Source organism: Spartinivicinus poritis (assembly GCF_028858535.1).
Lineage (GTDB): Bacteria > Pseudomonadota > Gammaproteobacteria > Pseudomonadales > Zooshikellaceae > Spartinivicinus > Spartinivicinus poritis.
The window spans coordinates 1-87,387 of sequence record NZ_JAPMOU010000027.1 but is presented as its reverse complement, the minus strand read 5'-3'; the positions used below and the strand labels follow the sequence as shown (position 1 = coordinate 87,387).

General features: G+C 37.5%; 79 protein-coding genes. 35 read left to right on the top strand and 44 right to left on the bottom strand.

Features of this window, described 5'->3' with window-relative positions; translation table 11 throughout:
* The first annotated feature begins 346 nt into the window (after positions 1-346).
* On the top strand, positions 347-1,591 hold the full coding sequence (locus ORQ98_RS18950; protein WP_274690382.1) for a protein-tyrosine phosphatase family protein: 1,245 nt from the start codon (positions 347-349) through the stop codon (positions 1,589-1,591).
* Between the two features lie 93 nt (positions 1,592-1,684).
* Here the strand turns inward: ORQ98_RS18950 and ORQ98_RS18945 are convergent, their stop codons facing one another.
* The 7 genes from ORQ98_RS18945 to ORQ98_RS18915 form a co-directional block, all read right to left on the bottom strand.
* On the bottom strand, positions 1,685-2,983 hold the full coding sequence (locus ORQ98_RS18945; protein WP_274690381.1) for an OprD family outer membrane porin: 1,299 nt from the start codon (positions 2,981-2,983) through the stop codon (positions 1,685-1,687).
* Between the two features lie 368 nt (positions 2,984-3,351).
* Positions 3,352-3,828, bottom strand: a complete 477-nt coding sequence (locus tag ORQ98_RS18940; protein ID WP_274690380.1) for an Rrf2 family transcriptional regulator — start codon at positions 3,826-3,828, stop codon at positions 3,352-3,354.
* Positions 3,829-4,152: 324 nt separating this feature from the next.
* Entirely contained in the window at positions 4,153-4,998 is an 846-nt protein-coding gene (locus ORQ98_RS18935; RefSeq protein WP_274690379.1) for a mechanosensitive ion channel family protein, read from the bottom strand.
* Positions 4,999-5,030: 32 nt separating this feature from the next.
* Positions 5,031-5,870 carry a hypothetical protein gene (locus tag ORQ98_RS18930; RefSeq protein ID WP_274690378.1) on the bottom strand — a complete coding sequence of 280 codons (840 nt, stop codon included), beginning with the start codon at positions 5,868-5,870 and terminating at the stop codon, positions 5,031-5,033.
* A gap of 79 nt (positions 5,871-5,949) precedes the next feature.
* Positions 5,950-7,041 (bottom strand): zinc-binding metallopeptidase family protein, encoded by a 1,092-nt coding sequence (locus tag ORQ98_RS18925; protein ID WP_274690377.1) that lies wholly within the window; start codon positions 7,039-7,041, stop codon positions 5,950-5,952.
* 146 nt (positions 7,042-7,187) lie between these two features.
* Positions 7,188-8,558, bottom strand: coding sequence for a dicarboxylate/amino acid:cation symporter (locus ORQ98_RS18920; RefSeq protein WP_274690376.1), 1,371 nt, complete (start codon positions 8,556-8,558; stop codon positions 7,188-7,190).
* 19 nt (positions 8,559-8,577) lie between these two features.
* On the bottom strand, positions 8,578-9,600 hold the full coding sequence (locus ORQ98_RS18915) for a DUF21 domain-containing protein (protein ID WP_274690375.1): 1,023 nt from the start codon (positions 9,598-9,600) through the stop codon (positions 8,578-8,580).
* Positions 9,601-9,875: 275 nt separating this feature from the next.
* Here ORQ98_RS18915 and ORQ98_RS18910 point away from each other — a divergent pair, with 275 nt between their 5' ends.
* A complete protein-coding gene (locus ORQ98_RS18910) occupies positions 9,876-11,489 on the top strand; it encodes a Na/Pi cotransporter family protein (protein ID WP_274690374.1) in 1,614 nt (537 codons plus the stop codon).
* A gap of 156 nt (positions 11,490-11,645) precedes the next feature.
* Here ORQ98_RS18910 and ORQ98_RS18905 read toward each other — a convergent pair whose 3' ends face one another.
* Positions 11,646-13,484 (bottom strand): Hint domain-containing protein, encoded by a 1,839-nt coding sequence (locus ORQ98_RS18905; RefSeq protein WP_274690373.1) that lies wholly within the window; start codon positions 13,482-13,484, stop codon positions 11,646-11,648.
* Between the two features lie 447 nt (positions 13,485-13,931).
* Here ORQ98_RS18905 and ORQ98_RS18900 point away from each other — a divergent pair, with 447 nt between their 5' ends.
* Positions 13,932-14,351 (top strand): GFA family protein, encoded by a 420-nt coding sequence (locus ORQ98_RS18900; RefSeq protein WP_274690372.1) that lies wholly within the window; start codon positions 13,932-13,934, stop codon positions 14,349-14,351.
* 73 nt (positions 14,352-14,424) lie between these two features.
* On the opposite strand, the gene ORQ98_RS18895 is transcribed toward ORQ98_RS18900, so the two are convergent.
* Positions 14,425-16,767, bottom strand: a complete 2,343-nt coding sequence (locus ORQ98_RS18895) for a PPC domain-containing protein (protein WP_274690371.1) — start codon at positions 16,765-16,767, stop codon at positions 14,425-14,427.
* A 579-nt stretch (positions 16,768-17,346) separates the two neighbouring features.
* On the opposite strand from ORQ98_RS18895, the gene ORQ98_RS18890 reads away from it, so the two are divergent.
* The 4 genes from ORQ98_RS18890 to ORQ98_RS18875 all read left to right on the top strand — a co-directional run bounded on the left by ORQ98_RS18890 (position 17,347) and on the right by ORQ98_RS18875 (position 19,790).
* Complete coding sequence (locus ORQ98_RS18890) at positions 17,347-17,481, top strand: hypothetical protein (protein ID WP_274690370.1); 135 nt, start codon at positions 17,347-17,349, stop codon at positions 17,479-17,481.
* Between the two features lie 56 nt (positions 17,482-17,537).
* The gene (locus tag ORQ98_RS18885) at positions 17,538-18,296 is read left to right on the top strand and encodes a transporter substrate-binding domain-containing protein (protein WP_274690369.1); all 759 of its coding nucleotides are present in this window, start codon (positions 17,538-17,540) and stop codon (positions 18,294-18,296) included.
* 221 nt (positions 18,297-18,517) lie between these two features.
* Positions 18,518-18,967 carry a phosphohistidine phosphatase SixA gene (gene sixA, locus ORQ98_RS18880; RefSeq protein ID WP_274690368.1) on the top strand — a complete coding sequence of 150 codons (450 nt, stop codon included), beginning with the start codon at positions 18,518-18,520 and terminating at the stop codon, positions 18,965-18,967.
* Between the two features lie 37 nt (positions 18,968-19,004).
* Complete coding sequence (locus ORQ98_RS18875) at positions 19,005-19,790, top strand: substrate-binding periplasmic protein (protein WP_274690367.1); 786 nt, start codon at positions 19,005-19,007, stop codon at positions 19,788-19,790.
* A gap of 236 nt (positions 19,791-20,026) precedes the next feature.
* Here ORQ98_RS18875 and ORQ98_RS18870 read toward each other — a convergent pair whose 3' ends face one another.
* The 9 genes from ORQ98_RS18870 to ORQ98_RS18830 all read right to left on the bottom strand — a co-directional run bounded on the left by ORQ98_RS18870 (position 20,027) and on the right by ORQ98_RS18830 (position 29,844).
* Positions 20,027-20,845 carry a mechanosensitive ion channel family protein gene (locus ORQ98_RS18870; RefSeq protein WP_274690366.1) on the bottom strand — a complete coding sequence of 273 codons (819 nt, stop codon included), beginning with the start codon at positions 20,843-20,845 and terminating at the stop codon, positions 20,027-20,029.
* 315 nt (positions 20,846-21,160) lie between these two features.
* Complete coding sequence (locus ORQ98_RS18865) at positions 21,161-21,307, bottom strand: hypothetical protein (protein WP_274690365.1); 147 nt, start codon at positions 21,305-21,307, stop codon at positions 21,161-21,163.
* Positions 21,308-21,496: 189 nt separating this feature from the next.
* On the bottom strand, positions 21,497-22,168 hold the full coding sequence (locus ORQ98_RS18860) for a hypothetical protein (RefSeq protein WP_274690364.1): 672 nt from the start codon (positions 22,166-22,168) through the stop codon (positions 21,497-21,499).
* Positions 22,169-22,234: 66 nt separating this feature from the next.
* Positions 22,235-22,921 carry a hypothetical protein gene (locus ORQ98_RS18855; protein ID WP_274690363.1) on the bottom strand — a complete coding sequence of 229 codons (687 nt, stop codon included), beginning with the start codon at positions 22,919-22,921 and terminating at the stop codon, positions 22,235-22,237.
* A gap of 597 nt (positions 22,922-23,518) precedes the next feature.
* Entirely contained in the window at positions 23,519-24,499 is a 981-nt protein-coding gene (locus tag ORQ98_RS18850) for an ABC transporter ATP-binding protein (RefSeq protein WP_274690362.1), read from the bottom strand.
* 13 nt (positions 24,500-24,512) lie between these two features.
* Positions 24,513-26,444, bottom strand: coding sequence for a dipeptide/oligopeptide/nickel ABC transporter permease/ATP-binding protein (locus tag ORQ98_RS18845; protein WP_274690361.1), 1,932 nt, complete (start codon positions 26,442-26,444; stop codon positions 24,513-24,515).
* On the bottom strand, positions 26,441-27,388 hold the full coding sequence (locus ORQ98_RS18840) for an ABC transporter permease (protein ID WP_274690360.1): 948 nt from the start codon (positions 27,386-27,388) through the stop codon (positions 26,441-26,443). Before ORQ98_RS18840 ends, ORQ98_RS18845 begins: the two co-directional genes overlap by 4 nt.
* Positions 27,389-27,714: 326 nt before the next feature.
* Positions 27,715-29,292 carry an ABC transporter substrate-binding protein gene (locus tag ORQ98_RS18835; RefSeq protein ID WP_274690359.1) on the bottom strand — a complete coding sequence of 526 codons (1,578 nt, stop codon included), beginning with the start codon at positions 29,290-29,292 and terminating at the stop codon, positions 27,715-27,717.
* Between the two features lie 72 nt (positions 29,293-29,364).
* On the bottom strand, positions 29,365-29,844 hold the full coding sequence (locus ORQ98_RS18830; RefSeq protein WP_180571312.1) for an Lrp/AsnC family transcriptional regulator: 480 nt from the start codon (positions 29,842-29,844) through the stop codon (positions 29,365-29,367).
* A gap of 398 nt (positions 29,845-30,242) precedes the next feature.
* Between ORQ98_RS18830 and leuA the strand changes: the two genes are divergently transcribed.
* Positions 30,243-31,916: a 2-isopropylmalate synthase gene (leuA, locus tag ORQ98_RS18825; protein ID WP_274690358.1), complete on the top strand. Its 1,674-nt coding sequence runs from the start codon at positions 30,243-30,245 to the stop codon at positions 31,914-31,916.
* Positions 31,917-31,965: 49 nt separating this feature from the next.
* Here the strand turns inward: leuA and ORQ98_RS18820 are convergent, their stop codons facing one another.
* Positions 31,966-32,574, bottom strand: coding sequence for a hypothetical protein (locus ORQ98_RS18820; protein WP_274690357.1), 609 nt, complete (start codon positions 32,572-32,574; stop codon positions 31,966-31,968).
* Positions 32,575-32,781: 207 nt separating this feature from the next.
* On the opposite strand from ORQ98_RS18820, the gene ORQ98_RS18815 reads away from it, so the two are divergent.
* Positions 32,782-33,351 (top strand): hypothetical protein, encoded by a 570-nt coding sequence (locus tag ORQ98_RS18815; protein ID WP_274690356.1) that lies wholly within the window; start codon positions 32,782-32,784, stop codon positions 33,349-33,351.
* 103 nt (positions 33,352-33,454) lie between these two features.
* Here ORQ98_RS18815 and ORQ98_RS18810 read toward each other — a convergent pair whose 3' ends face one another.
* The 4 genes from ORQ98_RS18810 to ORQ98_RS18795 form a co-directional block, all read right to left on the bottom strand.
* Positions 33,455-34,396 carry a carbon-nitrogen hydrolase family protein gene (locus ORQ98_RS18810; RefSeq protein ID WP_274690355.1) on the bottom strand — a complete coding sequence of 314 codons (942 nt, stop codon included), beginning with the start codon at positions 34,394-34,396 and terminating at the stop codon, positions 33,455-33,457.
* A gap of 284 nt (positions 34,397-34,680) precedes the next feature.
* Positions 34,681-35,325 carry a response regulator transcription factor gene (locus ORQ98_RS18805; protein ID WP_274690354.1) on the bottom strand — a complete coding sequence of 215 codons (645 nt, stop codon included), beginning with the start codon at positions 35,323-35,325 and terminating at the stop codon, positions 34,681-34,683.
* A gap of 181 nt (positions 35,326-35,506) precedes the next feature.
* On the bottom strand, positions 35,507-35,731 hold the full coding sequence (locus ORQ98_RS18800) for a helix-turn-helix domain-containing protein (RefSeq protein ID WP_274690353.1): 225 nt from the start codon (positions 35,729-35,731) through the stop codon (positions 35,507-35,509).
* Positions 35,732-35,753: 22 nt separating this feature from the next.
* Positions 35,754-36,272: a DUF2975 domain-containing protein gene (locus ORQ98_RS18795; RefSeq protein WP_274690352.1), complete on the bottom strand. Its 519-nt coding sequence runs from the start codon at positions 36,270-36,272 to the stop codon at positions 35,754-35,756.
* A gap of 422 nt (positions 36,273-36,694) precedes the next feature.
* On the opposite strand from ORQ98_RS18795, the gene ORQ98_RS18790 reads away from it, so the two are divergent.
* The gene (locus ORQ98_RS18790) at positions 36,695-37,924 is read left to right on the top strand and encodes a hypothetical protein (RefSeq protein WP_274690351.1); all 1,230 of its coding nucleotides are present in this window, start codon (positions 36,695-36,697) and stop codon (positions 37,922-37,924) included.
* A gap of 28 nt (positions 37,925-37,952) precedes the next feature.
* Here the strand turns inward: ORQ98_RS18790 and ORQ98_RS18785 are convergent, their stop codons facing one another.
* Complete coding sequence (locus ORQ98_RS18785) at positions 37,953-38,402, bottom strand: PliI family lysozyme inhibitor of I-type lysozyme (protein WP_274690350.1); 450 nt, start codon at positions 38,400-38,402, stop codon at positions 37,953-37,955.
* Positions 38,403-38,494: 92 nt separating this feature from the next.
* Here ORQ98_RS18785 and ORQ98_RS18780 point away from each other — a divergent pair, with 92 nt between their 5' ends.
* Positions 38,495-39,418 carry a hypothetical protein gene (locus ORQ98_RS18780; protein ID WP_274690349.1) on the top strand — a complete coding sequence of 308 codons (924 nt, stop codon included), beginning with the start codon at positions 38,495-38,497 and terminating at the stop codon, positions 39,416-39,418.
* 350 nt (positions 39,419-39,768) lie between these two features.
* On the opposite strand, the gene cuyA is transcribed toward ORQ98_RS18780, so the two are convergent.
* The 6 genes from cuyA to ORQ98_RS18750 all read right to left on the bottom strand — a co-directional run bounded on the left by cuyA (position 39,769) and on the right by ORQ98_RS18750 (position 44,324).
* Complete coding sequence (cuyA, locus tag ORQ98_RS18775; protein WP_274690348.1) at positions 39,769-40,770, bottom strand: D-cysteate sulfo-lyase; 1,002 nt, start codon at positions 40,768-40,770, stop codon at positions 39,769-39,771.
* A gap of 405 nt (positions 40,771-41,175) precedes the next feature.
* A complete protein-coding gene (locus ORQ98_RS18770) occupies positions 41,176-41,502 on the bottom strand; it encodes a hypothetical protein (RefSeq protein WP_274690347.1) in 327 nt (108 codons plus the stop codon).
* A 210-nt stretch (positions 41,503-41,712) separates the two neighbouring features.
* Positions 41,713-42,024: a hypothetical protein gene (locus tag ORQ98_RS18765; RefSeq protein ID WP_274690346.1), complete on the bottom strand. Its 312-nt coding sequence runs from the start codon at positions 42,022-42,024 to the stop codon at positions 41,713-41,715.
* A gap of 679 nt (positions 42,025-42,703) precedes the next feature.
* Complete coding sequence (locus tag ORQ98_RS18760; protein ID WP_274690345.1) at positions 42,704-43,396, bottom strand: substrate-binding periplasmic protein; 693 nt, start codon at positions 43,394-43,396, stop codon at positions 42,704-42,706.
* A 218-nt stretch (positions 43,397-43,614) separates the two neighbouring features.
* The gene (locus ORQ98_RS18755) at positions 43,615-43,806 is read right to left on the bottom strand and encodes a UTRA domain-containing protein (RefSeq protein WP_274690344.1); all 192 of its coding nucleotides are present in this window, start codon (positions 43,804-43,806) and stop codon (positions 43,615-43,617) included.
* Positions 43,800-44,324, bottom strand: coding sequence for an SMI1/KNR4 family protein (locus tag ORQ98_RS18750; RefSeq protein ID WP_274690343.1), 525 nt, complete (start codon positions 44,322-44,324; stop codon positions 43,800-43,802). The genes ORQ98_RS18755 and ORQ98_RS18750 overlap by 7 nt, the downstream gene beginning before the upstream one ends.
* Before the next feature lie 366 nt (positions 44,325-44,690).
* On the opposite strand from ORQ98_RS18750, the gene blaOXA reads away from it, so the two are divergent.
* From blaOXA to ORQ98_RS18730, 4 genes are all read left to right on the top strand, one after another.
* Entirely contained in the window at positions 44,691-45,476 is a 786-nt protein-coding gene (gene blaOXA / locus ORQ98_RS18745; protein ID WP_274690342.1) for a class D beta-lactamase, read from the top strand.
* Between the two features lie 497 nt (positions 45,477-45,973).
* Positions 45,974-47,254, top strand: coding sequence for a substrate-binding protein (locus tag ORQ98_RS18740; protein ID WP_274690341.1), 1,281 nt, complete (start codon positions 45,974-45,976; stop codon positions 47,252-47,254).
* Positions 47,255-47,290: 36 nt separating this feature from the next.
* A complete protein-coding gene (locus tag ORQ98_RS18735) occupies positions 47,291-50,188 on the top strand; it encodes a methyl-accepting chemotaxis protein (protein WP_274690340.1) in 2,898 nt (965 codons plus the stop codon).
* Between the two features lie 136 nt (positions 50,189-50,324).
* Positions 50,325-51,308 carry a coiled-coil domain-containing protein gene (locus ORQ98_RS18730; protein WP_274690339.1) on the top strand — a complete coding sequence of 328 codons (984 nt, stop codon included), beginning with the start codon at positions 50,325-50,327 and terminating at the stop codon, positions 51,306-51,308.
* 39 nt (positions 51,309-51,347) lie between these two features.
* Here the strand turns inward: ORQ98_RS18730 and ORQ98_RS18725 are convergent, their stop codons facing one another.
* From ORQ98_RS18725 to ORQ98_RS18710, 4 genes are all read right to left on the bottom strand, one after another.
* Positions 51,348-51,596, bottom strand: a complete 249-nt coding sequence (locus ORQ98_RS18725) for a hypothetical protein (RefSeq protein WP_274690338.1) — start codon at positions 51,594-51,596, stop codon at positions 51,348-51,350.
* A 407-nt stretch (positions 51,597-52,003) separates the two neighbouring features.
* Positions 52,004-52,936, bottom strand: a complete 933-nt coding sequence (locus ORQ98_RS18720; protein WP_274690337.1) for a tetratricopeptide repeat protein — start codon at positions 52,934-52,936, stop codon at positions 52,004-52,006.
* 2 nt (positions 52,937-52,938) lie between these two features.
* The gene (locus ORQ98_RS18715) at positions 52,939-53,406 is read right to left on the bottom strand and encodes a hypothetical protein (protein ID WP_274690336.1); all 468 of its coding nucleotides are present in this window, start codon (positions 53,404-53,406) and stop codon (positions 52,939-52,941) included.
* Between the two features lie 39 nt (positions 53,407-53,445).
* Positions 53,446-54,786, bottom strand: coding sequence for an ATP-binding protein (locus tag ORQ98_RS18710; protein ID WP_274690335.1), 1,341 nt, complete (start codon positions 54,784-54,786; stop codon positions 53,446-53,448).
* 196 nt (positions 54,787-54,982) lie between these two features.
* Here ORQ98_RS18710 and ORQ98_RS18705 point away from each other — a divergent pair, with 196 nt between their 5' ends.
* Complete coding sequence (locus ORQ98_RS18705) at positions 54,983-55,405, top strand: hemerythrin domain-containing protein (protein ID WP_274690334.1); 423 nt, start codon at positions 54,983-54,985, stop codon at positions 55,403-55,405.
* Positions 55,406-55,485: 80 nt separating this feature from the next.
* Here ORQ98_RS18705 and ORQ98_RS18700 read toward each other — a convergent pair whose 3' ends face one another.
* The 4 genes from ORQ98_RS18700 to ORQ98_RS18685 all read right to left on the bottom strand — a co-directional run bounded on the left by ORQ98_RS18700 (position 55,486) and on the right by ORQ98_RS18685 (position 59,182).
* Complete coding sequence (locus tag ORQ98_RS18700) at positions 55,486-56,601, bottom strand: alkene reductase (RefSeq protein ID WP_274690333.1); 1,116 nt, start codon at positions 56,599-56,601, stop codon at positions 55,486-55,488.
* A gap of 125 nt (positions 56,602-56,726) precedes the next feature.
* The gene (locus ORQ98_RS18695) at positions 56,727-57,317 is read right to left on the bottom strand and encodes a TetR/AcrR family transcriptional regulator (RefSeq protein ID WP_274690332.1); all 591 of its coding nucleotides are present in this window, start codon (positions 57,315-57,317) and stop codon (positions 56,727-56,729) included.
* A gap of 164 nt (positions 57,318-57,481) precedes the next feature.
* Positions 57,482-58,255: an MBL fold metallo-hydrolase gene (locus ORQ98_RS18690; RefSeq protein ID WP_274690331.1), complete on the bottom strand. Its 774-nt coding sequence runs from the start codon at positions 58,253-58,255 to the stop codon at positions 57,482-57,484.
* Between the two features lie 165 nt (positions 58,256-58,420).
* Positions 58,421-59,182: a type 2 periplasmic-binding domain-containing protein gene (locus ORQ98_RS18685; RefSeq protein WP_274690330.1), complete on the bottom strand. Its 762-nt coding sequence runs from the start codon at positions 59,180-59,182 to the stop codon at positions 58,421-58,423.
* Positions 59,183-59,377: 195 nt separating this feature from the next.
* Here ORQ98_RS18685 and ORQ98_RS18680 point away from each other — a divergent pair, with 195 nt between their 5' ends.
* The 8 genes from ORQ98_RS18680 (at position 59,378) to ORQ98_RS18645 (ending at position 65,406) form a co-directional block, all read left to right on the top strand.
* Positions 59,378-60,205 (top strand): alpha/beta fold hydrolase, encoded by an 828-nt coding sequence (locus ORQ98_RS18680; protein WP_274690329.1) that lies wholly within the window; start codon positions 59,378-59,380, stop codon positions 60,203-60,205.
* Positions 60,206-60,252: 47 nt separating this feature from the next.
* Positions 60,253-60,546, top strand: a complete 294-nt coding sequence (locus ORQ98_RS18675) for a DUF1244 domain-containing protein (RefSeq protein WP_274690383.1) — start codon at positions 60,253-60,255, stop codon at positions 60,544-60,546.
* 131 nt (positions 60,547-60,677) lie between these two features.
* A complete protein-coding gene (locus ORQ98_RS18670) occupies positions 60,678-61,961 on the top strand; it encodes a hypothetical protein (RefSeq protein ID WP_274690328.1) in 1,284 nt (427 codons plus the stop codon).
* Between the two features lie 36 nt (positions 61,962-61,997).
* Complete coding sequence (locus ORQ98_RS18665; RefSeq protein ID WP_274690327.1) at positions 61,998-62,780, top strand: MlaA family lipoprotein; 783 nt, start codon at positions 61,998-62,000, stop codon at positions 62,778-62,780.
* Positions 62,781-62,849: 69 nt separating this feature from the next.
* On the top strand, positions 62,850-63,560 hold the full coding sequence (locus tag ORQ98_RS18660; RefSeq protein WP_274690326.1) for a glycine-rich domain-containing protein: 711 nt from the start codon (positions 62,850-62,852) through the stop codon (positions 63,558-63,560).
* Entirely contained in the window at positions 63,560-64,081 is a 522-nt protein-coding gene (locus tag ORQ98_RS18655; RefSeq protein WP_274690325.1) for a hypothetical protein, read from the top strand. The genes ORQ98_RS18660 and ORQ98_RS18655 overlap by 1 nt, the downstream gene beginning before the upstream one ends.
* 274 nt (positions 64,082-64,355) lie before the next feature.
* Positions 64,356-64,613 carry a hypothetical protein gene (locus ORQ98_RS18650; protein WP_274690324.1) on the top strand — a complete coding sequence of 86 codons (258 nt, stop codon included), beginning with the start codon at positions 64,356-64,358 and terminating at the stop codon, positions 64,611-64,613.
* A gap of 25 nt (positions 64,614-64,638) precedes the next feature.
* Positions 64,639-65,406 carry a substrate-binding periplasmic protein gene (locus ORQ98_RS18645; RefSeq protein ID WP_274690323.1) on the top strand — a complete coding sequence of 256 codons (768 nt, stop codon included), beginning with the start codon at positions 64,639-64,641 and terminating at the stop codon, positions 65,404-65,406.
* Positions 65,407-65,437: 31 nt separating this feature from the next.
* Here the strand turns inward: ORQ98_RS18645 and yaaA are convergent, their stop codons facing one another.
* The 5 genes from yaaA to ORQ98_RS18620 all read right to left on the bottom strand — a co-directional run bounded on the left by yaaA (position 65,438) and on the right by ORQ98_RS18620 (position 72,007).
* Complete coding sequence (gene yaaA, locus ORQ98_RS18640) at positions 65,438-66,202, bottom strand: peroxide stress protein YaaA (protein ID WP_274690322.1); 765 nt, start codon at positions 66,200-66,202, stop codon at positions 65,438-65,440.
* 178 nt (positions 66,203-66,380) lie between these two features.
* Complete coding sequence (locus ORQ98_RS18635; RefSeq protein ID WP_274690321.1) at positions 66,381-67,778, bottom strand: PhoH family protein; 1,398 nt, start codon at positions 67,776-67,778, stop codon at positions 66,381-66,383.
* A gap of 735 nt (positions 67,779-68,513) precedes the next feature.
* Positions 68,514-69,959: an ATP-dependent RNA helicase RhlB gene (gene rhlB / locus ORQ98_RS18630; protein ID WP_274690320.1), complete on the bottom strand. Its 1,446-nt coding sequence runs from the start codon at positions 69,957-69,959 to the stop codon at positions 68,514-68,516.
* A 411-nt stretch (positions 69,960-70,370) separates the two neighbouring features.
* Entirely contained in the window at positions 70,371-70,817 is a 447-nt protein-coding gene (locus ORQ98_RS18625) for a hypothetical protein (RefSeq protein WP_274690319.1), read from the bottom strand.
* A gap of 338 nt (positions 70,818-71,155) precedes the next feature.
* Positions 71,156-72,007, bottom strand: coding sequence for a vWA domain-containing protein (locus tag ORQ98_RS18620; protein WP_274690318.1), 852 nt, complete (start codon positions 72,005-72,007; stop codon positions 71,156-71,158).
* Positions 72,008-72,340: 333 nt separating this feature from the next.
* Here ORQ98_RS18620 and ORQ98_RS18615 point away from each other — a divergent pair, with 333 nt between their 5' ends.
* The gene (locus ORQ98_RS18615) at positions 72,341-73,066 is read left to right on the top strand and encodes a type 2 periplasmic-binding domain-containing protein (RefSeq protein ID WP_274690317.1); all 726 of its coding nucleotides are present in this window, start codon (positions 72,341-72,343) and stop codon (positions 73,064-73,066) included.
* 75 nt (positions 73,067-73,141) lie between these two features.
* Here the strand turns inward: ORQ98_RS18615 and ORQ98_RS18610 are convergent, their stop codons facing one another.
* Positions 73,142-73,453 (bottom strand): hypothetical protein, encoded by a 312-nt coding sequence (locus ORQ98_RS18610; protein ID WP_274690316.1) that lies wholly within the window; start codon positions 73,451-73,453, stop codon positions 73,142-73,144.
* A gap of 1,441 nt (positions 73,454-74,894) precedes the next feature.
* Between ORQ98_RS18610 and ORQ98_RS18605 the strand changes: the two genes are divergently transcribed.
* From ORQ98_RS18605 to ORQ98_RS18560, 10 genes are all read left to right on the top strand, one after another.
* Positions 74,895-75,290 (top strand): tail fiber domain-containing protein, encoded by a 396-nt coding sequence (locus ORQ98_RS18605; protein ID WP_274690315.1) that lies wholly within the window; start codon positions 74,895-74,897, stop codon positions 75,288-75,290.
* 64 nt (positions 75,291-75,354) lie between these two features.
* On the top strand, positions 75,355-75,828 hold the full coding sequence (locus ORQ98_RS18600; RefSeq protein ID WP_274690314.1) for a tail fiber domain-containing protein: 474 nt from the start codon (positions 75,355-75,357) through the stop codon (positions 75,826-75,828).
* 297 nt (positions 75,829-76,125) lie between these two features.
* A complete protein-coding gene (locus ORQ98_RS18595; RefSeq protein WP_274690313.1) occupies positions 76,126-76,569 on the top strand; it encodes a nucleoside deaminase in 444 nt (147 codons plus the stop codon).
* Between the two features lie 409 nt (positions 76,570-76,978).
* Entirely contained in the window at positions 76,979-77,251 is a 273-nt protein-coding gene (locus ORQ98_RS18590; RefSeq protein WP_274690312.1) for an RNA recognition motif domain-containing protein, read from the top strand.
* 487 nt (positions 77,252-77,738) lie between these two features.
* A complete protein-coding gene (locus tag ORQ98_RS18585) occupies positions 77,739-79,547 on the top strand; it encodes a zinc-dependent metalloprotease family protein (RefSeq protein ID WP_274690311.1) in 1,809 nt (602 codons plus the stop codon).
* A 14-nt stretch (positions 79,548-79,561) separates the two neighbouring features.
* Entirely contained in the window at positions 79,562-80,224 is a 663-nt protein-coding gene (locus ORQ98_RS18580) for a hypothetical protein (RefSeq protein ID WP_274690310.1), read from the top strand.
* Between the two features lie 245 nt (positions 80,225-80,469).
* Complete coding sequence (locus ORQ98_RS18575; protein WP_274690309.1) at positions 80,470-81,420, top strand: type VI secretion system Vgr family protein; 951 nt, start codon at positions 80,470-80,472, stop codon at positions 81,418-81,420.
* 1,180 nt (positions 81,421-82,600) lie between these two features.
* Positions 82,601-82,825, top strand: coding sequence for a hypothetical protein (locus ORQ98_RS18570; protein ID WP_274690308.1), 225 nt, complete (start codon positions 82,601-82,603; stop codon positions 82,823-82,825).
* Between the two features lie 8 nt (positions 82,826-82,833).
* Entirely contained in the window at positions 82,834-84,060 is a 1,227-nt protein-coding gene (locus ORQ98_RS18565) for a radical SAM/SPASM domain-containing protein (RefSeq protein WP_274690307.1), read from the top strand.
* A 1,552-nt stretch (positions 84,061-85,612) separates the two neighbouring features.
* Positions 85,613-87,370, top strand: coding sequence for an ATP-dependent nuclease (locus ORQ98_RS18560; RefSeq protein ID WP_274690306.1), 1,758 nt, complete (start codon positions 85,613-85,615; stop codon positions 87,368-87,370).
* Positions 87,371-87,387 lie beyond the last annotated feature (17 nt).

Below are 87,387 nucleotides of genomic sequence, written 5' to 3'. Positions count from 1 at the left end.
ACTTAAAAACGTGCTGTCTGAAGTCGAGAGAATATGTCATGTGTAGTATTATGCCAGATTATAGATTTCTAGCTATATTGAAATTGATGACCCTACACTTTTAGGTGGTGGTGTTTATGGCGATCCTTGTTTTGTATTTGAGAAGCACAGATCATTTTAAAAATTAAACCAAATGTAAAGCGACAATAATAAGTTACGCCTTAATACTAAATAATCCATAAGATCAAAATCCTTATACTGATGTATATTAGCAACCTTTGTATTATTACTTAAGATTTGTCTAAAAATTTTAGAGTATTGAGAAGGTAAGGGTTTTTGAATATAGGGTGTATTTGAGGAATGTATTATGACAATTGCTAGTAATTCTCATTTGACTTTAAACCAAATTGCTACTCAGTTAGAGCAACCTGGAGCAAAACTTAGAGTTAACAATGGTGACTTTTATGTCAAGCAGTCAAGTAAATACGGACAGCTTGTTGCCTATTTTAGTGAGAAAGGCTTGGATTTTTTACCTAGTGTGAAAAAACATCAACAAAATAATAAAGCAACTGTTGAGTTATTTAAGCAAGTGGCTGCTGGTTATGGAGTTAATGTAGCTGACTCAGGAAAAAAAACGCTTAGTGCCTCTACGGTTAATTTTGTTTTAGATAATCGTAAACATAATTTTGGTACTATTGCTGGCACTATAGCTGATCGATATGGAGCACAGGTTAGTTCAGATGTTTCGTTTGGTGTTTTTAGAGGTGTTTTTTACGATAGTAATAAAGAAGCAATAGGGGCTCGTTTTGGTGATATTCTTCCCCCTAAACACTCGCAAGTTCATCTAAGTAATGGTCTAGCTGTTCATGCCAATAAAATTAGCATTAAGGATGATATAGCAAGTTTTATACCTAATAAAGGTGAAACATTTGCTATGCAGGCTCCTACAAAGCAAACTAGAAGCACAATAGACACCCAGGCAAATGTATGGAAAATGATTGCAGAACAAAAAATCGGTGTTGTTGTTGATTTAACAAATGCAGTTGATGAGAAGAAAAGAGCAATTCCACAATATCGACCTGTTGAAAATAATGAGCCTAAACCTTTTGGTCAAACTGTAGTTACTAAAATAAAATTGGGAGATTCTTCTCGTGGCCCATTATATGACCAGAAGTTGGCTGATGGTGATATCACTAAAACTAAATATAGTGTGGCTAAGCGCAATGAACAGGCTGGAAGAGCAGATCAAGTTAGAGCAATTAAGTTTCATAAATGGCCTGACCATGGAGTCATTAAACTAGAACAGCTGAGTAGGCTGGTAGAAGTCATTAGTGATGCCAGGGAAAAAAGTACTTCTGGTAATGTACTCGTTCATTGCACGGCAGGTGTTGGACGTACAGGTACAGTGATTACTGCAGAAAAGCTTTATCAGTTGAATAAAACTGATAAGTTAAATTTAGCTAACTATAAAGAGACCGTTGATAACTTAATTGCAGATGGTAGAGTTTCCAGAGGTAAAGCTTATGTGCAAACTGAAGAGCAATATAAGCTTTTGCAAGAATATGCAGCATCTCTTGTACAGGCTGAGTCAGACTATGTGTATTACTCATAATACATAGCATTTAACTAAAAACTGCTACCTATAATGATTAGGCAGCAGTTTTTATTGAAAACATCATACTTTTAGTTTGGCAACCTTCCAATGCTATAACAAATCAAAACTATGGTTAACAATTAACCTAACTTCATCCCGATCGTTATTATCATAATCAGTTCGTAATGTTGCCAGTCTTAGTCTGAATTGCATGCCTTTTAAGGAACCACTTTGCAGGGTATAGCGTGCTTCGATATCTCGCTCCCATTCTTCACCTCGACTGGACTCACCGCTGATACCAACTGCTGCCTGAGAAATGCTAGAGTCTAAGTCAATGTTATCCCCTTTGATGTAACGGGTCATAAAGCTTAACCCAGGAATACCCACGCCAGTGAAATCGTAGTCAAACCGTACTTGCCAGCTGCGTTCATCTTCATTATTAAAGTCGTATAGCTGGGCTGAGTTTGCCAGAAAAATTGAGTCAGATTCGGCTATGTAGTCATATAAATAGTCACCAGTGACCGTTTGATAAGCAACCGTTACGCCTGCACCGCCTTTGCTTAATTTAAATCTGGCACTGCTTGATTTATTGTCACGGTCAGTGTAGTTAGGGTCGTTTGGGTCGCCATCATTAATGGTACGATAATGAACCAAGTCCATAGTTAAGGCTACATCATCAGTTAAGGCAAAATGTTGGTTATAGTTGTAATAAAATTGTTTCCAGATATCGTCGTATTTTGAGGTATGAAAACTAATACTGGATGTGTCGCTTAAATTATAGTCAAAACCAACAAAACTGATACTATCTGACTCGCCATTAAAGCCGTATTCTGTTGTCTTACCTGCTGTGCTGAATGATTCAAAGTTGCTACTGGCTTTGTCTTTAACTTCGGTGAAACGTCCGCCACTGATGGTTAAATTTTTAATATCATTTGATTGGATGCTAATACCTTTAAAAGACTGTGGTTGGGCTCGTGAGTCGCCATAATAAAGCAGTGGTGAGGTAGTTAATTGACGTCCCCACTTGATTTCAGTTTCAGCAAATTTGGCTTTAAGTAACGCAATACCAAGAGATGCATAACTTTCTGAGTCATCATCATCTGTATTCAGTAGTAAGCCTGTATCGGCAGTGCCTTTACCTGAATCCAGTTTTAAGGTGCTGAAAATAGAAGCATCTACCCCGATAAAATCTGCAAAGTAGCCAGATTCATAATTAAGGAAAAAAGATTGTGCCCATTCTTCACTGTAACTTTGCTCGTCGGAGCCATTAGTACGAAAGTCTCGATTAAAATAATAATTTCGTAGTTGTAGATTTAGTTTTGAATCATCAATAAATGACTCAGCAACAGCCCCAGCTATTGTTAGCAACTGGGTCGCACACAATGTGGTGCCTACAAAATATTTATTCAACTTGGTTACTCCTGATATCTATAGGTTTAAGGCCATTTATAAGCGATTGTTGCCAGATATTTATGATAAATTTTCAGTTATTTATTGGTTATATTCATCTGCTGTTTATACCCTTCTACTTGGCTTCAGAAACAATCTCTCTTTGTGGAGGGGGGAGTTCAAAAGTAAGAAATCTTTATAGCTGCTATAGTGTAAAATAGTTTTATAAAATTAACAGCATTTATATTACTTTAAATTTTTTATATGCAGATACTAGTTTGGTTATATAATCGTATACAGCATTGATTATTAGTGTCGTATACTATTGGTATCTCTGGTTCTAAATGATTTGTATCGTGATAATGTAGGACAAATAAAGGGGAGACTCATTAACTTTTCTGAATTAGCCGTATATTGAGGCTTTTCTGCATAAATTTATCGGTGACTAAATCTGCTAAAGTATACTGCTCAAGTGAGTTGATAAATGCCATTTGCGCTTCACGCAGAATTCCCTTAAGTGTGCATTGAGGGTTAAGACGACATTCTTCTTTTTCGCAATTAATTAGAGGAGAAAGGCCCTCTATTTCTCTGATAACATTACCCAAATTAATTTCAGAAGGATCACAAGCAAGCTCAAAGCCACCATTTTTGCCCTTGTAGGTTTTGATATAGTTAAGCTTGGCTAGATTATGTACAACTTTGCGCATATGCTCAACCGAGACATGATAGAATGCAGCGACGCTTGCCATCGTAATTAATTGTTCACGATTAACTGACGCGTAAAGCAAAACGCGGATTGAGTAATCAGTAAAGCGGTTTAGCTGCATATTAGGTAACTTACCGGGTGTTAATGTTAACAACACCATTCTATCCTATCTTACAGTCGTGTTGTATGGTTTTTGGCTTGTTAAATGCTGTCTATACTTGTTTGCAGTCATCTACGTTGGGTTGACTAGGTTAAAGGCTTCATCAGCTATTATTGATTTGGTTGCTTCAGCTATGTTTAATAAGCCTTGGTAGGTTCAAGGTTTGAAGGGAGAGCAATAAAAGCGCATGTTAGAGAGAGCAGCAGCTTGATTAACCGTTATGGGTATATTGGGTCTTAAGCTTCTCTGTACTATTCATACTGGTTATATATTGCTCTATGTGGTAAGGCTTCAATAAACGCTATTGGCAAGAGATAGCAAATGTCAAGTCTGACATGGGTTGTCTTCGCAAGGCAAATTAGTCTGCTGGGTAATAGGAAAAGGTATTGTCTCTAAACCAGTATAAATCGTGCGATGTGGAAATGGGATTTCAATGTTGTTTTCGTCAAATGCACTTTTAACTCGTTGGATCATGCCATTTTTTAATGCTAAAAAATCTTCGCGTTTTGCCCAGACTGAAAGTTGAATATTAATGGCTGAATCTCCAAAACCTTGCAATAAATAAAGAGGCTCTGGGTCTTCTAAACACAACTGAAAGTCATCAGCTACTTTTAATAGTACTTTTTTAACTTTGGTTAAGTCCTCTTTATAAGCAACGCCAACTACTAGATCAAAACGACGAATTGGGAATCGGGTGAGGGTAGTTACCTCAGACTTTATGATGGTTTCGTTAGGAATTCTTACAAATAGGTTATCAAAAGTACGTAGTTTTATTGATAATAAGTCAATAGCAAGCACTTCTCCAGTGGTTGAACCAACTTTTATTACATCGCCTACACCAAAAGGCTTTTCACCAAGTAAAAACAAGCCACTGATTATATTAGAGGCAGAAGTTTGCGAGGCAAATCCAATTGCAACTGATAAGATACCTGCAGCGCCAAGAATAACACCTAAATCAACATTAATTTGTTGTAGAGCAGTAATGATAAAAAGTACAATAATCAGGTAATAACTGATTCGTTGAAACAGAAGTGATTGATGCTTGGTTAGCTTATCTTTGCTTAATGTGGCAATCGCTTTAGTTGCCAGTTTAGCTAAAATAAAGCCAACAATAATAAAAGCAATGCTGATGAATATTTGATTAAAGCTTAAGTTTCGTAGAGTGTCCATAGCTGCACAAAATAGTATTTTAATAAAGTTAATTATGAAAAGAATACATCATATGCTCGGGTAATAAACTTTTCTTCGATGGGTTTGCGTGGGTCAGATACTTTTTCCCATTGTTGAAACTGAGGGGTGGGCTCATTACTGGTATTATTGGGCTTTTCAATAGGGGTAGTATTGTTGGTTGTAGATAGTTTAATCTGATTACTGTTTTTTAATTTAACCAGTGTTACACCTGAAGCCAAAAATAAACCGTTATTATTACGGTATAAGCCTAATGCAGGTACAGGTATATTAATTTTTTCAATTTTTAAAATGTCTGGCTGATTGTTAATTATTGATACAGGAACTATCGCTCGATAAGGCTTTAGCGTTAATGATTCTTGGTTGACCAACGCATGGGTTTTGCTAGCATAACAAAGTTCACCTTCTAAGGTACTGGGGCCAAACCAGGTATTTGATAACTCACGGATAGGTAATTCACATAGGGTTATATAATCGTCCTTATTGTTTTTTACACTTTCTATTGTGGGTTTTTTAACACTAACTCGAAGCCATAGTGCTACGCTGACATAAAGGGTAATTTGTTCCTCTGGCATTAAAGTGATATTGACAATCGGTTTGGCTACCAAGTTACGATCTGGCAATATAGGTGTAATTGTCAAGTCTTTATGGGTGCGACTAAAGACAAATCGCTTAAAATTGTCATCGTCTGTTAAACTACATTCGCCACACCAAGTTGACACCTCATTGAGTTCAGCTTCTGGGTTTAAATTAAAGTGTTTGTAATGAACTTGCCATTCATGCGGTTGCCGCTTCAAACTAAATAGCAATGTACCAAAGTCCCAGGCTTGATTTTTCCCCATAGCGAAAGTCATTTCACCCCACCACCTGGTGGAAGTGCTGGGTTCTAATTCAAGTTGTTTAGTGTTGGCATTTATATGCATAGTGTATAGGCTATATCTGAGCTAATGTTTTTAAAGCATGAAGAAATGCATTAACTGATGTTATTGGTGCTGATTCCATCATGGTATGATAACCCGATGTAGGGATTTGTAAGGTGGTACCGTCTACCAAACCGTTAGAGGCAGCAATAATTCTGCCCATCTCTGTTGAGCCTATTGAGTTGGGAGCTTCGCCTCGTGCTACTAACGCTGTATTATTCTGTTCTACATACTGGTCTTTAAAGAGAGCTTCAATGTTGTGCTGTTGGCAGAGTGATACTAACTGTTGGGTTAAAACTTGATTAAATAATGCATTGGCGTCTTTATTTCTTAACACTAGGTGTTGCTGTTTAGCACTTGCTAAATCTTTGAATGGGCTAGTGTCTACTACAATCAACTGATTAGTAGAACTACCAAACCGACGAAACCATTCCAACAAATAACGCCAGCTTTTCCCTACCTCTTCTTGTGCAGTGAAAAAAGCGGTTCCTTGAAACCCTAGCTCAAATAAATAAACGAGCGCTGCTGCTGTTAATACATTATCTAGTTGACCAATTAGCGCTTCTGATGTGACAGTTAACTTATCAGTGAAGGCAATAGGAGTACCGGCTACTAAATGTTTTAGGCCACTTAACTCGAAGATTAAGTTATTACGAAATTCACAAATGTAAGTGCCACAAATTTGGCCTTTGCCTCGATAAGTACCTGACCAGGGCTCATATGCATAAACAGGGGTATCTTGAAAACGATCAGATATCTTTTGCATTAGTTGTTCGCTTACTGAGTTGCCTAGTAAGTCAGAGCGGGCACCTGCAATAAAAGCTGCATATTGAAACTCATTGGGGCCTGTACATACTAAGCCATGTCGATCAATATGAGCAGAAAACATCAGGCTGTTGGGGGCGCTTCCTTGGGCAACTAAGACGCCTTCATACCAGGTAACATGAGCACCACGCTCTTCAAGTTCGCGTTGTAATACACGAAAGAAGGAGTGTTCTGCACCTACGACAGAAGGGTTACGAATGAGTAATGAGAGTAAGTCCAAAAAAGAAGCTGGAAGGCAGGTTTCCGAACTGTTCCATGGTGATAAATGGTGATTTGCCATCAGTTTTTATTGTCCTAAAAGAAGTAATGAATGCTTAAACAATACTCAGGCCTAAGCAAGACTAATTAGAACTTGTTGGGCACATGTCTACTATAGCCTTATTTATGTTTTAACTAAAAATAGTTTGTGTTGACAATAAATAATTATTAGAGGTGCCCTTGAGTCGTTTGATTGGTATGAGTGATTTCAGCTATTCGCTGATTTTCTTTTAAGAAAACGCAGGCAGCTAAATCACCCACCACATTCACTGTTGTGCGCATCATGTCTAAAATACGATCTACTCCCAGTAACAATGCGACACCTGCAGAAGGAATACCGACTGACTCTAAAATCATCGCTAAAATAATAATGCCAGCACCGGGTGTGGCAGGTGAACCAATAGAAGCAGCAACACTCATGAAAACAACCAAAGCATAGCTCATGGTATCGAGTTGTACCGAGAATACCTGAGAGAGAAATACAACGGCTATAGATTGATACAATGCAGTACCAGTCATATTGACTGTTGCACCCAAGGGAATAACAAATTTGGCAATGTGAGGAGGCACATGCAGTTTGTTTTCTGCCGTTTCTAGTGAGAGTGGCATGACAGCAGCAGAGCTGGAGGTAGAAAATGCCATTAATAAGAGTTCTTTAGATTCTTTAATAAAGTGCTTAGGTATAATGCCGCTGGCTGTTTTGATAAAAAATAGATAACAACCAAGTAATATCCCTAGACCCAAAATGACGGTTATCATATAAACGAACATGCCGGCGAGTATTTCAATACCAACCATAGCCGTTAACCGGGCAACCAGACCAAATACGGCATAAGGTGCAAGAATCATTGCCCAGGATACTATTTTCATGCATAGTTCTTGAATAGAAATCAGTAAATTAAAAATAGGCTCGCTTTTTTTTGTGGCTAGATTAAGTAGGGCAACACCAATAATCATGGCAAACAGAATAACCTGTAACATTTCACCATTTACCATAGATTGAGCAGGATTGACTGGCAGTAAACTAAGCAACGTTTGTGGTATTTCAGCAAAAGATGGCATTTGCATTGTTTTGCTGGCAGCAGCTGGTGCTGGTTCGCTCATCAGGCTGGTTTTTACCGCTTCGCGGTCTACAAACTCACCGGGATTTATAACCCCTGCAATAGTTAACCCAATAACTGAAGCAATAGCGGTGGTTACAACAAAAAAAAGCCCGCAACGAATGCCCATTCGCTTCAACGTTTCTAAGTCAGAAGTAGATGCTAAACCGCGAATAATAGAAGTAAATACTAATGGCACGACAATCATTTGTACCATGGCGATAAATAGTTTACCTGGTAGAGCCAGCCAGCCAACGATTACCAATGAATTTTCTTTTGAAAGAAAAGCAAGGTCAGGGCCTAGTAAGATACCTGTTAGTATTCCCAAGCCAAGGCCTATTAACACTTTTACCCATAGCCTGCCTTCGATTAACCTAGCTAAGGCATCAGGAATTAAGCGAAACGAGGGAAACTGTTTTTCTAGCTGACTAAGGCTCATGTTATTTTCTCAATATACTCTATATTTGTTCTGGTGTGGGTTTATGGGGAGATGTACTTATAATGCCTTCAAGCAGTCTGCTCAAAATATCGGAGCCAGTAACAATTCGTTTATTTGTACCCCATAATAGTATTACGTCGTTTACTAATAAGTCTCCCCATGCTTTCCACTGGCTGATCAGGTGCCCCAGTTGTGTATGACTATCTTTAATAATAAGTGGTTTTAATACATAACTATTAGGGTCAAACGGAGAATCATCAAATAACGCGCCGCTGGTAAAACGATAAGCGTTAATGATTGCTTGGGGTGTTTGGGTTTCATCAACAATGATAATCCACTTTTTTTTAGCGCTTCGTAATGACTTAAGAAAAGGATCACTTTTTTCACAAGTAATATCTGGAAATATAGGTTTACCATTTTTAAAAGGTAGCGTAATAATACTTTTGGAGCTGATTATTTCCCCTTCGTCTTTTACTGGAATATCATCAAGTGCTAAGAAATTAATAACACCTATACCTTCAATATGACTTATATTAGACTTAAAAGAAGCAACATGTAATTTGATGAGCTGATAAAAGTCTTCTTCTTGAAAGTAATTAATTGATTCAGGGCCAATCCAGCAATCAAGTAACTTTCCTGTTGGTGTAGCAACTGGATAAAGTAAAGTTTGATAGAGCTTTAAAACAGGTGCAAAGAATGAGGCTGCTTTAATAGCATGTCGAGAAAAGTATGCCTGTGGCATAATCTCACCTAATATGGTAATAACCACTGTTGAAAATAAAAATGCTGAAACTCCAGCAAGTAAACTATCAGACAAAAGTGTTAACAATACGTTAACACCCACATTACCCCAAAGAATAGTAGCTAAAAGTCGATTAGAGTCTTTACGTAGTGTAAGTATTTGCTTGGCTTGTTCATTTCCTTTTGCTGCTTCCATTTCAAGCCGCAAGCGAGTAATACTAAAAAAAGCCAGATTCAGACCAGAAAACATAGCTGACTGAGTGATGCAGACAAGCACACCCAGCCCTATCAATAAATCCATGGGATAACCCTTAAGTCTTGCATTAGATATAGGAAATGTATCCAGGGTAGTGTTAGTTTTAGCAAACTAAATATCAAAAATTTGCAATAAAACATTCATGATTTTTCCTTGTTTTCTCTGGTTAAGATTAGCTTTACATTTTTCATAGGTGAGCTAATAACGTATGACTATAATAGCCAACTTATAATTTAACCATGTTAAAAATATTGATTGTCGTTAATAGAAACAAATACCAGTGTGGTAGCCAAAGCAAAAGGTATATTTAGGAGAAAAAGGTGATCTTTAATCTAGTAGGATCATTAGGTTTATTTTTATTGGGTATGTGGCTAATGACCGAGGGGCTTAAATTAGCTGGCGGTAGGGCATTAGAACAGTTATTAGCCAAGTGGACATCCAATCGACAACGAGCGTTGTTTTCTGGCATTTTAATAACAGGTTTAGTGCAGTCATCCAGTGCGGTTACTGTTGCAACTATCGGCTTTGTTAATGCTGGTGTACTAACATTTCAACAAACGCTGTGGGTAGTTTTTGGTAGTAATGTAGGCACGACGTTAACAGCTTGGATTGTTACCCTGTTTGGTTTTACGGTTAAAATTGATGCCTTTGCATTTCCTTTAGTGGGCATAGGTGCGGGTTTACGTATTTTTTTTCCTCATGAAAGAGGTAAAGCACTTGGTATGGCACTGGCTGGTTTTGGCCTGCTTTTTATGGGAATTGATGCTCTTAAGGAAAACTTTTCCGGCTATGCTAATCAAATTGATATCACTAGTATTTTATCTGAAAGCGGCCATGAAACTCTGTGGGGGTTGTTTATTGGTTTTCTGCTTACGTTACTGACTCAATCATCAAGTGCAGCCATTGCTATTATTTTAACTGCTGTCGCTAGTGGGGTAGCTGGTGTTCATGTAGCTGCAGCTGCAGTGATTGGTGCCAACGTTGGTACCACCTCTACTGCGCTTATTGCCAGTTTGGGGGCAACTGTTAATGCGAAACGGCTTGCGTGGGCTCATGTGGTTTTCAATATGCTTACTGCAGTGGTTGCCCTTGCTATGTTACCACTGTTTTGGTTAATGGTAACTTGGCTCGCTGATTTTACCGGCACTGAAAGTAACTTAACGACATTGCTGGCTATATTCCACACTCTTTTTAATCTACTTGGCGTGGTGTTGATGTGGCCTATAGAACCTTACCTGTCGCGCTTCTTATTATCACGTTATAACAAGCCAGTAAAAGCTCACTTTAAATCGCATTTAGATGCCAATATTGCCACTGTACCTGACTTAGCTGTCCGGGCAATGGTGTTGGAACTGAACTTGTTGCTTGAAGAAGTGGGGCAATTCAATTTTACTCATGGAAAAAAACAGGAAGAAATACAACAGGTTAAAAGTAGAATCGAGCAAGTTAATGTATTTATTAGCTTATTATTAAAATCCACGCTGGCTAAAGAACAAGGCGAAATAGTCACGGATGGTCTTTCAATAGCGTATCGACTTCACAATGCATGTAAGCTCTATGCTGAAGCTGTCTTTTTATATCAGTCGATCAGCTCTAGTAAGTTGGCTACGGTGGAGCGTTTGCATCAATGGCTAGGGGCTGTTGATCAGGTTTCTCATATATTACATCATTGTGATAGAGAGTTAGATCAGGAGCAATTGGCCGGCTTAATTGAAAAGTATAATGTACTGAAAAAACAGCTTTTTGCAGCAGTTGTGGGTGAAAAAGTAGAAATTCATACAGTAGATGTCTCCTTACAGATTGCAAGTTTAGGTCGTCGGTTTATTGAGCAAATGTCGCAAGCTAATTCGATTTATAAAAACTTGGCTTTAACCGTAGCCGTTGAGCCAGACGAGTCCAGCTCTTCAGTATTAAGTCTACCAGCTGAATCATAAGTGGATTACTGATATGGGTAACAAAGCCCTTTTGCCCTAGGGGTATAAAAATCATTCGCGAAGAGTATATCTGTGTGACTGTTGCTGGTATGAAACAACAACAGTACAAGGGGAGGGTAATAGCCTATACTTCAGAATACTGCAGGCTAGGTATATTTAATCGGATTGTTTGGAGTGATAGTAATCTTGATGCCATTGCTTAGGTAGCAAATTTAGTACTTCTTCTTCTGACATCCATTGGTCCTTATATTCAAACTTTGATTGAATATTATTATCACCGACTAGAACAGAGTTGGCATAAAAAGTCAGCTCTGAAGCTGAGAATGAGTCGACTGTTACATCATCCAAGCCAATAAATAAGTTATATACTTTGCCACTATACTGCTGTTGAGTGACTGATTTGATGGTTTCAATACCATTTTCTGTAAAAAGCTGATCACCAATTTCTAGCTCTTTCACCCAAACCAAGCCTTTATTGTTTGTTGGAATAATATGTTTTTCCGTTGCAACAACTTCAGTATTACTTTCTGTTACAAGTTTATACATTGGGATGTCTTCAGTACCTATGGATAGGTCTTTCACCATGAGTGGTTGCTTTTTATTCTTAGTTGATACCCAGTCTCCTACTTTAATATTTTCGATTTTCTTTTTAGAGCCATCTTGCATTGTGATAAGTGAACCTTCAACCAAACAGGAGTTTCTTACATGAATTGGTGATACATTAAATACATTTAATGTATCATAAATCATTTCTTCATGAGGAAAGCTATCAAATTGATAGCTTTGTTTGACTTTTCTTCTATCCCCTAAGATTGGGTGGTCATGCTCTACATTAATGAGCAATACCCATCTCACTTCATCCATATGCTTAGAGAAACTACCGTTGGCAAAAAATCCCTCATTTTGAGGGATATCCCAGAAAATTTTTGTTAAAGCAAGTTCGTCATCATACTCGACTTTGACATATTTTTGAATATCCAGCTCGGCCAAGGTTTTAAACTGTGCAACCCGGCCATTATCGTTGATCAGGTACATGTTGGTTTTAACTAAACTGGTACCATTTACATTAGCGCCCTCCAGCCCAGTCTCACTAATTATTTTTACACCGGTTAGGTCAACATAAATTTCACCTTTCAAGGGCAAAGTCAGGGCTTTTTCACTTGCATGGCTATACTTCATTTGAGAGTAATCACAGTCAGTACTTTTCCGCTTCAAGCAGAGAACAACTTTGTTATCATTATATACGTTATCGGCTGGATGAAATACGTTTACTTTATGTATACCATTTTTTATCACTCTACCGGGCTCTGCAATAAGTGATAACATTTGTTTGACATTGACTTTGAATTTAGACTCAAATACTTCTGTTGTACCACCATTGTCTATCATATAGATAGATACAGCCTCTAAAAACTTTATATTTTTTCGATGCAAAATATGTAGTTTTTCCCTTTCTATTAAACTGGATACTTGAAGCCGATTATTTTTGGGTAAAGGACCAAAAGCCTCTTTAGAGTTATAAGTGCCTACCTGTGTATCATCATGCATCAGCGATACATCTATAAACCGATAGTCTGCATTTTTCTCTGTAGTGAGTAGCACTGAAAGGTATGAGTAGACTTTTCCAGCAGAATTTAACCCTTTGGGTTGCAATGGAATATGTAGTTTACTGAATTGCTGCTGGGGTGATTCATCAGCACTATCATGAAATATTTTCTTTATTTGTTTTTTTTCGAGCCTTTTCAGCTGTTGAAACAGCTGTGGCGAATTTTCTGGGGTCTTATTAGCTTTTGCTAGACGATCATATATAAATGCCCTTTTGTCTGGATTTGACATATCAACCTGATGAGAAGAATAGTTGGATGATACTGATTCATTTTCATAAATATTATTACTAAGATTTTCCGTGATATTTGCATGGGCAATTGCCGTTATTCCTGAAAAAGCTAAGGCGGCTGCAGCCAGAGCACCAGAAAATTTTCTGATGAAAGTCATCTATCTGTTTCCCCTATATTTTAGTGTTGTGTTAAGGTGAGAGCTTCCTAGCAATTTAATGTCGGCGCTACCACTAGTCGTTATTTGATAGTAGCTATTTGAGTTTTCTGTCAGCCGACAAGAGGAGATCTATTTTAAAGCGTACTATTGGATATTATATGAGTGCCTATTATAAAACAGTTAAACTATAGTCTAATACTTTGTTAATATTTTATTTAATTTTGCTATATAATTCATGGCCTAAAATTTATTCGTAATATAGTTGCCAGTGTTTTGAAACAACAACAATTACTAGAGGTGTCATTTATCTGAAGTCCTACTGACATAATGCTGTCAGTAGCATTGGTTTACAGTCGTTTTATTATCATTCTTGGTCTACATCAGTGGGTAGTCTACTTTTTAGACAAGCTACGTTAGAATAAAGGAAAAAAATTAAGAGGTAGTTCAATGGTTAAATATGAAGGCAGTTGTGGGTGCGGTGATATTAAGTATGCGTTTGAGGGAGAACCTATTAATTCTGCATTTTGTTATTGTAAATCCTGTCAGAAACATACTGGCTCTGATAAGTGGTTTGGACTATGGGTACCCAAAGATAAATTAACTTTTACTAAAGGAAAACCGGCGACGTATACTCGTAAAGGGGATTCTAGTAAGGATATGCATCATCGTTTTTGTGGAAAATGTGGTGCCACCGTATGTGTTGAAGTCACTGTAGCAGGATTTTATTCAGTCTCTGCTTCAACGCTAGATGATAGCTCTAGTTTCTCTCCTAAAATGGCTATTTATACTGCTTCAGCACCTCAATGGGCGGTATTTCCAGAAGGTGTGCCTAAGTTTGATATTTTACCACCAGAGTTTAGTGGATAAGTAGTAGAGGTATCCACCCTCATATAAAGGGTGGATATGCCCTACGCTTTGAGTATAGCTAGTTATGAAGTGACTAACGCACAGCTGCGGTAATCGTGATGCCTTTGTGGGCTGAAACTGCAGGTAGAGTTATTAAGTAGTCTTTACCTGCTTTAGCATTTTTAATCGTTACTTTTTCTGTGTTATCTGGATTAGTAGAGCCAAATACAATATCTGGTCTTGACTCATAGTGTTCCTCATGAGGGAATTGGCCTAAATCAGCTGATACTAATAGGTCAGCATTTCCTGTGCCTCCTTTCATGGTAATTTCCAAAGTTTTTCCTGCATCAGTCTGAGGTAAGCGAATGTAATAGTGCCGGTAGTGGTCTTTATTCGGAGCAGGGGTGACACATAAAGGCTTGTTGTCGAAAATAGCCACATCATGGCTTGGCTTTTGATGAGCGCAGGCCCCCTGGCCATTGTCATGATCGCCATGGTCATCGCCATCACTATCTTGATAGTCTGCAGTGAGTGTTACACCCGAAAAACCTTTATTACTATTTAATAGTACATACCAAGAGCCGGCTAAGCCCATTTTGGGGTTTTTAAATAAGCAAGTTTCGTTTGTACCATGTTCAAGTGGACGGCAGTCAAATTGAGTTAAGTTTGGCTTTTTGTTATGTCTGACATAAAGGTCTACATCACCTTGGCCACCTTCAACCGAAAACTTAAGATTACTGGGTTTTCCATGAACATGGATGGTATACATCTGTTGTTTACCTTGGTTATCACTCAAATTGCTTGCAGGTTTTCCTTTAAATAAAGGCTTTACAGGTAGCTGATTAATATCATCATCGGGAGGAGTCGGTTTATCATTGTCATCCCCATCATCGGGTGGATTGGGTTTGTCATGATCATCGCCATCATCGGGTGGATTGGGTTTATCATGGTCATCGCCATCATCCGGTGGATTCGGTTTATCATGATCATCGCCATCATCAGGAGGAGAAGGGATATCATCATCGGGTTTAGATGGTTTTCCTATGGTATCTTCACTAATATTTTCAGACAGTAAATGGCAGAAAGAAGTGGTGATATAATCCATGCTTTGATGAATTCTTAAGTAATCAATATCGTAGTAGCTTTCTCTAGCCGTTTGTCTGGCTTCATTACGTAGTGTAAAGTTTGCAAAAAGCTTGTGAGTTAGATGGTCCTTGAGTGTTGAAAAGGGGTTGCCACAACTAGTCATTGGCCACGATGAAGGATTGCCTGCTAATAATGCATTTAGCTGATTATTTTCTTTAGCTAGCTCCATTAAAATGGCTAAATCGACAACTTCTCTTAAACGACTAACACCTGTATTCCAATCTAAATCTTGGCGTTTGACTTCTTCCGTTGATAATTTATGTAAAGGTAGTTCATGTTTAGGGTCTAATCCCCATAAGCTTAAGATATCACTCCAATGTGGTGATCCATTATAGCCTGTGGTTTTCCCTTTTTTACTTTCAATTAACTGTTTAATTTTATCTTTAGCTTGTTGGCTTAACACACCTGCTGATGTATCACAATAACTCAGAGCTAAGTACTCTTCCCGCAGGCCATTATAATTAGCTGATTTTCTTGCTCGCTTATGGATGCTACTTGCGACAGCTCCAGCCAGTTTATTGTTAAAAATAGTAAGAGCAGGCCCATATACATGGTTTGGTAAGTGCATAGCTGTACCGGCTTTATCGAAATAATAGTCGGGAATTTTTAATTGGTGAAAACGTTCGCTATTTTGTTGGCCTTGTTTAATGCGGGTTAATGTTACTGCTTGGCGGTTTGTAATTTTTTCATTGCCGCGACCATCATCTGAAAATATACCAGGCCAGTCTAAATATTCTCCCCAAAATGGTCTTGCAGGCTTACCATGGCATTCTTGACAATCTATGTCATTTTTACCCATTTTAGGAGAACCACTACTGAAGTCTAAAGCCCTAAACACCCAGTTCCCGTTATTATCAAGGTGAGCTATGTCGACCATTTCATAACGAGGGTCAGATTTTTTAGTACTGATATTTACCATAAAGCGAGCATCTGAACCAAACATTAATAAGCCTGGATGATTAATATCGGTTTGCCCTAGCGCTCTGGATTTTTCGATAATTGAATAATTTTTATGCATGCTGTCAGGTAGGGCATCAATAAACTCCTTGACATTGCTAATACCTTTTTCCTTTATAAAAGGCATAACCTTATTTATATCTAATGGCATTTTTCCTGTAGGTGAACCAGGGTCAGGATTTGGAATAGGTACAGCAAATTTTTCAGGAGCAGGAGGGCATGTATTTGCATAACTAATTGAGCAAATTGCCGAAACACATAGGCTAAGAAGTAAGGATGGACGAATAAATTTTGATGACTTCGTCACTTTATTATTTAATATTTTTATACGCATATTAGGCTCTCACTTAAGTTTGCTGAATTATATGAAAACCATAAGTAGCTTTTGGTATAACTAGTGCACAATTAATACACGACATATTAGATGTTCTTCTCAAAATATTTATTGTTCAATAAAATTGTGCTGTGAGATAGCTATTTATACATTTAGGGTTATGTGTGTTATAGGATTGTGTATACAAATAACTGTAGAATAAGATTAAAATGTAAGGTCAGGAATGGAAGCAGAGCTGAAGCTTTTCAGCCCATATTTAACTGTCGCTTAGTTAAGTGCTCATGACTGTTATCGCAATAAGAGTAGTGTGCTGAATAATTTTTTATTTAATGAAAAAGAAAAGTTAGAACTGTTTGGGTAGATATTAATTAGTAACTAAAAAACAGAATAGGTGTCAGACTATAAAACTATTTTAAACAGTAAAATAAAAAATTAAGATGAGTTCAAGTCGCTGTTCTTTGTACTGTGGTTTTGGTTTTGCTTTTTATATTTTAGTATAGGTTTTTATTATATGTGATGCGTGTCACATGCGCTTGCGTGAAAAAAGTTATAGAAAGCTATAATTTACAGTTTCTTTACATGCTAATAAGCAAGTTAGAACTGGTATTGTTATGGTTAAAAACAGTGGTAGCTGCGGTTATATTTTTAGATGGAGAGTCTGAAGTTGTACCAGATGATATACCATTGTTTCCAGATGATATGTTTGAAAACTAATTTTAATTGAAAGTCGTATTTTTGTGACTTGAAATTTATTCTACTGGTAACCCTCAATGAAATTTATAAAGTATTTATTTTTTGGCTGCATACTAAGTATTTATGGCATTTGTAATGCAGATTTATTAGAAGATAGAAGCAATGTTTTACGAGTTGGCACTACTGGAGATTATGCGCCTATCAGCTTTTTCGATGAACAAGGAAAATTACAAGGATTTGCCATTGATATGGCCAAGGCATTAGGAAAACACTTAAATAAAGACATTAAGTTTGTTAGAACCTCTTGGCCTACCTTATCACAAGATCTTAAAGCAAATAAATTTGATATTGCAATGGGTGGGATCACTTATACTCCTGCAAGAGCAAAGGATTTTCTATTGACTAGTAAAGTCATTGATAATGGTAAAGTCGCTCTAGTACGTTGTGAATATGTTGAAAATTATTTGAGTGAAGAGTCGATTAATCAAGCTTCGGTGCGTGTTGTTGTTAATCCAGGTGGAACAAATGAGAAGTTTGTAAAGTCACGACTGCTTCAATCACAAGTTATTACTGCATCTGATAATTATGTTCCCTTTAGTATGCTGTTGAGTAATAAAGCTGATGTCATGGTAACAGATCTTATCGAAGCCCGTTATCAAAGTCGATTACACATGGGGAAGCTTTGTGTTGCTAATAGTACACCTTTTGCAGGTACCTCAAGTTATAAAGTGTATATGACACCAAAAACTAATCATAACTTACTGAATAATGTAAATGAGTGGCTAAATGAAACCGATATTGAATCCATAGCGAAAAAGTGGAAAATTGACCCTTAACTTTTGTTGATATGTTATTAATGAAGCATTAGTGATGATTCCTTTAAAGTATGCAGATCAATAACTACTGAAAGCTTATCTATAATGACTTTTTTAGGCGGCTATTAGAGTAAAGGGATAGCTGCCTAAGGTTATTTGTTGGCCCCTACGTAGTACAGAGTCTTTAGCTATGCTTATGAAATAAGCAAATGAGACAATTGGTAACTCTAAAGGGTTGAGAAATGAAGCTCTATTTTGTTCAGCATGGGCTTGCCGTTGCTAAGACAGTTGATGAGAAAAGGCCTTTGTCTGAAGTTGGTCTAAATGAATCAAGCAAAGTAGCTATTTTTCTTAAACAGCATAACGTTAAGGTTAATAAAATATGTCATAGTGATAAGTTGCGAGCTAAACAAACAGCAGAAATATTTTCGAAACATTTAAATATTGACAACATTGTTGAGATGTCAGGTATGGCGCCAAACGATGATCCTGGTTTGTTAGTCAATGATCTGCTGGAAGAGCAAGGTATGTATGTGGGGCACTTGCCTAACTTGCAAAAAGTGGTATCCCAGTTAGTGGCAGGTGATCAAGTAAGAGAAGTCATTCAGTTTCAAAACTCTGCCGTTGTTTGCTTGGAAATAGAAGAAGGTAAAGGAAGGGTGTCATGGTATGTACCACCAAGTATGTGTTGAGTTTTAAACAAGGAGTATCTAATGAGTAGACTACAAAATGCAGCTTATGTATCAGCGTATAGCTGCTTCTAACAAAAAGTTGATTTGCATAGTTGTTTTGATACTGGCTCAGTCTATTCAATCTACTACAGCCGGCACATTGCCTTTAGTTACTGGGGAATGGCCCCCCTTTACATCAAAAGACTTGAAAGGACAAGGGTTTTATACTCAGTTTATTTCTGAAGTTATAAAAGAAATGGGAATGCAGCCTGAAATCATTTTTGTACCTTGGAGTAGAGCTACTTTGATGCTGGCTTCAGGTGAAGTATTTGGGGCTTTTCCCTATGCTATTACAGAGGAAAGAGAAGAGAAATTCTATTTTTCTAATGTAATAAATTATACCACTACAGTGTTTTTTTATAATAAAAAATATTTAAAGCATGATGTTTTCTTTAAGTCTCTCAATGATTTAAAGCCATATAGAATTGCTGTTGCAAGAGGTCATAAGTCAGCAAGTGATCTAGCAAAGTTTAACTTGATTATAGATGAGGTCAATTCAAATAAACAAAGTATCATCTTACTCAACATTGGAAGAGCACATCTTAGTCCGATCAATGAACTAGTTGGGTGGCACACTATTAAGCAAATATTACCAGAAGAAGTAGGTAACTTTGGTACATTAACCAAGCCTTTACATACGGCTAAGACTGCACTGATGATTTCAAAAGAATATAAAAACTCGGAAAAGCTAAGGATGTTATTTAATCAAGCTCTAATTCGAGTTAATCAGAAGGATACTTATAAGAAAATATTAATAAATTTTGGCTTTACCAATAACATATAGTTAGAACTGACTAATATCGAAACTTAGAAAGTCTTTACTTATCTAACCTTTTATATCTTTACTGGCAGCCTTACTGAGTGAGGCTATAGAGGCGGTCGAGACTCTAGGTCTATCAAACAAATAGAAATTTGGCCTAATCCCCTTTGTTTGTGTCTCCTCGGCAAGCATGCAGTAGTATAACTATTTTTAGTACCTACACACCCACCGCGAGTAGACAGTTCAATCATATTGATTGGTTATTTATCTTTATGAAGGTGTATATCCATTTGTGGAAAAGGAATAGAAATATTTGCATCATCCAAGGCGAGCTTAATTTTTTCTACTAAGTCAAAATAAGTTGGCCAGTAATCTACTGTATTAACCCATGGGCGAACAGCAAAATTAACGCTAGAGTCCGCCAGTTCCAAGACAGCTACTGTATAGCCTGGATCTTTAAGTACCCGTATATCAGCATCAAGTATTGAAGAAAGCACTTGCTTGGCTTCCTTAAGGTTAGCCTCGTACCCTACACCGATCACTAAATCAATACGGCGGGTTTTCTCTCTAGAATAATTAACAATAGCATCAGACATAACTGATGAGTTAGGCATTATTATGACTTTATTATCAGGGGTACGCAGCTCCGTTGAAAATATTTCTATTTTAGTAACAGTGCCCGACTGGCCACCAGCCTCAATATAGTCTCCAGACCTAAATGGACGTAAAAGGATAATCAAAACACCCGAAGCAAAATTAGATAATGAACCTTGTAGAGCTAAACCAACGGCAAGACCGGCAGCACCTAGAATGGCAATAAAAGAGGTGGTTTCAATCCCTACTTGCGAAAGAGCCATTAAGACTGTTGCAGCAAGAACAATGGCATAGACAATACTTGATACAAAAGAGCCTACAGCTTTATCAACCTTACGACTATTAAAAGCTTTTTCAGTCAGCTTGCCACACAATTTAGCAACTCGAATGCCAATAAATAAGACGACAAAAGCTAGTGTGATCTGTACCGCATACTCAATTAAAATATCTGAGTTTTCATTCACCCAATTTAATGCAGACTCCATTTTACCTCCTTACGACTAGATGAAGAGCTTAAGGGTAGATCAAAAACTGCTCAGTATATCCAAATGCATCAAGACGGTAATTGGTTATATAGTTTTTTTTCAAGAAAAGTGATCGAATAGGCAGGATTATGTCATAAGTTGGTGACAGGTCGTGGTGAAGGTAAAAAAGGATGAACTGACTAATAATATGATCAATAGTGTCCCCTTAGTAACTGTGTGTCGCTTAATTTTTTCTGGCTCCACATCCTTACAGTGGGGGCGAGGGGACACTTTTGTTTTTCCAACTATCTTATAGACCGCCTGTATATTGTGACTTTAAGCAGCTACTACTGCCATTGCTGTATTTAAAACAATGATTGCCCTTAATGGAATGCCGTTGCACTGGTCTAGGTAGCTTGTACTCTTGCCTTGCAAGAGATCTTCTGATGATATGGTTTGTACCCCCATAGTTATAGTGGTCACCTTTTCTCTCAACGAATGCAACGCTAACATTCGATATTTTACTCATTTCATTTGGGTAAAGTTGTGTTATACAAAACCCTTTACGATCAGGAGTAACACTACAACCTTGGTGGGTTGCATAAGCATGTTTGGTAAACATGAAAAAAACTGATAGTAGGATAAAAACGAATTTATTCACTTGGTTAACTCCTATTTAATCAAATTACAGTCATTTTTATAATATTTGACCCAATGATTTGGGCTAACAGCGTCATCATTATGTTCTATGTAACTGAAGTTGCCACTGATATCCTTAAACATAATATTGTAATCCTGAGGATAAGCAGCCTTATATGAATCAATTCCTTTTGCAATTACTTCAAACATTATTGATTCAGACTTATCACGAGCCATTATGAAATCTTCAATTTCATATCTTTGTACTGGGGCGTTAAATGTGTGGTTTAACAGTTTTTTACAAAATATTTTATAATATTCGATGGATGTTTTCTCTGCGTTAGAAAGTGTTTTTACTGATTTTTCGTAAAATGCAATTGCAGAGCGTTCCGTAATATTTACATTACTGGCAAAGCGCTTTAATTCTTCAGGCGTCATTGATGCTACATACTTCATAGAAGCATACACTCCCTCTTGTTTGCTATTTAGATATGGCTCAACCTCCTTTAAACCCATCTCTTTAGTTGAATGGGTGGCAGTAATAGGACTGTCAAACAATATTGGTTCTGCTGATCTATCCTTTGGTTTAGCGATTTGCCATGCTGGTGGAATTTTTTCGTTGTCAATTTCGATATTGTTTATTTCACTCATGGCATGGTTTGCCATGAGTAATACTGAGGCAGTAAGTATTGATACTATTTTCACTTCAAAAATCCTTTTAGTGTTATACTTTTCGAAAACAATCTTTAAGCTTTGAGTATATATGCTAGATTAACAAATTTTTCCTTCAACAGCAGAACCTAAAGGAACCCCTTTATACTTCATGTATACACTTGCAGCGGCATTACCAGTACGAATAGAAATTGAACCATTAAATTGGGTTTCTTGCCAACGTTCGCTAGTTCCCCAATATCTAACCAAGGAGTGAACTAATGTATCTCCTAAGGTTTTTATATCGATTTTAAATCTTGCTGAACCTATATGGCCCATTATACTCGTTTGTGGGCTCCACACCATTGGCGGCGCATAACCAGCAAATCTTTTACACGATGTAATAGCTAAGTCTCTATCAAGGGTGGTTACTTTTTTTTTGGCATTAGCCGAAGGTTGTTCATCTGAATCGAATAAAAGGCCTTCAATCTGTTGAATTTTACATTCTGGGCCTGCTAAAGAACCAGGAGGGGCATCAGGTACGACAGTTGGATCTGTAAACAGTTTTGCTTCAGAACACTTCTTATAAATAGTGTTACCAAATTTATCAAAGCTTTTATAAGTACCTGTAAGGACATAAACACGTCCATCTAGCCCGTAAATTTTTCCGGTAGATTGTTCCTGGTGTAGAGATCGAGTATTGATTGTTATCGCATTACCTTCAATATCAACAGCATTACCTGCTGCCAGCACAGGCTCTATAAATAACAAAGGTAGTGATAAACCAAAAAAGATATTTTTATTCATTAATGGCTCCATTGTGTCTTAGTTTATTTTCTGATACAGAATACGTTATCTATAAGTCAAATTTTTTTCAATGGACTGCGAAATTTAAAATAAAACATTACTTGGAGTTGTTGTTTATATGATGAAAATAATTGCATATTGTTTTTATGTGAGTTTGTTATACAGTTTTTGTATGAGATAAAAGTATTAGATTAGACTTATTATTTCTTATACCCAATATGAATTGGTTTTTAGGTGCGGCCATCGAGTGATGAGTTCCATTAGCATTTTTATATCAATTAAAGTAGCTACCGTAAGTCTTACAGTAGTAGACTTGCCCCCATGAGCCTATAAATAATAGGTGATTGTGGTGACTGTTAAATGCTCCATGCTTTAACTGCATTCACACTAGCAATGAAGATAACAAAACCTAGAAATCATTGGTGAAGGGTATATATAACCTTTTTTGCAATCTTGAGGTTATAGCTTACCTATGAAAAACACCAATAAATAATTTAAAGGTTATTTGGTTGATTTATTGAATAGTTGAGTGTTTGAATAATTGAATAGTTGAGTGTTTGAATAATTGAATAGTTCTTAGTATCTAGAAAAAAGTGATTACTTTATTTCTGTCAGCGGAAAATGACAGGCTGCTTGGTGATTGGTTTGGTTCATTTGCTGCAATTCTGGCATCACTTTTCGGCAGTGTTCGGTTGCGTTAGGACACCGAGGAGCAAAGGCACAACCAGGTGGCGGGTTAAATGGATCTGGTAATTCTGTGCAGTTAGCGTCTTCTACAATTAAGGGTTTACCAGGTATGGGTACGGAATCCAATAATAACTTGGTGTAATGATGGCTGGGAGTGCTAAATAGGGCTTGTGCTGGTCCCTGTTCTACTACCCTACCAAAATACATCACGATTACTCGATCACTGATCGTTTCCACTACTGATAAGTCATGACTGATAAATACATAGGTGAGCTGATAACGGCTTTTTAAGTTTGCTAACAAATTAAGTATTTGTGCTTGCACAGATACATCTAAAGCTGACACCGGTTCATCGAGAATTAACAGACTGGGCTTAACTGTCAAGGCTCGGGCAATACCTACACGTTGGGCTTGGCCACCAGACAGTTCGTGAGGGTAACGCTCTAAAAATTCAGTGGGCAGGCTAATGTCATTCATCAGTGCTTTTAATTGCTCCTCCCTTTTTGATTTCGTCATTCCTAATAAGTGCGTCATAGGTGAGGATAAAATGTCACCAATTGTTTTTCGGGGGTTTAGGGCACTAACCGGGTCTTGAAATACATACTGAACCTGACGGAATAATCGTCGTGGATCTTTTTTTGTAAGCGAAATGAGATCGTACTTATTGAGAAAAATATTGCCTTCAGAAGGTTTGTCCAAGCCCACTAACATTTTTGCCAGAGTAGATTTACCACAACCAGATTCTCCAACGATCCCCAGAGTTTCACCTTTGTAAACTTGTAGATTAATACCACGAATAGCATGTACTGTTGGTAGTTGCTTACCCAGCAATGTTTTACCTCCACCAAAATGGCGGACTAACTGTTGTGCTTGTAAAATATTTTCTTCCATGAGCTAGCAATTATTAATGAAGGGTATGTTGAAGTGGTTTAATACACCGCACAGACTGTCCATCAGTCAAATTGGTGAAGTGAATGGCTTGTTGTCGGCAACTGTCTTCTACATAAGGGCAACGATCAGCAAAATGACAGCCTGTTGGTAATTGGTTCATTGGAGGAGGTAATCCTTCAATAGTCTCTAGTTGTTGGTTATTCTTACCTAATCTTGGCACACAACTAATCAACTTTTGCGTGTAGGGGTGAGCAGGTTGAGTTAAAAGGGTGTGGGCTGGCCCTGTTTCAACTATATGCCCTGCATACATGACAGCTACCTGATCACACATAGCGGAAACCAGACCAAAATCATGAGTAATAAATAATAAGGCAACTTTCGTTTGTTGTTGATGCTGTCGTAATAACTTTAATACTTGGGCTTGTATCGTGACATCCAAAGCTGTTGTTGGCTCATCGGCAACTAATAGGTTGGCATTATTAACCAATGCCATTGCAATGACTACTCGCTGGCGCATACCACCAGATAGTTGATGAGGGTAACTTTTCATCCGTAGTTCGGGGTTGGGAATTTGCACTTGTTTCAGCCAGTTTATAGCTGTTTTTCTAGCCTCTTGATAAGAAACTGGTTGATGGGCGCGAATGGTCTCAATCATCTGCTCCCCTACTCTAAATAGAGGGTGTAGGGCGGAAAGTGGGTCTTGAAATACATAAGACACTTTATTTCCCCGAACATGCTGTAGTTGACTTAACGGTAATGACAGCAATTCTTGATCATCAAGCCAGACCTGGCCATTGACAATTTGTCCGGGCGGGGAAGGAGCTAATCGTGAAATAGACATTGCTGTCACCGACTTGCCTGAACCTGATTCACCTATAATGCCTAGGCACTCGCCAGGTTGAATAGTAAAGCTTACCCCATTTACGGCTTGATAAATGCTTTTACCCTGGTGAAACTCTGTATGTAAATTGGCTACTTGTAGTCCATTTTTCGGGCCATTAATATGACTAGCGATTAATTGCTTAGAGGCTGTGTTTTTATGATTAACTAAAGTGGCTGCTGCAGGCCGACCCATGACGCCAGATTTTAAGCGGGGGTCTAGCAAGTCTCGTACGCCATCACCCATTAAATTAATGCTCATTACTAAAGCAAAAATCATTAATCCGGGAATAATAGAAACATGAGGGGCGGTAAATAACAGCTTGCGGCCTTCACCTAGCATAGAGCCCAAATCAGCCTGGGGAGGCTGAGCGCCTAACCCTAAAAAGCTAAGCCCGGCAGTTTCTAAAATCATCCAGCCAATGGTGGTGGTCATAGTAATGACAATGGTGGGAAGCACATTGGGCAGTATTTCCGATAGTAGAATTAGACTGTCATTTTTTCCTGAAAGTCGTGCAGCATCAATAAAAGCCTGTTGAGATAATCCCAAGGTTACTCCACGAATATTCCGGGCAAAAAAAGGGATATTGACAATAGCGATGGCATAGAGTGCATTCATTAATCCTGGCCCTAAGGCTGCAACAATGGCAAGGGCAAGTAAGATATAGGGAAATGCCATCAACATATCAATGCCCCGCATCAGTAAATTATCTGTACGGCCTCCAAAATAACCTGTTAATAAACCAATAGTGGAACCAATGATAGCTGCAATTAAGGTGGCAGAAACACCAACCATTAAGCTGACTTGAGTGCCCCAAATCAGGCGTGACAATAAATCCCGGCCTAAGTGGTCGGTGCCTAATAAAGCCTCTGATGAAAAAGGAGTCAGTAAGCGTAGGGTTAAAGCTGTTTCATCTGGGGGCGCTAAGGGCAATAATGGGGCTGCGAGTGCCAGGAATAACAAAGTTAAAAAAATAACAAATCCAATTAAGGCGAGACGATTGTTGATAAATAACTGCCAAGCTGATGGCCGAGCGGTTTTATTTGCTGGCACTTGATTATTCATGAAGTGAGCCGGGGGTCTAAATAGTGCTGAAGAATATCAGCAAGTAAATTGAAGATGACATAAGAGACAGCAACTATTAAAACACCACCTTGTACTAACAGGATATCCCGCATCGAAATGGCATTCACTAGCATTCTACCGATGCCTGGCCACTGAAAAACCGTTTCTATATAAACAGCACCACCTAACACAAAGCCGGCTTGAATACCGATAACAGGAATTATGCTGACTAAAGCAGTTTTACAAGCGTGTCGATAAATCACCTGACGTTCAGTTAATCCTTTCGCACGAGCAGTACGAATATAATCCTGGCGTAGTACTTCTAGCATGGCACTGCGGGTTAATCGAGCAATCACACTGGTGGCCACTAAGGCTAGAGTAATAGCAGGCAGTATTAAATGTTTGAGCAAATCTAACCAGTCACCACCACCATAAATGGCATACATGCCACTGGCTGGCAGTAATTGCCACTTGACTGCAAACAACATAATTAATAATAAGCCCAGCCAAAACGAGGGGATGGAAATTCCGATTAATACAAAAAAAGTAATCGTTTTATCAACCCAGCTAAATTGTCTGACTGCAGATACAATACCGGCCAGCAACCCCATTACACTACACAATATTAATGCCATGCCTGCTAATACCAAAGTAGCTTGAAAGCGTTCCATTATTTCGTCAACCACGGGTCGATTAAGACTGTAAGAGCGGCCCAAGTCCCCCTGCAATAAATTACTCAACCAAATGATATATTGTTCGACAAGTGTTTTATCTAGCCCTAATTGTTTATTCAGGCGAGCTACATTTTCGGGGGTAGCGTACGCACCTAAAATTGCAGTGGCTGGGTCGCCGGGTATTAAAGCCATCACTAAAAAAACAATTAGGGTTAAGCCAAATAAAATAGGGATAATGGCGAGTAAGCGTTTAATAATGTAATATGTCATAATGGTTTTAGTTTATTTTGAACTCCTTCTCTTTGAAGATATCTCAAAGCTGTTTTTAGCCCCCTTTCCCTCTGAGACTGTCGCAAAGGTACTTTAAATCAAGTCCCTTCTCCCCTGAGGTGGGTATCGCAAAAGCTACTTCCCCCCTTTAATAAAGGGGGGCTAGGGGGGATTTAAATGAACTAGGGTTATAGACCGCCTTTTCCTTATTTGTATATAAAAATCCCCCTCAATCCCCCTTTTTCAAAGGGGGAAACTGGGTTGTGTCATAGTGCTATTCCCTTTGTTTTCAGTAGTGGTATTCAGAATACTCTGTCACTTTATATTTATTTCTTAGTAACATTCTTTAATAATAAAAAAAACGAAGGTTGTAGTTTGAATCCTTTTACTCGTTTGTTGGCGACAGCATTTTGTTTCCAGTTAGCAATAAAGGCCCAAGGGGCATCCTCTAACACAATAGTCTGCATTTCTTTATAAAGTTTGCCTCGCTCCGTTTGGTTGGTAATGCGGCGAGCTTGCTCCAATAATTGGTCTACTTTAGGGTTAGAATAATAACCTGAGTTAAAGCCTCCTTTATCTGGCCAGGCAGCAGTACGCAAGGTTAAATAGGGAAGGGTGTCTGGATCATTGGTCATCCAGGCCATTTCCGCCATATCAGCTTTTCCTGCTAAACCAGGATTTACTTTGCCTAGAAAAGTATTCCACTCGTAAGTTTCAATATTCACCTTTAAGCCGACTTTAGTTAAATCCGCTTGAATAGCGGCTCCCATGGCCACAGGATTAAGCATACCGGAGCCGCCTTCTGTTACATAAAAGGTTAGCTTTTCGCCTTGATAACCTGCACTTTTAATTAATTCACGAGCTTTTTCAGGATTATAAGCATAGGGCTGTAAATTATTGTTATAGGCCCAGGAAAATGCTGGGGGGATAGGGCCCGTTGCAACAGTCGCAGTCCCTTGTAATACATTATCAACTAATGCTTTTTTATTAATGGCGTAGTTCACTGCTTGACGTAATTGCTTATTAGCAAGTGGGCCTTCTTTAAGGTTTAAAATTAAAAACCACAAGTGAGGCCCGATTTGTTCATAAATCTGATAATTGTTTTGTTTGGCAAAGGTGCTGACATTATCAGGTGGCACTTCTACCATCATATCAATACCACCGGCGAGCATTTCTGCTACTCGGGTGTTTGCATCGGTAATAGGGCGGTAAATAACAGCTTTTAATTTGGGAGGATCACTCCAGTAATTGGGATTACGCTCAACCACCACTTTGGCATTACTTTTCCATTCAACAAAACGAAAAGCACCTGTGCCAGAGGGATGACGACCAAAAGTTTTGCCATGCTGCTTTACTGCTGCTGGCGATACAATTAATCCAGTTGGGTAAGCTAAGTTAGAAAGAAAAGGGGCATAAGGCTCTTTTAATTTAAATTCAATAGTATGGCTATTTTTGACAGTAACTTTATCTACAGCACTAAAAAAGAAAGCCAAAGGAAATGGCCCGGTTTTATGGTAAGGATGGTTTTCATCTAATATTCGATCGAAATTAAATTTTACTGCCTCTGCTGTTAAAGCTGAGCCATCATGAAATTTCACTCCTTTTCGGAGTTGAAAGGTATAAGTTTTGCCATCTTTACTGATTTGCCAGGATTTGGCCAAAGCGGGCTCTACCTGCAAAGTCCCATCTTTATAGCGAACCAGGCCATCATAGAGGTTCATTAAAATACGAAAGTCATTTAGGGCAGTTGCTGTGTGGGGATCCATCGATTTAGGCTCAGCAATCTGCCCGACAATTAACACATCAGGTGGTGTTTGTGCGAAAGATGTTTGTAGAAAAGCTATGCTAACCGAAAGTGCTAAAACTACCTTGATAATAGCAGCAGTGATTGGTTTCCTTACCATTTGCTTGCTCCGTATCATATACCCTATTTACTAGACAGCATAACGGTTTTAGGGAGTAACTTGTAGGGGCTGTTACTTTAAGTGATTTAGCGGCAGAGCCGTTTTATTAACCACCTGTTGTAGAACGAAACTTGAGTGGACGCCTGTCACTCCTTTGATTCGAGTGAGTTTGCCCAACAGAAATGATTGATAGTAGTTCATATCAGGCACAATGACTTTTAACTGATAATCGGCAGCTTGGCCGGTAATGAGTAAACACTCTAATATCTCTGGTAGTTCCCGAATGCTTTCTTCGAACTGTTTGAAGCGATCAGGTGTGTGGCGATCCATGGAAATTTGAATAAGCGCGATCAGCTTTAAGTCGAGCTTTTCAGCATCTAATAGAGTGACATGCTTTTTGATCACCCCGGACTCTTCCAGCTGTTTGACCCGCCGTGAGCAGGGGGAGGGGGATAGCCCCACTTGCTCTGCTAGCTCTAGATTACTGATTCGCCCATCCTGTTGCATGGCTTCCAAGATACGTTTATCAGTACGGTCTAATGATAAAGTCATGCTAATACCTGGTCCTTAAAAGGTTATATGTGCTAATAATATGATGATTATTAGCTAACTATTGCTTGAGTATGCTTTTATGAAGGATATTTGCAATCATTCACCCTTGCAAGTGGTTTATACTAGTCCTCGTCGAGAGGTGAAGCCAACCCATGGCTAACCTAACCACCCACAAGGTGACCCCAGTCAGCCCAAAAGGTAGACAAGCTTAGTTAGATGCCCCAAAAGGGAAAAGATACGTAAGCAAACTAAAAGCAAAAAAGTGTAGAGCTAAGCCACCATGAAACTGATACATTTTAAATATTTCATTTTATAGTGATTTAGCTCTAAAACTATGCGGCCTTTATTTTCTGAGATGGGTCGCATTATTAATTAGGGTAATCAATTGGTTTATAGTCATGGCATTCGATCACAAAAAATATCGCCCCTATCATCCCATCAATAAAACTGACAGACGCTGGCCAAATGCAACAATTGAGCATAGCCCAAAGTGGTGTTCTGTTGATCTTCGGGATGGTAATCAGGCACTGATCGATCCGATGACAGTTGACCAAAAAGACCGGCTATTCAGTTTATTGGTTGAAGTGGGCTTTAAAGAAATTGAAGTGGGTTTCCCTGCAGCCAGCCAGACAGATTTTGATTTTGTTAGAAACCTGATTGAGCAAAATAAAATTCCTGATGATGTAACGATTCAGGTGTTAACCCAAGCCAGACATGATCTGATTGAAAGAACGTATGAAGCGTTAAAAGGCGTTAAACAAGCGGTCGTTCATTTATATAATTCGACATCGCCCACTCAACGAGAAAAAGTCTTTAAACTAGACAAACAAGGTATTGTAGACATTGCTGTTAATGGCGCAACAACCGTTAAGGCGTTAGCAGCTGATTACCCAGAAACGAATTGGACCTTCCAGTATTCACCTGAAAGTTTCAGTGCAACAGAGCCGGAATTTGCAGTAGAAATTTGTAATGCCGTGTTAGCGGTATGGCAGCCAACTCCAGAACAGCCAGCCATTATTAATTTACCTTCCACGGTGGAAATGACCACACCTAATGTGTTTGCCGATCAAATAGAATATATGCACGAGAACTTCGCTTATCGTGATTCGGTCATCTTAAGTGTGCATACTCATAATGACCGTGGCTGTGCGGTAGCGGCTGCTGAATTAGCCATATTAGCCGGTGCACAACGAGTGGAGGGTACCTTATTAGGTAATGGTGAGCGTACTGGCAATATGGATATTGTCACCATGGCCATGAATTTATACAGCCAGGGTATTGATCCAACTCTGGATTTAAGTGGGGTAAGTAAAATTGTGCAAACCATTCAAGATTGCACCCAACTGCCGGTTCATCCCCGCCATCCTTATGTGGGTGAGTTGGTTTATACCGCGTTTTCAGGTAGCCATCAGGATGCTATTAATAAGTGCTTGCAAGTCCAACATGAAAGCGACCACTGGGATGTAGCCTACTTACCTATTGATCCAACCGATGTGGGCAGAAGTTATCAAGAAGTAGTTAGAATTAATAGCCAATCTGGTAAAGGTGGTGTTGCATTTGTACTTGAGCAAATTTACGGTTTGAAGCTGCCTCGTTGGATGCAAATTGCCTTAAGTAAAGTCGTGCAAAAAAGAGCCGAAGGGGTTGGTAAAGAAATTTCTGTAGACGAAATTTATAGTGTATTTACTGAAACCTTTATCCATAGTGCCGGCAAAATACTGAATTATGATATCCACCAACAACACGACAAGCAGCGTTTAGATGCTACCATTGAAACACCCCATGGGGTAACAACTATCGTGGGTATTGGGAATGGCCCGTTAGAGGCTTTTTTAAATGCCTTAATGGCGCATGATAGTGCTCACTATGAAATCAGTGATTACCAAGAACATGCGATGGGTGCTGGCAGTAAAGCCGATGCCGCTGCTTATATCGCGATTAAATGTGATGGTGAAAATGGCTATGGAGTAGCTATTCAGCAAGACAGTGTGCTGGCATCTTTACAGGCTTGTTATAACGCGGTAGTCCAGGCTAAACAGGCCCAGGATGAGCAACAGTTGCAAGCAATGTGAGGAGTAGCAGCCATGGATGGCTGGTTAAAATCATTCGTGAAGAGCGTAGTTATTTTTTTAGTTGGTATATAATTTTTCTAGCTAATACATCCTGGCTGTAAAACTCATAATCCACTGTCAGATGAGAGCCATGGATAGCAAAACGCCTGATGGTTTCTTTTCTTAAGCCTTGTATTCTTATTTTTTGGACAAATTCGACAGCAGTTGAGGAGAGTTTATTAATTTCTACATCACCTGCTTTGTTATTGGTTTCAATGCGTAAATAATCTTTACTACTGTACAGCCTAATATATTCTTGTATAGATTCCCCCTTAGTTTGATCATCTAACGATGAGTTAATTTCTAAGTCCCCCTGAGAAAACTCGCTAACTCTAAAGTCTACCTTGTAATTAGATTTATCTATTTTAGGTGACTTGCTGGTACCAAGGCAACGGTAGCCTTTAGCAGTACCTCGCCAGTTGCCTTCAAGGTTTTCAAACAACAATTTGACTTTTTTCTGTTCAGCTGCTGACAGTATGGATGATGTAATTGGCATGAAAGCGTTGTTGCTCTCCTGCTTACTTGGCGAGAGAGTGAAGCACTCTAATGCAACGCCTGGTGGTAGCCAAAATAGCAGCCCAATTATCAGCATAAGTCGTTTTATGGATATAGCTGGCATCTGGTAGTGCCCTCATTATAAGGTATAATCAATGCATAGCTGAGTGCTTGATAGTTGTCAAAGATATTTTCTCACTGGAAGGTACTAGTCTATGCTTTTTACTTTGGGTGATATTGCTATATTTTAAATACATCATGTATTGTATAATTGTTGAAGTTATATCTGTGATTTTTGATATTGAGTAATTAAATATTTTCTGAGGGAGCTATGCCAGGAGTCAGTCAATATAGTTGGAATACTACGAATGTACAGGGATTTAGCCAGATAGAAGTAAATGGACAAAAGCAGGTGGATACAACGGAAGGTCTAGGCGCTTTTAAAGACCTCTTGGAGTTAGGTTTATTAAAGCCATATACAAAAAACTTGGATATTGGGGGCGGTGAGTTTGACGATGGAACTCGTTATTTAGCAGATCACTTCATTGAAAATGCAGTCTATGACCCCTATATGAGGCCAGTATACCAAAATGAACAGGTTTTGGCGGAAGTTGAAAGTAGTCCAGTAGATACAGTCACCTCTAATAGTGTATTAAATGTAATTGATAACTTAGAAGCAAGAAAAGAACATATATTATTAGCCTATTCAGTATTAAATCCTGGTGGTCAAGCATTATTTAAAGTATGGGCCGGAAATGAAACAGGCCAAGGCAGTTATACTGATGGCTGTTTTCAAAGTAATCAACCAGCTGAGAATTATATGGGTGAAGTTGCTGAAATATTCGGATTGGATAATGTAGAACTATTAGCAGATCATAAACTCGTAATAGCAAAAAAATAAGAGTACTTAAGCAGAGTTAGTTTCGTTTATATCGAAAGCTAACTCTGTAAGTCGTTAAAATGCTCTTCTATACCCTTCTCTTTGGCTATACTTCAGCGATTAATTAAACTCGCAGGGTATTTGCCGGAGCTGAAAACCATTCTGGCTTATGCTCACGAAGAATGTATTCTGGTACGTGCTTCATCAGTATTTCCTGGTGACGAAATCTGGGTATGAATTTACCTCTTAACTCTTCAGGAAGGTAGTCGCTAAACTGTGCCATTAGGTTTTCAGGTTGTCGACGTGGAGGCGCTTTTTCATATTGATTTGACCAACCTTCTCCATCACAGACGACTGTTGATCCACCAACTTTGGTATTTTGGTGAGGTGAGCCAATTTTGCTCGAAAGTACCAGATTTAGATCAATTTCAGTAGATAAAGAAGGCTTGTGGTCATCACTAATGCCATTATCACTGCATATTTCTATGCGTACGTTTTTACCATTAAAGCTAATATCAAACCCTGCTTGAGTACCGCCGCCCCAGTTTAAGGAGGGAAATGTTCTATCTTCATAATCAAGGTCAAGCTTATCGTACCGGTCTTGGCCATCTTGATTTTGTAGTTGCTCACCATTTAAAAATACAAAAGCTGAATTATGTACTATTCCTTGATTTTCATTATCGTGCCAAACAATACTACCTGGTATAATCAATCTATCTGGCTGAGTTGCACTTAATTCTTTTAATTGGTCTAACAGTTGATTTTTTTGGTCAGTAGTAAACGCTGTAAGTGTATTACCATGTTGATTCCAATAATATTCAGGGGCAATAAATACATCGGTTGCTGTTTGCTCGAATGCCTGATGTATCATATTAAAGCGTTCAGAAAAACCTCCTTCAGTCTCAGGTAATTTAGCAACTTCTGGGCTCCAGGCAGCAACACTCAAATCACTCCCAGGCAGAGAGTCATATTGTGTGATATTACTAACAGCAGTTTGTGAGTGGCTGCTGGTGAATATACTTTGGTCTATTCGGTTAATGTGAGGTTCAGATAGTGTATTAATCATAAGGTTTACTTTAGTTTACGTTAATTTATTATTTGAATGAGTGTTTATTATTTTTTTGATTGTATATATTGTATGTGTTGTTATAATACGCCTGTTATCTTATAACAGCTTTTAGCTAAGTTAGCCACTGATAACTTGAAAGTGTACGATGACTTTAGAGGCTCGGTTTATGGTGGGATCATTGATGTTAATTAGTGGTATATGCGTAAAGCTAGGTAGCAGTACTTTTGCCAAGAGAAAGTAAACACTTAGCAGCGAGCATTATATTTATTATAAAATGAATCTTATTCACTGATCTCTAATTGATATCCTACCCCTCTTACTGTGTTAATTTTTAACTCAGGCACTTTTTTTCGTATGCTTAATATATGATTATCTACGGTTCTTGTTGAAGGTAATGAATTATATCCCCAGACTTGTTTTAGAATCTCATCTCTATTACAAAGTCGGCTTGGGTGAGAAGCTAAAAATGCTAGTAACTTAATCTCTTTTCTAGATAAACAAACCTGTTCATTTTTATAGTATGCTACATTATTGGATAGGTTTATTTTCAGGTCTTTATAGATAATTTCACTTTCTCCAATAGGACGAAGTAACATTTGTGCGATAGCTATAATCTCTTGAGTATAGACGGGCTTGACTAAAAAACCTCTTGCGCCAGCACGAAAGCTATTAATACGATGTTCAGTCTCATCGCTATGAGATAGTATAATAATAGGAATGGCTTTTAATGTAAGCAAACAAGCGATTTGAGAAAAATAGCTATCACCTAGCAAATCTAGACTTAATATTGCGATATCAGCGTTAGTCCAGCTGTTATCAACAGAGTCTAATGTATAGCATTTATTACAGTGGTATTTATTCTTGTAAAACAATTCATTTAATCTTTTACTTAATAACTCATCATCTTCTAGGAGTAAAATATTCATAAAGTCACCTAATCGCTTTTCAAAATTTTAAACAAATCTTTCACTTGATCATGATGAAAGATGAATATGTTAGCTCAAGTAAGTATTGACTAGGATCTGTGAGTACTTATTAGCTTTTATAAAAATCAAACATAGTATAAATAATGATTTACTCTGTTTACTAGAAAACTCAGTATATTTATCAGGAATAATCGTCTTCAAAGTTACATTCTAATAAATCACCTGGCTGGCAATTCAGGTGTTTGCATATTAGGAATAAAGTTGAAAAGCGTATTCCTTTTGCCTTGCCTGTTTTGATTAGTGATAAATTTTGCTCAGATAATCCCGTTAATTCAGCAAGCTTTTTTAAGCGCATTTTTCTTTTTGCTAACATGACATCAAGTCTTATAATGACTTCTGTGTCCATTCTATACTAACTCACATATTGCCTAGGGGATTAATGCATGATCTTCTGCTACTTTTTGTGCTTCAACCAGCACCCAAGAAATGGAAATAATAATACTTCCAAATACTAATGGAATAATGCTACTAGGTAATAAAGTAATTTGAAGAATCTTTTCTCCAGGTGGATTTTGAAATGTTAAAACTAAAACCAATAAAGTTGAGTATATAACTTCGCAGATGACCCATATATAAGATAAGAGACCAATTCTGCGCAAGATAATAGCATTTAATAATGTAAAAACTTGACCTTTTTCGTAATTTTTAAACAAATTAATTAGAAGATACAACCCATACAAGATAACGCTCAATGGGATAACAGTAATAGCCACTCCAAGTATCTTGGTCGCAGGCGTGATAATCACCTGTTTTACATCAGCCCCAAACATTAAGGCAAGTTCTGGGGTCATAAACACCCACATCCCTACAGCGCCTATAAGAACAACGCCATAAAGAAGGGTACAAAATATCCGACATCGTTTGGAGATAGCTGCAATCTTATCCATACACTTTGCTTATGATTAATTAATACAAAAACTGATAAAATTAAAATAACACTTGATTTTTCAATTATGTAAAATATTATACTCACTGTCAACTAGTGTGCCCTTCTTAGTAGGCAGGAGAGTCTGGCAATACAAGTAAGTATATATTAATGAAGGTTCGTTCCATTTTAGAGTGCGGGTAGTTGTGAGGATATAGATAGCTATGGCTCCTTTCTATTGGGCTTTAAGACATTCAAGGTAGCGGGTTGCTTATAATCAATTCTAGGAGAGATGAGTCTGTTTATAATTAAGTGGAATTAAAAAAACAGTGACAATCACTTAAGCGAGGAAAAGCTTGAATGCGTTAATACTATAGGTGTTACATAATGATGGCTTTTAGCTATTGGATATATGGTACCACTTACAATTTTGTTAGGAGTATAATGAAAAAATCTGTCATAGGATTTACTGCAATTATCTTTTTATTAGAGAGCGTAGTCTGCATCGCGAGTAGTGATATTACCTATCGTGTCAACGTTGAAAAAGAAAATCCTACGATTGCAAAGGTATCTGCAGACGTTTTGACTCTAGGAAACTTTGTAATTGAGCCTCCTCAAGCTTCAAACTTGTCTACAAGTCATACAAAATTGAATGTTATTTGCCAAGCAGGAAAAGGTAAAAATATATCCATACAGTTTGGAGTTCCTATACAGTGCAAATCTATACATTGGAATATAAAATTTAAGAAGCTGAGTCATACCAACTTCGAAGCATCTAGCCTACAAAATATTTATTCTCCTATTGGCTGGTGGGTTTTGCACGAGCAGGACAGTTTACCAAGAATTTCTGGTAATCATTCTATATATGTTTGTGTTACAAAAAATAATTGTAATAAACTACCAGAAAATATCTCTGGTAATAGTGGCCCCCCAGTATTTATGGTATGGGGTAAAAAAACTGGAGTGATCAAAATTCATAATTTCAAAATAAATATTTTCTCCGATAAAGAGCTACTTTACTCTAAAATACCTAGTATTAAGGAAGAGCTGGAAAAGCAATATAGTTATTTAAGCGCTGTTTTTTTGTCTGACAAGCAGCAGATTACTTGGTCATTGGTATGGATTGCTATTGATCAAAAATATAATCACTTGAGTGGGGCTGCTGGAGCAAATGCCTATATTACTAACTATCTGGTGGATAATGGTAGGTTAACAGATAGAACGTTGCCATGGCTATTGAGGGTATCAGCGCATGAAACAGTGCATGTATTATCTAAGTACACTTTACCTACTTGGATAAATGAAAGCTTGGCGGAATACTACGCTTTTAAAACTCTCACACTTTCTAATATCGAAACTAGAGATCCTATTCAAGAATGGTTAAAAAGAAAATCAGCTATTTCTCATGCAAGTTCAGGATTGTACCATGCAAATAGAATGGTATCCGAGCAGCATGATATGAGTTTCTATCCTCTTTTTTACCTGAAAGGAGCTGCACTTTGGCAAGAACTAGATATAGCACTTAATGAAGAGGGTAAAAACTTAGATCAATATATAAGATTACTTAATAAAGATGACTCTCATGACCCCACAATTAACCAGAGCTTTATTCAGTCCATGGTTAGAGAACTTGGCTCTGGTCTGTGGGAATCAATTAGCTCAAAATATCTTTAATTTAAAGCTATGCAATGTCCTGCAATTTTCATAACTTATTAGCTTTTTTAAGAAGCGACTTAAGAGTTGTGTTTATTGAAGATGTTTCACCATTAATACTGAGGTATGAAGTAATGCGGTCATTTTGAACTTTGAATGCATATGCTGAGATATAGCTGCCTGAGCCTGCAGACTGGGTAAAAACTATTAGTTCCTCTGATTTATCTTTATCTAAGTCTTTCAATAACAGCTTAATAACGCTACCATCTCTCTCGCTTACTGCACCAGAAACAAAGTTGTCATATGGATACTTAGAATCATAGATTTTATATAGCATTAAACTAAAACTTCCAATTGATCTTGGCTCATATTTAGGTTCTGAAACGACTACAACTTTATCATGTGCTAATTTAATTTGTTTGGGGTTTATTGGCTCTGCTTGTACTATACCGGTGCTAATTACTGTGAAGATAAATGAGCTTAAAATCAATTTAGTCATATTAGACCTTCTAGTTAGTTTAAGGAAAAATATTATAATATCGACTGAGTTAAATAATATCAACTAAGGTGCTGAAGCTAGGTTAGAAATAAGTGAGCTATCAGAGGCAATTTAACAATAAGCGTGAATCGCAATCGGCAGAAGCGTTACAAAATAATATTGAGCTTAATGATTATCAGCTAGGCTCAATTAATGGTCTTTCTAGACAAACGCTTTTCATTGGTATATTTTTATCTATCTTTCTTCACATCGTAATTTTCACTCTTTTAGTTAAGGCAGACTTGCTTTTTGAATCAAGTAGGATACAAGATAGTTTCAGTAAGAATTTAACTATTGATATTATAACTACGCATTCAGATTTTTTAGATAAACAGCAATCCAAAAAAGAAATCGAGCAATCTTATACGGAAAATAGTATTAATGAAAAGCAAGAAATCAAAGCTTTGCAGTCTTCTGATCTTAACTTAAAAAATAAGCAGCAGGCTCAGAAAATAAAGCATGAAGAGCAAACGCCTTCATTGCCTGAAATGAAAAAATCACCATTAGAAAACAAAAATCAAATTATCGTTAAGTCTACAAAGGATGAAAATAAACGACAGGCTCAACCTCGCCCTATTGTTTACGAGGACATCTTAGATCAGGCAGTTCAATTAGACCAAACAGTGGAAAGTCAAAATGAGCTTCTTCGAGAAGATTTCACTGTATTCTCTAAAGAATTAAGAGATACACTGGAAGTGGTTCGTAAAGAAAAAAGCGATCGAAAAGAATATCTCAAAAACAAACAACTTAAAGAGAAAAATAAATACTTTGAATATAATAATACTGGAGGCTCAAAGAGAGTTCGTATCAATGGGAATTGCTTTGAAGTTCCTCAAGATGACCCTTTTGACTTGGTTCCAAAAACATGGAGGCTAGTGGGTAACTGCTCTAAGAGTAGAGAAATTAAATTCAAAGCTAAAACGTTAAATAAGCAATATCAAGAAAGTTTGAAAGATAAACGAAAAAATAATTCTTAAAATTATAATATAAAAATAGTTAGCAGAAGTTATACTCATCCCTGACTGAGAATAGTATACTCAATGCGAAGGATTATTTATACCCCTAATGGGCCATGCGCAAAATAAGGTAACAACTTCTTCTCCATTTATCTTCTAGCTGTGTTACACCCACTATGCCTGCAAAAAAGCGCCTTACCAGAAAATAAATGGCTTTGAAGACTGTTACCCAACTTTACGCATGGACCACTAGGGCACAAGGGCGAGGTCACCGAGCGATGAGATCTAGTAGCTATTTTTATATAATCTAAAGCTGTTTACCTGGGTAAGCTATAATAAATATTTATCAAGTATTTGGTAAATATTTTTCTTCACTTCCAGCAATTCATATATGAGTATAAGGCTGGAACTCCACCTGTATGAAAAAATAAAATTTTTGATCCTTTTTTAAACTTTCCTTGCTTTATTAAGTCAAGCATACCAGCAGCTGCCTTTCCAGAATATACAGGGTCAAGTAGAAGGCCCTCTAACCTTGCAAATAGTTTTACAGTTTCTATCATTTCCTTTGTTGGGATTGCATATCCTTCCCCAACATACTCGTCGTAGCAGGTTACGAAGTCTTTTGGAATTTTATCTGAATACCCTAATTTACCTGCAGTTTCATTTGCTAAATTAAGCACAAGATTTTCTTGTTCAATTTTTTTGCGACTAACATTGATACCATGAACCTGGATGTTATCATTTATATGAGTCATACCAGCAATAATACCTGCTTGAGTACCGGCAGAGCCTGATGGTATAACAATATGATTAATATCTAGTTTCATGGCTCTAAGTTGAGCGATTGTTTCTTCAGCACAAGCCACATACCCGATGGTACCAATAGAATTAGAGCCACCGATAGGGATGATATATGGGCGCTTTCCCTCCTGTTTAAGTAGATCAGCTTTATCTATCATTAGGCTATCCAAATCAGAATTAGCATGAACGATATCACCTATTTTTGCACCTAAGAGTTTGTTCAAAAAATAATTACCACTAGTATTATCCTCTTTGTAACTACTTTCTGATCCACTTTTAAGTATTAAGTGACAGTCAAGTCCTTCCTTTACTGCCCAAGATGCAGTAAGACGACAATGGTTAGACTGCATGGAACCACAAGTAATCAGTGTATCAGCACCTTCTTTTAAAGCATCTGCAACTAAAAACTCCAACTTACGGGTTTTATTTCCTCCTGCTGCACCAGGTAGCAGGTCATCTCTTTTGACAAAAATTTCAACACCACAGCCCAAATAGTTACTCAATTGGGGAAGATGTTCAATAGGCGTTGGATATTGAAGGTAATGCCTTCTAGGATAATTTTTATAATTCATATTATTTGCTTACCTCTTTTAGAGTCAGTAATAGTTGTTCTAATTATGGTAGAACTTAAAATTTTGTTGATATCATAACTTTCCCCAGTTAGCATATAATTATCAAAATGTCGCTTGATTAAAATATATAATGTGACTGTTAGACATGCTTTGAGGTATGGCCAATAAGTTAAGCTGATATTGGTAAGTATGAGGTTTATTCTTGAAGTAGCTCAATGGTATCTTCCTTATTTCTTAACAAATTTTTTTTGATCTTCATTCCATATATAAAACTCAGGATCCCAGTAATGCGCTGAGCCTACTTCACTGCTGCCAGGTGGGTTAACTATTAGTAGATTGCTGTTTGTTTTATAGTCAAATCCTGTTGCAGCAGAAGGTCCTTCGTAAACAAGTCCAGTTCTCCAGTCAACAATAACACACACTTTGCTGACAAGGTGACCCACATCCTAAATAAAGCAGACTATAATACCCAGCAAAATCAACTGTAGATTTTTCAAATACTTTCGAAATAACAGTTTTGTATTTTTTTGCTACTTTGCTAGAAAAGTTTATCTTGGGTTTTGCTCCCTGATATTTAGAGTTTACTGTATATCTTTTGAAGTCAATCGTTTTATTTTGTTTTGCGAATGAGTCAGCTTTTTCAATACTGCTATAGCTCTGACTGGGATCGGTATCTTCTGAACATGCTGTTAAAAAAATAATGAGAGCAACAATGCAAAAAAGCCTATTCATATAAATTTCCACAAAATAGAAAACTATCGCATAATTCTATTTATTAAATGTCACAGTTTTGTAAAAATTGTAGTCATATGTAGGTCAATTTACGGAATTATGCACTTAAGAAACCTGTATTTAAGGAAATCTGCATTTAGAGAACAATGCAGGGTGATTTGAAGAAAGTTGGTTATATAGCGCTTCTTGGGGGGAGTGCACAAACTAATATTAATTGGTATAGGCTATTGTTTTCTCTAACCACACCAGCCACTCTTTTAATAGTGGTAAATTAAGCTCTTCAGCTTTACCTCGTTCATCTAACTTTCTTAAGCGAATTGCATCGTTAAAGAAAGGGAAGCACTCAAATTGACGACACTCTTTTGTTGTAAATGGGTCTCCTTGCTGTGCTAGTGTGGTACGGTTTAAATAATTAGCTAATTTGCAGACAACAAAGGTTGTCATGGGAATTAGCAGGCAACCCAGCACAATTAATATAATCCCTAACACGGCTTGCACTGAAATACTGTCTTGTTGAGCCAAGCCAAGCAGAGCAGCAAACAATAATTAAAGGAGAGGCACATGCAATTGAGTAAGCAATGGATAGATCCCCGGCACTGTATGCGGCTGCTAGGGAAAATAAATACCTTGAAATAACCCGGTGGCAATTAGAAGCCAAATAATCCCAGTATTAAAGGCGTTAATGAGTTCGAGATAAAATAATAAAATAGGTGAAAAAAGCACAAAACTAAGGGCTGTTACCATAAAAATTCCATCCAGCATGAGCCACTGCTGATACTAAAACTAACATTAGTGTCGTTACTGTCATGAATAGGCCTTAGCAGTGGGCAAAATAATGCTTGTTAGACCAGGGGAGTCTGGATTAAGCCCTTGTGTTAAGTATTCTTGAATTTGCATGACCGTAGTGGGTAAGTCGGCAATGCTGTCAATAATAATATGGGTACCTGCTTGGCAAAATTGCAGCTGGGTTTTCTCACGTAACCGTTGTTGGTGAGGTGGGTCTAGTGCTAACCAGTCTCCTTGATGATTTCTTTGAGAGCGGATAAATCAATCACCTTGGTTAAGAATTGATTGTTGTTATCTGGTCTATACCAAGGCAGCAATACAGACTAAAAGTTTCAGAATAATGACTTTTTAAATTCAGTAATTTGAAAGGTATGATAGTTTTTTAAAGCAGTTATTTTTTTACTAGAAAATTGGGTTAAAAGCCGTGCTTGGAAAAAATTTTTCCATATGTTCCATCCTTTTTTATTTCTGCTAGTCCTTTGTTAAAGTCTTGTATTATTTTTTTGTGATCTTTCAACTTAATACTAGATATTAAATATAGTTCATTTGTTGATAATAGCGGATTTAGGACTACAATTTCTGATAAATTATGGTGTTTTAATCTACCAACTTCATATTGAAAAACAGGAATAGACGTAACAATCATGTCAATACGACGGCCAAATAATTTCCGGATTGTGATAATGTGAGATTGAGATATATCCTTTCTTAGATAATCGGCTTTATCAAACTCTGCAGAATTTACCCAATTTTTAGTGACACCGATAGTATACTCTTTGAGCTCATGAAGTGAGCTATATGAGGTAATACCTGCTTCTTTGAGTGCAATAATCCCAACATTAATATCAAAAAAAGGATCACTATAGTAATAGGTTTTTGCTCTTTCTTTACTAAAATAGGCGCCTAGAGCAATATCTCTTTTTCCTTTTGCAACTAATACCATACAGCGTTTCCAGGGATACCATTGTAATGATATTTTATGACCTTTGCGCTTAAAAGCGGTTTTTACTATTTCAGTCAATACCCCACCTTCTTCTAAAGTAGAAGCAAAGTAGGGCTCCCAATCCGTTGTAACGATGGTAATGTCCCTGGCCAGCACTTTAGTCATGCAAGAGCAAGCTATACTCAATATAATAATGACTATATAAAAAGCTCTCATACTGTACTACTCAGTAGGATGAATAATGTAGCTTAATTACTTAACTTAAAATATAGTGATTATAGCCTATTTGAAGATAAGTATTAATTATTGATATCCAGGCGAATAGTCACCGCATCGTGGCGCCAATGCTCATAGTCTACCTCTAGAACACTGCCATCTTTACTTTAATTTATTCGCTCAATAAATAAACCGGGTAGCCCTGCTGAAATACCTAGCGCTTGTGCAGCATCTGATTTTAGGGCTGTTGATTTAAAGGCGTATTTTCTACGGAGTAAATGAGTGAGTGATTGAGATATATCTTCTGTTTGAATATCAGGTAATAAGTCCATATTAAGATAAATATGTTCAATTAGCACTGGGCGTTCCTCAATGGAACGTCGTCAGCGAAACTTTTAGCGAGTTGCTTGGTTTCGTCCTCACTGCGATAAATAATTTGACCTACACATCCACCACCTCCTGGCTCAAGATCAATAAAATAGAGAATATTACTCCCTGGATCTATTTGGTCTCCAGCTATTGAAATCCAACGGGGATGGAACCAGCTGGCACTAAGATAACTCTTAGTAGGCAGATTTGTTATTTCATTCTCCTTAAAAATATTAGAAAGTTGTTTCCACTCGTCAATTAAATAAGAAATCGAATAAAATTGACTTCCATAAGGAAGGATACAGTCATCAGTATGTTCTGCTATGTGTTCTCCATTATGTTTGCTGAGAAACTTTAAATAGCTTTCAGGTGAATCAGGAAAATATTTTTTTAAGCGTGCCAATTCACTCTTTGTGGCTGGTCCATTTAAAGATGATAGCCCCTTTGGATGATTTTTATTCATCCAGCGTTTGATTCGTCCAAACGACTGACCGATAATGTTAGTCATTATGAAACCCTTAAAACTTAAGAAATAATAGAATGCTTAGTTAAGCTAGGTTGACAGCATGGAATGATCTTATTATAGAGGAATATATACAGCCTTCCTAGACTATAATATTGGGTGCGCACTTCATCTGAATTTCAATAAGCATATTGCTTGCCTCACTTGACTTGCAAGGCGGGAGGAATGTAGATATTACCAAGGTACTATCTGACATTTTAGTGTCAGTTTTGTAAAGACATATTTCATCATAATTGATCATTTTTGGTTTATTTACTTATAGAGAGTTGGTTCGTAGTATGGTTTGGCTTCTATTATTTAATTACATAGTTGAAAGAGTTAGCCATTATTTATCATAATATTAGGTGGTATATGAAAAATATTTCAATGCTGATATCAGCTACTACGCTATTGCTGTCTTCGTTACCGTTATATGCTAAAGATGATGCACTGATTAAAAAAGTTTTCAATAAATATGCTGTTGAAGGAACTATGATTGTTTCTTCACATGATGGTACTCAGCAGTATATTTATAATAAAGAACGCAGTAAGCAAGAGTTTTTACCTGCCTCTACCTTTAAGCTATTAAATACACTAATTGGCCTAAAAGAGGGTGTCATTTCTGAAAATACAGTCTTTAAATGGGATGGCAAAGACAGAGGCTGGAATATGTGGAACAAAGACCAAACCTTGAAATCGGCACTCTCATACTCTTGCGTTTGGTGTTACCAGCAAGTTGCTCAAAAAGTGGGTAACAGTAAATACCTGGATCACTTTGATAAGGTAAACTACGGTAATAAAAAAACAGGTCCAAATGTCCAGCGGTTTTGGTTGGATGGAAATTTACGAGTAACAGCCTGGCAGCAAATAGACTTATTGAAAAAAATCTATGATGAAAAACTACCCTATCCAAAGCAGGATATGGAAACACTTAAGAAAATAATGGTTATAGAGAAAAAGCCGAGTTATACGCTTTACGGAAAAACTGGCTGGGCAAACAATGCTATACAGCAGGTGGGATGGTTTGTAGGGTTTGTTGAAACGAAAAAAGGCCCTTGGTTTTTTGCTATGAATATTAAAATGACAGAGATGAAACAGGCTCCAATAAGGAAAGCAATTACTAAAGAGGTATTGTTAGGTAAAAAAATAATTTTCTAACTAAATACTCATTGGATAGATTTTTTGTGAAGTAGAAAGTTGCTTATTAGGTGGCTTTCTACTTTTTAATTTATAGATAAAACTTAGAGTAAAGGAAGAACTTCATAAGTTTCTGTTATTATAATAAAAATATTTTAAGTTTACTAAAGAAAAATGAAGGCAGTTTATTGCCTATCGTATTGTTCTAGTTAGTGTCTCCATACTACTATGTATTCATTGCATTCAAACCATTCTTAGTGTTTAGCGACGATAACAAAACGCTTGTGTTCTAAAGATAAAAGTATTCGTCGTGATGATTGAGGGTTATTAGTTTAGCTGATGTTATGCAGTTAAAGGCATCTGATGAATCCATCTGAAGCTATAAGTCACTGCTATCGCTTGAATTAAGGTTAATCTGTTCTAGGGTTTACTAATAAATGATGAGTGGTATCTGCCTATGACTCACAATCATAGGTTTTAAATAGTAATTAACTATTTAGAGTTAACAGGTCATTTCGATGCATACTATTAAATTAGTAAACTTTGCTCTTCCTTTATTGTTAATTTTTGGGTTAATAAAAGTAGATTTAACCTATTCTGATACGGTAAAACTAGGCTTGAACTACCCAAAAACAGGGCCTTATTCAGTTCAAGGCTTGGATCAGTGGCGTGCGGCACAGATGGCTAAAGAAGAAATTAACCAGATGGGGGGAATTTTAGGCAAGCAAGTTGAAATTCTATGGAGAGATTCAAAATCTAAAGCGAAGCAAGCTACAAAAAATGTGCGTGAATTGATTGATGATGAGGGAGTGCAAATGATATTTGGTGGCTCCTCAAGCGGTGTTGCAATTGCTGCTGGAAAAGTATGTAAAGTAAGTAAAGTCCCTTGTTTTGGAACATTGACTTATTCTACAGCAACAACAGGAGAATCTGGGCATCGATATATGTTTAGGGAATGCTATAACGCTTGGCCTGGAGCCAAAGTACTTGCTTCCTATATGAATAAAAACTTCTCTGGTAAGAAGTATTTTTATATTACAGCAGATTATACTTGGGGTCATACCACAGAAGCATCATTTAGAATATTTACCAACACTCAGGATAAGAATGTACATGCTTCTATTAAAACCCCTTTTCCAACAGCAACAAAGAGTAATTTCAAATTAGCGATTAAATATGCAAAAAAAAAATCTCCTGATGTACTGGTACTAGTGCTATTTGGTAAAGATATGGCAATGGCTCTTAAAGAGGCGACATCTCAAGGGTTAAAAGAAAACACACAGATAGTTGTTCCTAATTTAACACTGGGTATGGCAGAAAGTGCTGGTGCTGAAGCTATGGAGGGTGTTTTAGGTGCATTACCTTGGAGTTGGCGAATACCTGAACTAACTGGTTCTGAAAAAGGAAAAACATTCGTTAAAAAGTTTACTGAAAAGTATAATCGTTACCCTTCTACATCTGGTGCTTCGGCATACACAATTATGTATGAATACAAAGCAGCAGTAGAAAAGTCGGGCTCATTTGATCCTGCAAAAGTTATACTTGCACTAGAAGGGCGAAAATACAAACTACTTAAAGATGAACAGTATTGGAGAGATTTTGATCATCAATCTATTCAAACTGTTTATGCTGTCCGTGGTAAAACAATTGCAGAGGTAAACGCAGATCCATATAAATTAGATTATTTTGAGATAATTGATCAGATGAGTGGTGATAAAGCTTTTCGAAGTAGAGAAGAGTGGGAAAGAGTAAGACGTGAAGCTAATATGCCTATATATTTAGAGCCAAAAGAACTATAAGTAGATATTATTTAATAGCATACTAAAGAGTCATTAATGACTAATAAAAAAGAACCCAAGCTAACTGGAAATGAAGAGGATAAGCATAATAAATTCTATTTAAAAAATATCTCGATCAGGTGGCGGTTGATAGGGGGATTTGCTTTTTTATGTATGTTGACACTGTTGACTGCAGGAGGTGGATACTATGCACAAAACCAACTTGGTAAGAGTTTGATTGATACTACTAAAGTCATTTCAATAGCAAATAAGCAACAAAAGATTCTAAGTCAGCAGTTAAGTGTAATTAGGACGGTAACTAATGATATTCATTTTGCAAATAATATAAAAGCCATAAACTCTCACCTTGAAAAATTAACTGCTATTACTAGTGATAGTGGACAAGTATTGTCGTTAATTAGCTTTGTTAGAAATAAGCTTGCTATTGAAAAAAGTAATTTGATCGCGTATCAAGAAAAACTTTCTCGTTTAGCTGTTGAGTTAAGGGATGATTTTTCTGTAATTAGTGAAAATGTTATATCACTTGTTGACTCTTTGACATTTGAAGTGAAAGTTAATACAGCCTCGTCATTTAGCTCCAGTAAACAGTTATTAGATAAAAATAGATATATTATTAATAATCAAGTGAGTTTGCTTGCTTCAAGTGCAAAAGATACTTTGTCTGTATTGCAAAAAGAAATTGCAATTGAAAAATCAATTATGTTATTAGGTTTGCAGAGCAAAGACTTGCTTTTGGTTAAGAGACTTAATGAATTAAAATATATAGAGATAGATATTAGTGATACATTTGATAGATTAAGAGGTAATTTGACTGGTTTTTTCGAAGGAGACTCTGCTGTTGATTTTTTAGCTAGATTAGATCGGGTAAAGACTATTGTTAACACGCTTATTGATGAAAAAGAAAGGGAATTAAAAAATGGTGTAGAAACCTTGGATGAAATAAAGTTAAGTAATATCTATGAAAAAATTAACAGTGAGTTTGAACAACTTGAAGAGTATTCTAGCGCAGTTTTTGACACTATTAACTTTGAAGTTGAAGTGAATGTTAATGAAGTTGAAGAAAATATTGGGGCTCAAGTTGCTTCGGCACAAAACTCAATAAAGATTGGTCTTGAAGAATTAACTAATACAACAGAAAAGTCTCTAGAGACTGTTAGTTTGGTGTTGCAAATAAAATCTGTTGCGTTAGAAATAGAGAAACTAGTCAAAGAGGTTCTTCTAAGTAAAAAAATAAAACAAACCAGGTACGCATTGGTGGATATTACTGAATATATTGATCAAGCATTAGTTGGCCTTTCATCATTGCCAGAAAGCGATGCCAGTAATCATATTATATCAGTATTATCTTCTTTAAGAGTAAAGTTACCTACTCTAATCAAATTAAAAAATAGAGAGCTGGTTTCAGCTGAAAATATTAGTAAAATGTTTATTGCATCAACAGGTAATGAAAGTAGTAGTTTATATGACTTGATAGAGTTGCTAGATGAAAATATTAAAAATACAGCAATAAACTTGGAGGAAGAAGTACAGTCGGCATTGCTGGAAAGTAATAAAAATACAGTTTTTTGGAAAAATGTACAAGTATTGTTAGGCATTATTAGTTTTTTGTTTGCATCTGTTGTTGGGGTGGTTATTTTTTATTCCATTAGTAGGCCTTTAATTGAGTTTAAAGTAACAATGGCTGAACTAATTAAAGGTAATTTTCGTTATAAATGTCGTTATCAGGCAAAAGATGAAATTGGGGTCATGGCGAAATCAATTCAAGATTTATTTAAAGACAAAATTTCATCTGTAATTCGTAATGCTAAACAACTGGCAGTTAGGCAAAAAAATCAAGCAGATGGTTTTGCAAAATCATTTAATGTAATTGCTTCAAGTTCTGAATATTTGAAGTCACAGTCTAGTGAAATATCCAATAGCTCAAATGTTATGGCTACTAACGTTTCCTCTGTAGCTGAAGCAATGGTATCTACGTCTAATAATATAGGAGAAGTAAATATATCAATTGATAAAATAGTAGATCTTTTAAAAGATTTGGATGACTTATCAAAATTTAGTGATTCAGAGGTTGATGAGTTGGCTCAAATTTTAAAAAATATCTTTAGCAATATCCATAAAGTTACCCAGCAAATAAATCAGTATTCAAATGATATCAATAAAATAAATGCTTTATCGGAGCACTCAAGTCAAGCTGCAACAAGATCTCAGTCAAGTGTGCAGTTAACCTTAGATGTATTAAATGAGCTGGAAGATGTTACTGAAGAAATATTTAGCTTTATTGATAAAATATCTGAAATATCTACTCAATCAAATGTGCTTAGTTTGAATGCAGCAATTGAGGCTTGTCAAATAGAAGAAGGGTCTGGCGGGTTTAGAGTTGTTGCTGAAGAAATGAAAAAACTAGCTATTCAAACGCAGAATGCAAATGCTAGGCTTGCCAGCCTGGTGAAAGTTGCTCAGACCCGTTTACAATCAGTAATGGATAACTGTGAAAACTCGTTTGAACGGACAAAAGAGGTAAATGAAAATAACCTTCAAATAGCAAAACTGTTAATGCAACAGGCTGCTACAGTTTCAGATGTTTCAACTAATATTGAATCTATTTCAAGCTCTTGCTCAAATGCAGATACCATCACAGATAGAGTAACTTCGAATTTTAAGAAAATTTCTAAATCAATAGAAAACAATTTTTTAGCAACCAAAACCATGAGTGAAAATGCTAGTGAATGTGAAAAGCATATAGTTTCTATTGTCGAATTAATTAAGAAATCATCTGAAGAAGCATCTCGTGTCAATACGAATATCAAAAACGTTAATAAAGAAATAATTGTAATTGACTCAAATGTAGTTGAAAATCAAAAAGCCTCGCGAGAGCTGTATAATGCATCAAAAGAGTTAGAAGGATTAATGGCATTCTTTAAAGAAGATAATTAGTTTTATATCTCTCTCATAGAAGCGACATCTATGTGTCACTAAGTCTACGATATCTGATGTTTTATTGACCAATTTTAGGCTCAGAGCTAGTCTATTCTATAACAATATTAAGTTAGAGTATTACACGGGGCAAATAATGAAGAGATGGTTAGGAATGTTATTGTTGCTGGTGACATTCCACACCCAGAGTGCGTTACTGACTGTCGAAGAGGAAAGAAGCAAAGCAGCAATCTATGAAAAGTACGACACTGCGTCTATTTTGATAGAAATCAATGAGATACAAAACAGGCGTCGTAACTTACAGCTTGAAAAGAAAGAGAAAACCAGACGTCTATCTGAATCCAAAGAGCAGTATAAGCAAAAAATTCAAGAGCTTGAGGTTGCACTACTTAGGAGTAAGCGCGCAGAAATAACCAATGAAGTACTCTCATCTAGTGAGAGTAGCCCTCAAGTGTTGTTTCAAGATCTTGAAGATCTGGCAACGAATATTAGTCGACTTGAGTTAAACGGGGCATCGACTAATGAGCAGTTGACTCAACTGACGGCTAAGCTTGATGGCTTGAAGCGTAGTTTCAAGCGCACTCGCAGTCAAAAAGATAGCCAGTTACTAGCCTTACGTGAACTCATTTTAGAGCGTTATACAAAAGAAGTCTCGACAGTTAAAACGATGGATTATAAAGGCTCATTCCGCTGTGGTACACGAGTGAGTATCCATGACTGTATGGGGTTAGTGCCCCTTGAAAAAATGGTGTTGGTTAAAGCGAAGAAAAGTTTGCCTGTTGCAAAGGTAGCCATTCTTGAGCACAGTTATATAAGTTTTTCACTAGACTTGAATGGTAATGCTAAGTTTGCTGTTAATGTTCGATTTACAGGTACCTTTAGTGCTGATATTAATGAGCAGATTAATCAGGCATTAGGGATTAATGCATTTGAAGTGGTGATTTTAAGTAATCGTGATGATGCGGAGCACTTTGTTAATGGTGATTACATCGGTAAGGGTAAGCGAGTATCAATTACGGTTAGTGCGGGGCAGAATGCATTCTATTCGCTAGCAGAAAACAAAAAAGAGTCTGTGGTTGAAATGATTACTGATAACCAGAAGCTGACTTTTAATTTTTAGTAATTTCAAGAACTTTAATTCTTCAAGCCCTATTGAATACTACTTAAACATATTATCTATTGTAAGTACTTCTAAGTTTTCTAACGAAGAAAGCTCATCCCAAGTAGCTCTTAATGGGAAAAAATACGGAAAAACAGGCTCATTGTTTAAGTGATCAATAATGTCTTGAGATAAACCTGCCGCATTGAGCTTTGCTAATTCAATAATAGTAACTTGGTGTATTATAATATTCTCTGGTTTAATTTTATTTATAGCGTTTTTTTTGTTTTCTATTTCACTCAGAAGCATATCATTGAAAATGTTATGTTTCTTTATAAAAAGCTCAAAGTCATGAAGGTAGGCTGAATATAAAAAAGTACCGATGATAGAAACTTCTTAAGTTCTTCAGCCTTCTCCTTGAAATAGTTGAGTTTTTGGACAATAAATATCCTAAACAAGGTACTATATTTCGGTTGATGCAAGCGGGTGATCTGGATGCAGTAATGACTCCATTTATTAAACAGCGAGCTTTGTTTTTAAAACAGTGATCTGAGTTTGAAAACCAAGTAGAACCAGGGCCTTTAAAGGGGGGAAAATTACAAGCAGAAGAGCAAAAGTGTATTATTGCTTCTCAATAATCAGAAGGGCTTTTGCTTTACCTATCATGTTGAAAAATAATGTTAAAAGCCCCTAAAAATGCACTTTTGACAATACACTTAAAATTTTTTATTAAAGGAAAATGATTGCAATTCCTTGGCGAGTGAGCGTTGAAAAATAATGGGACCAACCCAACTATAAATACAGAAGGCTAGCCAGGCGAAAGTACTGATAATTGCTGCACTGCCCATTTCTAAATCAGTAAATAATTGATTGCCCAGGCGATAGAGGAAATATAAGCTAATCAGGATAAGAATTTGTCTTGCTTCACCAATTTTGGCCATAAAGCTATTGAAATGCCACCATAATCCTAGCCAGGGACTTTGTTTAGCTTTAATAGCACTCATTAAGAATAATGGCTTTATTGCTATTGCATTATGGCTCAGAGCCCATAATGCGTGGTCTTTTGCTTCTTGAATATTCCCCAGTTGTAAATGAATAGATCCCATTAGGGTAATGGCATCCTGGTCATCAGGGTCTAAATGCATGGCATCTGTTGCATAGGCTTGTGCCTGTTGATAGTCACCTTTTTCCACGTAATATTCACCAAGCGCTACATGACAGTCGACCAGCTCGGGTTGGATGGCAATGGCTTGTTCTAAAATAGGTAACACCTGTTTGGTTTGTCCAGTTAACTCCAGTAGGTTGGCTTTTGCTAATAAATAGGAGGCATTAGTAGGCTCTATTTGTGAGGCTTGATTTAAATTATCTTCGGCCATAGTAAACTGGCGTGCGGCGGTTAAGATAACCCCTTGTGCATAATGGCAAAACCCTGAATCTGGTGCTAGGCGCAAGGCAATAGCCGCTTCATGCTTGGCTGCTTCCAAACGTTTATTATGAAATAAGCAAATGGCCAGTAATGCATGGGCTTCAGCGATATCCGGCTCATAAGACAGGAGCTGTTTCAGGCTGTCAATGGCACCATGGGTGTCACCATGATGCAGTTGTTGGTCGGCGAGTGTAAGCAGCTGTTCAATTCGATTGTCGTTCATACTTACCTTAACACCAAAAAAATAAAGCTGGGTAATAGCTGAAGAAGAGAGAACTGTTGAAATACAATAACCATGGCGATAAATGGAATGGCGCCATTACTGATGGTTTCCTGGTAATACTCAAACAGCTCGAAACTGCGGTTTTGTAACTCAAATACTTTATAGGAAATGGCAAGCTTCCAAACTGTCAGCACGATAAGCAAGTAAGGAATAGTAGTATTATCAATAATACCTTGGCTAAACGCGGCAATAATGGCAAATACAGCAAGGGTAGAGCCTAATAAGCCTACTATAATCCAGCCGATTTCTTTTTTTAAATAGGGGCTGCCTTGAAAAAAGCCATTGGCAAGAAACCATAACCAGGAAATGCCGGTATTGACAAACATTAAAGCAAATAACGGCCACATTGGCCTGACAGCCAGTTTGGCCTGGGCTGTGGGGGTTGGTTCGTCAGGTATTGTATAAGTCATAGCGTATTTTAATTATTGATTAATATTCAGGCTAGGCATTTAATATTTTCCATGTTTTTTCATGAAGCTTAGTACATCGTTATATAAACCCGATTCGTTGGCATATTTGGCATAATTGCGAGCTGAAGTCAGCCAGTCAATGGTAGTGGCTTTTACTTCTCCCATGGCTTGTTGTAGGTGTTGCTGGTTAAGTGGGACATCCTCTTGGCTGGTAATGGAGTCTTCAATGGCATTGTCGATAGCTGTTTCCACCAGGTTTTGTAAGTCAGCGCCGGAAAAGCCGCTGGTAGATTTTGCCAAAGAGGATAAATTTAAATTGCTTTCAGTTGGGCGGTCTTTGAGTAAAATATTAAGAATATTTTCTCGGGCTGCTTGATCGGGTGGTGGAATAAAAATCAGCCGATCAAAACGACCTGGCCTTAAAAAAGCAGAGTCAATTGCCCAGGGCACATTGGTTGAGGCAAGCACCAAGACCCCATGATTATTTTGGGCAAACCCATCTAACTCAGATAAAAACTGGCTTACTAATTTAGACGAGGTGCTCTCCCTTGAATATTGACGTTTACCGCCAATAGCTTCTACTTCATCAAAAAAAATAACGGCAGGTGCCTGATTACGAGCTTGTTCAAAAATAGAGTGAAGTCTTTTTTCTGACTCGCCAATATACATATCCAGAATATCGGCAAGCTCAACATTAAAAAAGTTTGCTTGGCACTCGCCGGCAGTTGCACGGGCTAACAGGGTTTTACCACACCCCGGCGGGCCATATAACAAAATTCCCCCGCCAACACGCTTGCGAAAACGCTGAAAGAGTGATGGCTTTTGATAGGGGAGAATGATTTTTTTATTAATCTGTTTTTTAACTTCAGCTAAACCGCCAACATCAGCAAAAGTCACTGGTTTTTCTACTGGGGCCAGAATTCGTTTTAGCTCTGTTACATTTGTATCATCATTGGCAATGACTTTGAGCTTGGGTCGGCTCTCCTGGTGTTCGTTGCCAGTCATACCCAACCTGGTTTCCAATGCTTTATCCTGTAAAGCGGAACTAGCTTGAATGGCCTGTTGATAGTGAGCTTTGGCTTGCTCTGGATTGCCGCAGGCAAGCTCAGTTTTGCATAGCAACAGCTGGGTTGATGGGGTATTACTGGTACAAAACTGTTTAGTTTTTTCTGGCAGCCCAGCTTCCAGGTAAGCTTCGGCAATCGTTAACTGGTCCTCAACATCAGTAACTATCTCAGGTGTGACACGGCTAAGGTGCTGAATTGCCTGATCAATACCATGTAACTGTTTGCTTTCGCGAAAAACCGTTAATGTAAGCGGTAAGTTATCAGGTGATACAGCTAAAGCATCAATTAACGATTGGAGTGTCTTGTCATCCACAACAGTTGTCATCCATAGGTGTGTATTGATTGAGAGCATTTTAGCTGAAATCAGCAACGGGGCAAAAGTTAACTTACCGCTTTTTAGGAAGGGAAAGCAGGGTTATCTACCTGTTAGCTACAAGCGGTTAGTGGTTTTTAATAGAGAGTGTATACTAACTTATATAGCTTATAGAAAATAAAGGCTTATGTTGATTATGGAAAAGCAAGGTAAAGCACTTATTGATAGTTTTATTGTTGAGCATAGAGTCATTCAGCGTTTATTGGACGAGGCGATGTATGAAGGGATTGGCTCTGCTCGTTGTAAAGCGAAGCTATATAAGGCAAAGCAATTAATTTTATCTCACTTAAGAAAAGAGGATGAGCTGTTATACCCTGTTTTAATGGAACATAGCTTTAGTGAACTTGCAGAAGGCTATGCTCAGGATATGCTGAGTATTTCGAAAGATGCATTAACTTTTTTCGATAAGTTTGAAAATGGTGAATATGATAATCAAATTATGGAATTTGCCAAAGCCTTAGGTAATATTATTGGAGTTTTGGGGCACCGGATTCAAACAGAAGAGGTAATGCTTTATAAAAGATATATTGAATGTATTGAGAAAACACCACCGGAATAGCTGATAAACCGCAAAATAAAAAATACGACAAGCAAAGGGGAGTAGGAAGCCCTTGGTTTGTCGTATTTGTATGAACATCCTTAAGCTGGCTCTGCTTCAGGCTCTAATAACGGGTAATCGGTGTAACCTTTTTCATCGCCCCCATAGAATGTTTCTGGCTGAGGTGTATTAAGTTCAGCATTATTTTGGAAGCGTTTTACTAAATCAGCATTAGCAATATAAGGTCGACCAAAAGCTACCAGGTCTGCGTGTCCATTGTTAATTATTTGTTCGGCACTGGCTTGGGTATAAGCCCCGCAAACAATAATAGGCCCTTGGAAAGCCTGGCGTAACTGTTGGCGAAACTCAAGACTATAAGGCCGGCCATTATCCCAAGTGGGTTCATTAATATGAATATAGGCTATTTGTCGTTTATTGAGCTGTTCTGCTAAGTACAGGGCCATAGTCTCAGATTCAGTATCAGCAATATCATTAAATGAACCATTTGGTGATAATCGAATACCTACTTTATTAGCACCTATTGCATCGATTAGGGTATCAATGATTTCTAAAGCAAAATGTGCCCGGTTGACGATAGAGCCGCCATATTCGTCGGTACGCTGATTGCTGTTGGTAGACAAGAACTGATCTGGTAAATACCCATTAGCAGCATGCAGCTCAACTAAGTCAAACCCTGCTTCCATTGAATTAAGAGCCGCTTGTTGGTAATCAGCAATAATTGTCTGAATTTCATTTATTGTTAGCGCTTTGGGAGTATCAGTGCTGATACGCGTTAATTTGCCTGCTTGCAAGTTATAGCTTCTGGCTCCATCGGCTTTGATAGCTGATGGTGCTACAGGGGCTTGATTATCGGGTTGAAACAGTCGGTTAGAGATCCGCCCGACATGCCATAACTGGATGGCAATACGCCCACCAGCTTGATGTATGGCATGAGTAACTTGTTGCCAGCCAGCTATTTGAGATTGGCTATAAATACCTGGGGTGCAGGCATAACCTTGACCCTGTGGAGAAATTTGGCTGGCTTCAGAAATAATTAACCCTGCTGAAGCACGCTGAGTGTAATATTGAGCCATTAACTGGTTGGGCACATCCCCTGGTGTACTTGCCCTGGAGCGAGTTAAAGGTGCCATGATGACTCGGTTTGGCAAATGTAAATCACCCACCTGGAATGGAGATAATAATTGATTTGCTGACATAACGCTTCCTTAGTAGACCAGTCGTCTAGTTGTTAGGTAGAAAAAAATGAGGCGGGACTGTAAGTCTACCAGGCCTCATGATTGGTATTGTTGGTGTATTGCTAATGTGTAATAAATATCAAATTTTATTTTGCCAGAATGCGCTCAGTTAAAGCCATAGCATTGGTAATGGCTGACTCATCCCGTCGTACTTTAGTAATTAAACTGGCTCCCATCCACTGTTGATACAGAGTAAATGCTGTATGGTGTGGCTCTAGTTCTGCTGAGAGTGAGCCGTCATTAATGCCTTGCTCAATGCAAGTAGCAATTTTCTGAATGATCGAATCAATACCCGACTTTAATATTAAACGCATGTCGTCGGATAAATCAGAAACTTCAGCAGAAAGTTTTACTGCCATACATTGCTTATCGCAGCAGATGGTTGCCTGATTTTCAAACCAACGCTGCCAATATTCCATTAACAGTTGTTTGCCTGTTTTTTCTGGCTGATCAAATAGCGCTAATATCAGTTGGTTGTAACTGTCAAAATAACGTTTGAGTAGTTCTACGCCAAACTGTTCTTTTGAGCGAAAGTAATGATAAAACGAGCCTTTGGGAACATTGGCTTGTGTTAAAATTTGTGCCAGCCCTACTGCAGAAAAGCCTTTGCTGAGAATTAACTGTTCACCAGCATTCAGGATAGTTTCTCGGGTTTCTTGATGTTCACTACGTGTCATAATTGGATATTAGCACCTGATTAGACCGGTCGTCTAGTTCGATTTTTAGATCAAATAATCATACTTATTCTTAGGGTTTGGTTATATGGTGTTTTTACGGGAATGTCTATAAATGGTTAGCAGTTAATAACAAATGACCCTAGTGAAGAAAGAGTAACTGCCTATCAGGGGTTCCTTTCTTCTCTGGGGATAGGTCCAAATAAAATAGAGCGAATGACATTTTGCTTCGACATATCCCCTCGTGTCAGTAAGGTGCGTAAGCTGTCTTCATTGCCCAACAGTTGTTGGCTAATGGCTTTTACTGAATAACCTTTTTGATGAAGATAGCGGGTTTGCCCTTCTAGCTCTGTTAAGTAATTAAGCTTATTTTGCAGTGCTTGCTTGCCATGTTTCATGACAGGACGGTGAGCACAAAATAAATGTTCAAATTCTAAAGTTACCAGCCGTTTTAAGCTTTCCATCGTTTTGGCGAAATCTTCATCACCTCTAAATAGTTTAATTTTATCTGCTAAAAAGGCATCACCAGAAAATAGCCAGCCTTCATTGGCCTCAAAAAAAACAACTTGGTCATCGCAATGGCCAGGTGCAGGGATAACTTTAAATTGATAATGATCAGTCTCAATAATGTCGTCTAAACAGTCAACTTGAACTGTTGGGGCTTTCCCCCATACTAGTTGATGATAAAGCTTATATTTAAAGCCACTGGCCATTTTTGTGGCACTAGCTGGTGAAGCAAGTACAGTAAAACCAGCGTCAACCAAAGCACTGGCACTGCCGGTATGGTCTTCGTGGTGGTGGGTAATAATGGCTTGGCGAATAGACTGCTCATTAGCAAACTTGAGTACTCGACGATGTTTGCTATAAATCCCTGTGTCTATCATGACTCCATCAACAGCATAACACCTAACGGTCATTACTGGAGGCATAAACTTGAACATGGGTCTTCCCATGTGTAGCGCGGTCACTGGCCCAAATTGCTCAATGCAGTCCATAGCGTAGGTTAATACCAATAGTGATTGTCTTGTTGTATTATATACACGACATAATACAAGGAATATATATGTTTAGCGAATTTTAGATGTATGCTTATTGTTATAAAAGGTTTAAAACTCAACACTTACATTATACTTTTTTCGCAGTTTGTCTATCAATTGTGCTTCGGCAGCTAAAAATTGATTAAATGTTTTGATAGTTTTTGGGTGTTTAACAGTTGAAAGATAATATGAGCTTTTTATATAAGGTAGTTTGTTATTAAACACTAATGCATTAGGCGAGTGAATGGTATAATTTAAATGATATCTTGCAACAGCAATATTAACATAAGCGCCATCAATTTTACCGAACATTACTTGGGATAGTAATTCAATCATTGTTTCGCTTTCATGTAATTGAATCTGGCCAGACTCAATTAGTTCAGTATATCCCCAAGGCGTAAAATTTTTTATAGTGCCCAGTTTTTTTAAAAAAGGTAAGTCTTTAGATTTTGTCGCTGGCATAACTATAAGACCATCAATATATTGGCTGACGGAATCACTGTAATGTACCTTTATATTTTCTTTTCCTTTTGTATTCCACTGTGGGTTATCAGGGTATTTAAAATCTATTGACTGTGTCTGTAACAGCTCTGTATAGAGTTGACTCACAGATAAAAGGCGATATTCAATAGTGTAATTATGGACTTTGGCAAAAGTATCGAAAACCTCTCGTGTGTAGCCAACTAATTTTCCATATTCATGGCTATAGTGCGGAAAGTAACTGAGTTTTTCTACTCCAATGATTAAATGGTTAGCTTCTTTTGCATGGCTTATTCCAATGAGTAACATCCAGCAAAATGTTTTATAAAAAAAACTAAAGCTATTAGCCATTATGCTTTACTACCTGGAGACTAAGTTGCTTATAAGTGTAGGGTTGATGACTGGAATTTTCCTCCAGCTGAAACATTTGTTTGTTAAGCTGGGTCATATAAACATTGCTTTACTCTAATGCTTCTATGACGAGTGAAGCGATCCTAGACAGAGAACTTATGTAACGTTAGGTGGCTATAGGTGGGGGCTTAGAGTATGTTTACGCTATGGTGGCGAGTATGTATTACGACCATCCTTTCGTTAAGCTTATTAGTGGTATCGGGATATCAGTGGGTTCAGTTAGTTCAGGCATCAGTTGATGTGAATGCTAATTCTTATTTTATAGGCGTTGAGCCGCAAAGGTTGCACTATGTTAAAACAGGTAACTCAGATGCTTCTGTTAGGGTGATTTTTATCCATGGTACGCCTGGAGAGTGGCAAAACTATTCCCATTATTTAGCTGATGAGCAATTGATGACACAAGCAGAACTAGTGGCTGTTGACCGCATTGGTTTTGGCAAGTCATCAGCCAACGTGAGTCCCTCATTGGCTACTCAGGCAAAACTGTTAAAACCTTTGTTAGAAACTGACAAGCAAATTATTTTGGTGGGGCACTCATTAGGAGGTTCCCTAGCAGCCAAAATGGCTATCGATTATCCTGCTAAAGTAGCTAGTATTATGCTAGTGGCTGCTTCTCTAGATCCAAGTCTTGAATCCCCTCGCTGGTATAATCAAGTGATAGATTGGCCTATGATCCGCTGGTTTGTACCAGAAAAGCTATTAAAAGCTAACCAAGAAATATTTAGTTTGGCTAATGAGCTGGAAAAAATGGCGGATGACTGGTCAAATCTTAAGGCTAACGTTCATATTGTTCATGGTAAAGAGGATAAATTAGCTTATTTTGGTAATGCTGAGTATGCTGTACAGCAGTTAGTGGGCAAAACGGTAAGCTTAAATGCTGTTGTGGGAGAAGGCCACTTTATCCTATGGGAAAACCAAGAGTTGATAAAACAGGATTTGTTAAGTTTGATTCAGAGGTTATGATAACTAGAGGTGCCCTTAAATCTAACTAAATTAGTGAATGAATGAGCATGGAACAAACAGATAAACAGGCTGCGATAGAAGCAGCAGTATTTAGACGACTGGTAGCGCATTTAGACAGCCGCAAAGATGTACAAAACATTGACCTGATGAACCTGGCTGGTTTTTGTCGTAACTGTCTGAGTAAGTGGTATGTCCAAGCAGCAAAAGAGCAAGGCACTGAAATAGACTATGAGCAAGCCAGAGAAATGGTGTATGGTATGCCTTACCCTGAATGGAAGAAGCAGTACCAGAAAGAAGCGACTGCAGAACAGTTAGCAGAATTTAATAAAACCAAAAAGTAAAGGTAAGCTTAGTTTATCAATGGAGTGTGAAATATAACTAGGTTGAATACAGTGCACGAATAATGTTCGTGCACTGTATTCCTGTTCCTATCATGATAGATGACTTGTAAAAGCAACGGATTGTACTAATTATGCTTGTGATAAAGCAAAAACAAAGGTATTTATTGTTAGCTCTCTTAATTTCATTAGCTTGTGATGCAGCAGTAACCTCTGAATATGGATTCCCGATTAAAAACCCTTTTTTTGCAACAATAGCAACTTCGCCACCAGAATATCGACCAAAGTTATTGAATGATGGTGAAATTCAGCAGCAGACTATTACTATTAGAGGTATTAGAGATAACTTACCAAGTAACCTATGGGATGTTAAGGATTTTACTGTGCCTGTTGCCTATCAGTCAGAGGCTGCCCCGTTAATTTTTGTTATAGCGGGTACTGGTGCAAGCTATAAAACTCAGAAAATGCAGTTTTTGAAAAAAATATTTTATCAAGCAGGTTTTCATGTTGCTTTATTGTCTTCTCCTACTAACTATGACTTTATTACAGCGGCTGCCCCACAAGCGAGACCAGGTTTAAGTAAAACAGATGCAAGTGATTTATACCAAGTGATGAAAAAAACAGTTGCTCGGCTTAAAACTAACCATAAAATAAAAATAACTGAAAATTTTTTGGTTGGCTATAGTCTAGGCGCTTTACAGGCTGCATTTGTTAGCTATTTAGATTCTACCATAAATAACTTTAAATTTTCGAAAGTAGTTTTAATCAATCCACCTGTGGACCTGTATACATCATTACAAGCTCTTGATAAATTGGCTTTAGCAAAGGCTTATAATGTCAATAATGCAGAAAGGTTTTTTAATTTGATGTTTACTAAGTTAGCCTCCTTTTTTGCCAGCCAAGGTTACATAGCAATTGAGCAAGGCCTGTTTTTTGATATTCAAGGTTCTGGACAGGCATTAACTAGAGAGGAAATGGCATTATTGATTGCTGCCAGCTTTCGGTTTAGTGTGGCTGAGATGAGTTTTGTGGTAGATCAAATCAATAAACTTGGAGTGTATATTGACCCAAAAGAAGAACTAAATATTAGTACGTCTATGACTCATTACTTTAAACAAGCATTGCTATGTAACTTTGACTGCTATTTAAATAGGTTTGTAGTACCTTATGTAGGAAAACCTTTGGTTGATATTGTTAAGAAAAATAGTCTGAAAGCGCTGGAGCAATACTTGTCACAGTCAAGTACTATTTATGTGGTTACTAATAAAGATGATTTTATTTTATCAAATCAAGATATACAATTTTTAACTAAAACCTTTGATGAAAGACTAACTTTATATCCTTATGGTGGCCATTGTGGAAATCTTAACTATCAACAGAACGTTGATGACTTATTAAAGTTACTAAAATACAAGTAGCAGGTGCAACTATCAATAGTATAAAAGTCTATAAAAATGCTTAAGATAAAAAAAACAACCTTGATGGGTATTTGGTTATTTGTAAGTATGCATTGTTTAGCAGCTGAACGAGAATATCCTCTTGAAAGCCTTGATTTTCGTGAAAATGAAACCAGAGGGGCTACAATAAAAGACATCGATTTTATCGATACATATGATCCATTAGAACCAGCTAATCGAATTTTATATAAGTTTAACAGGCAGTTTGATGAAGCTGTGTATTTGCCAGTTGTATCTACTTATGAGTATTTAATTCCTGAGTTTGTTCAGGATAGAGTGAGCAAAGTGCTTAACAATGTTTCTGAGGTGGCGAACATTGTCAATAATGGACTGCAATTTAATTTGAAAGGAACGTTATACAGCTCAGGACGTTTGTTGATAAATACTACCGCTGGTATATTGGGGGCGTTTGATGTAGCCAGTTATATTGGAATACAGCGGCACAATGCAGATTTTGGTCATACGCTAGCGTTTTATGGAATGAATGATGGAGCTTATATTGTATTACCTATTTTAGGACCAACCAATCTTAGAGATATGACAGGGCTCATAGTGGATAGTTTTTTACTTAACCAGGTTAATTGGTTGACAATACCTCGTAGCACTGTTAGTCATCCGGCTGTTTTCGCGTTAAATGCTATTGATCGCCGCCATCAAATTCCATTTCGTTATGGTTCACTAGACTCACCTTTTGAGTATGATATGGTACGTTACCTATATAGACAGTCGCGTTTGTTGAAGCTTGAGGTCAATGAACTAAGTGAGCAGCGCGAGTTTTAAAGTGAGTTAGGCTTATATATCCTATGTAGCTCAGCAGTAAGAGTAGGTGAAGTAAAAGGAGTATTAACATTGCGAATATACAGTGATATGACTAATAGCAGCTTATGGGAAAAGCTAAATAGGTATCAAGTTGCAGCCCCTCAGCAGCAGTTATTTATTAATAAGCTGCAATCAGAAACCGGGTGGGATAAAAATTACTGCTTACTTGCTATAGATGAATATAAGAAGTTTATCTATTTAGCTTGTATCAGCAAAACCCCTGTTACGCCATCAAAAGCCATTGATGCGGTTTGGCATTTACACTTGACATTCAGTCGCTCTTATTGGATTGATTTATGTGACAATATACTACAACGCCCCATTCACCATGACCCCAGTGAGGAAAATGATGAAGCCCTTATGCAAGATCAGTATCAATATACCTTGCAAAAATATGCTAACGAATTTGGTGTAGAGGCTCCTGTAGCGGTTTGGCAGAAAGAGCCAGAAATAAATTCAAGAAAGTATCCTAAATTACTACTGATTTTGGGTTTACTCTTTGGCTCAAGTTATGTCTATGCAGGACTTTCAGAAACACTTGAGAATGTATTTTCTTTAGCTTTCTTGATAGCTTTTTTTTGGATTTTTGGGTATTTGCTTTTTGGTGGTAATAAAGGGGGGGCATCACAACGCAGAAAGAAAAAAGGAAAGCGTAAGAAAGGCTCTTCAGGTAGTTGCGGTAGTGGCTGTGGAAGCTGTAGTAGTGGTGGAGGTAGCAGCTGTGGAGGAGGAGGTGATTGATGACTAATATGTCATATCAATTCATTTGTCTGCGAATTGTTACGCTTTTATTATTAGTAACTTTACAGCTCGGTTGCCAACAAAACTCTAGTGATATTACATGGCATAACTCTCGAGAATATACGTTACAACTATATAATAACGGTATGCTAGTTTTAAATGCAGAGGTAAACTATCTTGGTAAGCAGCCGCCAGTTGATGTAGATATTAAGCACAACTGGCAGCAGCAGGATACGGACTTTTACAGTGTTAAGTTTACTAATCAGTATCAACGTTCTATCCACTTTGAAAAAATTATATATCAGCTGGAAAAAGGTAAATTATTCAGTCAAAAAATAAAAGATAAACAGGAAATAGCCGAAGATTACGGGTTTGTTAAAATTTTGCCAGGCAACTCATTACTTGATGAAAGCTCTTATGTTTGGTCATACGCGGACAGTAATATTTTACATAGATATTTTCATTTTACAGTAGATGGTGAGCACTTAACAGCTGACTTACCCTTGGTTTACCAAAAATAAAGTAATATTAGATTAATATTTGCTTAACTTCCTTAAAGGCTGCCTAATAATGACTCATGATAGGTATATATAAAGAGCCTATGCGCGCTATGCTAAAAGTGTCTTTGAATTAAACAGTAGCGAAAGTTGGCTGCTTAAAGTTTGTATTCTATTTGCTGAACAGAGGGTAATTTATAGCGTTTAAGCAGCTTGGCAAATTACTTGCTTTAGCTAGGGTGCATTTATTTTTTATCTACCACTATTTTCAAGATCTTTTTGACTTGAGGTGTAAGATATGTACCTGACAAGAGATAATAAGTTAGCCAGTAAATTCTCAGATAATCAAAGTTTGCCAGATCAGATTATTTTAATTAAAGAGCGATACTCTCAGCTGCTTAATGATAGTTTTGCTAAATTACCTGAGCAAAAAATGGAGTATAGTTTGTGGTCTTGGTTGATAGTATATGAAGCACTACAGCGAATTTTAGATTATAACTTGCCAGCGAATGACTTTGAGGGTGAGCTGAAAAATGTTATTGATATGCGGTTGTAATTAAAGTTTATATGTAAGCAAAATAATGGTTAGGTTAATAGCGCTTGCTATACTATTTATCAACTCTTGCTACGCTCAAACTGTCATATTGGCCTGTGGTGACTCTGCAAACCCACCATTTATCATAGAAGGGGGGACAAAGTTAGTTGATGAAAGGCCTGGTGTTTCCATAGAGATGCTTAAGTTAGTAGAGGAAAAGCTAAAGGTTAAATTTACGTTTTTGCGTATGCCTTGGCAGCGAGGGCTAAAAGCGATTGCTGCCAATAAGATTGATGGCCTTTTTCATAGCAGTTTTAAGCCTGAGTGTTTGGCAATAGGGGTTTACCCCATGCAAAATGGTAAACTCGATATTTCAAAAAGAATGCTGAACTGGTCGTATGTATTGTATAAGCTTAATAGCTCTCCTTTGAACTGGGATGGTATGCAGTTTACTGAGCTGGATGGTGCGATAGGTGCTACAAGAGGGTATGCAGTAGTTGATCAGTTAGTGAAGTTGAGCGTAGATGTTGAGGAGGTAGAAAATACTTTGCAAAATATGGAAAAGCTGGTAGCAGGACGTATAGCTGGTGTTGCAGACTTAGAAACAATGGGGGATTTTATTTTAAAAACATATTCACCAAAATATGATCGTGTAGTTAAGGTAAACCCTCCTCTTAGAACTAAAGCATACTTTTTAATGTTGTCTCATCAGTTTGTTAAGCAAAGTCCAAAACTCTCCGAAGAGATTTGGGCTACCATTGAGCTTATACGTGAATCGGATAAATATAATGAGCTTTTGAGAAAGTACATGTGATTGATTCACGTATCAAGCTATCAGAATATTACTATTTTCTGGTGAATATCCATTCCTTAGTAGATGATAAATCTGGTTGATATTGGTAGCCAGCTAAATCAAACTGTTTTAGTTTTTCTGGGTTTTTAATTTTATTTTTTACTAAATAATTAACCATCATCCCTCGAGCTTTTTTGGCTAAGAAGCTAATGACTTTATATTGACCATTTTTCCAGTCTTTAAAAACGGGGGTAATAATGTCTGCATCAAGTAACTGGGATTTGATGGACTTGAAGTACTCATTAGAGGCTAAATTAATCAAAGGGCCTTTTACATTTGCTAGCTGTGAATTTAATTGTTGGGTAATTTGGTCATCCCAAAACTGATATAAGTCTTTACCATTAGGGTTTTCTAATTTGGTGCCCATTTCTAGCCGATAAGGCTGGATAAGGTCTAATGGTCTTAATAAGCCGTAAAGCCCTGATAATATCCTTAAATGTTGCTGAGCAAACTCAAACTGTTTTTCTGTAAAGCTTTCTGCTTCTAATCCAGTATATACATCACCTTTAAAAGCTAATACTGCTTGTTTGGCATTGTCAGGGGTAAATGGTAAATACCATTCGTTAAAGCGGGCTGCATTTAGCCCCGCAAGTTTGTCGCTTAGCTTCATTAGCTGAGCTAGTTGATCGGGGCTATATTGACGAAGTACTTTAACTAGTACTTCTGATTGCTTTGATAGCTCAGGTTGAGTATATGTATGAGTGGTAGGGGATGTTTCAAAATCCAGCGTTTTGGCAGGGGAAATAACAGCTAACATAGTGGCTCTATCGTATTGTTCTAACAGTCAATCAAGTCTAGCGAGCTCTTTGCTCCTGTACAAGAGGTGGCCGTCTATAAAGGCGATAGGGGAAGTATATCGCCTCTACAACTGTTTATATCTTTCGTTTTGGGTTTGATTGAATGCTGTTATGCTCCATTAGCAATTAGGGGCAACACTATAAGTTTTGTTCAGCAAACTCGGCTAGCAATGATCGTGGAACTCCTCTCAATTGAATGTTTCCCCCGTAAGCAAAGTTTTTAAAGCGTTCTGTTAAATAAGTGAGCCCTGAGCTGGTTGCGCTAAGGTAGGGGGTATCGATTTGGGCCAGATTACCCAAACAAATCACTTTACTCCCACTACCTGCTCGGGTAATGATTGTTTTCATTTGGTGAGGTGTGAGGTTTTGGCACTCATCAATAATGATTAGGCTATGCTGGAAACTCCTGCCACGGATATAGTTGAGTGATTTAAAGTGCAGTGGCACTTTTTTCAGGATGTAATCGATACTACTGTGAGTACACTCATCTTCACAGTGAAGTGCTTCCAGGTTATCAGTAATGGCGCCAAGCCAAGGCTCCATTTTTTCTTCTTCGGTGCCAGGTAAAAAGCCGATATCTTCATCTAACCCTTGTACACTGCGAGTAGCAATAATACGGCGATATCGTTTGCTGGCAACGGTCATTTCGATTGCTGCTGCCAGGGCTAAAATTGTTTTACCTGAGCCTGCTGCCCCTGTAAGGTTAACTAGATGAATATCGGGGTCCAGCAGTAGCTGAAGTGCCATTGCCTGGTATATATCTCTGGGCTGTAACCCCCAGGCTTCCTGTTGCATTAGAAAATCATGGGTAAGATCAAGCATAGTGACTTCTGTTTCACTAATGGCTTTAATTTGCCCGATAAAGCCCTGTTCATCCAAAATAAACTTATTGGGGTATACCTCAAAAGTTAAGTTGTCTTTGGGAATAATGTGTAATGTTTGCCCTTGCTCTTGTCGGGTAGACACATGGTGTATTTGCTCCCAAAATGAACCAGCAATTTCCTGATAACCTTTGCTTAGTAACTCCACATCAGATACTAACTGGTCGTTGTGATAGTCCTGAGACTCTATACCACAGCCTCTGGCTTTTAGGCGCATATTGATGTCTTTACTGACCAGGATGATTTTTTCATCTTGGCTAAGGTGCTGTAGCGAACAAATGTGGTTAATAATGATGTTGTCGTTTGCCGGTGAAAGAAAGGAAATGGCTGGATCATTGGGAGGCATCATAATAGCCAGTGTGCCTAAGGGAGGGGATTCATCATAGCGCCGAATAGGTACGCCTTGTTCTACCTCAGCAGGTGGGGCTGAGCCAAGGATTTGATCAATGACGCGTATTGCCTGTCGGCAGTCTGCAGCCATGGTGTGCTTGCCTGTTTTAAGTTTATCAAGCTCCTCTAATACTGTAATGGGAATAATAACTTTGTGCTCATCAAAACTCATTACTGCATTGGGGTCGTGGATGAGAACATTGGTATCTAGAACAAAGGTGCGTTTCTGGCTCTTGATTAATTCAAGCTGGATGGCATCTACCATAGGTGGGTACCTTTCAGTGCAAAAGACCACTATCTAAAGAACATGTATTCCAAAAGAAACTTGTTCCTGTTTCCTATGTAACTACAACAAGATGGCAGTAGCGTGACTAAAATTAACCTCCTTGCTTTAGATATTAAACTAAAACAGCTAACCCACAAGGTCTAATATTGTTTAAAAAAACGTCAAAAGATGTAGAAGCATTTCTATTAAGCAGGTTTAGACTGGACGTTAAATTTTTGTAACTGTTGGTAGCTAGGGCATGCATACGAGTCATGATTTCTTTTTAGGTTTAAAAAATAACCAATATGCTCAGAGTGAAAGGTATAGCAAATTAAAGAAATAACAAAAAAAGCCGGCATATAGCCGGCAACAGTAGTAAAGTTATTTAAGGCATCTGATAACAGATTATCTGACGGCGTACCCTTAAATAACTGATAGCGAGAGTAGATAGTCAATGCTTGAATATATGTGTTAACTGGCTAGCTATCGCTCAATATATGCTGCTCTTCTGTTGCCAGAAGTACTATTGGGTTTGCACAAATTGAATGGAGCTGAACACCGCCAAGCAAAACTAACTGTATAAATATACAGTATACTGGCAGTATGTAAAAGTGTTTTTTACTTTGTGTTGAATAGCCTTTAGTCTAATGACAGTAGTAAACAGCTAAGAATAGCCTGATCAGTTGTATATTTGAGGTAAGTACTTGGTTAGTAGGAGAGAAAAGGCAGCAGATGCTACCTTCTCCTTTGTGGCTTTTTATGGTGGCCTGTTTTTTTATACTGCTTGTGTGGTTTACGGTGATGGTTTTTGGCTGGAGACGTTTTGCCTTTAACAGGTAAACGTTGAGTCAAATAGCTTTCAGGTGGTTGCTCAATTGTTAATGACATGCCTAATAGTTGCTCTAACTCTGGCAGTAAAAATGCGTCTGACTCACCTGTTAAGCTTATGGCAACGCCGGTTGCCCCTGCCCGCCCCGTTCGGCCAATACGGTGTACATAATCTTCAAGGTCATCAGGGAGGTTGTAGTTAATCACATGGCTAATGCCATCAACGTGAATACCCCGTCCCGCCACATCAGTTGCAACTAAAACACGGATTCTGCCTTCTCTAAAGTCTTCTAAAGTACGGAGCCGTTTTTTTTGGGCTACTTCACCAGATAATAAGTCACAACTAATACCTACCTGATAGAGCAGCTCTTGTAACTTGCGCGTTTGATCGCGCCGGTTTGCAAAGACAATAATTCGGTGAAGATCTTCTTGTAAAATCAGATTAACCAGCAGTTTCGCTTTACTGTTTTCTTCAACCATATAGAAATGTTGAACAACTGTATCGGTTGTTACCTGCTCAGGTTCAATTTCTACTTTGACTGGTTGGTAGGTCCACTGATCTATTAAGCGGGTCACTTCATCATTAAACGTGGCGCTAAATAATAGGGTTTGCCTGTCTCCTCGCTTGGGAGTGGCTCTGACAATTCGCCTGACTTGAGGTATGAAGCCCATATCTAACATACGGTCTGCTTCATCAATAACCAATACTTCAAGCAAGTCTAGGTGAATATCCTGTTTTTCATAGTAGTCAATTAACCGGCCGGGTGTTGCAACTACAATATCTAAAAACTCATTATGTAAGTGTCGGCGCTGCTTATCATATTCCATTCCACCCATGATAGTGGTGACATTAATTGAGCTAAACTTACATAACTCTTTGGCATCATTAGCAATTTGGATTGCCAGCTCGCGAGTAGGTGCCAGAATTAGTGCTCGAGGTTCTCCTGCATAACGGGGAGTAGGGCTGGGTGTTTCTAATAATTGCTTTATGGTGCTAATGAGAAAAGCGGCGGTTTTTCCTGTGCCGGTTTGAGCTCGGCCAATCGCATCGCGTCCAGCTAAAGTGGCTGTTAGTACTTCAGCTTGGATTGGCGTACAGTAACTAAAGCCCAGGTTGTGTATTGCTTGCATGAGTATATCTGGCAGTTCGAAGTCATGAAAGCGCGTTTTACCCTCAGCTTCAGGCACAGCGAACTCGCTGATATTCCAGCTCGCTTTGTTGGGAGAGGAGGAGGATTTTTGATTAACGGTTTTAGAGGGTTTATCAGAAAGCTCCTGACTTTCTGGTGATGAGGGAGAAGTTGTTGTTGTGTGGTGTTTGGGTTTGAATATCTTATTGAATATCTTGATCAAAACTCACCTACATGCTTAAGTCACTTATCTGATCCTATTTTGTGGAAAATAATACGTCTTTTATGAAAAATCGCCAACTTTTTAACAACACTTGACTTGTTAAGTGAAGGTTAGCAGAAGCTTGAAATAATTGGCATTGAAAGAATACAAGTAGAGAATAAGGGTAACAGGGAGATTGGTTGAGTTGTGATCAGTAACCTTTTGTGTTTTAAGTTGATATCAGTTGCGCGCTTGTAGAGAGTTTTGGGCTTTAATAAACAGGCTAGTGTAAATCGTAATAGGTATAAAATGCCTTCACTTAAGCCACATTGAAGCTCTATGTGGCCTGGTGAGATGTTTGGTGATCAGTGTATTCTAAATAGCTTCCCTGCTGATATGGCTCTCGTAGAGCTGAGTGATTCGTCAAAGGAGTTAAGCTAGGCATTGAAAGTGTGACTGAAACCCAACTGTTGGGTTTAACATTGCCTCAGTGGTTTCACCAATTCGACAAAACAAAAAGGGTTGCTTGATAGTATCTTGCTGATACTCTGCAATAACTTCTATTTTGCCTACCAGTTCTCTGCTGAAGCTAGCTTTTTCCTCAATAGGAATACGATATTCAGTGTGCTCTGGGCCACCAATACGCTTTACTTCAAATTGCTCAAGATAGCTACAGGCAATCTCAAGCCTAATAACATAAGCATGGCCATGCTTAGGCAAGTACCATTCTTTTGCTATTTGTTTTGCAAATGATTCGTGTAGCAATGGGTAAAAAAACTTTTGGCCAAAGACATGGGATGGTATTTGACTAAATTCAAGTTTTTTTAGTGCTTCAAATTGATCAGGCCCAATTGGCCGAAAAAGCGCTGTTGTTTTCATTGTGTGCCTGTCTGGAACAAGGTTCTCTTCCATTAGCTTGTAGTAAGTAGTATAGGGAATATGTATTAAAGTGCTGTGCGGCTGTTAATATTTTTTTATTGCCAAGATGAAATTATGTTTAAACTTATAGCTAATTCTCACGGTCATTTTACTCAGCTAAACATATAAGTTGTCTGAACTATGTAGCCACTAACTGTATTGGGGTGCAATGATGGCTATAAGTTTAGTCCTTTTTATTAGCATATACCTCTCACATATAAGTTTTAGTGGCTGGTTTCACGCTAGCAAGTTGGTTTGTTTTGGGTTTGAGTAATAAATCACTATTTTACCCTTGGAGCTTATAGTGAATGAGATAGTAAGGAAGTAGTTGCTTTTATCTCTTTGGTTAAACTGGTTGGGGTAATTGAATAGCTTTGCGCTACAGGAAGTGCTAGCAACTGCAAAGCTATATTGGTGTTTTCAGTTTTGTTTGAACCCAGCGAAATAATCTGTAGCGCTCTACTTTTAGCATGAGCTACATCCTTCACTAAGATAACATGTGTCTGACTTTCAATTACGAATGAAAATAATTGTTTTTTGCCAATATGGCGCTGAGTAAACTCTAATAACTGCTGATAACCAAGTTGACCACTCGACAGTAAAATGATCTGACTGTTACCTATGTCTTTTGGGACTGGGGACGCTGCTGATACCCGAAGGGCAGGTAGAAGTTCGCCTTTTCCATTAATGGATAGTGTGTCTACGAAAGCAATAGCATCGGCTACACTTAGTAAGTTTGCACGCTTTGAGTTGGGAAATAGTTGTTGGAAGTTGCTATTAACAGCAATAATGTTAAAGCGATCGTTTGGTGTTAACTGTAAAAGGGCTTTAATTAACAACGTTTTAGCCGTGCTCAAGCTGGGCTTAGACATAAGTTGTGAGCTATCAATGATGAAAAGCTGTTCTTTGGCTATGAGGGGTTGTTCAGACTGTTGGTTGGCCAACAAGTTGGTATCACTGATAATGGGCTTGCTTTCGGTGTATTGAGTTAGGGATAGCAACGGGTGGAAGTATGTTTGCTCTGCACCCGACTGAAAGCTAGCCAATAAGGTCATTGCTATTGTAAGCATAAGACAGCTGTACACTAGATAGCGGAGCCGATAGTTGATATAGACCTTATTTTTATTTGGTTTCATTTTACTAATGGTCATTTCTTGGTGTCCCCTATAGTTTGTATATACTATGTGTCTTCTCCACAAATAATGTCTTGGGCTTTCAATATCCAAAGTGCATATACTTCTAATCACACCTTACTAGGGAATTAAACCAAGTAACTAGGCCAGTTAAGAGACTAAAATAGGCAGTTTGATGATGCATTATGGCAAATTATGGCAAGGCTTAAAAATATGGTCGATGACCTAATTGGAGCATATTAGTAAGAGTTTATTGTATTTAGCTAGACTATAAATATACAGGAGAATAGAAAGAGGCCAAAATAGTATTAGCTATTTTAATGAAGTGCTTTTTTGCTAAAAAGGTGCTGAATGAGAAAGTATTGTAATTTTTTATGCCTTGTATGCCTTGTTTGGGCATCATCTTGTTTTTCTGCAAAAAAGTGGGTGATATCCACAGGTGAAGGTGCTGATTTACTTGTTCAATTAGTTATTTTGGTGATGAAAGAGGCTTATCATAATATAGGTGGTGAGCTTGAGGTTAGATATTATCCTGGTTGGAAAAGAACGTTAATTGAAGCAAATAAAGGCAATACCGATGGGGAACTATTCCGTATTTATGGCACTAATAGAGATTATCCAAATTTAGTGATGGTACCAGTAGCTGTTGCCCATATAGAGGGAGTTGCTTTTACTGGGAAAGAAGAATTAAAAAGGTTTACTATTTCTGGGTGGCGCAGTATTCAGCATAATACGATTGGCTATATTAGAGGCATTAGGTTTATTACGAATGGTACCAAAGGATTTTCTGGTGTGGAAGTTTTATCCAGTATGGAGCAGTTATTGCAGAGCGTTAATTCTCAGCATCTAGATTTTGGTATTAACGATAGGATAACTCTGGTTCCTTTTTTAAAAGCTAATGAGTATAGCAATATTAAAATTCTAGAGCCACCTCTTCAAAAAATAAAGCTTTATCATTATCTGCATAGGCGAAACTCTAAGCTGGTTAAGCAAATAACAAAAGTGCTTGAAACAATGGCGAGTGAAAATAGAATTAAAGCTATTCGTGATGATTTTTTTCGTAAAATAGCTAATTAAATTGGCTATTTTATATATTTTAGAGAAACTTCCTATATCAGAGTAGATACTATAGGTTAAAATACTCAAGTCCTATTACTTTGACATTTGGAATAAAAAATAAGCAAGTACTGCAATGCATAAAAAGCAGCTAACTGCCACTAGTTCAATTATAAATACTACTTTATATTGGCCAAGCTCAGGTCTACGGATGAGCTTGGCGATCAAGCTATACCAAACAACCAAAAATACCCCAAATACCACCAGCACACTGGTGTAAAGCATGGCAGGAAATAGCAATGCAGATAGTATAAGTGGTAACCATAAAATCGCAATATACACGAGCTTTCGGTTTATGGAGGGAGGAGACTCCTCAAGCTTGTTGTTATCAACATCACTATCTGTCATTGGTAGCTTTATAACCTAGTAAAAGCTCTAATTTTATATCTTAGTCAAATAGAAAAATATCGCCTAATTATTAACTGAATTCGTATTGAGTAAACACTAAAAAGCTTCGCATTTGATACAACCATTATTAGGGATAGTAGTAGGCTTAATGCTAATTATTTCTAATCATAAATGCTACTAATAATAGGTGACTATTCCTCCTTCAAATAGTTTTCTATATAATCTTAAGAAATGTATAAATGTTGTTATTAACTCTTTAGGGGGTGGTAAGCAGCATAGAGTTGGGGGGGAGGGGTGTTTTGATGCAGGGATATCTTTTAAATCTTGAAAAGTTGTTTTTTAAAAGAATAGAATCAATAGTTTTAACAGAATTAACTTTGCAAATAAAGCAAAGGCTATTGGCTTGTTTTATAAGCAATTAGGCAAAGTATTTCTCTTGTGGAAAGAGAGATAGGGGGATTATTTGTATTTAGCAGACAGGTCTCAAGCGAGTTGATAGAGTGGAACAGTGTTGCATTAGAATAAGTAAAAGATGAAAAAGTTAATGGAGCCTTTTGTTGAAAAATATTTAAACTTGGCGCGATGGTTCTTTTTATGACTAGTTATAACCTGGAGTACTGGTTTATGACTGGTTCAGCAGACATGTTTTATCCTAAACTAGAAATTGGAGATGTTTCTGTTTTGATAGTAAAAGGCAGTTATCTATAAATACAGATGATACTCCACTTTCATTTGAAGAAAATTCATCACATCTTTATAAAATTACATTAGTTGCAAAAGATCGAGTTCCGATAGAGCATGTTTTTGAGCTGAATGGTTTCATACTTGGTGGGCCTGCTTTAAATGCTATAGTACAGCTTAATAATACAGTTTATGATAGTTCTTGTGATTGGGATAATGACGATCCAAGAAGAGTATTTTTGCAGGGATCTCGTTATAAAGTTGAATAGCTTGTTTGGGCATGTTAGTTATGAAGGATTAGCAAAAGAATTTAAAAAGTAAGACAAAAAATAACCCAGGACTGTTTAATTATATAGAGGAATATAGACCCGTAGCCACTATACTTCCTGACGAGTTGGAGGAGCCAACAGAAGATTAAGGTAAGTACGTAATAAATCAATATTTTTTAAAAAGCCCCTGTTAGGGGATTTTTTTCAATAGAAAACTACATCCCTACTAGATATAGCTATGGAAAATGCTAACTAAATAAACTTGTCCTAATTTCAATGTTGAAAGTTGGGTGGGAATGAATCAATAAAGCGTGCTAACAACTTGTTACTATGTAGGTCTTTTTTTGTATAGTACTAAAAGTGGTTTTTTATAGGTATTAATGAGCGGCTTTTAGATACAGTTTGTTACAAAAATAAACTATACTTTTGCTTTATTTCGGAGTGATACTTTGTTGTAACATTTGATATAAATAGCGTACGACTGAACTATAATGAAAAAATTATTCGCATCAGCTTTTTTAATTGCAATTATATCTATTTCAAATGCTTATGCGTACTGTAATACCAAAAGCTGTGCTGTGCGATTTAGTGATATAAAACTAAAGGAAAACCCAGTACAAATAGATAATGCTTTAGAAAAGTTATCTCAATTAAGAGGAGTATCTTTTGTATGGAATAAAAATAATAAAAAGGACATAGGAGTCATTGCTCAAGATGTGGAAAAACTATTTCCTGAACTTGTGCAAAATTCCATCATTAACAGCGAAGATGGTAAAATTAAAACTTTAAAAACAGTAAATTATGCTGGCCTTATTGGGTTATTAATTGAGGCTGTCAAGGAGCTGAAAAAAGAGAATCAAATCTTGAGTGATCAATTAAGATTATAACTTATCTAATTAGCTACTTTCCAAGTTAGAATAATTGATGTAAATAAAATACGGGCGAACGACAATGAAAAAATTAATTGGCATCTTAGTTCTAGGGTCAATTTCAACACTTTCTCACTCTTATTCACACGAGTCATGTGTGCTTCAAACTGGTGCTACGACTGGCAAAGCTTACTGGGATTGCAGGGCAAATCCAAATTTTATGCGTTTCAGCGACCAAAGTCTGAAAAAAAATACTGTCCAGGTTGATAAAGCCTTAGAAAAAGTATCCAAACTGAAAGGAAAGTCTTTTGAATGGAAAAGTTCTGAGGAAACTGGTATAGAAAACCTTCCTCAAGGAAAAGATATTGGTGTAATTGCTCAGGATGTAGAAAAAGTGTTTCCTGAGCTAATTCAGGCAATCAAAGTTACAGATAAAAGTGGTACTGAAGTAACACTTAAAAAAGTTAATTATGCTGGGCTAGTTGGTGTTCTAATCGAAGCAGTGAAAGAGTTAAAACAAGAGAACAAGGAACTACGTGAGCATTTAGGTCTTTAAAAGCTATTATTATTTGATTCCACTCCAAATTAAGCCAAGGATAACCAACCTTGGCTTTTTTATTACCATGAAATTGATATCAATTGACAATATTGTCAGTACTATCATTTCTAGTCTTGACAGCCTGGATTTGGTTTATTTATGTACTGGGTTGTTGTCTTATAAGTGGATGGACGGCAAGTGCTGTGCTTCTTCACATCCAAACAAAGTGATAAATCTTGCGTAGGTCCTTACTAAACAATACAGTAGCATTAAGCAAACTCAACCAGGCATTATTGTACTTTAGGATGAATTGAAATGGATAAGTTCATGGAAGCAGCTATAGAGGAAGCCAACAAAGGCCTAAAAGAAGGGGGGATACCTATTGGCTCTGTTCTTGTTCATAATAACCAAATTATTGGAAGAGGGCATAACAAGAGGATACAGAAGGGCAGTGTAGTGCTTCACGGTGAAATGGATGCATTAGAAAGTGCGGGGCGTCAACCAGCTACTGTCTATCGTGAGTGTGTTTTATATACCACGCTATCACCATGTCCAATGTGTACCGGAGCTATATTGCTTTATCAAATTCCTAAAGTGATTGTTGGTGAAAATATTACCTTTAAGGGACAAGAAGATCTACTGCGAGAAAAAGGGGTAGAAGTTGATGTTCTTCAAGAATCAGAGTGTGTTGACTTAATGAAGAGCTTTATTAAGGCTTCACCTGGGTTGTGGAATGAAGATATTGGTGAGATAGATTAATTTCAGGTAAGTGTTCACTCGTGCAACCTGGCTCTAACACTAACTGAATGGGCAATATTTACTCCATCAGCTACATAGAGCAGTGATAAACAGTAGTAAGCTTAACGTCACACCTCGCTCTTAGTTCTAGTAACAACTATCACTCACCCAGCCCTAGCAGAACTCCACAATTCACACAGCTACAAAGCATACAGTATAGAAAGTGTGATTCTGGGGTGATGCTAGCTGGTATTAATAGTATTAAACACCAAGATAGAGTAGTATGCTGCGTCTAATTGATTTGTAGTTATTAGATAAGTTTGACGGAGTTACAACGAATCATCTAAAGATGGTTTTCTCTATCGAGTAATTTGTGTGTTTGGTTTTCGATAGTGCTATCTCTATCAACACACAAAATAGAGGAAAGTCTATGAAAATGTACGTTGGCAACCTGTCTTATAGTGTAACAGCCGATGATTTGAGAGAAGCTTTTTCAGCTTATGGCACTGTAGCAAGTGTGGATCTTATTACTGATCGTAACTCAGGTCAGTCTAAAGGCTTTGGTTTTGTTGAAATGGAAAATAACTCTGAAGCTGATGCGGCTATCAAAGGGTTAAATGGTACCTCTTTGCAAGGCCGTAATATCAAAGTGAATCAAGCACAACCTAAATCTAACAGCCGTCCTCAACGTAGAAGGTATTAATACCTTTTAACGTAATATCCTGGGAGTGAAAAGCTTAAGCTTTTGGCTTCCGGTGATAGCTTCAGTCTCTATTTTTCCGCATATACATCCAAATTTTTATTCTATTCCGTTATTAATTGAGAGTATTTCTCGTGTGAGTTTGGTCTCCATTTTTGGATAAATCTCACCCAGTAAAATTTTCAGATAATGATTTAACTGTTTGATTTTGAAGAATAAAACTTTCAAAATGGACTATGTGCGAATTGAGTGCGGAAAATATTACAAAAATAAATAACTTTTATTGCATGACTTAATCCCTGCTTACCTTATGTGTGTTTGTATAGCATGCCTGTTTAATTTTTAATCGATTTTGTGAAGGCTGTCGCAGATCAAAACTTGATCAGCTCAAGCTTTGATCTGCATGTGAACTCAGTCACGCTTAAAGATCTTTAAGTGGTTAATATCTGATCACTTTTAATTATGCGCGTTGAGTTTAAGGAGAGTCTGCATGGCAAAGAAGAATCTTAAGTATTTTTTAGGGGTCTTAGCATGTACTTCTGCAACCCTAAATCTTGCTTATGCTAATGAAGTCAGCCTTACACCTAATAGCAACGGTGGAGGGGTTTTGCCATCAGGCTATGATAAAATCACCTTTAAACTTTATGATGGAAACTGGACTAAAAATATAACCTTACCAACGACTCCAGCTAATGGTTCTCAAGTTGCCATAAACTCTGTAGCTGGATACAAATCTTATTTAGATACCGGTTCTGTAGACATCCCATTAAAAGAGCTTGTTATTTCAAGAAATGATAGTTATTCCTTTACTTATAACCATAATAAAAACTCCTGGGTAATTAAGGGAAACAATGTAAGCCACTTAACTCCAAATGACAGTGGAGCAGTTATCCCAAATAACCCAACTAAAGTAACTTTCTATAACTTATCAAATGGTAACTGGGCGCGTAAGGTAACTTTACCTAGCCAGGCATCTGATGGTGATTATGTTGTCTTCAGGTCTGATGCTACCTGGAGTGCTCAAATCAGCTCTGCAAATCAGTTATATAAAAGTACAACTCTCCTTAAAACGGGTGACGAATACGTTTTTAAGTTTGATAAAAGCTTTCAGAAATGGTTATTAGAAAAAGCGCCAGTTCGTTCTTTAACGGCTAAAGATGCAACTAGCCATATGCCTTCACCAACTTCTCCACGTACAAAGGTAAAATTCTATGATGGCAACTGGGTACGTACTCTTCATCTCCCAGCTGTTGCAGGCAATAGAGACAAGGTAGTGTTGCAGTCAAATGCGACATGGACTGCGACTATTGATGGAGCAAATATTAATAATTACCAGTCCTTGAAATTAAATACAGGGGATGAATACGAATTAACTTACATTGCTGAAAATGAGCAGTGGGAAGTCACTAAAAGCCCAGTTAAGGTTTATCAGGCAAAAGAGCTGGTAAATGGCCGAGTACCACAATTAGTTAGACCAAACTCAATTATTGAGTTTAGTAACGGTAACTGGGTTCGTGACTTATATTTACCATACCCTTCACCTAAAAATACTCGTGTAACGGTTAAAACTGATGCTGCATGGTCTTTTAATGTTCATGGGATAAATAATAACGATGATAATGCAGTGAGCATTGAAAATGGGCAAACGGTTTCATTTAAGGTTGATGAAAACGGCTTGTGGCAGCAAGAAACTCTAGTGATTGATATATTGATGCTCTATAGCGACAAGGTAGCTTCAAAGCTAGGGGAGAGTGCTGCAAGGGCTAGAATGTTTGAAAGCTTTAGCTTAACTAATGAAGCACTTGAAAACTCCGGTGCAAACTTTCGTTTGAGAATGGTTGGCCTTAAGAAAATACAAGCTAAGAGCCATTGGCAAAAACTAGGTGATCCCCTAAGAGAGCTGCGTAACGACGAGCTAGTACAGTCTTGGAGAAACGAGCTGAATGCAGATGCCATTTATTATGAGGGAACCGAAGATGGTTGTGGATTAGCTTGGGTCAGAGCTAGCTCATACAATATGGTTGGAACAGGCTCAATCAATTGTGGTACGACTGTAATGCGCCATGAGTTTGGACACAATATGAGCCTTAACCATGGGGTTGATCATGGTGATACAAATGGCAACTATGCTGTAGGTTATAATGTAGTTAAAAGTGTGATGGGTGGTAATGCGATTCCTTTCTATGCCACGCCGAAGCGTTTTTCAGAAGCTCACGGTATCCCTATGGGTATCGAGGGACAGATAGATGCAGTAAGAGCAATGAATGAGTTTTCATCAAAGGTAGCCTCATACCGTTAAAGGTTGATAGCTCAATGAGTAAAGAAAAACTGGCAGGAGTTCTAGTTGTTTCAATAGCGATAGTGATAGGGGCCTTTTTAGGCCTCTCAATCACTCAAACTCCTGATCGTAATAGCAATACTAATAGTGAGCCCCCTCCAGCTACTGTTAAAAAAAATGAGTTTACTCCCCCTGTTTTAATAAACCTGCCTGCTAGTGATACAAAAAAGAGTGCACCCACCTCAATTGCAACTACCACTGCTGTTCCAGTATTAACTCAACCTGCTGAAATAGAGTCTGTAAAAAAAGAGTTTGATTATCTCAGTGACCGGCAACTTCATGATGGTCGAAGCTTCATTCGTTTTGAAACGCAAGCATTAAATAAATTTGAAGTAGGGCATACCTTTCATATTTCATTTATTGATGCTGGACAAAAATATACAGGAAAAGTTAACTCGATTACTGAGTTTGAAGGTATAAAGCGTATAACAGGGAGCTTTGAAGGTTTACAAAAAGGGCAAATCAATCGATTCAGTATGACTATCTCAGATGATGGCAGTTATGTATCTGCCAACTTTTCTCCTGGCATAGAGTCTTATACCCTAGAAGCAAAAAATGGCCTTGGTTGGATAAATAACTTAAAAAATGAAGAAGATTTTCTTCATGAGTCTGAAGAAGAAATGACTAAATTAAAATAAATTATATTTTATTAATTTCTACTTGAATATAGTCACCTTTGTTAAGGTTACCATTCATAGTTTGGATGATGTTTTTTATCATCCCCAGTCTCGTCAATAAGAATTCCATAATGCCTGTTAATCATCTCAATGCTCTGGTCCCCCATTTGGCTTGCTATCCAGAATAGGTTTTCATTTCTTGCTATATTAGAAAGTGGATACCGGATTAAACAAACCCAGATTAATAATAACCAAATGGTGATTACATGGTCGAAGCTATCAAGCGGATTGTATTAAATTGTTTTCCAGAATTAGTCGGTAATTATCATTTACCACGCTTTGGTCGTGTGATAGCCATCAGTGATTTACCTGAACAAGGGAGTCTCTGTGATGAGTTTAGGCCTCACTATGCGGTGGATATTGAGGTATTAAACGCACAAGGCAAACCCGATAAACAATTACCCATCTTGCACAGTTTAACAGTCCCCATGGCGATTGCGGGCCAGGAACAAGGCTTTTATGGCATACCAGAGGTAGGCACCTGGGTGGTGGTCGGGTTTGCATATGGTCTGCCTAATAAGCCATTCATACAACAACTGTTACCTAACGGTTTATCAATGCCCAGCCTTGAGCAAAAAGAACAACGTTGGCAGCCTAATCCATCAAGCTACCAACGCTGCAATCACAAGGGCGCCTGGGAACGAACCTCAGACAGTAGTATCAGGGATGAGAGTTTAAGTTATCAGCTGGAAACGCTACATCAGGAAATTAAAGCCCAAACCAGTCAAACGACAGTAGTTGAGCACAGCACTGAAACGATTGGTGGAACCAAGGCCATAGAGTCGATGGGGAGCCTTAAACTACACTCAGGTGGTACCGCTGAATTAGCCGTAATTGATAATCTCAAGATAGCGACAGGCAATGATAGTCATACTGTTGTAGGTAACGATATGCAGGAACATATCAACGGGATTAAACACAGCCTGGCCAAACTGAAACAAATCACCCAGGTCAAAGACGGGGGTAAAGTCTGGCTGGGTAATGAAAGTGACAATGTACTGCAACTGTTGTCGGAGTTTATGGCGGTGGTAGAGCAGGCGTTTTTAGACCTTTCCAGTCATGGTCACACGCCCGCTGGGCCTACTAATAAGTCTAGCCTAGTAAAACAAGCGGGTACGGTGAAACAATTCAAAGTACATCTTGATGTAATGCTGTGACAGCATTGTCCTCCTATCCACAAATGCTTGTCCATGAGTGCAGGATCACGATACTTACATAGAGGTAGTCATAAAAAATTTGTATAAAATTTATTTTTAAGTTAACCCTTATAAAAGCTTTAAAGAAACAATAAGTAGAGTCCGGGTTGAGTTTACTTTGTATAATAATATTTGATTTTTCTGGTCTTGCTATGTACTAATTTTGATTTAGTATCTAGTGTATGCTTGGAAATAAATGAGTATGCAGCATGAAGAAGATTTATTTTTTTCAAGAAAGTAATTATTGTTTTTTTATATTATTATAACTGAAAGCTTGGTTTTGGACAAAGTGAAACCTTTTGGTTAAGGTCAAAATAAGTAAGTTATTTACAAATATCACCAGAGCTTCTAGTTGTTTTATGTATGGTGTTTTGAAAGAAAATATATTTATGTACCCTAAAAATAGAAAAAAGCATTTTTCAGTTTTTAGTCTGTAATGTGAACTCTAATCTCTTGCTTTGCACTCTCCACAAGCATCGATCATTAAGGTATTATTATACAATATTGTTAGGCTGCATCAGAGTGATGTTCATTCAAATAGTCTTTTTTTTAGAAAGAGACAATCTTAAAAAGATTAGAATAATCACAGATAATGAGTCAAACCATGAAAAATTGGATAATATTGTTTATGATCACAGTATACTCTCTAATCAGTAATCAAAAGAAAACTTGATCAGTACAATTGATGAGTTTAATTTCTATTTTTCCAGTGCTATACCAAGTTTCATTAAAATTTCTCCCTTAGAAAAAATGAATATATAACTGAGTGAATGTAACAATAAAAGGAGGTTATACTTTTATTGCTAAAATCGAACAAAGATTTGATAAGGTCGAAAATAATAAAGTTATAGAGTTTAGAGAATAGTTTGAAACATCTTGTTCAATAATTGCTGGCCTAGCCTGCGTAGCAACAATTATTGGTATTGTGATCAATCATCTAGGAAATAGCCAAAAGAAAAGCATAGAAATCTATAATGAACAAGAAAGGTTTGCACTTATGAAGTCGTCTGATAGGTTGAAAGTCATCAAGAAAATTGAAACTGTAAGCCTAACAAAAAAATCCAAGTGTCGCCTTTCGCGCACTTGATTTGGACGTTAGTTATAAATTAACAACATAAACATTCAATCGCAGGAGATAACGATGACTGAAAAACCGAATAACCCCAATGTAGATACGACCATAAAGGTTGGCGGTGCATCCGATACGAACTATTATGAGGCGCTTTACCAAATTATCCAAGATGCCCAAGCCGCAGGATCAGTTGTCCAGATAGTGACAATCTGGCCATCAACGGGATATGACGAAAGTGCCTTTCAAAAAGTAATGGCTGATGATTGCCAGCCCAGTGGATCCTGTCCGAAATAGGTCAGTTAATGAAAGTAGCAAAGCAAATCTATATTTTGCAAGGTGCAAGCCGCGCAGCATGTTACGATTTAACCCGAATGAGATGCTGGCCAATAGATGAGCGCGAACTGCAATTACTACGGCAGCTTGCGCGCGGCCACTCTCCTAGAGCTGGAGCTGACAATCTAAAGTCCTTGGTACTTATGAGGAGGCGTGGTTGGATAGAGCCAGGAAGGCCTGTTGCTAAAAACTTAGAATTACCATTAGCAACCAATCGAGCCCCTAATAGCAAGGTTCATCATGTCTGGTTAGAGTTGACAAAATCTTGCAACCTAACTTGTTCTCATTGCTACGCTGAATCCGGGCCAACAGTGAACCGAACTAATGAGCTTTCCACTAGCGAATGGATAAGCGTGGTTGAGGAGGTGTTGAGCTATGGCGTCAATGTTTTAACCTTTATTGGTGGAGAGCCAACAATACGTTTAGATTTGGCTGAAACTTTAGCGAAGCTTGTTCGCGAAACGAACCCAAAAATTAAGTTAAGAATGTTTAGTAACTTTTCTATTCCTTCTCGCATGCAAGCCCTCCGTTCTTTTGTCGAAGCTTATGATGTAGAAATTGGTACAGCTATATACGGAATAAACGCTAAGCAGCACGATGAAATGACTGGGGTCACTGGATCATTTGCGCGTACAATGAACGCTATAGAAATGATGAGAACAGGTGGAGTTGATGTTTTTGTGGGAATGTATGTTGATCTGAGTGCGCCAGCATACAAAAAAGAGTGTATTGAATGGCTTCGTTCCATTGGAATAAAAAGATATGAAGTAATTGCTCCATCTCAAGTTGGAAGAGGCGTAATTAAATTGTGGAAAATGAAAAAATCCAAAAATTCGAACAAAAAGATTTTCAGTTTTACCGAGCGAAATTTCAATAACGCTGGAGTGGGTCATAATTGTTTTTTGGACCATTTTGCAATAAAGCCGAATGGAGATGTCTCGCCATGCATAATGATGCGAAATTACAATTATGGAAATATAAAAGATACTTCCATAAATCGCATTCTTAAAACGGCTCTTTATGAGAAGATTTCTTCGTTATCAAAAGATAATATAGAGGGTTGCTCTGAATGTGAATTTAGGTACGCTTGTTTTGATTGTCGGCCAGATGCAATGGCTAATCAAAGTAATTTAAAAACAAAACCGGCTTGTGGGTACGACCCAAGATTGCCGCTAGACGCAGAGTTGAATGAATAATTTATATAGAATCAAAAACGAGGCGGTTTTAAAAGGGGCTGTGCATTTTAACTCCAACATATGCATACAAGATATTGCGACAAGAATTGGAAATGTAATAAAGGATCCAGTGAACGGAAAAATAATCGATCGATTGAAAAATGACTTAAGATCCAGGTCATGCCCTAAATACATCTCATATGGACAACCTAAGTCGGAAACACCATTTCACACCGACTACCCTAACCTATTTACCCCTCCAAAATTCATTCTCTTGCAGTGCGTCTGCGAAGGGTCATTGCCTATATCAACACAATATGTTCATGTGGCACGTGGAAACCCTTTGTTCAACAATGCCTTGATTTGTGAACCCTGGCTTATTAAAAAGTGTACGGGCAGGTGGCAGCGGTGCAAAGTTATGGTTACATCATTTCGTAATGCACCCTTAATACGTTTTGCAACAAACATTATGCGACCCATGTTCCCTAAGTCTTCTGTCTTAACAAAGTTGGCCACTCAAGCAGCTGACTATTTTCCCGCGCATCACTTCCAACTAAAGGCGGGCGACTACCTACTTATTAATAACCACGCAGGATTGCATAGGAGAACATTGTCTGTTGGCAGCGAAATGGGAAATCAATGCAGAGAAGAAAGCGATAGAGTTATTGATAGAGTCCTCATTGGGTAAGAGTTCGTATCTAGCCAGCTCTCCCCACATCATTCTGCATGCGGATCCGCACAGGCCAGTTCATTTAACTTACCCGATAGAATAACGAGCTTTGATCCATCCTTCCCTTAGTGAAAATAGTCCTACCTTTCATTATTTAATGCTTGTTTGTTCCCTTGTGTTTTTGAGTTCTGCCAAGGACCTTTACTGGTAAGGCTACAGCTGCTTGAACATGGGCTAAGTTTCTGTCTTTGGTTCTTGGTTTCTCTATTGATGCCAATAACACCTCTCGTCGTTTTTTCAATAATCTATATCAACACATGAATGATACGCATTGGCTATTCCATAGTAATTGATCGAACCATGGGGATATTGACTGTGTTTAAACAATAGGAGTTGATTAATCTTCAACATCCTTGAAACTATTTGGTTATAAATGAAATTTAATTTAGTCGTAATTAAAACAGTGAGAAAAAGCACTCATCCTCCCCACCTGCGGTTTTTGCGTCATAAAAAGTTTGCGTAAAATTATTTGGGTTACTAAATATCTGCAATGGCTTGTTAGCTAAGGTGTTTAGGGGAAAGGGGGGGGCTTTCATGAAGTGAAACGATGTTAAAACATATGAAGTGATATTCACTTTTAGTGTAAGTCAATTAATATTTTAATTAGAAAAGTATATGTATAAGCATGCTTTTCTAATGGTTTTTCTACTGTTGGGCAGAATGTTTATCAAAAGACTGTATTTATATACAGTCTTTTTTTGTAGTCCAGAGAGATGTAAGGGTTTGATCAGTAGTGATCGTTAAGCACGAATATAGAACTTAATGAAGGACTTGAATGTAATTGATGCAAACAATGGACAATATTATCACAGTTACATATCAACAGGGATTTTTGGTTATAAAATGAATATTGATAAAATACTAGTTAGCAATTTTAGGTGTTTTTCAAAAGAAGAAAATAATATACTTTTAGAGTCTGATCTTACTTGCTTTGTTGGCAATAATGGTTCTGGTAAAACAACAATCATAATGGCTCTAAAACGCTTGTTTGGTTTGACTAGAGAAGATCGCACGATCACCCAAGATGATTTTTTTCTTGCACCTAATGAAGACTATAAAAGTATAAATGGACGTGAACTATATATAGAAGTTATTTTTTCATTTCCTGAGCTGGAGGAAGGTATTCAACAGGCCCGTGAAGTATGCCCTGTATTCAGTTCTGTGATCTATGCTGATAAAGAAGATGATAAAAAGCTGAAAGCAAGAATGCGTTTAGAGGCTCAATGGGATGAGGCAGAGTATGAAGATGAAGTTCAATCTAAGATATATTGGATAATGACTCCGGAAAATATTGGTTTTGGAGAAGATAAGGACTTCAAAATTCCAGTTTTACTTCATGACCGTAAGCAAATCAAGTTGAGATATATACCAGCTTTCAGAGATTCAAAAGCCACACTTAAAAATGAAGTTAGAGCTTTGACAAAAATTATTTATGACTATACAAGTGTATCTACTTCGCATCAGCAGGAAATAGAAAAAATTAGTAGTAATCTAAGTTACCAAATTCAGAACCTTGAGTCTATCAAGTCGGCGACTAGTTTGATTAAAGAAATTTGGATCAAAACTCATGATAAAACATTAAGGCATTATCAAGAGCCAAAATTAGAAGCAACATCAACCAAGCTAGGAGAGCTTCTAAAATCAATATCTATTAAACTTGCTCCATCAGAAAATGGAGGAAGCAGAGATATAAGTGAGCTAAGTGATGGTCAAATAACACTTCTATATTTTACTCTTGCCATTGCACTTTATGATATAGAACAAGAACACCATAAAGGGCAATTAAAAGGTTTTAATGAGCTTGATCGAGAAGTTCCTATATTTACGATATTTGCATTCGAAGAACCAGAAAATCATCTTTCACCTTATTATTTAGGCCGGATTCTGAAGATTTTACAAGCTAAAACAAAAACATCTAAGGTTACTGGTATAGTGACTTCTCATTCAGCTAGTGTTGTACGCCGTATGGAGAGGGTTGAGCAAATCCGGCATTTTCGTCAAGTAAATACTATTGATTGCCGTTGTTCTAAAGTTAAAAGAATACTGTTGCCGCCTAGTAAATCTGAAGAGGATTATAAGTACATTAACCAAGCAGTTTTAGCTCATCCAGAACTGTATTTCTCCAAGCTAGTTATTTTGGGAGAAGGAGATTCAGAAGAAATCGTTATTCCAAAATTGGCTGAATTGCTTGGTTTTGATTTAGATCCATCGTTTGTTGCCTTTGTAAAACTTGGAGGCAGACACGTTAATCACATGTGGCGTTTGCTAACAGAGCTACAAATTCCGCATGTAACATTAGTTGATTTAGACTTATGTAGGGCAAATGCTGGTCAGGATCGCATCAAGTATGCAATAGATGAATTACAGGAAGTTGGTAAAGTTTTTAATTTTCCAGATAATACTTCTTATCAAGATTTATGTGATGCTCATATTGAATTGTATGAGATCGATGAAATGATTAGTAAACTTGAATATGAAGGAGTATTTTTCTCATATCCTCTTGACCTAGATATGGCAATGATAAAAGCATTCCCGGAATATTATACCCATAACGAATCATTTTTAGGTGTAACTGAGTACCTAATCTGCAAACTCAGCTAATCCATTACCCATGATTG

What these genes read in the sequence shown, in the direction of transcription:
- ORQ98_RS18600 (WP_274690314.1), top strand. Translation starts at nt 75,355, where the DNA reads ATGAAAAAATTAATTGGCATCTTAGTTCTAGGGTCAATTTCAACACTT.
- ORQ98_RS18560 (WP_274690306.1), top strand. Translation starts at nt 85,613, where the DNA reads ATGAATATTGATAAAATACTAGTTAGCAATTTTAGGTGTTTTTCAAAA.
- ORQ98_RS18815 (WP_274690356.1), top strand. Translation starts at nt 32,782, where the DNA reads ATGCCAGGAGTCAGTCAATATAGTTGGAATACTACGAATGTACAGGGA.
- ORQ98_RS18700 (WP_274690333.1), bottom strand. Translation starts at nt 56,601, where the DNA reads ATGTCAGCAAATCAATTATTATCTCCATTCCAGGTGGGTGATTTACAT.
- ORQ98_RS18670 (WP_274690328.1), top strand. Translation starts at nt 60,678, where the DNA reads ATGCTTGTGATAAAGCAAAAACAAAGGTATTTATTGTTAGCTCTCTTA.
- blaOXA (WP_274690342.1), top strand. Translation starts at nt 44,691, where the DNA reads ATGAAAAATATTTCAATGCTGATATCAGCTACTACGCTATTGCTGTCT.
- ORQ98_RS18840 (WP_274690360.1), bottom strand. Translation starts at nt 27,388, where the DNA reads ATGACATATTACATTATTAAACGCTTACTCGCCATTATCCCTATTTTA.
- ORQ98_RS18810 (WP_274690355.1), bottom strand. Translation starts at nt 34,396, where the DNA reads ATGATTAATACACTATCTGAACCTCACATTAACCGAATAGACCAAAGT.
- ORQ98_RS18730 (WP_274690339.1), top strand. Translation starts at nt 50,325, where the DNA reads ATGAAGAGATGGTTAGGAATGTTATTGTTGCTGGTGACATTCCACACC.
- ORQ98_RS18695 (WP_274690332.1), bottom strand. Translation starts at nt 57,317, where the DNA reads ATGACACGTAGTGAACATCAAGAAACCCGAGAAACTATCCTGAATGCT.
- ORQ98_RS18890 (WP_274690370.1), top strand. Translation starts at nt 17,347, where the DNA reads ATGCTAATAAGCAAGTTAGAACTGGTATTGTTATGGTTAAAAACAGTG.
- ORQ98_RS18720 (WP_274690337.1), bottom strand. Translation starts at nt 52,936, where the DNA reads ATGAACGACAATCGAATTGAACAGCTGCTTACACTCGCCGACCAACAA.
- ORQ98_RS18650 (WP_274690324.1), top strand. Translation starts at nt 64,356, where the DNA reads ATGTACCTGACAAGAGATAATAAGTTAGCCAGTAAATTCTCAGATAAT.
- yaaA (WP_274690322.1), bottom strand. Translation starts at nt 66,202, where the DNA reads ATGTTAGCTGTTATTTCCCCTGCCAAAACGCTGGATTTTGAAACATCC.
- ORQ98_RS18665 (WP_274690327.1), top strand. Translation starts at nt 61,998, where the DNA reads ATGCTTAAGATAAAAAAAACAACCTTGATGGGTATTTGGTTATTTGTA.
- ORQ98_RS18635 (WP_274690321.1), bottom strand. Translation starts at nt 67,778, where the DNA reads ATGGTAGATGCCATCCAGCTTGAATTAATCAAGAGCCAGAAACGCACC.
- leuA (WP_274690358.1), top strand. Translation starts at nt 30,243, where the DNA reads ATGGCATTCGATCACAAAAAATATCGCCCCTATCATCCCATCAATAAA.
- ORQ98_RS18790 (WP_274690351.1), top strand. Translation starts at nt 36,695, where the DNA reads ATGAAAAAATCTGTCATAGGATTTACTGCAATTATCTTTTTATTAGAG.
- ORQ98_RS18725 (WP_274690338.1), bottom strand. Translation starts at nt 51,596, where the DNA reads ATGCTTCTGAGTGAAATAGAAAACAAAAAAAACGCTATAAATAAAATT.
- sixA (WP_274690368.1), top strand. Translation starts at nt 18,518, where the DNA reads ATGAAGCTCTATTTTGTTCAGCATGGGCTTGCCGTTGCTAAGACAGTT.
- ORQ98_RS18900 (WP_274690372.1), top strand. Translation starts at nt 13,932, where the DNA reads ATGGTTAAATATGAAGGCAGTTGTGGGTGCGGTGATATTAAGTATGCG.
- ORQ98_RS18580 (WP_274690310.1), top strand. Translation starts at nt 79,562, where the DNA reads ATGAGTAAAGAAAAACTGGCAGGAGTTCTAGTTGTTTCAATAGCGATA.
- ORQ98_RS18605 (WP_274690315.1), top strand. Translation starts at nt 74,895, where the DNA reads ATGAAAAAATTATTCGCATCAGCTTTTTTAATTGCAATTATATCTATT.
- ORQ98_RS18845 (WP_274690361.1), bottom strand. Translation starts at nt 26,444, where the DNA reads ATGAATAATCAAGTGCCAGCAAATAAAACCGCTCGGCCATCAGCTTGG.
- ORQ98_RS18615 (WP_274690317.1), top strand. Translation starts at nt 72,341, where the DNA reads ATGAGAAAGTATTGTAATTTTTTATGCCTTGTATGCCTTGTTTGGGCA.
- ORQ98_RS18925 (WP_274690377.1), bottom strand. Translation starts at nt 7,041, where the DNA reads ATGGCAAATCACCATTTATCACCATGGAACAGTTCGGAAACCTGCCTT.
- ORQ98_RS18785 (WP_274690350.1), bottom strand. Translation starts at nt 38,402, where the DNA reads ATGACTAAATTGATTTTAAGCTCATTTATCTTCACAGTAATTAGCACC.
- ORQ98_RS18905 (WP_274690373.1), bottom strand. Translation starts at nt 13,484, where the DNA reads ATGACTTTCATCAGAAAATTTTCTGGTGCTCTGGCTGCAGCCGCCTTA.
- ORQ98_RS18705 (WP_274690334.1), top strand. Translation starts at nt 54,983, where the DNA reads ATGGAAAAGCAAGGTAAAGCACTTATTGATAGTTTTATTGTTGAGCAT.
- ORQ98_RS18645 (WP_274690323.1), top strand. Translation starts at nt 64,639, where the DNA reads ATGGTTAGGTTAATAGCGCTTGCTATACTATTTATCAACTCTTGCTAC.
- ORQ98_RS18830 (WP_180571312.1), bottom strand. Translation starts at nt 29,844, where the DNA reads ATGACTTTATCATTAGACCGTACTGATAAACGTATCTTGGAAGCCATG.
- ORQ98_RS18875 (WP_274690367.1), top strand. Translation starts at nt 19,005, where the DNA reads ATGCAGCTTATGTATCAGCGTATAGCTGCTTCTAACAAAAAGTTGATT.
- ORQ98_RS18760 (WP_274690345.1), bottom strand. Translation starts at nt 43,396, where the DNA reads ATGACTAAAGTGCTGGCCAGGGACATTACCATCGTTACAACGGATTGG.
- cuyA (WP_274690348.1), bottom strand. Translation starts at nt 40,770, where the DNA reads ATGAATTATAAAAATTATCCTAGAAGGCATTACCTTCAATATCCAACG.
- ORQ98_RS18690 (WP_274690331.1), bottom strand. Translation starts at nt 58,255, where the DNA reads ATGTTCAAGTTTATGCCTCCAGTAATGACCGTTAGGTGTTATGCTGTT.
- ORQ98_RS18835 (WP_274690359.1), bottom strand. Translation starts at nt 29,292, where the DNA reads ATGGTAAGGAAACCAATCACTGCTGCTATTATCAAGGTAGTTTTAGCA.
- ORQ98_RS18895 (WP_274690371.1), bottom strand. Translation starts at nt 16,767, where the DNA reads ATGCGTATAAAAATATTAAATAATAAAGTGACGAAGTCATCAAAATTT.
- ORQ98_RS18850 (WP_274690362.1), bottom strand. Translation starts at nt 24,499, where the DNA reads ATGGAAGAAAATATTTTACAAGCACAACAGTTAGTCCGCCATTTTGGT.
- ORQ98_RS18625 (WP_274690319.1), bottom strand. Translation starts at nt 70,817, where the DNA reads ATGAAAACAACAGCGCTTTTTCGGCCAATTGGGCCTGATCAATTTGAA.
- ORQ98_RS18655 (WP_274690325.1), top strand. Translation starts at nt 63,560, where the DNA reads ATGACTAATATGTCATATCAATTCATTTGTCTGCGAATTGTTACGCTT.
- ORQ98_RS18870 (WP_274690366.1), bottom strand. Translation starts at nt 20,845, where the DNA reads ATGGAGTCTGCATTAAATTGGGTGAATGAAAACTCAGATATTTTAATT.
- ORQ98_RS18750 (WP_274690343.1), bottom strand. Translation starts at nt 44,324, where the DNA reads ATGACTAACATTATCGGTCAGTCGTTTGGACGAATCAAACGCTGGATG.
- ORQ98_RS18950 (WP_274690382.1), top strand. Translation starts at nt 347, where the DNA reads ATGACAATTGCTAGTAATTCTCATTTGACTTTAAACCAAATTGCTACT.
- ORQ98_RS18800 (WP_274690353.1), bottom strand. Translation starts at nt 35,731, where the DNA reads ATGGACACAGAAGTCATTATAAGACTTGATGTCATGTTAGCAAAAAGA.
- ORQ98_RS18920 (WP_274690376.1), bottom strand. Translation starts at nt 8,558, where the DNA reads ATGAGCCTTAGTCAGCTAGAAAAACAGTTTCCCTCGTTTCGCTTAATT.
- ORQ98_RS18740 (WP_274690341.1), top strand. Translation starts at nt 45,974, where the DNA reads ATGCATACTATTAAATTAGTAAACTTTGCTCTTCCTTTATTGTTAATT.
- ORQ98_RS18855 (WP_274690363.1), bottom strand. Translation starts at nt 22,921, where the DNA reads ATGAATAAAAATATCTTTTTTGGTTTATCACTACCTTTGTTATTTATA.
- ORQ98_RS18595 (WP_274690313.1), top strand. Translation starts at nt 76,126, where the DNA reads ATGGATAAGTTCATGGAAGCAGCTATAGAGGAAGCCAACAAAGGCCTA.
- ORQ98_RS18930 (WP_274690378.1), bottom strand. Translation starts at nt 5,870, where the DNA reads ATGACTTTCGCTATGGGGAAAAATCAAGCCTGGGACTTTGGTACATTG.
- ORQ98_RS18940 (WP_274690380.1), bottom strand. Translation starts at nt 3,828, where the DNA reads ATGGTGTTGTTAACATTAACACCCGGTAAGTTACCTAATATGCAGCTA.
- ORQ98_RS18715 (WP_274690336.1), bottom strand. Translation starts at nt 53,406, where the DNA reads ATGACTTATACAATACCTGACGAACCAACCCCCACAGCCCAGGCCAAA.
- ORQ98_RS18570 (WP_274690308.1), top strand. Translation starts at nt 82,601, where the DNA reads ATGACTGAAAAACCGAATAACCCCAATGTAGATACGACCATAAAGGTT.
- ORQ98_RS18735 (WP_274690340.1), top strand. Translation starts at nt 47,291, where the DNA reads ATGACTAATAAAAAAGAACCCAAGCTAACTGGAAATGAAGAGGATAAG.
- ORQ98_RS18565 (WP_274690307.1), top strand. Translation starts at nt 82,834, where the DNA reads ATGAAAGTAGCAAAGCAAATCTATATTTTGCAAGGTGCAAGCCGCGCA.
- ORQ98_RS18915 (WP_274690375.1), bottom strand. Translation starts at nt 9,600, where the DNA reads ATGGATTTATTGATAGGGCTGGGTGTGCTTGTCTGCATCACTCAGTCA.
- ORQ98_RS18935 (WP_274690379.1), bottom strand. Translation starts at nt 4,998, where the DNA reads ATGGACACTCTACGAAACTTAAGCTTTAATCAAATATTCATCAGCATT.
- ORQ98_RS18590 (WP_274690312.1), top strand. Translation starts at nt 76,979, where the DNA reads ATGAAAATGTACGTTGGCAACCTGTCTTATAGTGTAACAGCCGATGAT.
- ORQ98_RS18675 (WP_274690383.1), top strand. Translation starts at nt 60,253, where the DNA reads ATGGAACAAACAGATAAACAGGCTGCGATAGAAGCAGCAGTATTTAGA.
- ORQ98_RS18585 (WP_274690311.1), top strand. Translation starts at nt 77,739, where the DNA reads ATGGCAAAGAAGAATCTTAAGTATTTTTTAGGGGTCTTAGCATGTACT.
- ORQ98_RS18685 (WP_274690330.1), bottom strand. Translation starts at nt 59,182, where the DNA reads ATGGCTAATAGCTTTAGTTTTTTTTATAAAACATTTTGCTGGATGTTA.
- ORQ98_RS18620 (WP_274690318.1), bottom strand. Translation starts at nt 72,007, where the DNA reads ATGACCATTAGTAAAATGAAACCAAATAAAAATAAGGTCTATATCAAC.
- ORQ98_RS18575 (WP_274690309.1), top strand. Translation starts at nt 80,470, where the DNA reads ATGGTCGAAGCTATCAAGCGGATTGTATTAAATTGTTTTCCAGAATTA.
- ORQ98_RS18795 (WP_274690352.1), bottom strand. Translation starts at nt 36,272, where the DNA reads ATGGATAAGATTGCAGCTATCTCCAAACGATGTCGGATATTTTGTACC.
- ORQ98_RS18770 (WP_274690347.1), bottom strand. Translation starts at nt 41,502, where the DNA reads ATGAATAGGCTTTTTTGCATTGTTGCTCTCATTATTTTTTTAACAGCA.
- ORQ98_RS18610 (WP_274690316.1), bottom strand. Translation starts at nt 73,453, where the DNA reads ATGACAGATAGTGATGTTGATAACAACAAGCTTGAGGAGTCTCCTCCC.
- ORQ98_RS18885 (WP_274690369.1), top strand. Translation starts at nt 17,538, where the DNA reads ATGAAATTTATAAAGTATTTATTTTTTGGCTGCATACTAAGTATTTAT.
- ORQ98_RS18820 (WP_274690357.1), bottom strand. Translation starts at nt 32,574, where the DNA reads ATGCCAGCTATATCCATAAAACGACTTATGCTGATAATTGGGCTGCTA.
- ORQ98_RS18805 (WP_274690354.1), bottom strand. Translation starts at nt 35,325, where the DNA reads ATGAATATTTTACTCCTAGAAGATGATGAGTTATTAAGTAAAAGATTA.
- ORQ98_RS18680 (WP_274690329.1), top strand. Translation starts at nt 59,378, where the DNA reads ATGTTTACGCTATGGTGGCGAGTATGTATTACGACCATCCTTTCGTTA.